Here is a 115,343-nt window from a genome sequence, read left to right as displayed (position 1 = left end):
CCGTAGCTTTATGTTCAACAAATGAACTACTGGATTGAAGCTCATCTGCACCTTTTGGCTGAGTTTGTGTATCAGGATCATTAAATAACTCTTTCAAAGCTAGTGCTACTTGAGAACCAACTACCTCATCAATTTTGTGTTCATTCAGAGTCGCAGCAGCTGATGTACTTGTTAATTCTTCTTCTCTTGACGCTTGTTGTGTAGGAGCCGTATCAGAGCTTGCTGGACCAGTTAACTTCCCACCCATTATGTTTTCCTAGTTAAAAACCATAACTAAAGTTTAGATAAAGACATTGAAAATTCACGGAATTTGATTGATCAGCTTTAAAACAAATTTAAATTTTTGCTCATTTAAGATTAATTCTATGGGGGTTATATTCTTGAATTATGACTGAATTACTAGTGCGAATAATGGAGGCATAAAAAACAAAGGTTAGTAAAACTCTATAAATTTCCCATAAAAAAGCTGCTTGTCGTATGAAACAAGCAGCTTTTTATTTTAAATGTACGTTATAGAAATCGTACACATAACAAATTACATGCGTTCAAATCGCTGTCTAATCATACCTGCGGCAAGGATCAAGAAGATAGCTAAGAACAACCACTTATCGTTTGATTCAACTTCTTCCGCTTTTTCAACTTGCTCAAGTTTTTGACCTGTCACTTGTTGAGTTGCTGCTTGAGAAGCCGCATTTGCATTTGGAGCAGCTTGTCCCGGAGCCAGTGGTGCTAAACCAAAACCTGCATTTTGCTCTTGCACGTATTCGGTAAACTTCTCGTTGTCCGTAACTACGTCATGCTTATTAGCAAGTTCGGTATAGGTTTCAAGCATCTTCTTCAAAGTTTCGGCATCTGGCGTCCAGTAGCCTTTACGTGTTGCTTCCAGCATACGCTCAATGATTTGCGCTAATGCTTCCGCGTTGTGCTCTTCAAAGAACTTCTTCATTTCCATTTGATATTTATCATCAACGTAAACTTCGAAGAATTCTTGCCAGTGATCATCACGTACCGCTTCTGGTGTCATCACTTCCCAACCCCACATGTTGTTCATGCGATCCAGAATAGCGGTAGCACCTGCGTAACCAGAATCTTGCATCGCTTTGATCCAACGAGGGTGGAAATAACGGCTGCGCATTTCTTGGTTCATAAACTCCTGCATAGTTTGTGCTTTTTCTTTCCCTTTTTTACGAAGGTTAGACACATACATTTCAGGTGTTTTGCCATCAAGATGACGAACCGCTAAACCTAAACCACCAAAGTATTGGAATGGATCGTCATTGGTCATTAAGGCATATAGGTTTGTCGAACGTGAGAAAATAGCCGCATCAGTACCAGAAAGTACTTTGGCATACAGCTCATCACCACCAACATTTTCACTCCAACGTTTTTCGTCTTTACCAAAGGCAAAGCCCATTCGACGAAGGTATAAATCAGCCAGTTTGCTGTCGTCTTCCCATGTGTCAGATGCCAAGCTTGCGCCCGCTAAACCTGTACCATAGTTACCCGTCTCATTAGAGAAAATACGAACTGACGATAGATAATCAGCGTCTTCTTCAGTTTTTCCAGACTTCAAAAGCTCTTGCTTAAGCGCATTAGCATGACGATAAACGAAGTTATTTTCTTCCTTCATCTTCGCCACTTTATCAATGGCTTCAGCCAACCACAGCATGACGTTAGGAAACGCATCACGATACAAGCCTGTCGCTGAAATTACCACGTCAATACGTGGGCGACCTAAGTCTTTGTATTCGATGACTTCAGTGCCACTGATGTTTCCTTGACGATCCCACTTAGGCTTTAAACCTAACGCATGTAGAATTTGCGCTTCTAATGCACCGTGATGGCGCATGGTTTCTAGTGACCACAAAGAAAAAGCTAGCTTCTTAGGATAACGACCATGCTTAGCGTGATAATCTTTAATGGTTTGTTCCATCAGTTTCACGCCAGCTTCATACGCTTCTTTTGAAGGCACTTTGGCAGGATTAAAACCAATGAGGTTACGACCTGTTGGCGCTACTTCTGGGTTACGAATTGGATCATTACCATAGCTAACAGGAATGTAATCTGCATCTAACGCTTTCAGTAGATTTTTCACTTCAGCAATTTTGTGGAAGTTATCCCAATACTTGGTTGCTTTTTCTAGACCTTTTGTCAGTTCAGAATCTTCGGAGATATCTGCTAGCTTTTCACCAGATAAGTGCTTTTTAAGCAGCTGGAAGCCGCCGAGTGCTTCAAGCTTAACCACTTCCCTTTCATCTTTGCTTTCAGTTTCAGGAATAGCTAAACCGTGCTCTTTTTCATAAGCTGTTGCTTCAACGACAAACTCATCACCAATCATTTGTAGCATGGTTGAATAAAGATGAGCGTCTTCTGGTAATAAACCAAAGATATGAACACCCAATGGCTGGCTCATTTCAGAAAGCTGAGTGAGGTGATCTTGAATTTTCGCTACGTGTGTGTCGAAATTGGTCTTCAGGTCTTGCTCAGTTAACTCAAGATCATTAAGCATGTTTAGTTCAACAGCTTGCTTAATGATGGCATCTTGAGTGTTTTCTTTGGTTTGACCTTCTGTTAGCAACACATAGTTACCAAGAAGCTCATTCAGTTTTGCCATTTCAGTGTATAAACCTGCTTTAGCAAAACCCGGCGTTAAGTGACTGATCATGGTCGCACGACCACGACGTTTTGCCTGCATCGCTTCACCAACATTGTCGATAATGTATGGGTAGAATACTGGCAAGTTTCCAACAGCAAGAGATGGCGCATCAAACACAGATAAGCCACGCTCTTTACCCGTTAACCACTCTTGTGAACCGTGAGTACCTAAATGGATATAAGCGTTAGCACCAAATTGCAAACGAGTGTAGAGGTAAATCGCTAAATAACTGTGATTAATTGGGTTCTTAGTATCGTGATATAGGTTTGCATGTTCTTTGGCATCACTACCGCGTACACCTTGCGGAAGAACAATCAAGTTACCCAGATTCATTCTTGGAATAACAAATGCCTTGCTGCCGTTGTGGTCAGTGAGCATTTCGTTCTCTTCTACTTTACCCCAGCGGTCGACAATCGGCTGGCGCACATCTTCAGGAAGTGCATTAAACCATTCAAGATATTTCTCGATTGGTAGGTAATCTGCTAATCCCTTCTCGATTAGCTGGCTTGCATCTTCTTGACGATAATAAGGACGAAGCAACAGACCTGCATTTTCAATCAGCCATTTGCTATCTTTAACATCAACGTTATAGCCTTTAGCTTTCATGCCTTTGGCAATTTGCTCGATTGAACCCGGCACATCTAAGAAAGCCGCACCGATATTCTTCTCTCCCGGAGGATAGTTCCAAATAAAGGTCGCCACTTTTTTATCTTTGTTGGCAAGGTGAGCCAATTTGGCATGATTGATGGCGCGCTCAACTAAAGCATCAAGTTGATGCTCCATAATGACTTTTTTGCCATTTTCCGTTGCGGTAATCACGATTGGATCTGTACTACCCGTATCTTCTGGCATAACTAAGAAGAAAGGCGTTAACGATGCAGAAACACCAGCATGGTCTTCTTTATATTGCGCTTCATCACCTTCGCCATAGTTCAATGCATGTAAAACTGGTACACCAATTTGTTCAAATTCGGCACGACGCTTAGCCACATAGTGAAGTGAACGATGATTGATCATTAAATCGATCCAAGCACCGTTTTCATTCGTAAGTAGTTCAGGGTAAGTTAAGCTTTCATCATTTCCTTCAAAGAAAAAAGCAAACGCTTTAGCACCTTTAGCTTCAAGACGTTTGATTAGAGCATCAACCACATGTTGTTGCTCGTAATCAATGCGAGAACGATGAATCGCAATCGCAATTTTGCTTTGACCTTTTGCAGGATTTAACCACTGGATAAATTCGTTTTTGTCGCTAGTCATGATTTTTGGAAAATCAGGGTGGTATAAACCAACGTTAGGAACAGCTCTAACCTTTCCAGCTTTTTCCTCACTTAACTTAAATACTTTATTACTCAGATAAAGCATAAAGTTACGATAGTTATCACGACCTGCATTTTTGTAATAATCACCAAGCTGTTTTTTATCTTTTTTAGAAAGACCTTGGTTCATCTTGGCATTATGTAAATCGCCTAATGACAAAACAGCTACTTTAGGGAACTGCTTTAAATGACCTTGGTACTTTTTAAATAAAAAGCTGGATAATGCAGGGTTGATCCCATCAAGTAAGATCAAATCACTTTCTTTCCAAGACTGAGCAATTTGCTCTTCGCTTTTGCCTTTAGTTTTAAATTCTTCCAGCTCAAAAGGTTGATCTTTTGCAAGCTCAATCAATAAATCAGCCTTGGCTTTTGAGCCATGACCTGACATAAAAAGTTTAACTTTAGGTTTTGACGTAGATGCTTCAGCAAGGGGAGAAGTCATCATACTCAACATAGAAAAAAGCACTGTGAAAAGTGCTGTTGCTATTCTCATTTTAATTTTGTCTCCTGAGATTTAGCTTTTGCTCCATCTTGTCCTTCTGGAACATAAACAAAACTGCCATCAGCCATCTTGTAAGCAACACCAGCGCGAGCGCCCTCACCTGTACCGATTGCACCTGTTGATTTATATTGCTTAATCTCTTTTCCTTCTTTAACAATCACTTCCATATTTGGCTTGCCAGCATTTTTAACCACAGTGACACTGTCTTCAGAGAACACGTTCAAAGGGTTTTGCGCAATCGCAATAAGAAGCGCAGCGATGATCACCAAAAATACGTCGATCAAGTTCACCGCACTTACGATTGGGTTTAGCTCTTCATCTTCGTTTAAGAACTTCATTAGGCATCGCCTTTAAGCTTTCGAATATTAATCAACTCATCTGCAAACCAACGTTTCTTTACTGATGCAGGCCAAAAGGTCAGAGTTGAAATCACCAAGCCCCAAATTACCGCAGCAAAAGCAACGATTAGGTTTTCACTAATACCTTGGATATTTCCGTCAGATAGCGCTTTCAAAGCAGGCCCCATTGGGATCATCGTGGCGATAAGACCAAGCATCGGTGCAATACGAGTCACGATACGAAGAGTTTCAAGCTTTTTAAGTGCAACCACTTCTAGTTCATCTTCACTTGCAGTTGGATTTTGAATGTAATAATTGTGAATGGTATATCCTTTTACCTTTTTACCTTCTTTATTTCTCAATTGAGAAAGGTAATCCGTCATTCCTTGCTTACGCGTTAAATACTGAGAAATAAAATGCCCAAGTGCATAAAAGGCATAAATAAACAGGACAAAAATGGCGATTAAAACTGGTGCCATAAGGATTTCTGACACATTCGCCATTAGGCTTTCGATTGATTGGATATTCACGTTTTCCATCTCTACTACATTTTGGTGGCGCAAATTTAACGTAATCCGACCACTTAATCAATAATTTTAATGATAATAGTTATCATTTGTGTTGATCTTAACGTTTTTTTAAGTATTATACCCGCCATTGACATTATTAACCCTCATTGAAGGATTTTTAACATGCTTAAAACAGCACCAACACTTACAGCAATTGCCATTGCAACTGCTTTATTCGTGCCAGCACAAGCACAAGAAGCTGAAACAAAAGCGGCTGAAGAACTAGAAGTAATGGTTGTCAGTGGTACTCGTACCGAAAAGGCACTTAAAGATGTGAGTGGTAGCATTTCTGTTGTTACTGCAGATGATATTGAAAAACAAGTGATCACTGATATGAGTCAGTTGTTCCAATATGATCCAAGCATTACCGTAACTGGCAGTGAGGGACAAGCTCAAAACATTATCGTTCGAGGTATGGGTGGCGATCGTGTTCTTATGATCAAAGACGGCATGCGTATGAACGAAGGTTATGGCGCAGACGGTCTTAACGATATTGTTGGTCGTGGATTTATTGATACTGACACCATTAAGCAAGTTGAGGTTGCAAAAGGCTCATACTCTTCTTTATACGGCTCTGATGCCTTAGGTGGCGTAGTGGTTTTCACCACTAAAGACGCAAGTGATTTTGTTAGCGAAGGGGAAACTTTTGGCGGCAAAGCAAGTGTTGGTTACACAAGTAACAGTAAACAAAAAAATGCATCAGTAGTATTAGCTCATCAAGCTGGTGACTTCCAACACTTCATCAATGTGGTAAAACGTGATGGTGAAGAGTCGCAAAACTATGACGAGACGAAAAAGCCTTTAGACATTAAATCTCAAAGCATTTTCTATAAAGCAAAATATAACTTTAACCACCATAATTCGTTAACTTTCACTGCTGATATCTGGGATCAAGATGTCAAAGATCAGACTGCTGATGGCTTGTTAGGTCCATTCCGTACCCTTGCAAAACTTGGTTATAAAATTGTTGATGAAAACGGGAAAACAGATCAAAGCACACAGGCGTTCCAATTACGCTTTATGTCTCATGCGACCGCTTTCTACGATCACCTAAGTGTTAATTTGTATTCACACAATACCAAACAAAAAGACACTGATTACGGCAAGCTAGACATTAAAGCTTCTCTCGGTCCAATTAAGGTCGATGAAATCCGTGATATGTGGCGCTATGGTAACTATGAGCAACAAACCTTTGGATTACTGGCTCATGCAAACTTAGCATTAGCAAATTGGAGCACGCTGGGTTACGGCATAGACTTTGAAACCACCGAAAGCACTCGAACGGTACGTGATTATCGTGAGTATCAAGTCCGTAGCGGTAAACCAAAACCAAATACAGATACAACAGAAAACAAGTTCCCTAAGACTGATACCACTCGTTTAGGGCTATTTGTAAACAATGAGATTCGATTACTTGACGAAAAGCTGATTTTGACACCAAGCTTACGTTTCGACCATTATGATATGGATCCGAACGGTGCTTTAAAAGCTGATAAAAAAACAGCATTTAAGAGCATTAAAGATAACAACTTATCACTTAACTTCGGCTCGTTATACAAAATAACTGATGATATCTCAGTATATGCACAATATGGACAAGGCTTTAAAGTTCCAGCCTACGATCTAGCTTATATTGAGCATGACAATAGCCGCTTTGGTTACAAGGTTGAACCTAGTGAAGACCTTAACCCAGAAAAAAGTGACACTTACGAAATTGGTATCAAAGGCTCTGCAGGCGATTTAGCATTTAAAGCTGCCGCTTACTACAACAAATATGATGACTTCATCGCCTCTCGCTTAGATCGCATTGAAAAAGTCACAGTAAGGGGTGTTACTAGAGACATTCGTGTTAATAAATACATTAACATTGACTCAGTAACCATTAAAGGCGCAGAAGTTGGCTTAACTTACTACTTAAACGACGATTTAAACATCTTTGCTAATGCTGCTTATATGGATGGAAAAGACGACAATACCAAAGAGTATATCGATTCTATCAACCCACTAAGCGGAAACGCCGGGGTTAACTATGAGTTTGGTGATTTCAGTTCAACACTTGTTATGAAGTGGGCCAAAAGTATGACAAAGGTCAGAAAAGAAACGGCTAAAACGGCTGGTTATGCCACGTTTGATTTGCAAGCAAGCTATAAGATTACTGAAGCACTAGCTATTAAAGTAAATGCGAAAAACTTGCTAGACAAAGAATACGTAAAATACAGCAGAGTGAAAGGTCATAAGGCTAACTCTGATTTGTCTTTCAATACCTCTCCGAGTAGAAACTTTAACGTAAACTTAAGCTATAAGTTCTAAGTGAACTTTCTAAGTCAATTTAGGTCAAACTGCAGGCTATGGTTTGTCATAGTCTGCAGTTTTTATTTTTAAAGCCTACCAGTTATCACCAACACATGATTTTGTTGATCAATTATCAAGCACTTTATTCCTCTTTAATTAGTCATATCAAACCGATTTACTTTTGCCATACATAAGAGATTTTTATCCTAGTAAAAGATTAAAATATATTTTCAATAAACATACCTCTACTCCATTCTTTTTCAAAAGCAGTTTAAGCATATAAATCAAAAAGTTAAAAAGATTAAAGATGCTGTCAGAAATTAAACAAAACAGGCAATTTCTTCATTGTTCGCCAATTCGTAGTATTAGGTGAATAAATTTTAATTATGGCGTTGTTATCCATATATAGACTTTAGATTAAGGCACATTCATTGGTAGTTAAATTGTCAAGCGGCAGCGTAACAACAGGGACGGTCCCACAACTTGAGCTAAAAGGAACTCAAGACCGCCCTTATGACTCAATACAACCAACGGGTACAGTAACAACCCCCCTAGGCAACTTTAATAGGGTGTACACTACTACTGTAAATAAAACTAACAAAAGCATGTTGCTCCATACTGCTGCTAAAGTAGCTGAAACCGATCAACCTTTAGCACAACAAGCTGCTGCTCAAACAGTAGAAGTTCAACAAACAAGCACTTCAGCAACAGCACATTCATCTATTTTTAATATCAAGTCTGAACAAGATAAGTTAAAAGTGATTGACCATTGCCGTTGTAGTAATCCAAGTTCACCTATTATCAATATCCTTTCCCCATTACACCTTGAAGAAGACGGCTTAAAATCGTCAGTTATAATTGATTCAAAGGGTGGAATTAAAGAACAGGAAGGCAGATTATATTCTAATCAACCTCTCACTTTGATTTTAGACCTAACCAGTATGTCGCCCTCTCAAGTGGCTAGTTTGAATGATCTGTTAGATACGCCTCCTTCATTAAATGGTAAGTCCCTAGGTAAAAATATCTCTCGTGTTGTATTAATAAACCCTCAAATGCTGAAGTCTGGAGAATCTCAGCCTAATCAAGACTGTTGGCGCCGATTAACTCAATTTGAATCCTATCATGATTTAGATTATTTGAATGAAATACCACCAGCAGAAGACGTTACTCTTTTTCAAAATTGGTCCGTCCCATCACAGCCAACAAGTAGCTCTTTATCAGGTGACTCTGAATCTGAATATGAATCTGAATTCGATGACTTTATTTTTGTTGATGACAAGCCACACTTACAAAAGGCTTATCACGACGAAAGTAAAGCCTTTGTCATGCTTGACTCCCCTGACCTTCTCATCCCAAGAGAACAAGGTTTTGATGTACTCGAATCTCATATTCCAACAACTGACCAAGATATTGTATTCGAAGACGGCAGAGGTATACCGAGAAGAAGAATTACGATTGATTTTTCAAATGATAACTGGAAAGCACTTCTTTTTGGAGAAATCAGTATCGACAATAACGGTCAATGGTTTTTCAAAAGAGGTTATTTAACTGAATCTGATGAAGGCTGTATCCTTATTTTTAGAGATGCACCTTGGAACTCAAAAAAGTTTGTTTATGATTTACGAGAATGTCTAATCACACGCCAGTTTTCAGCCAATGGAGTAGTATTTTCTTTACCTGACGAAATGGAAATCATCAGGGAAGACACCAGCGATGATGAAATTGAAAGTCTAAAAAGTCAATTGTTAAATAAGCCTCTTCAGGTTACTCCTACACAACCACTAACTAGAAAACAGCGGATACTTGCAAAACTGCCCTTTAGGAAAAAAATCGTCCCTTTTGCTGAACCATTAGTATGTTCTGGTGTTGTTTATTTAAACGGTTCAAATCTTGATGCAATACTCTCTGACTTTAAAATTCAAAACGGAACACCTGTATACCATGATACATTCAATGAACTCATTTTTGGAAAAGCTGAGTTGTGTATCACAAGTGATCTTTCGCAACATCAGTGGTTACGATTTCTCAGGCGATTAGAAAGGTATAAGTCAATACCTAGAGTGACTGTTTGGGGGACACAAGATATTACTCCGAACCCAGATCAAGAACTTAATGTTAGTTGCCATGTATTTTCAAATGCAGCCGATTCCTTAGCATTTCAGAATAGAGAATCCATGGTATATCAAGTTACGGCTAAAGAAGACTGGGAGAGTATGTGGCAAGAATTTAAACTACAAAGCCAAGATAGATTTCAATTTCAACAAACACAAACACAACTATTTGATGCACTTGTTAATGGAAAAAAAATAACGCTATCGGGTGTTGAAAGAAATTCAAAAATCCTTGCGCAAATTGAAACTCTTTTCGCCAATCCACCCTACCTATTTTTGCACGGAAAAAAACACGAGCTTCCAAGAGCACAAGTTTCAATTCATTTAGTGTTAAACGAAAAGCAACAACAAAAGCTACCTAAACTCCTGCAATACCACAACCAACGAACAGAGCACTTAAGAGAAAGGTTTGCACTTCAATCCAGAACTCATACCCATCGACGCTTGGGTAAATTTAAATATATTTATGATCTACTCAGCGCATTACCACCAAGTCATCATCATACTTACCCCGCAACAATTCCATGGGAAGAAGCAGACTTTAATGTACTATTTGATGAGCAACTTAAAATCGAAACTCGTCAGGATGGCAGTTACCAACCCACAAATTATCATTATAAAAGAGCATTAAATACATTGATAACCAGAGCTTACAGAGGTGACGAAAAAGTTTATAACTATTTAAAAACACATTTAGAGTTTACTTACGAGCCAACAAGCCTAGAAGAAATTGATGTTAATCAACTACGACAATGGATGGGTAAAAATCAACCTCTCACAAGAGAAACATTAACCAAAAATTTCTGGTTATTGGTTAGGCATTGCCCTTTAACATATTTTGAAAAAACAATTCGTGGACGAAAATTCACTCCGACTCAAGAAGACATACATAATTTGCTTAGGTGTTTACATTCTATAGCCTTACCTTCTCAAGCAGAGCAACTACGAACTCTGGACCAGGAGCTCACTCCAATTGATGTCATTGAACGAAATTCACTATTATTTTCACAATTACGTGACGCTCTATTGGTTGCGAGCTCCAAGCGAAACAAAGCTGGCTGTATTTCGAGACAGACACAGGAATTAGCCGCATCAATTCAACCGCTAATCACTGAGTATCACACGTCTTCAGACAGGGAACAGGAACAAGCTCTATTCCTAGAAAACATAACGGCACATCTATATCGCTACTTTGACAAGGAGCTTTTAGACACTGATTTTGTGGACTTAGCCGAAGATTTACTATTTGGAACACAAAACTGCCACATTAGAGAAAATAGGCGTCTCCTCAGGATGTGTGACAGAGTTCGACATCACCCTATCGTATTTCTGCAAGGAGAAGCAGGAGCAGGAAAAAGCCACTTAGCTAAAGCAGTTTCCAATGAACTTTCAAAACAAGATCCACAATTTAAGCATTTTGATACACCATTAGTGATAAGTCTTGGACCAGAAACAACAACTTGCTCACTCTTTGGTGAACAAAAGCTGATAACGGATGCTAGCGGTGATTCACGAACTGAATTTGAAGACGGTCCAATTCTCAAGTGGGCGAAAGATAGAAACCCACAACTGCTGGTACTCGATGAAGCTAATATCGCTAAAGAAGGTGTTATCGCCACACTTGCAGGATTATGTAGAGAACCAAAACAATTATGCTATCAAGGGAGAATATATCCTCTTACTAGCAAGCACAGAGTTATCTTAACCGGGAATCCTGATTTTTATGCCGGCAGAAAGATGGATCCTGATATCAGTAGCTGTATGCTAACGGTACACTGTCGACCACTGTCTCGTGAGACACAAGGTAAACTTATCGTAAAGCCATCACTTCCATCAACATGGCCGTTAACATTTCGCAATCAGGCTTGCCATCTAGTTATACAGACATTTGAAGAGATTGCCTCTCTTATCCCAGAAGGGTTAACACCTAGAGACTTACACGAAGTATTAACAAGAATATCTTGCACACAAAATTTGCTTGTCACGCCACCTGCCGATATGACACAGGTTCATGCCATTATCTTTGACGCATTCGAGGAAGCGATAGAGCCAGGCGTTCCTTTAAAAAATAAAGGTTTACTCCTTAAATTAAAAGCTAAATTACAACAAGAATTCCCGTGTGAAAATTCAGTTCTAGATATAAAAAAGCATAACTTTAACGTATTTCTTTTAGAGCTCAGAGAACAAAATCCAAGTCTGGATTTAAGAAATGAAGCAGTATGCGCATTAGTCCAATATTACTGGTCATTCTTAAACAAAAGAAGTGCATCCAATGGCTTAGATAAAAGAGCCTTGCTAGTTGAAGGCCCATCCGGTTGGGGAAAAGATACGATTCTAGAAGCAGTATTAGAGCTCTGGGAAAAGGATGTTCCTGAATCACAAAAGTATACCCATATCAATGCCAACCCTGACAGTTGGGAAGAATCTTTACGTGAAATACAAGATGCAATGAAGCTTGGGAAAAAATTGGTTATTAGTGAACTGAATTTATTGCCAAGTGATCTAATTGAAGGCCTATTTAATGAAGTACTTACCTGCCCATCGAACCCGAATTTTTTACTATTTGCAACAATAAACCCTTCAAGTTTTGAGGGCAGAGAAGCTGCATCACCCGCCTTTAAAAACCGATGTGTAAATATCATACTCACACCTCTTACCCACTCCGATTTAGAACAGATATTACTGAATAAATTTCCTGGAAATGAAGAAGCTGTAACTTGGCTAATACAAAGATTTTCAGTATTAAATCAAGAATTACAAAAAAGTAGATCTCCAATCCCAGTTACCTTAAAAGACCTCATTCAGCTGACTTCCCTGTTGATTTTGCAACCTAAAGAGAATTGGCCAAATATACTACATAATAAATTTGGCTTATCGATGCAATCTATTGATTGGGATAGCGACGCAATTGAAAGTAATGTCCAAAAAGAATTAGAAATCGATGCAGAAGCAAGTGCTAAACTGCATGAGCGAAAACGGGATTTCAAGTCTTTGGTTACAGCTCAATCAGCTCCATCTAGACGCTCACAAAAGGGCCCCAAAATGATATATCATAGAGACGAAGGGGTTATTTGTAAGACAGTTACTTCCAAAACAAAAATAGATGGAAAGATTAAATCGGCTCCTCCTAAAGATGTAACTTTGTATTTCAAAGACTCAGATATTCCTCACGCTTTTTATCGCTCAAGAGTACAAGAGCTCGCAGTTATCGATGGCCAGTTACAGTTGACAGAAACCGTAGCAGATGAACACAACATACATCTTTCAGATACGATCGGAACATATATATCTAATGAAAACAATTCAGGATTGATTCTCACAAAACTAGGCCAACCATTCGCCCTAAGGCATTGTCAAAGACTTATCCCTGGTGAAGTTCTAGGTTGTGTAACATTTAAATTGTCCACTTCAAATTGGTCAATTTTGCCGACTTTTAGTACAGAATCCTTACTCATTTCGATAGATGCAAGACATCCAGTTAAACTGATCACTGCAAGGCATAAATTGACCCGACAATGGTTAGTTAAACTTGCTCCTCTAGCCACACCAGAGACTCAAGACGTAACGATTGATTTCACAATATTTGAACCTTGGCAAAAAACTCACTTTCTTCGATTAAGAGATCAAGTATCTTTACTCCAATCCCCTTGTCACCAACAAATCAGTCACACCTTAGATGCTGAGCTGTTTAATACCGAAGATCAAAGTAATAGTGTTATAAAGCATTTAAAGGGCATTAAATCCATGCCGACTCCTGAAGATCAGCTTAGACATTTGATACTATTTTTTAGAGGCTTTGATGCAAACAAGGATATTGAAGGTTCCATAAATGGTAACTTTGAAGTGATCATTCAATCTATTAAATCACAACAAGGGGTTTGCCTACATCGCGCTTTGGGGTTCCACCTAATTTGCCAATACCTTGGGATAAGATCCCGAATTATTTCTAATGACGTCCATTCATATATTGAGGTTGGAGTTGAAGAAGAAGGTTTATGGCGTAAAGTTGACTTAGGTGGAAAGCATAACACTGGGAAGACTTATACCCCTGATTATCTAGATATGGAGTCAGCTTCTCCAACGGTCGATGGAGAAAGTGCATATCTTAACCCTTTCTCCCCTCAAAATAATGACCCACTTACAAATGCAATGTTTGAAGCAGAAGACAGTGAAGATTTTGAAGAAACTGAGCTTGCTGAAACGCTGGAGTCAGCCCCGCTGCATAAAATATTAACATTAGAAGATTTAGAATCACCAAAAAAAAGCCAACTACGCAATTTTGAACTACTCGCAAATGCATACATAGATGCAACGACACCAGATGATCAACTTTATTTTATAGCATTGATAAAAACGCTAAAAAGTAAAAGGGTTGTACATGAATTCCATGACTTAGTTACATATTTAGATGATGTTAACAAACAAAAACTCCTCTTAAAGAATGATGGCTTAATCATAGCTGTGCTACCAGAGCTATTTAAACTCTGGTATCGACATGCAAAAGAATATGCTACCCAAAAACCGTTATACGGTCAGGATTCATTAAATAGACTCAATTACTGTATCTATCAATATTTTTTAGCTATACATGAGCTATATAGAAATAAATTGATAAATGACCAGTGCTACCTCACCTTCTGTGAAGAGAGCATAGAGCTTTTCGAAACTGAACAATTATCTATCGGACAATATTTGCCAATTTTAGAACACATAGCGCAGTACTCTTCACAGAAGCAAAGAGCAGAAAAAATTTTAGAGCAGTACTATCTAAAAATCACATCACATCTCAGTTGGTCTGATAAGGTTATCCAAGAATTGGACTGTACTCCTCCAGAAAAAGAACTCGGAGGGACAACCCATACCATAAAACAAAAGCTTGTCACAACACACGTTACATCTAGCTGGTCATGGAGAAAAGGCAACGCCATAAAGCCTGATTTGCAACGCTGGGCTCAAAAGCGTGCTCCGTATTTACATACATTTAGAGAAATAGCTAAAAAGCCAGCCGTATTGTGCCTGCCTCTGGATAGAACAAGAGATCTTGATAAAATTTTTGAAAAACACCTAAATGCACACGGTATTCTGTTTAGTGGTAAAGTCGCTGAAAAAGCTGGATTTTGGAATATTCGTAGGTTCTACCAAAAATTCGACCAAGTCGAGAAAAGCTATTTTCAATTTCTTGCTGAAGAAGTGATATCTGAAGACGGTGCCTGCGTTATTACTGTGCCGTCTAGAGCTTTTTTCCAAACAAGTTTGACTCACCTCTCCGCTGGCCATTACTCAATGAGACCTGACCGAGACTGGCTGATGTCCCTAACCAAAAGAGTTGAACCTCGAATGAGTCGTTACAGTGGCATTCAAGGGAAGTTTCTAAGTTATAAATTAAACCCTGAAAGACTTAAAAAAGCACTAAATCATTCCAATTTTTCAGTGATTCATAGTGAGACCATTGAAAAAGGGTTTGATGAATTTTTAAATACAATAGACTGGGAGGCTCTGTTACAAGATTAAGATGAACAAGAATCAAAATTGGGTTTAACACTCAAGGCAAACCGATAAACATCGTCGAGCCTACCAAAAGCAGAAAACCAAGTGCCACATTTCCCAGTAACATTTTTTCGCAGCATGAGGGGAACTTCAAAAAAGGATTCACCCTTGATTACTTTGGAAAAGTCAAAACTAAAGCTTTTCAAATCTGTCGCTAAACCTTTACCCGTTGCTTTTATAAAAGACTCTTTACAGGTCCATAAATCAAAAAATCGCTGCCGTTTTTCTTGTTCAGTTTCTAACGCTTCAAGCTGTTCTAGTTCAAGTTCTGAAAAATAGCGTTTGGCAATTGTCATGACATTAGTGTTAGACCTTTCTCGTTCTATATCGACACCAAAATAAAATGATTGGTTATCTGCTTTTCTATGAGTAATACCGATTAATAACCAGTCACCACTATGGCTGAGGTTAAATTCAATATTTTGTGAACGACTCGGCTGGTTGATAATGTATGGTTTGCCGTACTTGAGTTTTTCAAATTGCCACTGTACAGGCTTAACTTCAGCAATTTGATGTCGTTGACTGTATTCTGATAATAGCTCTCTCAAAGATGCCCTCACCCATAAGGCATGCTGTTGCATTTCTTGAGTACGAAATCCATTAACACGATCTATTTCCTCATCAGTGAGCAACTCAATGAGGCACTTATGTTGCAAATCGGATAATTGAGTCTTTTTTAAACAATGTAATTCAATCTTTTCAGAATTTTTGTTGGTGATTATATCCTTTCGCATTTTTTGTCCCACATGATTGTATCAAAGCCAAAGCTAAGGTAATCTTCATCTTCCTAAATTTAATAAGCCCATTTTATCGCTTATTAACTAAATTGTCCCAAGAGTTTATTACTGAAGGCTAAAGTTAGATGACAGCTCGTCAAAGACACGGAAATGCGACCACTACGCCTGAAATGAGGAAATTTATTCAGACCTCAGAGCTTACTGTGTCTGAGCTTTCTAAAATCCTCAACATCAGCCAAGCCACAGTTAGGAAATGGCGAAACCGTAAAGATATTGAAGATGGGGATCATACTCCACATCATCTCAATACCACGCTATCAGCGGTTGAAGAATATGTGGTGGTTGGGTTAAGAGTTCAATTGAAACTCTCATTGGATAAGCTTCTAAAAATCACGCAAGAGTTTATCAATCCGAATGTATCACGTTCAGGTTTAGCTCGTTGCCTCAAGCGTTATGGTTTTTCTCGTGGTGAACAGCCTGATTTAGATGCTGTACCAGAGCCATTTTTTAATGCCCTGCCCGTTGTCGAAGGCTCAGATATTAGCCAGTATACCCTCAATGCCGAAACCCTTGCCGAAGCGCTAAATTTGCCCAGTGCCGATGGTGATACCGTGGTTCAGGTAATGGCATTTAGTGTTCCTGACAGTATTACTAAAATTCAGCCAACTTCAGTATTTATTGGTACCGACAGTCAAAGTGATTGGGTTTACATCGATATTTATCAGGATAATGAAACCCAAGCATCGAATCGTTACATCAGTTATGTCCTAGAACAAGGTCCATTCCATTTACGCAAACTATTGGTAAAAAATTACCAGTCATTTTTAGCTCGTTTCCCTGACGCCAATACTCAAATTGTGCCCAAAAGAACAAGACCAACTGCCACAGCAGAACGAGCTAAAGCCAGTTTATTTTCCGGAGACTCAGCATGAGCCAATCATCCACTCACGACCAGCAGCAAGATAAGCGGCTAAATCGACGTTTGAAAGACACGCCTATAGCCATTGTTGGTATGGCGAGCATTTTTGCCAATTCACGATATTTAGATGAATTTTGGGATTTGATCAGCGACAAAATCGATGCCATTTCTGATGTACCAGAGACACATTGGAATGCCGATGATTACTTCGATAATAATAAGTCCACGCCAGATAAAGTCTACTGCAAACGTGGCGGCTTTATGCCTGAAGTCGACTTTAACCCAATGGAGTTTGGTCTACCACCAAATATTCTTGAACTAACCGATACCTCACAATTACTGTCTTTGGTTGTTGCAAAAGAAGTGTTGGCAGATGCAAACCTTGATGACGATTACGATAAAGATCGTATCGGTATCACTTTAGGTATTGGTGGCGGTCAGCAGATAAGCCAAAGCATGAATGCTCGACTGCAATATCCTGTGCTTCGTAAAGTTTTCAAAAACAGTGGCATCAGCGATGAAGATGCTGAAATGCTCATTCAGAAAGTTCAAGATCAATATGTACCTTGGGAAGAAAACTCCTTCCCGGGTTCACTGGGTAATGTGATTGCAGGACGCATAGCTAACCGTTTTAACCTAGGTGGTATGAACTGTGTGGTTGATGCGGCTTGTGCGGGTTCTCATGCTGCGATTCGTATGGCGGTTACCGAGCTGGTTGAAGGTCGCTCAGACATGATGATCACAGGTGGCGTTTGTACCGACAACTCTCCTTACATGTACATGAGTTTCTCAAAAACCCCCGCCTTTACCGACCAAGAAACTATTAAGCCTTTTGATGCCGACTCTAACGGCATGATGATAGGTGAAGGCATAGGCATGATCGCCATTAAACGCTTAGAAGATGCCGAGCGTGATGGTGATAGAATCTATGCCGTTATCAAAGGCGTTGGCGCTTCATCAGATGGTAAGTTTAAGAGTATTTATGCACCGCGCAGTGAAGGACAAGCTAAAGCATTAAAGCGTGCTTATGATGATGCAGGCTTTGAACCTAAAACCGTTGGCTTAATTGAAGCTCACGGCACAGGCACCGCAGCGGGTGATGTAGCAGAATTCTTCGGTTTAGATTCTGTTTTCTCTGAAGACAACGAGCAAAAACAACATATCGCCCTTGGTTCCATTAAATCACAAGTGGGACACACTAAGTCTACCGCTGGTACGGCTGGTTTAATCAAAATGGCATTAGCCATGCACCACAAAGTGTTACCACCAACCATTAGTGTTGAAAAACCGAATCCAAAATTGGATATCGAACACAGCCCGTTTTACTTAAACACCGAAACTCGACCTTGGCTGCGTGTTAACGACACACCACGTCGTGGTGGCATTAGCTCCTTTGGCTTTGGCGGCACAAATTTCCATATTGTTTTAGAAGAATACAATGCCGAGCACGATCGTGATAGCAAGTATCGCCAGCGCACTGTAGCGTCATCACTTCTTTTCAGTGCTCATAGTGTTGATGATTTGATTGATGAATTGATAAATGTTCAATCAAAAGATTTTTCGCTATCGGAATTGGCCGCCAAATATCCACTTAAAGGTATTCCATCAAGACGACCAAGATTAGGTTTCGTTGCTTCAAATATTGAGCAAGCTAGACAGCAGATTGAACAAGCTATAAAGCAGTTAAAACACAACTCAGATACGCCTTGGACATTACCTTCTGGTACGAGTTATAGACCAAGTGCCCTAGTGAACCATAAAACAATGGTTGCCGCCCTATTTGCAGGGCAAGGTTCTCAATACGTAAACATGGCAAAAGAGCTTGCGTGTAACTTCCCTGAGGTTCGTACTGAGTTCGATTCTGCCAATGCCGTTTATTCACAAAACCAACAACAACACTTATCTGAACGTGTTTTCCCTGTTCCTGTATTCACCAGCGCAGACAAAAAAGCACAGCAAGCTCAGTTAACGAATACGGCTTATGCTCAATCCGCCATTGGCGCTATGTCTATGGCTCAATTTGAATTACTGGAACAAGCTGGTTTTAGCCCTGATATGGTTGCTGGTCACAGCTTTGGTGAATTATCGGCGCTACGCGCAGCAGGCGTAATTAATCGTGACGATTATTACCAACTGACCTTTGCTCGCGGTAAAGCAATGGCCTCTGTACCAGAAGGTAAAGATGCTGGCAGTATGATGGCAGTAATTTTGCCAACGGGTTCTGATTCTGAACTCGAACAGCTCAATGAATGTCTAGCTAAGTTCAATGATGTAAAAGTTGCCAATGACAACTCAAGTAAGCAACAAGTAATTGCGGGTGGAACTGAGTCAATTGAAGCCATTGGTCCACAATTAAAAGAGCAAGGCTTTAAAGCGATTCAGCTTCCTGTATCTGGCGCATTTCATACTAAATTGGTTGCTCATGCACAGCAGCCATTTGCAGAGGCGATTCAGTCTGCAACCTTCAATGCTCCTCAATGTGATCTTTACAGCAATGCGACTGGCACTTTGTATGAAGATGACGCTGAGGTTATTCAGTCTGAGTTCCAACAGCACATGTTGCAATCAGTACGCTTCCAGCAGCAGATCAAAAACATGTACCAAGATGGTGCTCGTGTATTTGTCGAGTTTGGACCGAAAGACATTCTGCAAAAATTAGTTGCTGATAACTTAGTAAATGAAGATGAAGAAATCCTCACCATCAGCATCAACCCGAATGCCAAAGGCGACAGCGATTTACAGTTCAGACTCGCAGCGACTCAACTAGCGGTTGCTGGCATTGAACTTGAAAACATCGACCCTTATCGAGCTGAAATCAAGCGCAGTAAACCTGCCGCTGGAATGTCGGTGAAACTGTGTGGACACAACTACATCAGCGAAGCGACTAAGCAAAAAATGCAGGCTTCGCTAGAAAACGGCAAGATCCAATCTCAAATCAAGTATGTCGATCGTCCCGTTGAAAAAGTGGTCGAAAAAATTATTGAAAAACCTCTCGTTGAAAAAACTATTATTGAACAACTTCCGGAATCAAGTGTGAACAAACCAACATCCAAGCCTACAGCTTCTCAAGCAACATCAGCATCTGGTGACACACTTGATGCCTTTTTTGCTGCGCAAGATCAGGTCGCTAAGCTTCATCAGCAATTTTTAGAAATCCCACAACAATATGGTGATACTTTTGCTTCGCTAATGGCTGAGCAAGCTAAATTAGCAAGCCAAGGTTTGGCTATTCCTGAAGCATTGCAACGCTCAATGGAAATGTTCCACCAACATCAAAGTCAAACGCTGCAAAGCCATGAACAATTTATGCAACTGCAAGCCAGCCAAAACCAAGCGGCTCTTGCGATGATAAATGGTACACAGTTGCAAAGTGACAACATGAATGTCACTACGTCGCATGTAAAAAATATTCCTGTTGCTCAAACCAAAGTACAGGCAAGTGTTCAGCAACAAGCTCCTGTAATGCAGCAACCACAAACGATATCCACTCCACAGCCGATTCAAACCACTCACGTTGAAGCTCCAACTCCAATTATTGAGCCTAGCAAAGCAGGATTAAGCTCAGAACAAGTTCAAAACACCATGCTTGCTGTGGTAGCCGAAAAAACGGGCTATCCAACTGAAATGTTGGACTTAGAAATGGATATGGAAGCCGATTTAGGAATCGACTCCATTAAGCGTGTTGAAATCTTAGGTACGGTTCAAGATCAACTTCCAGAGTTACCAGAACTTAGCCCAGAAGATTTAGCCGAGTGTCGAACTTTGGGTGAAATCGTTGCTTATATGAATTCAAAATTGGATTCATCGGCTATTGTTGTGGAAACTCAAGCCGCTCAAGTAACAGCATCAACCCTAAATACAGAACAAGTTCAATCGACCATGCTTTCTGTGGTAGCCGATAAAACGGGCTATCCAACCGAGATGCTGGACTTAGAAATGGACATGGAAGCCGACTTAGGTATCGACTCAATCAAACGCGTTGAAATTCTAGGTACAGTGCAAGATCAACTACCAGAACTTCCAGAACTCAGCCCAGAAGATTTAGCCGAGTGTCGTACTCTGGGTGAAATCGTTACTTATATGAATTCAAAATTGGATTCACCTGCTATTACTGTTGAAACTCAAGCCTCTCAAGCAACAGCATCAAACTTAAGTTCAGAGCAAGTCCAATCCACCATGTTATCTGTCGTGGCTGAAAAAACGGGCTATCCAACTGAAATGCTAGAGTTAGGCATGGATATGGAAGCCGACTTAGGGATCGATTCCATTAAACGTGTTGAAATCCTAGGTACAGTGCAAGACCAGCTTCCTGAGTTACCAGAACTTAGCCCTGAAGATTTAGCCGAGTGTCGCACTCTTGGTGAAATCGTTACTTATATGAATTCAAAATTGGATTCATCAGATCCAGTTGTTGAAACCAATAACGTCAACGCAAACACTCAAGTATCAAACTTAAACGCAGATCAAGTGCAAGCAACCATGCTATCTGTTGTTGCTGACAAAACAGGCTACCCTGCTGAAATGTTAGAGCTAAGCATGGACATGGAAGCTGACTTAGGTATTGACTCCATTAAGCGTGTAGAAATTCTCGGTACAGTGCAAGATCAGCTGCCGGAATTACCTGAGTTAAACCCTGAAGACTTAGCCGAGTGTCGTACGCTTGAAGAAATCGTTACTTACATGAACTCGAAGCTGACAACGCAAGTCCAAGCGGCTGAAGTTATCGCACACACTCCTGCTGCAAACAGTGAATCAGTGAATGTAGAGCTTCCTCCACACAGCGAGGTTAGCTTAAAAAAGCTGCCAGCGGCGGCTAATTCTAAATCGGTAACCACCAGCGGTTTGTTTATCATCACTGATGATGGGCAGAACGCCGGTATTCTAGCTGAAAAGCTAACCGCAAAAGGATTAACCGTCGCAGTTGTTCATGCTCCAGAATCTATCTTGACGGCTCATTCACCGTTAAATAGTGACGTTGCCCAATTCACGCTATCTGAAATCAGTGATAACTCAATTGCTCAGACTTTATCGTCGATTCAAGAGTTAGGCAGTATTAGCGGCTTTATTCACTTACAACCAAAAGTTGATGCAGAGCGAGATATTAACCTCAATGAAACGGCGTATTCTCATGTAGAGCATGCATTCTTGTGGGCTAAACATTTACAGCCAATTCTAAATACAGCTGAGCAAAGTCAATTTGTCACAGTTTCAAGAATGGATGGTGGTTTCGGCTACTTGAATGATGAATCATTTGAACTAAATCAAGCTGCACTATCGGGGCTTACTAAAACTCTCTCTCATGAGTGGACTCAAGTGAGTTGTAAGGCATTAGATATTGATACGAATTTCGATAGCGCGGAGTTTTCCACAGCAATCATTACTGAGCTACTCGAGCAATCATCAATATCTGAAATTGGCATAAGTCAATCTGGTCGCTTTACTCTGGTAGCTGGCGAACAAGAACAGCAATTTAACGCCGCTGAAATCACTGCAACAGACAAAATTTTGGTAACAGGCGGAGCTAAAGGTGTCACCTTAGAATGTGCTTTGAAACTAGCACAAGCCACTCCAGCACACTTTATCCTAGCAGGTCGCAGCCAGCAGATTTCACACTCTGAACTGCCGACTTGGGCGCAAGGTAAAACGGCTGATGAGTTACAGGAAGCAGCCATTGCAGCCTTGGTAGCTGAAGGTAAAAAGCCAAGCCCTAAGCAAATTGATGATCTGATTTGGCCAATCAAAAGTTCACTGGAGATTGACCAAGCTATCAAACGCTTTGAGCAATTAGGCGCAAGTGCAGAATATCTATCACTAGATGTCAGTAATGCAGATGCAGTAGCAGAAACTTTAGCGCCGTTAACGGCCATCACTCCTATTACAGGATTAATCCACGGTGCTGGCGTACTAGCTGACAAGCTCATTCAAGATAAATCTCTAGACGAATTATCAAGAGTTTACGGTACCAAAGTGAATGGTCTTAACCAGTTGCTTGAAGTGTTAGAACCAGAGCAAATGAAGCTTATCGCCTTGTTCTCTTCTGCTGCTGGTTTTTATGGCAACACAGGTCAAAGTGATTACGCCATGGCGAACGAGATTTTGAATAAAACCGCCATTCAGTTAAGTCATCGCTATCCAAACTGTAAAAGCATTAGTTTTGATTGGGGTCCTTGGGACGGTGGTATGGTGAACTCTGCGCTCAAGAAAATGTTCACTGAACGTGGCGTATATGTCATTCCACTAGAAGCTGGCGCTCAGCTATTTGCTGATAAAATTCTGTCTCAATCTTCAAGCCAGCTTTTGATTGGCTCTGATATGCAAGGTAATTCGGCAAACGAACAGGACGTTCAATCAAAAAAGCCTAATGCGGATGTAATTCAGTGGGATAAAAACATCACTCTTGAGTTAGATCCGCAACAACTGGGCTTTATTGAGCATCACCAAATCAAAGGCAATCCTGTTTTACCAACTGTGTTTGCCTTAGATTGGATGCTGGAGCAAGTGGAGAGCTTAACCGATACAACTTGGTCTATTCGTCATTATCAATTACTGAAAGGTGTTGTATTTGATACAGACAAAACCAAGGCTCTGATATTACGACTTGAGCCAAAAGATGATCATCTTGTAGCGACCATAGAATGTGACGGTAAGCCTCAGTATCAAGCTGAGTTAGTTGAGGGAGTAATACCTCAACCAACTCTTGAGTTAAAAGGTATTACACCCTTTTCACAAGATGCGAGTAAGTTTTACCAAAACGGCACTTTGTTCCACGGTGAGCAGTTACAAGGTCTTAGCCAACTTAGCCATTACGATCAACAAGGTTTAATTGCTAAATTGAATATACCAAGCCCAATTAACTCTGAATTGGATAATGGTATTTGCGGCTATCATCCTGTAGCGGAAGATCAAATGCTTCAAGCTTTGTTAGTTTGGACAAAGCTCAATACAGGACATGCCTGCCTACCTGTGAGTATTGCTGAGTACCAAGCTTGCTCAGTTGAGCAAAGCAAGACAATCACAGAACTAAGGTTGAAAGTGATAAAAGCCAGTAAGCATCAAGTAATTGCTGATATTGCTTTGCTAGCCAACGATGGAACAGTTTGCGGTTTTATGAAGCAAGCAAGGGTTACTGTTAGCCCAAGTTTAGTGTTTGAACCTCACACAGAACTAAGTCAGCTAGGAGCAGGTAGTCTGTGAGTGTAAACCTAGACTTCAAACAACTCCTAGATGTGCAGCGATCATTACCTCTGGTCGCTGCCACTCGACTGTTTTATATCATCACTGGTACAAAGGTTGATGACGTACTCACGCAAGCTAAAGCGCTTTCTACTTCTACTGATTTTCTTGGCAACATGCGTGCTAACTTGCAGGGCTATCAGGCTCAGCAACCATTAGCGCTAGTACTTCAAGCATCAAACCCAGCTCAATTACTCGCAGAGATAAAAGCATTTGAGCAATCGGTCATTGCTAACCAAGGTAAACAGGATTGGCGTTTTACAACACCCAACGGAAGTTGCTTTTATTCTAAACCTCCACAAAATAAAGGCTTAACCTTTGTCTATCCGGGTGTTGGCACCGCCTACCCTAAGATGTTTTTAGGCTTGCATCAATATTTCCCTCAGCGATTTACACAATTAGCACAACGGCTTGATATCAATGCCCTGCTACAAACCAATATTTACTACTCTAACAAGACAATCAAGCCAAGTTTGAGTCAGCAAGCCATTGCTGGAGTTGGAGTCAGCTATTTATTAAGCCAACTCTTACTCGAAGACTTCAAGCTGAAACCAGAATTGGCTTTAGGTTACTCTATGGGCGAAACCGCTATGTGGGCAAGCCTTGGTGTATGGAAACAACCAGAAACCTTGATTGATGCTACGGCCAAGAGTGAAATATTCCAGCATCAAATATCAGGTTCACTCACAGCCGTTCGAAAGTTATGGCAATTAGAATCTGAACAATCAATCAACTGGAATAGCTTTTATGTAGCGGCAACAGCTGATGAAATAAAACAAGCTCTGCCAAAGTTTCCCAAAGCATATCTAGCCATTAGCCACAAAGATACCTGCATCATCGCAGGTGATGAACAAGCTTGTCGCGATTTACTCAAAACCATAGGTAAACGAGGGATTGCCACTAATATGGTTACCGCAATGCACACACCTGCATCGCAATTGGTAGAAAATGACATTCAAGCTTTTTATCAACAGCCTATAGTCGACAAACTGCCGAATATTCGTTTTATTTCAGCGTCTCAATCAGAACCATTGAATAAACAGACAATCAATGCTGAATCCATTGCAACCAGCATTGCAAATACATTTACTCAGCCGTTAGATTTTGCAAATGTCGTAGATAAATCCATATCCCATGGCAGTCGCATTTTTGTAGAGGTAGGCGCAGATAGGCAAACCACCACTTTGATCAATAAACAATTACAAGACAAGCAAGATTGCCATATCATCGCCTTGAATAGTAAGGGACAAGATACAATAACCAGCTTACTGAACGGCATTGCAAAATTAATCAGTTTACGGGTGCCACTTTCCATTGATGCCCTCACCGCCCGTTTTACCCAAGTTAAGGAGAGCCGATAGTGCCTTCGAAGCCCGAATCATCAAACTCTTTGTCTTCAAGAAAGATATCTAGAACATCAAAAAAGATTGCGATTGTAGGATTAGCTGCTCGCTATCCAAATGCTAATGATGCACAAGAGTTCTGGCAAAATTTATTAGATAAACAAGATTCGAGAACCCAACTCACCGCTGATAAACTTAACGCTCAACCTGATGATTATCGTGGGCAACAAGGCGAGTCCGATCGCTTCTATTGTGATCGCGGTGGTTACATACAAGACTTTTCCTTTGAAGCCGACGGTTATCATTTACCCGCAGATCAATTAACTCATTTAGATGACGGCTTTTTATGGGCGCTAGATTGTGGTCGTAAAGCACTTGCAGATGCCAATATCTCATTAGAGTCAACAACGCTCGCTCGCACAGGCGTGGTGATGGGCAGTTTGTCATTCCCCACTAAAACGTCAAATGAGTTAGTGCTGCCCTTATATCATCAAGCGGTTGAAAAAGGACTGCAACAAAAGTTCAATCAGCCGAATTTTAAACTTGAGTATTTTTCATCTAAACCTCAAGTCGATGCTGATATCAAAACTCACTTAGCTGCTGCACACAGTGCCTCGCAAGTTTTGCATCAAGCACTGGGATTAGGTGGTTGTCAATTAACCTTAGATGCAGCCTGTGCAAGCTCAGTTTATGCCGTAAAACTGGCGTGTGATTACCTTAACTCGGGTAAAGCTGATGTAATGCTGGCTGGTGCTATGTCTGGTGCGGATCCATTCTTTATCAATATGGGTTTCTCCATCTTTCACGCCTATCCAGATAACAACTGCTCTGCCCCTTTTGATGAAAATAGCCAAGGTTTGTTTGCAGGTGAAGGTGCTGGTGTGTTTGTCTTAAAGCGATTAGCCGATGCTGAGCGTGATGGAGACCACATCTATGGTGTCATTTCAAGTGTTGGGCTTTCTAACGACGGTAAAGGGCAATTTGTATTAAGCCCAAACTCAAAAGGTCAGGTGCTCGCTTTTGAGCGCGCTTATTCCGAGGCAGGGATTGAACCAAAAAAAGTAGAAGCCATTGAATGTCATGCTACTGGCACACCATTGGGTGATAAAGTTGAGCTCACTTCAATGGAGCAATTCTTCACAGACAAGTTAGACAATACCACTGCGCCAATGATTGGTTCAGCCAAATCGAACTTAGGTCACTTACTTACAGCTGCAGGCATGCCGGGGATCATGAAAATGATTTTCGCAATGGAGCATGAAAAACTGCCTGCAACGGTCAATTTGAACCAAGCGATTGCATCACCTAATGAGTTATTCTCAGGTAAACAAGTCCCCACTGAAACTCAAGCTTGGCCTAAAAAATCAGGCTCCGATCAAAAACACGCTGGCGTGTCGGTATTTGGTTTTGGCGGTTGTAATGCTCACTTGGTGTTAGAAAGTTATCAACCAAGCCAAGGTGATGAACCCACATATAAGCCAGGAATAACAGAATTTTTACCCTTACATATTTCAGGTATTGCCTCTCACTTTGGTCGCTTTGATTCCATCAATGCTTGGCATCAAGGGATTCAATCTGGCGAGACAGGCTTTACATCATTACCACCACTACGTTGGAAAGGCTTGCAGAACCAGCCAGAACTATTAGCACAATGGGGAATGGATCAAGTACCTCAAGGTGGTTTTATTGAAAGCTTCGACTTCGACTTTTTACGATTTAAAGTACCGCCTAATGAAGACGATCGTTTGATCGCTCAACAATTGCTATTGATCAAAGTCGCAGATGAAGCCATTCGTGATGCCAAGCTTAAAGCTGGTAGCAATGTTGCTGTACTTGTTGCAATGGAAACCGAGCCTGAATTACATCAATTCCGTGGTCGAGTTAATCTGCATACTCAAATCCGAGATAGCTTGATACAGCAAGGCATTTCACTATCGAGTGATGAATACCAACAGCTTGAATCCATTGCAATGGATTCTGTATTGGATGCTGCCAAGCTCAATCAGTACACCAGCTTTATTGGTAACATTATGGCATCTCGAATCTCATCACTATGGGACTTTAACGGACCAGCCTTTACCATTTCGGCAGCTGAGCATTCAGTGAATCGCTGTTTAGAAGTCGCTGACAATCTAATGATGCAAGATAACGTGGATGCAGTCGTTATTGCCGCGGTGGATTTAAGTGGTAGCGCTGAACAAGTGATTTTGCATCACCAAGTACAAGCGGTTAATCCTGAACCTAATCAGAGTAATGAAGGCTGGAATATTGGTGAAGGTGCGGGTGCCATTGTATTGTCTGCTGATGCGGAACAATCTTACGGACAAATTAAAGCTCTAAGTTTTGATGGTTCATTAAATAATGATGATTCACTTGTCGAATATAACTCAGCCATTGAGCTACCTCAGGCGAACCAAAGTGCAGCTCAGTCTGTTGGGCATTGTTTTGCTGCTTCTGGTATGGCATCTCTGTTACATGCACTACTCAAGTTGAACCCAGAGAAGTCAACAGCATTAGTTCAGACTCAAACGGTTTCGCAAATGTCACAGCTTCGTATAGAGCAAAGTACAACGCAACAAGATCAATTAGTCACTCGATTATCGCAAGATCTGACATGGACTGATTCAAAGCATTTGATCAAAACAGTCACTTTAGGTGGTCGAGATATTGTTGAGCATATTTGTAAAACGCCAATGGGTAATCAAGCACAACTCACTGAAAAATTTTCTAACGCATCTACTAATTCAAAAGTTGTCCAACAGCTAGAAGCAAACGATTATTCGAATTATCAAGACCAGAGTCATAGTGTGAACGCCAACAGAAACGCACATCCATGTGCTGACGACTGTGACATCCTGTCACAGACGGTTGGCTTATCCCACTATGACTCTTCATCGCTTTCTCAATTTGCATCATCTCCCCTTGAATCTGCATCTATGAATAATTTACAAGCTCTTAATCATAACCAGTCTTTAGCTCGTGAAGCTCATTTGGCTTACTTAAAAACTCGTCAGCAAGGCTTACAAATTGCCGATGCATTATTAAAGCAGCAACAAGCTCAACTGCTAAATAATGAAAACGTCATGCCTGCGCAGGCAGGCATCCAGCGTCTTTTAACTCCAGAAGAAAGTCACTGGACTCCTGCCTCCGCAGGAGCGACGGTTGAACACCCTCATTCACTAAACCAAATTACGCCTTATATCGTGCCAACTCCAGAGCAAAAACCATGTATTTGGGATTATCAAGATTTAGTTGAATATGCTGAAGGTGATATAGCGAAAGTCTTTGGTGAAGACTATGCCGTTATCGACAATTATTCACGTAGAGTGCGTCTACCCACCACAGATTATCTGTTGGTATCTCGTGTAACTAAGCTCAATGCTGCAACCAATGAATATCAACCAAGTACCATGACCACTGAATATGATATTCCTGTGAATGCTCCTTATTTAGTTGATGGTCAAATCCCGTGGGCGGTTGCCGTTGAATCAGGTCAATGCGATCTTATGTTGATCAGTTATTTAGGCATCGACTTTGAAAATAAAGGTGAACGGGTATACAGATTACTCGACTGCACCCTAACCTTCTTAGGCGATTTACCTCGCGGTGGTGATACGCTTCGCTATGACATTTCCATCAATAACTTTGCAAGTAATGGCGATACCTTGCTGTTCTTCTTCTCTTACGAGTGCTTTGTTGGCGATAAGATGATCCTGAAAATGGATGGTGGTTGTGCTGGTTTCTTTACCGATCAAGAACTGGCTGATGGCAAAGGCGTTATACGCACCGATGACGAAATTGCCACTCGCAATGCTGCACTTATGGCGACCAATAAACCTCGTTTTAAGCCTTTGATTCATTGCGGTCAAACTCAGTTTGATTACCAGCAAATAGCGAACTTATTAAACGGTAACATTGGTCAATGTTTTGGTGGTCAACATGCGGACTACCAAGCGCAACATGGCATTCAGCAATCTCTGTGCTTCGCCTCTGAAAAGTTTTTGATGATCGAGCAAGTGAATCAGCTTGATATTCACGGTGGAGCTTGGGGCTTAGGCTTTGTTGAAGGTGAAAAACAACTCGCACCCGATCATTGGTACTTTCCTTGTCACTTTAAAGACGACCAAGTAATGGCAGGTTCATTAATGGCTGAGGGTTGTGGCCAATTACTGCAATTCTTTATGCTGCACTTAGGCATGCACACTCAAGTTACCCAAGGTCGTTTCCAACCACTTAAAGATGCTTCACAAAAAGTACGCTGTCGTGGTCAGGTGTTACCACAGCATGGTACTTTGACATACCGAATGGAAGTCACCGAAATCGGCCTGCACCCTAACCCATTCGCCAAAGCGAATATTGATATTCTACTTAATGGTAAAGTGGTGGTGGATTTTCAAAACCTTGGAGTGATGATCAAAGAAGAAGTGGATTGTACTCGTTATACCGAGAACAACAATCCAATCAAAATTGATTTTGGCAACCGCCCAAATGCACCATTAATGGCTCAGATAGCCGATCACTCAGCTCCAATCAACAAAGGCGTGATTCCTATTCAGCATGTGCCTGCACCATTAAGCCCAGATTATCCAAATACTGAGCCAGATACACTGCCATATACACCTTATCATCTATTTGAATTTGCCACGGGCGATATTGAAAAGTGCTTTGGTTCTGACTTCAGTATCTATCGAGACTTGATCCCCCCTCGTACTCCTTGTGGTGACTTACAGCTAACGACAAGAGTCATCGACATTCAAGGTAAACGTGGGGATTTACGCAACCCAGCCTCTTGTATTGCTGAGTATGAAGTTCCAGAAGATGCTTGGTATTTTGAGAAAAACACGCACGATAGCTTAATGCCATATTCGGTATTAATGGAAATCTCATTACAACCCAACGGCTTTATTTCGGCATGGATGGGAACAACACTACAGTTCCCGAATGATGAACTGTTCTTCCGTAACTTAGATGGTTCGGGCGAGTTATTACGTCATGTCGATCTGCGTGGTAAAACCATAGTGAATGATTCAAAGCTGCTTTCAACCGTAGTGGCTGGCAGTAACATCATTCAGAACTTTACTTTTGAATTATCAGTAGACAATGAACCATTCTATCGAGGAAGTGCGGTATTTGGTTACTTTAAAGAGCAAGCCTTAACCCACCAGCTTGGCTTAGACAACGGCAATGTCACCCAAGCTTGGCATCACCAAAATCAAGTTTCAGCTGATGTTAAAATCAATTTGCTTGATGATGCTTGCCCGCTGTTTATCGCACAAGATGATAAACCTCATTATCGCTTAGCTGGCGGACAACTTAACTTTATCGACAAAGTAGATATTGTTCGAAATGGCGGTAAAGCCGAAAAAGGTTATCTATACGCAGAGCGCACCGTTGATGCTAGCGACTGGTTCTTCCAATTCCACTTCCACCAAGATCCCGTAATGCCAGGATCTTTAGGTGTCGAAGCTATCATCGAATTGATGCAAACCTTTGCATTGAATGAAGGGCTAGGACAAGAATTTAGCAATCCGAAATTCGGACAAATATTATCGGATATAAAATGGAAGTATCGTGGACAAATCACGCCATTGAACAAACAAATGTCACTGGATGTTCACATAACAGATATCATCCACGAACCGAACCAAGTTATCATTAAAGGTGATGCGAACTTGAGTAAAGATGGTTTAAGGATTTACGAAGTAACGGATATCGCTATTTGTGTGTATGAGGGTTAACTTTAGAATTTAAATGACAAAGATAAACAAATGTTGTAAGCCCTGTTATGGGGGGATGATTTAAAGTCAGGTATCTAACTTTGAATCAACCAAGGATTAAGACAGGGGCAATAGTGCGATAAGCCAACTGTCCGTTACAGGATGTAACGGTCATCAGCACATGGACGTGCGCTTCGGTTGGCGTTCGCACTATTGCCCCTTCAAGGATATAGAAAAAACTAATTTTGACTTTTATTTATTAGAGATTGAAAAGTCACTGGATGCCTGCATGCGCAGGCATGACGATTGAGTAAATCAGGATATATAAAGTTTAGGAACAACGATGACATTGCAATTAGACAATAACAACAAAATCAGCCCTTGGCCGTGGCAGGTTGATAAATCAGAATTGAATTTTGATATCAATACACTAAGTCAGTCGCTACAAGACTTGAATCAACCTTGTTACATCATCAATCATCCAGAAAAAGGATTGGCATGTAGCCACCAAGCTGAAGTCGTTATTCCTGCTTATCAAGTACTAGATCATCAATATCCTGTCAGCGCCTTTGCTCCTGCACTTGGAACAGAAAGCTTAGGTGATAGTAATTTCCGTCGCGTACACGGCGTAAAATACGCCTATTATGCAGGTGCAATGGCTAATGGGATTTCATCAGAAGAGCTAGTTATAGCTCTAGGTAAAGCAGGTATTTTATGTTCTTTTGGTGCAGCTGGATTGATTCCAAGTCGAGTAGAGTCCGCCATTAAACGTATTCAAGCGGAACTACCGAACGGGCCTTACGCTTTCAACCTTATTCACAGTCCAAGCGAACCAGCACTTGAATGGGGCAGCGTAAAACTGTATCTAAAACATAAAGTACAAGCCGTTGAAGCTTCGGCCTTCTTGGCATTAACACCACAAATTGTTCTTTATCGTGCAGCAGGCTTAAGCCGTGATTCACAAGGCAATATACAAATAAACAACAAGGTCATCGCCAAAGTCAGTCGTACCGAAGTTGCAAAGCAATTTATGGCGCCGGCACCTGAAAAACTTCTAAAACCTCTAGTAGAAGAAGGTTTGATCACCGAAGATCAAATGCAAATGGCAATGCGAGTACCTATGGCTGACGACATTACTGCCGAAGCCGATTCTGGCGGTCACACTGATAACCGTCCTCTTGTGACCTTATTACCAACTTTGATTGCCCTAAAAGATCAAATGCAGGCGCAATATCAATACCCTACTCCACTGCGAGTTGGTGCTGGCGGTGGTATTGGAACACCTGATGCAGCGTTAGCCGCATTCAATATGGGTGCTGCGTATATTGTAACAGGCTCTATAAACCAAGCTTGTGTTGAAGCTGGAGCCAGTGAGCATACTCGCAAACTGCTATCTACGACCGAAATGGCCGATGTAACCATGGCACCAGCCGCTGACATGTTTGAAATGGGCGTGAAACTGCAAGTAGTTAAGCGTGGCACGTTATTCCCTATGCGCGCTAATAAGCTATATGAGATCTACACTCGCTATGATTCGATTGAGGCTATCCCTGCTGATGAAAGAGCCAAGCTTGAAAAGCAAGTATTCAGAGCCAGCTTAAACGAGATTTGGCAAGGTACAGTAGAGCATTTTAATGAACGAGACCCACAACAAATCAAGCGTGCTTTGGATAATCCAAAACGAAAAATGGCATTAATCTTCCGCTGGTATCTAGGACTATCTAGCCGTTGGTCAAACCAAGGTGAATCTGGCAGAGAAATGGATTATCAAATTTGGGCAGGCCCTGCTCTTGGTGCGTTCAACGCATGGGCAAGCGGTTCTTACTTAGATGATTATCAAGTCCGTAATGCCGCTGACTTAGCCCGTCACTTGATGGTTGGTGCCGCCTATCAAGCCCGTATTAACTTGCTGCAATCACAAGGGATTTCGATACCTGTTGAATTGCAAAAGTGGAAACCTAAAAGGTTTTAGGCTTTGAGTTTCTAGAATAAAGGTGTAATTGGCGGGGGTAATCCCCGCCAATTACATTAGTAAAAAGCTTCTTATTCTATAAGCACCCATTGTTGTTCGTCGTTCGCATCACAGTTTTGAAGATTGATGTCATCATTTGCAGAGACGATAGAGCTTGAGGAAGCCGTTATATCAATACAAGCCTCTGTATCTCCTTTTGGCTTTAAACTAAAGAATCCGTAGGTTTCCCTACCAATTTTCCACAATTGATTATCACCTAAATGGCAGTTCCATACTAAAATCTCATCACCAGCGTTTATCTTTTGATCAGAACCTCGATTTACATCTAAACAAATGTTTGTATTGTTTGCTAAGCGGATTGAATAAAACCCATTGCCCTCATCATGTCTTTCCCATTTTTGATATTCATCCGTTTTATTGCATACACGCATTTCTGCAGTATCGCCATTAGCCACTGAGCCATTCTCTCGGTCAATACCTAAGCAAAAGCTCATGTCCGTTTTAGGTCTAATTTGAATGTTTGGTCGATCATGAACAATAGCATTTCCACCAACGGTCGTACCAAACAAATCTAATTCAGCTAATGCTGCGAATTTTTTTCCATTTGTAGCTGATTTGGCAGTGAATCTTACATACCTAGCGGTTTGCTTTTGAAAGTCAACTCTACGAGCCTTACGTTCATTTACTAGATCGTAAAACTCACCGTTTTCAATGATGATTGTCCAATTTACACCATCTGAACTTACCGCAAAATCATAAGTATTCACTAATCCATTGAGGTCACGACCTTGATTTCTTCGTGCTTGAAATCTTGCACCATAAAGATCGTAATTTGCCCCTAAATCAATATCTACGTTATAAGGGAAATTATCGTTACTCCCATTAGAATAGTTTGAGTGCCAGATAGTTGTACCTAAGCCATCGAAAATATTTGATGCTTTACCGTCTTCACTTGACGTTTCTTGGCTGCCAGCAGAGTGAACTGTCCAATTTTTCTTGGAAATAGTATGTTGCTCACCTTCTGTAGTGTCAGGCCTACCTAGCTTTCTTGCTTTTGCTAAAAAGTTATTGAGGGTTGAGCTTGATTGAGCCCCTGACCAATTCCTTTCCGCTGAAACAGCTCTTGAATCAAACATTAAGCTTTCAAATTGTTGATCTGGCCATGTGTACGCTGTATCAGTCCATACACTAACTTTCACACCCTTTACTTTACTGGATGCATTACTGTTCCAAGTATAAATAGTACTATTAGATGGGAATGTATTTTCAAAACCAGGAGTCAAATAAAACCCTCCTGCACCTGTTTTAATGACATCAAACCCTAAATTAATGTAGGCAGATTCAGCGTTTCCAGCCCATACATCGACTAAAATATCATTAGCTGGTTCAATAGAAGTATTTTGTCGCTCATACCAATTCCACATTTGAGTTTTTTTTCCATGGGATTTAATTCGCTGATTCATTTCATCAATAAATTCAACTAATACATCTCCAGGGGTTGATAAACTCGGAGTATCTTCAACGTAATTAGTCAACTCACTGCAATTTGAGAGTCTCCAGCTTTCTGGTACTTCATCGGTTCCGATATGAAAATAAGGGCCATCAAACCACGGCAAAAATTCATCTACTATCGAATATAAAAAGTCTCGACCTGTATTCGGGCTATTTGTTGAAATGCCTGTGTAGTCAATAGTCCAGCGTGGCCCCGAAGCGCCTTCCCAACTATAGCCTGGACGACTCATTGAATTACAACTAAAAGCATCCGATTTACTAAAATCACCGAGTAATTTTGCGTGTCCTGGGATATCTATTTCTGGAACTATTATTACATGATGTTTTTTAGCTAAGGCTTCTAATTCATTAATTTCTGATTCAGTATAGGAACCAAGTGCTGCTAAACCATTTAAAGCAGGATTGTTACTGGATAACCTGAATGCGTTCCACTCTGTAAGATGTAAGTGCAAGCGATTCATCTTTTGCCAACCAAGGACTCTTATTAAATCTTTTAAGTAACTAAGCTGCCAGTATTTTCTACCGGCATCGATCATAATTCCCCGCTCCGGCAGAGTAGGAAAATCACTGACCGTTCCTTTTGCTATATCTTTGTTGTCATCATCTGACTTTAAAGCTTGAAGTAAAGATTGCGTACCATAATACAAACCAGTTACCGTATTCGCTTTGACTTCAACATAATCACCGATGTCTAGCTTGTACCCTTCATCTCCTATGCTGGAGTCATAAGTGTTTAATAACGTGAGTAATACATCACCACTATTGGCTGTATTATTTGTAGTAGCTTGATAGTTAAGACCAGTGGTCGCCTTTAAATCTAGGATAAAATGGTTAGCGGTTTCGGTGACAGTAGTCGTAATGCCAGATAACGTTGATTCAGTTCGACTTGAATTACTATTGATAATTACATTTGCATTATTTAGTGCCGAGAATTGACCCGCTCCCCCACTCCAACTCTTAATTGATGGCACTGTTTCTATAACTGCATTTGATGCAAAAGCTGAATGACCAAGCAGAGTTGCACAGAAAAGCGTTGTGAGTTTTGCTTTCTTATTTATCATAGTCTTGCCTTGTTATTATTGTTATCGATATATATGGGTATATAACAGCATCAATGATAGGAAAAAAAGGGAAGCAAATGCTTCCCTAAGACAACAAATGTTACATAGAGTAACGAACTCCGAGCATTATCCGACGCTCTAGTTGCTCTAGGCTGATTGGAAGCTTGCTATTATTTGACTGATTTTTTACAACTTGTTCATCTGTCAAATTAAGTACATCAAGCTGGATAGAAAAGTTATCGGTAATGTTGTAGTTAGACGAAAAATCTAACTGGCCATAGTCATCTTGATACTTAGACTCAGGGAAGAAATCTACATACTCACTACGCCATGCATATGACAATCGAGCATCGAGATCACCATCATCATAGTAGAATACGGCGTTATAGCTGTTCTTAGATAACCCAGGAAGCGAAGTACTGCGGATATCTCCCTTTTCCTCGAATGATGCCTCACTATCTGTATACGTGAAGTTTAAAATTGTACCGAAGTTTTCTAAGCTCTCGTGTACAAAACCTAATGGACTTTGGAAACTTAATTCTAAACCAGCAACTGACGCATCTGTACCATTCTTAGGTTGAGTAAACTCAATAGGACCTGTTACTAACTCATTTGAGATTTGGTGACGATAGGTCACAACTTCTGAAACTACTGAGCTTTCAATAAGAGCATCGATCTTCTTATAGAAAAGAGAAGCAGCTAACAGAGATTCGTCCGCGAAATACCATTCAACGCCAAGATCTAAATTATTTGAAGTATAAGGCAGTAAATCTACATTACCTTTATTGCCTTCTAACCTTGAAGAGTCAATAGTCGTTGCTGGTGACAAGCTAGCAAGTGGTGGTCTTGTCATAGTTCTAGAATATGCAGTACGAATGAAGAAGTTCTCTGTATATTCATAGCTCAAGTTAAAACTTGGTAAGAACTCCGTATAACTACTACTGTAGCTAACAGGCTCTGCTTTGCCTTTTTGTAACAAAGAACCGTTAGATTTAATTTTTGTATCTACAACACGTAAGCCAACATTGAAATTAGCATTATCTGTTTCGAAGTTAGCTTGAATATACGCAGCAAGGGTTTTCTCTGTAATGCCATATGTACCAGCTGCACTGTCTGCTGCTTTGTAACCGTTGTTAGCAACATCATTACCGTGCTTTCCTTGCATGTACAATTTTTGGATTTTGTTGTGGTCAACATAAATTAATGAGCTAGGGCCATTGATACCATCAACGCGGAAATCTCTGTTTTCACCCAGCACAGCAGCCAATGTCATTCCGGCACCAGCTAACAAGTCATCTTGAGCAGATGCAGGGCCATCTCCCCAGAATTTTGACCAAGCAGTTTTATTTGCAAGGTAATGCTGAGGGTTTATGTGTTTAACTGCATTTTGCCCCATTGCCCAAGAATCATACTGTCTCGTTTTCTCACGATCACTTAATGAAATACCATAATCTAGACTGATTAAATTCCCCATATCTATGTCTTGGGTGAAGTCGAATTTAGTAACAAATTCTTCATCAGTATTTTTTCTGTCTTTACTGAAGATCACGTTGAACAAGAAATTTTCCGCATTATTTCTATCTGCATAATATTCAGCTGTACTGCCAACAGGATGAAATTCATAACCTGCACCGGCACGTGTAACTTGAGTCGCTATACGATTGTAAAAAGAATATAAATAGGTTTCTTCATCACCAGTACGCTTTGTATATCCAATCAACGGCTTAAACGTAATGGTTTCAGAAAGATTCCAGTCAGCACTCAATACATGTGAAGCAAAAGTTTCATCACGATCGATGTTTTGTGTCCCTACACGGTTTCGCACCCGCGGAAAAGCGGCTGAAACGATATAGTCTTTACCCGCAATTTTTTCTAACTGAGCAGAATCGGGCTCCCCACCAATATCCCATTCTAAAGTGGCATCGATGCGGTTGTACTCTCTTAAGCTATCCGATTTTACATAAATATTATCGAATGTGAGCTGTAAATCATCACTAGCGTTGTATTGGAAGGTTAAAGTGGTGCCTAAAGATTTTCTATTTACATCATTACGTAAGTAACGTGGATCATCAGGCATAAATGCTTGGCCGTACTTAGGAGCTTCATGGACGTCACCAGCTGTTGCACGCTTTTTAATGTTGTCAGCTAGTTTTGCATATTTCCAAGTACCACTTTCATTAACCACTGTGTCAACTTCGTTATATGCAACCGAAGCAGAAACTCCCCAAACATCATCAAAGTTGTTACTGAAGAACATTGCTGCTCTAGGGGTTGTTTCTTTTGATAGATTTCCTCGTGAAGCTTGAAAAGATGTTGTGAACTTAGTGTCATTTGCATTATAAGCTAGAGGGCGAGGTGTTTCTAAAGTGACAACTCCGGCTAACCCACCCTCAGTTTGCTTCGCAGTGGAGGTTTTATAGACATTGACTTGATTGAATAATTCGGATGCCAACAAACTGAAATCAAATTCACGCCCACCTTCAGCATCAAGTTGTCCGCTGAACCCAGAAGATGTAGACGAAACGCCATTTATCTGCACCATAGTAAACTCTGGGCCTAAGCCTCTTAAGTTTATTGTTGAGCCAATACCAAACTCGCGCTCAATTGTGACACCTGGAATACGCTGCAGAGACTCAGAGATATTTGTATCAGGAAACTTACCTAAATCTTCAGCACTAATGCTATCAACAAATCCTGTGTTATTTCGTTTTTCAAAAAGCGCTCGATTGAGGCTTCCTCGAACACCTCTTACTTCAATGACTTCAGTGTTTTGTTCAGACTCAACTTTAGATTCTTTATTTTCTTGCGCTTGAATTGATACAAATGGACTCATTCCCAGCGCTATCAAAACACCTATGCTGGATTTTGATAGTTTCATTGTTTCTAGTTTCATTTGTTCACCTTCGACATTACTAATTTATATTCTTTTATTTTTAGTAAAATTTGGTACCACTTTTCACTATTTCGACAATAGATATACACAAACCATTTGAAACTTTCAATAACTTTCGAAACATTTTTTTAACAACAATAATAAAGCCACTCACCACCATGACATAATACGCTGTTTAATATAGAAAATAAGCGCAAAAACCACCTCGCGCAAATATATGAACCACGGTTTCACCCATAAAACCAAAGGAAAATGAAAGCAAATATGTTAAAAATAAAATAGTGAAGGGTTGTGAAAGACAGTTTGTTCATATAGTCTTTCATTGTTCATTACAATAAATAAAAATAAGAGAGAAGATTTATGGAAAGGTCTTTGCACTATACAAATGAAAAAAGTGGATATTATTTACCTATTAGCATTATCGGAGGGTTGTTTTTTATCTTTGGCTTCGTGACTTGGCTTAACGGAGCATTAATCCCTTTTTTACAAATAGCCTGTGAACTGAACCACATTGAAGCCTATTTGATTACTATGACTTTTTACTTTGCCTATACAGTCATGGCTATCCCAGTATCGAGTATTTTAAATCGAGTAGGGTATAAACAAGGTATGTCCATAGGCTTAGCAGTGATGGCTGTAGGCGCACTATTTTTCATTCCTGCTGCATATTTTAGATATTTCCCATTATTCTTATCAGCTTTATTTGTGCTGGGAACAGGTTTAACTTTACTCCAAACCGCAGCTAATCCCTATATTGTATTAATAGGGCCAAAAGAATCTGCTGCAGTACGAATCAGTATGATGGGCTTGTTAAATAAAGGAGCAGGCTTTATTGCACCAATCCTATTTACCGCTCTTATTTTTGCGGATGTAGCATTGTTTGCGAATATCGATATTGCATCACTAACAAAGACCGAAAAAGAGTTAACTTTATCTGAATTGTCTTCAAGATTGATTTTACCTTATTTTATTATGGCTATAGTTTTGGGCTTATTAGCTGTATTAATTGGAAAAGCAGCGCTACCCAGTATTGCAAACACTGAACAAACTAGCCGTTCTTTTAATTTATCTTTTCTTAAGCACTATCCTCAGCTTTACTTTGGTGTTGCCACCTTATTCTTTTATGTAGGCGTTGAAGTCATTGCAGGAGACACTATAGGCGTTTTTGGTAAGGAGTTGGGAACAAAGAATTTTACACAACTAACCTCTTACACTATGGCTTTTATGGTTTTAGCATACATATTGGGAATGATATTGATCCCAAAGTTTATCTCTCAAGCTCGAGCACTCAAGATATCAGCAGTATTAGGGATCATGCTCACTTTACTCATCTTGCTTTTACCTAATGATACGCAAGTTATGTGGAATTTTGTTTTTGGCACATCTCACAATGAGGTTTTACCTGATGTGGTTCTTTTAGTCGCAATGCTTGGCTTATCTAACGCATTAGTCTGGCCTGCAGTTTGGCCTATGGCATTGGATGGCGTCGAACAAAAATATATTGGCTCTGCGTCTGCATTACTGATCATGGCTATATCAGGTGGTGCAATTTTACCCTTTGTTTATGGTGTGATAGCTGAATATATAGGTGACTTACAATTAAGCTACGCCATTATGTTACCTTGCTATCTGTTCATCCTGTTCTATTCGATTATGGGTCAACGAAGAGAACGATTACCAGCATAGGTGATCCTTTAAAGTTGAAACTTCACTTATCACAGAGCATTAACCTTAAGGCTTAATGCTCTTTTTTATAAACTAAAGAACCTGCAACAAAAGTAGCTATAACTTCATAATTTTCATCAACTATTGTAAATGAAGCTTGCTTTCCAATGTCTATACTTCCAAGTTTGTCATTAATACCCAGAAATCTAGCAGGAGCAATGGTTGCCATGTTGATTGCATCAGATTCCGCTATATCTGCCATATTAATCATATTTTTCACCGCTTTTTCAAGCGACAAAGTACTTCCTGCCAGAGAACCACTCATTGTCCTTGCGATACCTTGCTCAACTTTTACGTCTAGCATACCCAGTTTATAGTCACCGTCTTTCATTCCTCCAGCCACAATGCAGTCACTAATTAATCCCATTTTATGCGAGCCTTTCATTCGATGAATAAGGGAAAGTATTCCAGGATGAAGATGAATTCCATCAGCAATGACCTCTACATAAGCATCCTTATCGAGCAGAACCGCTCCAGCACATCCAGGTTCGCGATGATGAATACCACGCATACCATTGAATACATGAACGCCACCACATGCACCAGCGCAAAGCGCTTGGTTTGTCTGTTTGAAGGTAGCGTTTGTGTGACCTAGCATTGGAATGATCTTTTGCTCTGAAAGGTATTTTATTACTTCGTCTGAATTTGGTAATTCAGGAGCTAACGCAACCACTTTTAGTGAGCCATTTGCCGCAACAATAATTTCGCTTATTTTTTCTTTTGTTAGAGGCTGAAAGTATTGCTCATCATGCGCTCCTTTATGATCTTCAGTAAAAAACAACCCTTCGTTGTATGCACCTAATACTTGAGCACCAGAAGGTTGTGACAGATAACACTCACCAATGTTTTTAAACGCAGCTAACGATTTTTCCCAAGTCGTAGTTACCGTTGTTGCCAGGAATCCAACTACACCATGCTTGGCTAGTGATGTAGAAATTTTCTCTATAGCTTCAGGGATTGCGTCCATAACATCAGCCCCTTCTCGCCCATGAATATGAAGATCTAAGAAGCCGGGTAAAACTTTGTAGGAAGAATAATCGATGACTTTAATATTTGGATTAGGCGTTACTGTAATTTCTCGAATTATTTGGTTTTCGACCAATACATATTGATCAGACTTAAAGCACTCATCTATAAATACAGAGCCGCATTTAATATAAAAACTCATATTATTCCTTGTGTAATTGGCATGAGATTCTTAAAATTGCCGCTCCACGAACACCACTTGAGTCTCCGAATTTTGCGTGTTTAATTGGTGGGCAGAATACCCCTTCAAACAAATTGTCCTCAATGGCATCAGGCAAAGCATCGATAATTTCATCTATTTTAGATATACCACCACCAACCACAATGACATCTGGATCGTACGATAGAATTAAAGAGGCAAAACTAGCCCCTAACAAAGACATATAACAACTAAAGGTCTGTTTAGCTATCTTGTCATTTTGTTTTAAATTTTTAACAAAATCATAAGTACTGGAATTTTGAGCTCCAAAGTGCTTGTAGAGCCTCCCCAAGCCAGGGCCTGAAATATAGGGTTCATAACACCCAGTTAAGCCACATCCGCATTTGAAAACAGGTAAATTGTATTTTTCTATGAGATATGCCGAAACGGGGATGTGACCATATTCGCCCGCAATCCCATTTCTCCCGCTGTATAATTGGCCTTCAATACATAATCCACCAGCAGCACCAGTTCCAATGATTGCTCCATAAACGTTCTTGTAGCCGGTACCCGCACCGCCGATGCTTTCAGATAACGCAAATAACCGACAATCGTTGCCAATCGATACCTTGCTATCAATTATTCGCTCGATATCTTTAGCAATATACTTCCCAGTTGCACAAGACACATTCGCTGACTTTACTTTACCCTTATCACTAATGATCCCAGGCATGCCAACGCCTAATACATAGTTACTTCCATATTTTTCGGTTGCATCGTTGATTAAAGAGATTAATGATGACAAGAAATGCTCATAGTTTTCAGTAGGAGTGGAGACTCTCCATGAGTCAATGAAATTGAGCGACTGGTCAAAAATCGCTATCTCCATTTTTGTTCCACCGATATCAATACCAAATATTAAAGGTTGTAATTTTTCTGTATTAGGCTCTTGTGATTCAGTTAATGACATTCTCAATTCTCATTCTGAGCTAACTTGTATATGGTTACCCCTTGTACCACCCGATTCACCTCTCCCGTTGGGCAAGGATTATCTGGCGTGTCGCCACCGTTGAATGATTTGAAAAACGCCAATACCTGACAGTAAAGGATATAAGGTAATGCATACCATACGTCGTCAATGTTTTGAGGGAGTTGAAGGTACTCACCATTTAACTGGGTAACACTTAGAGCAATATCATCTTTAACCAGCTCTTTAAATAAATCTTGTTCATACAAAGAACAGTAAGGATCACTAGATGAAAAAAGAATGATTTCAGTATCTTCATTCACTAAAGATTTAGGACCGTGACGAAACCCTAATGGCGATTCAAAATAGCTCATTACTTTACCAGCGGTAAGCTCAAGAACCTTCAATGCCGCTTCTTTAGCTATACCTTGCAAACCTCCAGAACCTAAAAACACCATTCTTTTGCATGGCAAACTAGCTTGTGTTTTTATCGCTTCTAGCCTATCACCTAAAAGGACACGTGCAGCCATAACAGCCTGTGCCAATTGCTCTTCATCAGGTTGGAATATTGCTAAGCTCGCAACGATCATTGAAGTAAAGCTGCTCGTCATTGCAAAGCTTTGATCTAACGTTGGTGAAGGTAAAACTAAAGCAAACATATTATCAGAGGACGCTGCTTTTAGGGCTAAGTCACCATCTGGATTACAGGTGATAACTAAATGGTAACAGTGCTCAATACATTGGTTTGCCAACTCAACGCTCGCAACACTTTCAGGGCTACTTCCCGAACGACCGTATGAAACCAATAGCGTTGGTCTATTCTGATGTAAATATTGCTTTGGTGAACTAACAATATCTGTAGTTGCTATCGCTTCAAACTTACCGCCAGCTTTTATATTGAGTAACGGTGAAAGAGTTTCACCTATATATGCAGACGTACCAGCGCCGGTAAGTACTATACGCAAATCATCCATGGCTAAAAGTGGTTTTAACCATGCATTTATCTTTTCTTTCGAAGCATTTACCTGTTCTGTTGTTTGTAACCACATATCAGGTTGTTGTGCGATTTCTCTTGCCGTCCAATAACCATTAGCTTCTTTGAGTTTTGATTCGTTTATCGACAAATATGAAGACATTTTTATCCCTAGCTTTTTTTAATAACGAGCATTAATTATTGCTTCCAACAGGCTTGTGCATACGCCTCAGTAACTTGTTTTATTTTGCTTTTGATCAGAGAAACAGGAGCAAGTTCTAAATCATTCTTTCTTACTTGCTTATATTGCTCTGGGAAAAACTGGCTAATTAAAGGTAATGGAATACGATTGGAATTGAGATTACTCAGTAGTTTTTCAACAGCGCTTATGATGCGTGGGTTATTCCAGTAATAACGAATTCGGTCACTGTAACTAAAGCGACGATAAAACTTAGAGTGGTTGTTTACAGGATAAAATTTCTGCCAACTTTTAGGATTAACCTGCATCTCCTCGTCGCAGACCTCTCTTAAACATGAACGTTGCTCAACAGGTAACAATTCATCTTCAATATAAGACAAAGCGAATAGTGCTTCTCTTAATGCAAAGGTCAATTGTGGCCCTACTTTCAAAATGGCGAAGTGATCTTGGATAAGCTTATGATAAGCCTCATCATTCTGGTAATCAGAAGAATGAGCCTCATAAGCTAAATTAGGGACATTTTTAATGAACTCTTTTAGTTCAACAGCTTCATTCGGTTGATAATCAACGATACCTGTATGGTCAAATTCAACGCCAGGTTGCACAACTAACCCTATTACTCGTTCCCAAGCTTCTGATAATGAAAGCTGCTCAAAGGCTTGCTTGTGTAACTCGATTGTTTTACCTACACGGGCAATTGGTGTTGGATCAACAGTTGAAAGTTCTTCACTTGCTCCTCCAGGCGGAGGAACTTCAGTCCCAACAACATAAACAATGTCACTAGTTCCAAAGTGTTTCATAGCTGTTTTTTCTGCAACCATACACAGATGAGCAGCTCTTTGAGCGACAATTTCATCGTCTAATAATTCAGGTTCGTCGACACAGCCCATACTGGTGTCTAAATGTATTTTTTTGAACCCTGCAGCGACATAGCTTTCAATTAATGTTTCTGATTTAGCCATTGCTGACGCTGCAGATTCATTAGTCCAACACACAGGTCCAAGGTGATCCCCCCCCGCTATTATGGCTTCTTTAGGAAAATCCAACTTACTAGCAATAGCGAAGACAAACTCAAGGAATTCACTGGGATTCATTCCTGTATAACCACCAAATTGGTTAACTTGATTGGCTGTCGCTTCGATTAACAGAGGTGTTCCATCTTGTTTAGCTTGCTCTATTGCTGACTCAATGACGAGAGGATGGGCAGAGCAAATTGAGTAAATGCCAAGTGCTTCACCGTTTTTATTTGACTTTATTATGGTGCGTAAATCTTTCATTACCTTTCAACTTATTCGTATCTTTTAAAAGATAATACGACGGCTTTCGCAAACTTTCAATTACTTTCTTTACACTTCACGATGGTTTTCATTTGCCTTTTTAAATTAAACAAGACTCAATACGAAAACGAATGAAGGGACAATAATGAATATAGCTACGTTGTATCGATACACTATTAAAAAAGCGATATCGTAAGATTTCGGTAGTTGCTAAGAATGGTAGAAGATGTGTAGATGAATACACACCTTATGATATGAAGAGAAAATTTTAATTAACGATGATTATTTTTACATTTGCTTTTGTTGCAGCATCTTTAAATGCTTCAGGAATCTTATTATCCGTGATTAACACATCGACCATTGATAAATCACCAATAACATGAAAGCCACTTTTTCCGAATTTAGATGAATCGGTGACTACGATTATCTGCTTTGCCGATTTACACATAACCCGATTTAGCGATGCTTCATGCTCGAAGTGCGTTGTAATCGAAGCAGTTTCATCAATACCATCCACACCTAAAATAAGCTTATCAAAACGAAGGTTTTCTAGGCTAGATTCTGCTTGTCTTCCATGAAAAGATAATGATTTCTGACGTAACTTTCCTCCTGTCATCATAACTTCTACTTCACTTAAATCAGCGAGTTCATTTGCGATATTAAGTCCGTTAGTCATAACAACAAGGTTTTTGTGTGCAGCTAATTTTTTAGCTACTTGCTCGGTAGTTGTACCTGAATCAAGTAATAAAACCTCACCATTATTAATTAGCTTTATGGTAGCGTCTGCGATTTTTTCTTTAATAGAAAGGTTTTCACAATGCTTTTCTTTTACTGAAAGTTCTTTTGCGATATTTTTCGCAGCAATTGCCCCACCACGAGAACGGATCAACAGCCTCTTTTTATCTAAATCATTTAAATCGGCTCTAATGGTTACCGTCGAAACATTGAATTTGTCTGCTAACGCCTGAACCTCAAGCTTTCCAGCTTCATTGACCATGTTGACGATTTCGTTACGTCTCTCTATTGTGCTTAGCATAAATAACAGTATCTATTTGAAAGTATTTGTATGTTATCAAATCTAACAAACACACTCAATGAAAGAGAATGAAAGTCAATTTATACCTATTAGTGAGTACCTTCTTAATTAATAGATGGTTTTGAAAGATTGAGTATTAGCACGAAGTTTAAAAAAGAGAAAACATCCAGATTCTGAGTCGTGAGTGCTTTTTTAGCTACTTAAATCCTTTAACATAAATACCTTCATGGTATTTTTCGTGTCTAATGGTGAACTCCACACTTCTTCCCAATCAAAATCCAACATCTGATTTTGTGGGCGATTACGCAAAGCAATACGTTTGTGAATAAACTGTATTAATGCGTGCTCTGTTGAGCATGTTTTTACGTCTAATTTTTTGAAGCTTTTATCTTTGATACAAAACGGTTTGCCATTTTGGAAAGTGACAATACAATCTTTATTTTGAAATTTACCTTTTACTGTAAATTGATGATTTACTCTAGCTGTAGTGGGATTAGCAAGTATTGTATCAATGCGATTACACTCCCTTTCTGGTACTGATAAATAGGAATTAAAATAAATCATTAATACTACTCCTAAGTATTCATTTCATAACATTGAATAGGGAAACCTAATTTATTTGTCATCGAAACTGTAATATTTCACCCTAAACTTTCAATACATTACCATTTATGGCCTAAGTTTTTAGTTAAAGCGGCTTCATCACAAATTAACATCTCTCTCATAGTTCAAAATCTAGCCGGAGGAGAAAAAGTGAGTTTTTTCAACTGATACACTCCATGCCAAGGTTGTATGTCATCAAAGACAACAACCCCTTCACGACTTACATCTTGCCCGCTATTGAAACTATTTTCTTTACAATCAGTCGCCTTGGAGCCTGTACAAGACCAATAACTGCCTTTGGGTGATTTTATGGTTAAGGTGAATGGGTCGTATTTTTCTAATAGGGTTGCAGCTGAATTTCCATTTTTCACATTAACTCTATTATGATAATTTCCAGTTAATACAAATGTTTTATCGTATTCATTCGATAGGTGTTTAGAGATGTTATCTGCTAAATATTGACTCTTAGGTTTTTTATTGCTGTTTTCAGGTAATAGATCTACTAGAAACACATTTAGTTTTTGGGGATATTTCTGCTTTATAAGCTTCAATGTTTTTATTAAATCCATCATGGCAACACTAAACCGTCCATCTTGCCATGCGGGAGCCCAAACTGGATGGAAAAGAAACGCCTGCTCATCAATCTTACCTATCATGTATAAATCTAAACTCGCTTGTAAGCTTGCTGGTAATTCAAGCATTACGGCTATGTCACCAATACCATCTTTTGCTGAATGACAAACAATATCACCAAATAGTTTTGGGACTTCAATAGTCCCATGTATTTCTCCCAACATAACAACGTCATGTTTATTCAACACTTCAACATCTTTAACTGTGCCACATTCAATTTGATTGGCATTTACTTGGGCACTGAACAAGATTAATAACGCAGAAACTATCCTGTAATTCATTTTTATTCCTTTTCTCTAGAAAATCTAATGGCCTTTTGCGAATTCTCGTAACAATTAGATAGGACACTGTTTTGCCAAAGATAGTTCTTTTCTGTATCAAAATAGGAGCCATTTAGAGAGTAAAGCTACTTTCATACTACAACTAACCTTTTCAAACACTGTTACATTTTCCCCATTGTTCTCCTAAAAACGACAATGTTAACCCTGTGTTAACAAAATAAGAAGAGCCTCATGGTTAAAAAGATTTTTAAGTGGTCTGGAATAAGTTTGGCGGTACTTATTGGTATTGGTGGCAGTATTGCTGCCCATGAATGGTATGCCGATAAGCCTTTTAAATTACGGTCATTACTCGACAGAGAAATGGTTAAAATCGCTTTTGAAAGCCCTGAAACTCTGACCTCTTTAGGCTTTTTAGAGTTTGTTGGAATTAAGGGACATAATGCAGAATTAGACGACGACCGCCCTCAAGTTCTGGAGGAGATGTTTGATAAAGCTAGGAAAATCCGTGTACTGGTCGAGCAATATGATGACGCAGATCTTAACGAGAACGACCAACTGTCTAAAGAAATCACTTTATACCTTTTGGATTTTTTAGATTCTTCTTACGAGTACCGTCACCACAACTACCCTGTAAACCAACTGTTTGGTCTGCAAAATAACTTCCCTAGCTTTATGGAGGCTCAACACCAAGTAACCAGCATTGAAGATGCAGATAATTACATTTCTCGCTTAAACAAAGTCCCTGTTAAGTTCTCTCAAAACCTTGAGGGGTTAAAAATTAGGGAGCAAAAGCAAATCATTCCTCCTAAGTTCGTTATTGAGCGTGTACTAGAAGAAATGAATGGCTTTGTGTCTACACCTATCGAAGAAAACATTCTCTATTCTTCGTTGAAAGAAAAGCCGGATAAAATTGATAACCTCGACCCAATAGAAAAACGCAGAGTGTTAGCTGAGGCGAATAAAGCCATCGAAACCAGCGTTTATCGTGCGTATCAGGATTTGATTGACTACTTTACTGCGCTAACTCCCAAAGCAACTACGGATGACGGTTTGTGGAAGCTACCCGGAGGGGATAAAGCCTATCAACAGGCGCTGGCTTTCTTTACCACTACAGATGTCCCGTCCTGAAATGTGTTTACACATTTAGGACTTATTATGACAAACCCAGATCCTACCTATATAAAACGTACACAACGTGATTATTCATTAGGCTTTAAATTGCAGGTTGTTGCAGCTGTTGAAAAAGGTGATATGACCTATAAGCAAGCTCAAAAAATCTATGGTATCCAAGGTCGCTCAACAGTACTTACATGGTTGAGAAAACACGGTAAGCTAGATTGGTGTCAACCACCGAAAATAACCATGTCTAAATCACCTAAAGCCAAAGAAACACCAGCTCAAAAGATTAAGCGCTTAGAGCGAGAGTTGAAGGATGAAAAGTTACGTAACCTATTACTTAATGAAGTCGTCGATATTATTGATGCTGAACATGGTATAGGGTTGCGAAAAAAGCTTATAGCCAAGGAGCAAGAAACCTTCAGGTACAAAAGCAAGTAAGTTTAAGCAAGGCTTGTAAGCTTCTTGGCATGACGAGGCAATCAATTTATCAAAGGGAATATAGAGATAAAAAACGGGCTATCATGTTAGCTCCAGTAAAAAATATGGTGCTAGCGTTACGGCGATTTATGCCACGATTAGGCGGTAGGAAACTGTACTATCTTCTGAAGCCTCAACTTATGGAGGAAGGCATAAAGCTCGGGCGAGATGGCCTATTCGACTATCTGAGGGAAGAACACCTGCTAATTCAACCCAAGCGTAGTTATAGGAAAACGACTAACAGTAAGCATTGGATGAAAAAGCATCCGAATTTGTTAAAGGATTACACGCCACAAAGAGCTGAAGAAGTCTTGGTAAGTGATATCACTTATGTGGAAAGTGATGATGGTGTGCATTATCTCTCGCTTGTCACTGACGCTTATAGTCGAAAAATAATGGGCTATGAATTAAGTGATGGAATGAAAGCGACAGACGTGGTTAAAGCGCTAGATATGGCTGTTAGCCATAGGTGTTATAGACGTAACGCAATTCATCACTCAGACAGAGGGTTACAATATTGCTCTGCTATTTATCAGAATAAACTTAAGCAAAATAATATAATACCCTCAATGACTGATGGTTATGACTGCTATCAAAATGCACTCGCAGAGAGGGTGAATGGTATACTGAAGCAGGAGTTCCTTGTATATCAATGTAAAAATATTGATGAATTAAAGTTGCTCATCGATGAATCAATAGCGATATACAACGATATGAGACCGCATTTAAGTTTAGAGATGAAAACACCGAACCAAGTGCATAAAAAAATCCAAGAGCAAATGCTCTTGGATTTACATTAAAACCGTCAACGTATTTTAGGACGAGACAAGATTATAGCCCTGAGTATATTCACAACCTTGGCTTAACAGAAGTAGACAGAATACAAGCCGAGATTTTAGCTGAGCTTACAAAACTCAACATCAGTACTGAAGGCGGTTTTTCAAAAGCCATCGAAACACTGGCTGCAGATGAGCAATATTACTATCAAGACAGCGATGAAGGACGCCAACAAATCTTAGCGGATTATCAAACCATTCTTGATGAAATTGACGCGGGTTTGGGGGGTGCATTTAATATCCGTCCCAAAGCAGGTATGGAAGTGGTTAGGATCCCTGAGTTTAAAGAAAAAACATCTCCGGGTGCTTATTATCAAGCTCCTTCTCTAGATGGTTCTCGTCCTGGTCGTTTCTTCGCGAACTTATATGACATCAAAGCCACGCCAACTTATAGTATGCGTACTCTTGCCTATCACGAAGGTATTCCTGGGCATCATTTCCAAATTGCCATAGGTATGGAACTAAAAGGTCTACCTTTCTTACGCAAAATGGGTGGTTTTACCGCTTATAGTGAAGGCTGGGCTTTATATGCAGAGCAATTAGCGTGGGAGTTAGGTTTCCAAAAGCACCCACAAGATAATATCGGCCGTTTACAAGCCGAATTATTCAGAGCCGTGCGTCTGGTGGTTGATACTGGTATTCACCATAAACGCTGGACACGTGAGCAAGCCATTGATTATATGAAAGCCAATACAGGTATGGCGCAGAGCGATGTAGTCTCCGAAATTGAGCGTTACATCGTAATGCCGGGCCAAGCAACATCGTACAAAATCGGCATGATGAAAATCTTAGAGCTAAGAGAAAAAGCCAAAACCCAATTGGGTGATAGATTTAACTTGGCTGAGTTTCATGATGTTGTTCTGAAAAATGGTGCAGTACCGCTTTCCATCTTAGAGCGCTTGGTTGATAAGTATATTCAACAGAAACAAACTATCTAATCTTACTTTAACCATCCAGTCATTTGATTACGTATTTTAATGGCTGGATGCTTTCTATTTAATGTATTCGATTCCACCTGTCTTTATGTAAATAGTACAGCCCTCTTCCGTTGCTGGTATATGACAATAATTCTTAGGAAATCGCAGCCAACTGCCTTTAGGGTATGTACCGTTTTCATCATACAAACTGCCCGAAATAACATAAATTTCAGCACCTTCTTGATAGCTTCGTTTCTCCAACTGAGTATCCGCCCCCCACTTTTCAAGCCGAGTAATATCAATAAAGCCTTTTTGTTGATATAACAACTTAGTCTGAACTTGAGAGTTTGATGTTGGTTGCCAAGTTAATTCTTTTGTATCTAGTTGAAGCTGTTTTCTACCGACACCTGAATATTGGCGAAGCTTTACAAAGATAGTACAGCCTTCTTTTGAAAAAGGTTGATGCTCAATCCCCTCAGGGTTTAATAAATAAGAGCCAGCAGACCAATCGCCATGTTCATCAGAAAATGTACCTTCCAACACAAAAATTTCTTCTCCGTCAGGATGAGGGTGCGAAGGAAAGTGCGAGTTTGGTAAGTATTGAACCATTGAAGTCACCCGTCCTGATTCTTTTTCGCCAGAAAGGTGAAGTCGCTTTCGAAAGACTGAAGTACTCGGGCTTGATTCCCAAGCCATATCTTCAGTGCTTTCGAAACAAAAACGGGATAAATCAGTATTTTTTTGATGAGACATTGGTTTGTTCTGCCAAATAAGTATCAGTAGTTTAGACCTTGTTAACCTGCATAATATTACGCACTGTAGGCAATAAAATGAATGTTAACCTTTTCTTTGAGATTTCACTTTACGATTGTGTTCAGCTTTTTTCTTACGAGCAGATACTTTTTCAGCTTTGACAGAGTTTAAGTGTTCTTCATCCGTCACCGGAGCTTTTTTCATTGTAAGTGTAATGGCTTCATCACTATCAATTGGCCTCTGTTTTACAAAAGTCGGAAGTTCATCTTTACTCGGAAAGGCCTCTATTCCTTCTTCAACCTCAACATCTTGATACAACCAATCTCTAAAACCTCGCCAAGTTAAATTATCATTGGTTAATGGCTCGATATCTTCAGGTTTAATATCAGAAGGTTTGACTCCTAAATTAACATCAGGAAAATTCACTAAATAATATGCTCTCAAACCTTCTCGAGAGACGGCAACAGGCTTACCTTTGACTCTTAATACAATGGCATTTTGATGATTTAAACGTTTATTTAAAATAGGGCAAGTTTTTCTACTCGTGCCCCAATTTCGTGAGAACTTAACATCAAACTCAGCTTTTGGAACATTAAACGACTGGTTAATCACTTTTGCTTCTTGCGGAGTTAAATGCAACCTTCTTTCGGTTACATTGGTTAAGAAAGGTGAGCCATTTGGAATAGTTGCATTCTCATCATCATATACATCTGATGGATAGATGCATTCGTCATACATCCCCTGGACAATATGATCTGACGTCCTTCGCTGTATACCAGCAATGGTTTTTAAACAATACATAAAGAAGGATTTAACGGCATCGGTAACACTAAAATATTCAGATGTTCTTGATGCGCCCAATACTCCATCATCACAGAAATGAACACTGTATTGCTTACCGTTTGATAAGGTTAATGAAGATAAGTCTTTCCCCTCCCATGCATGGCGAGCAACTTCATACTGAACAGCTTGTTTTGAAAGCTTAGGTGCTGACATCCATACTCCTAGCCAAATAATAAGTTATTATTTGCCACTATTTACAATCCATATAGATAAAGTATTGTATACAAACAAGATTCATACAACGCTTCTCTTTAGCTACTTTAAACCTCTAATTTTTTGACTGAGTACATTAAAGAAAATTGTAGCTATGAATAAAGCGTAACCATGAAGTAGGAAATACAATGGCATCTAAAATTGTTTGTGTTGGTCGTAATTATGCTGAACACGCAAAAGAACTGAATAACCCAATACCTAAAGAACCACTACTTTTCATTAAGCCAACCACAGCACTATGCGACTTTGAGCAACCCATTAATGTCAGCCAAGCCCCCTATCCAATTCATTATGAAGCAGAATTGGCTATATTGATTGGAAATAAGTTAACAAAGGTTTCACCAGAACAGGCCAACCGTGCCATTGAAGGTATTGGAGCCGCATTAGATCTTACTTACCGTGATTTACAAACCAAGTTAAAAGCAAAAGGTCACCCATGGGAAATAGCAAAGGCCTTCGATAATAGCTGCCCCATTACTCGTTTTATTAATTTCGATAAGCACGACCTTAACGCTCTTGAATATCGATTTTTTATCAATGAGAAGTTAAGGCAACATGGCAAAACACAAAATATGCTCGTTAATATCCCTGATCTATTAAGCTATATCAGTCAGCATTTCACTTTGGAAAAAGGAGATATTGTATTAACAGGAACACCTGCTGGAGTGGGAGAATTAATCAAAGGAGATAAATTAAAACTTGAGGTTTGTGGAGTATTGAAAGCTGAAACTGAAGTTAGTTAATTAGTGAACATTAAATCATTTCCTGATAACGCTAGCTTAATATTAGGGAATTAAAATATTATTAAAATGAAACGTTTAGCAACCATAAAATGCTCTCTTCACTCTGGTACTCTATACCACCACATTATATTTACCCACAAAGGTTAGCTTCAACTGCTGAAGCTAAGAGTGAAAGAGCATGTAATAAGGTTAAGCCTAATGCTCAGCTACAAGCCTTTCATAGCCAAAAAAACGACAGAATCCCTCGTTGCTCTACAGTAAATTTAAGCGTTCAACCATCACAAGAGCAACTGCTGACGAGTTGGCTTGAAACACAAGAACTTAAATATAGAGCTGAGTTTGCCCCGGCTTTGAGCGCAACTGAAAGAGCAGCTCGATTATTTCAACAACAAGCGGTATCACAAATTGCAGATGCTTTAGTCATCGAATGCACGAGAATTAATTTTGAAGACCTATTGACCCCCTCGTGTAGTATTTCTCCTGTCGTCGCAAACTCTATTGACACTCAAATTGCTACCAATGTTTCAAAACTTTGCAAGCAATTACAAGATACAAAATATGACGATATTCCTATTGAAATTAAACAACAATTGATAAAAATAGCGGAGAGCTTTTCAGACATAAGAAAACTTATTGTGCCTCTCAGCAAAATTGGTGAGGCACTTTTAAATACGGCTAATCAATGCAAGTTAACCTCACTTTCTACCTCTGATTTCGGCAAAGTTAAATCTTGCCCAATAATAAGTGAAAGGTCTGCTTGGTTTAATGTTTTGTCCCCATCGATGAAAAGAAGGGTTTGTAGAATACTAATAGCTTCAGAGTCAGAGGTTCCAGATGCATTTACTGAACAGGAACTGTTAAATGCAATTGGTACCTGTACCGAAAGCGATATATCAATAAGAGCGCTGCCAATATTTGTTAGCTCAATACCTCATAGTTTTGCTAATGAATGGGCTAAACCCTACGGTTTTATCGATAGCCTTTGGTCATTAAATAATTTCCATGGACCACTGAGCCATAGCTTGCAATTATGCCTAGCAAGCATGATCGCCGGAGCCAATACTGAAACGGTACAAACCCTAATAGATAAAGACCTATGGAATTTATTACTCGATAATAACTTTCTAAAAGAATCACAAAGAGTAAGAGTTGCATCGGACTCTAAGTTCGTTCAATTCTTCAGTTTGCCTTCGACAATTTTTGGTACTTCCCCAAATACATTCCAAGAAAAACTGTCTACGGGGACTTTTTCAAGAGCATTAGAAACAATCGCTAACCAAGAGAACAATTCGATATTATTGCTTGAATTAAAAAAGTCATTGGGAATAGAAGAACTTGATGCAGAAATACTCAATAGTTTAGTTCGTAATATTCGAGCACTCGAAGTAGCAATTGCCAAACAAACGGCTATGGTACAAAAAGAAGTATTAGCCATCTGCCCTGATTTTAAAAAAATGCTCGAAGACCCCTGCCAACTTTTACACTTTGATGAAACTGACTCTACAGTGAATATGGCACAGAGACACTTTGTTCGTAGAAATTTGGCTGAAGGCAACCATGTTTGGGGCTATTTTTTTACTAGTCACTACCCAAGAGGTAAAAGTATGTATAACACTGCGCACGTCATTGAAATACATTCTGAAGAAGATATTAAACAGTGTCGCTCATTCGTTATATTACCAAAGGAAAGTCCGAGGCTTGCGTCGTTGCCACCTCATGTTTTAGCCTTGAACAATCAGGAAATTTAAACAATAAAAAAGCCAGAGCAATTCTGGCTTTTATTGATATCAAATTTTAAGGATGACCAACATTATGAAGCTCAAGGTTAGTCCCTAAATCACGATTACGATTGGCTTTCGCGTCGTCATTTCGTAATTTAGTTAGATGATCTAAATAAGTCTGATCAACACCCGGCGTCACGTAGTGACCATCAAAAACAGACGTTTCGAACTCTTTTATATCTGGATTTTCAGCTTTAACAGCTTCAACAAGATCACCAAGGTTCTGGAAGATCATGCCATCCGCACCAATCATCTTTGCAATCTCATGAACATCTCGGCCATAAGCAATCAGCTCACTAGAGCTAGGCATATCAATACCGTACACATTTGGGAAACGTATTTCTGGTGCCGCTGAAGCAAAATAAACCTTCTTTGCCCCTGCTTCACGAGCCATCTCGATGATTTGTTCAGAGGTTGTTCCACGAACAATAGAATCATCCACTAACAGTACGTTTTTGCCTTTGAATTCCGCTTTAATTGCGTTCAGCTTACGACGAACGGATTTTTTGCGCTCTTGTTGACCCGGCATAATGAATGTACGACCGATATATCGATTCTTCACGAACCCTTGGCGGTAAGGAATACCTAGGTTATTTGAAATTTCTACCGCAATGTCGCAAGAGGTTTCTGGAATTGGAATAATGACATCGATGTCTTTATCTTCCCATTCCGATTTAATTTTCTCAGCCAGCTTAGTGCCCATATTGATTCGGCTTGAATACACAGAGGCTTTATCAATGGTGGAATCTGGGCGCGCAAAGTACACAAATTCGAATATACATGGAACACGTTGAGGATTATCCGCACATTGACGACTATGAAGATTACCTTGCAAATCAACATAGATAGCTTCGCCCGGCTCAACATCACGGATAACTTCAAAACCTACCGCATCTAATGCCACCGTTTCCGAAGCAACCATGTACTCTGTTCCATGCTCAGTTTCATGTTTACCAAGCACCAAAGGACGAATCCCGTAAGGATCACGAAATGCCACTAACCCTTGACCGATAATCATGGCAACCGTGGCATAAGCACCGTTCACTTGGCGATGAACCTGACGAATGGCACTAAATACTTCATCAGGCGTTAATGATAAGCCACTGACATGCTGAAGCTCATCAGCTAACAGATTGAGTAATATTTCCGAATCCGATGTGGTGTTGATGTGGCGACGCTTTAAAGCTAGGCGTTCTAACAACTCTTTTGTGTTAATAAGGTTGCCGTTATGGGCAAGTGAAATACCGAATGGAGAATTCACATAAAAAGGCTGTGCTTCAGACGCACTAGAGCTACCCGCAGTAGGGTAACGAACATGGCCGATACCTGCGTTACCTTGCAAACGTTGCATGTGCTTAGTTTCAAAAACGTCCTTAACTAGTCCGTTAGCCTTACGTAACCTAAACGACCCTTGATCTTGGGTTACTATACCTGCTGCATCTTGCCCCCTATGTTGCAAAACAGTCAATGCATCATAGATGGTTTGATTAACCGCTGACAGGCCAACAATTCCGACAATACCACACATGGGTAATATTCCTCATTTTAAGATGTTCTAATACAACAAAGCTTCAGCAATACACAAATCAACATAAGAGCGCATTGACTGAAGCAATCTGTACTCATTCACTTTTATTGTTAATGATTTTGAGTACGCGTATTTCATTTTTTATTTGGGTACAAAGCTTGAGGTTGTTTCCAGATAGTTAAAAAACCACTGAATCACTACACCGAATTCTGGAATTAGTTTTGAGGCTTTCCACCACTCTGAATTAGGAGCACCTGTAAATGCATCAAGGAAAAATAAGATTGCACTCACGATTAACGCCCCGCGTACGGCTCCAAAGCAAACACCTAGAACTCTGTCTGTGCCACTGAGCCCCGTTTTAGAAACCAATTGTCCTAAAACAAAATTGAGCAGTGCCCCTAAAACTAGAGTGGTTATAAAAAGAATCGCAATAGCTACACCGTTTCGAAAAAGCTGATCTTGTATTTGAGTTAAGAAAACGGCGAGATCTTTATAGAATTGACTGGCGATGAAAAAAGCAGCAAACCAGACCACCAGCGACATAGCTTCTTTAGCGAAGCCTCTAATAAGGCTAATAATGGTCGATAATCCGATAATGCCAAGTATGGCGTAATCGATCCAAAGCATTTAAATATGATCCTGAAGATATTCTTCTAACGGCAAGATCTTAGCAAAACTGCAACAATTTCTCACCCCTGTAATTACGAATTAATTGTCTGAATAATAAATAACTGAATTTGTATCACGTTTAGGGCGTACCCAATTAAAGATTTTTTGATTTGTTACAGCTTAAAATTTACAAAATCAAGGCACGAAAAATGAAGTTTAGTAAACTAAACGAAAGATGAGTAACGGCGAGTTTGCAAATTTTAGGCGTAACCCGAAGGGCTGCGTTTCTTTTTTGTTTAAACTGCGTTGTCAAATATTCGTGTAGATTACTACACTTCACATTTTCCGCCTTATTTAACCTAAAAAATTAACAGCAGCAAACCAAAAATCTAATTGGAAACGCCCTAATTAATCGGATCATAGTTAACAATTCGCCCTTTCATTTCAGTGAGTTTATACAACTGTTTTTGTGTTTGCTGTAATTTTTCTTTTGAAATATCTGGCCCCACAAACACTCTTGTTAATTGTTTATCTTTAGGTACCTTAGGAACACTGTACGCTCTAAACCCTTGCTTTCGTAGTCGTTGAACGAGTGCATTGGCATTTTTAGCATTATTAAAACTGCCAAGCTGAATTGTATATGCCACTGAATCTGATAACTTGGGTTCTTGAGTATTATTTGCTTTCGAGCCGGAAACAATTTGGGCTTTAGTCTGTTCCTTTGACAACGGTTGCTCATTTGTAGCAGTTGGCTTTTGAGATGACTTAGAGTAGTTACCTTTATCTTTAGGTAACTCTGCTGGAGATTCAATTTCAGCGTTATAGTTAGGTTGAATTTCAGTCACTAGAGGCTGTTGCAAATCTCCACTAAATTCGGGACGTAGAGGAATTTCAGAAAAATTTTCTTCTTGTCTTTTATCTTTGCCATCTAACATATCAGGCAAAAAGATCACTCCTAACGCGACAACAACTATGGTTCCAACTAAGCGGTTCTGAAATTGATTCGACACGAGTTATCCTTTATTCGTCAGAAAGCTAAAACGTCCATCAAGGTCTAATTTGTAAAACTCAGCTACAGTGTAAAATGAGCCAAACACAATTACCACATCTTCGTTATTTACTTGCTTAGATATTTTTAACCAAGCGTCTGCCATACTTTCAAATTCCAGCATGTTATTTGGGCTTGATAAGCTACTTTTTAGCTCATCAACACTCGCAGTTCGCTCTGTAGGTAATGGAATGAAATTCCAGTGATGAATAGTATTTTCAAGCTCTTTAATCACTGCGCTGATATCTTTGTCTTTAAGCATACCGCAAATGGCATGAATCTTTTTGCCTTTGTACTGCTTTAATCGCTCAGCTAAATATCTCGCCGCTTGTGGATTATGCCCTACATCCAAAAGTACCAATGGTTTATCTAAAACCTGCTCTAAACGACCAGCAACACGAGCACTGGCAATGCCTTGCTTGATGATCTCTTGGTCTATGTTTGGAAATGCCTGCTCGATAATAGCGATACTAGTTACAGCATTCGGCAAAGGCAGTTGTGGAACAGGAATACCCTTTATTGTAGATTGACCTAGATAATCCCACATCTTTACATTTTCTTGAGTTTGATATGAAAAATCACTACCGACAAAATGCGCATTAACTTGTCTTTCAAACAGAGTTTGTTTGACTTTTTCAGGGACATCTGGCTCACCGATAATCGCTAATCTATTTGAACGGCAGACTCCAATTTTTTCAAGCCCAACTGACTCACGAGTATCACCAAGGTACTCTTGATGATCTAAACCGATACTTGTAACAGCAGAGATATCGGAATCAAGGATATTGGTTGCATCTAATCGCCCACCTAAACCGACCTCTAAAATCACCACATCAGGTGCTTGTTTTTGAAATACCAGTAATCCTGCTAAGGTTGTATATTCAAAAAAGGAAAGGCTAGTTTCACCTTTAGCGGTTTCAATTTGCTGGAAAACAGCCAACAATTCTTCATCAAAAACAAACTCTCTATTGATGCGTATACGTTCATTAAATCGCATTAAATGAGGTGAACTATAAACCCCAACGGAGTAGCCTGCTTTTAATAGAATACTTTCCAGCATGGCGCAAGTACTGCCTTTACCATTAGTGCCGGCAACAGTGATCACTTTAGAGTTAGGTAAGGTTAATACATCTAATTGCTTCGCCACTTCAGTTATCCGTGACAACCCCATATCTATTTCAACATGATGCTGTGCCAATATGTAATCAAGCCATTCGCTTAGTGTAGAGGATTGAGTTAGAGAAGACATCATTAAATCCTCGAAACACTAATCTGCTAAGAACAAAGGACCAAGAGTAGGCTTAGGTAAGCCCAATGACTCTGGATAAGTGACATCAACCAAATACAGCCCACCCGCTTTGGCAGTCGGCGCCGCTTGGTTCCGGTCTTTTAAGTCGAGTAAAGTCTTCATCCAATTTAGTGGTTGATTACCTAAACCGATCTCAATGAGAGAACCTACAATATTACGCACCATGTGATGTAAAAATGCATTTGCCGCAATATCAACAATAACATAGTTACCCTGTCGAGTTACCTCAACATGATGAACGTTTCGAAAGGGAGTATTTGACTGACATTGAATGGCTCTAAAGCTGGTAAAGTCTTGCTCACCTAACAATGCTTGAGCAGCTTGATGCATCTTAGTTTCATCTATATCACCATGATAATGGCTGACCCCGTGACGTAAAATTCCTGGACGCAGTTTGTGGTTATAGATGATGTACCGATAACGTCTAGCCGTTGCAGAAAATCGAGCGTGAAAGTTTTCATCCACTTCTTTTGCCCAACGTACTGCAATATTATCAGGCAAATTAGCGTTCACTCCCATGCTCCACGCCTTTAATGGGCGAATCGCTGTAGTATCAAAATGAATGACTTGGCCTGTGCCATGAACACCAGCATCTGTACGGCCAGCACATTGTAATTCAATCGTTTCATTGGCAATAAAGGATAATGCTTTTTCGAGTTGAGCTTGTACAGAATCAACTTCTTTTTGCCTTTGCCAACCAAAATAAGCACTGCCATCGTACTCTACACCAAGTGCTATTCGCATAATCTTCCGCTACATATTTTCAATCTTGGCGGGAAGTTTAACTAAACTCCACACCAAAAAAAACGGTAATACCGAAGTATTACCGTTTTCTGAATGATTTATAGCTATTACAGGTTATCGATAAGCTGCTGTGCTTCATCTTTCTGACGATCATTACCTTCCGCTTGAACTTCTTGCAGTAAGGCCTTAGCACTGTCTTTATCTTCTATCTCTATATAAGCTCTTGCTAAATCCAGTTTGGCGTTAACAGCATTTTCTGCATCATCCACGTCAATCATAGATTTATCATCCATAAGCTCGCTCATATCTTGATCAAAACCTAAATCAATATCTACATCTTTGTATGGCTCGACTTCACTGGCTTGTTCATCGGCTTCATTAAGTAGTTTATCTATGTCAATGTAACCATTTTCTTGCTGGAACTCAGCCAAGGCTGAATCAGCAATGCTTGTTGGTTCTGGTGTTTCTACACTTGCTTCAGCCTCCGTATCTAAAGCCGCGAGAGCTTCATCAACAGTCATTTGATCACCTTCAAATGAGGCATCAGTTTCAGTTGGTAACTCGAAGTCATCCTCAACCAAAGTTTGTGGTTCTGGTTCAATTGGCTCCGGAGATGGGGAAATTAAATCATCTCCTGAGCTTTCTTCTTTGTTTGACTCACTTAATGATGTTGGAGCAACACCGAACTCTGACATCAAGGCATCTAAATCATCAACCGGTTCAGCTGTCGGCAATTCTGATTCTGTAGATTGATGCTCAGGTAATTCTGCTTTTGAGGAATCTGAAACCAACTGAGTTAGCTCATCTAATGATTCCCCAAACTCTTCTGTAAGCTCTTCTGCCGCGGCATCACTGATATTGTGCGTTTGCGCGCTTTCTTCATTATCAAATGGCTCAGGCTCAGGCTCAGGCTCAGGCTCAGGCTCAGGCTCAGGCTCAGGCTCAGGCTCAGGCTCAGCAGGTGATTCTAAACTGACTTCGTCATCAGCTAAAGAAATTGTATCGGTATCAAAGTCAATCGTAAGATCATCAGTTGCTTCATTTGCATCAGGAGCAAACGCCAGAGTTTCTGCATCTTCTACCGGATCAAGATCTTCAATAGCTTCTAAATTTTCAATGGGTTCAAGAGACTCGTCCGTAAAGTCATTTTCTGATTCAAACTCAATAGCTTCTGGCTCAGACAAAACCTCTTGTTGTTCAATAATGCTTTCTTGTTGCTGCATTGAAGTTTCAGTATCTTCAAGTTCTGAATCTTCCGATTCGATTTCGGTTAATTCAATATCAAACCCTGTATTTTCTTCGTTATTACTAGGTTCATCACTTTGTGCATTATCAAGTAGAGAGTCTATCCCTTGTTGTTCAAAAAACTCATCAATGATTTTATCTTGAATATCATCAAGCTCTTGTTCTGAAAGCTCATCCGAATCATTTATTTCTTCGTTTGCATCAAGTGAAGCAGGTGTTAGTTCTTCCTCAGAAGTACTTTCTTCAAAATCACTTACGGGATCGAATTCAGGCGCAATTGTGACTTCTTCTGTTTGCGTCAATATGTCATCAATTTCATTGGCGCTCGGCTCTTCTGCTCCGTCAAATTCATCTATCGTTTCAGATTGATTCTGTTCAAGTTTAGCGAGTAATTCTTCAGTATCTTCACTGATCTCTTTACCATCTATTTGTTCATCTAGAGCATCAGCCCATAATGCGTCAAGAGCATTACTGTCATCTTCAGGTTGATTTTCAATTACAGACTCTACTTCATGACCTTCATCACTATCTAAATGAATCGCAACATCATCTAACTCTTGATCCGACTCTTCTGCTTCTGAAGCCAAATTGAGATCTACTTCAGGTTCTGCTGGAAGTGGAGCTTCTAGCGGTGTCTCTTCTGGCTGAGATTCTGGTTCAGTATTTGAGTTCCGTCTAATAAGTAACAAAGCAATAATAATGATCAATAAAGCAGGTATAATAGCCGCAGCTACGATTAGCCATGTATTATCTAATAACTTTGTCCAAGTTTCTTTGGGTTGTTCCACTTTTAAAGCAGCAAGTTTATCTTTTAAATCAGCATTTTCAGCCGTTAATGCGGCATTTCTCTGCTTAGTTCCCAATAACGTTTCATCTAACGTAGCTACCTGATCATTTAAGTTATCAAGCTTGGCTTTTAAGGCTTGATTATCTTCTTGCGTTACCCTTAACTCATCTTGTGTGCGGCTGAGTTCATCGGTTAATGATAGGGTTTTATTTTTTTCTTTTTCTAATAGAGCCGTAAGTTCATTAATCTTTTGCTGATGCGTTTCATCTACTTTGGGAGTAGATTCAGTGGTTAGCTCTGGTTTAACTTTTGGAGCACTCGGGACTGCCTTGGCGTTTACCGATGCTGGTTTTACAGACTTAGGTGTTACAAGATCCGCTTGACGATTTCCCCAAGCTTTATCGTTTTGCGCTGCACGACTTCTCGCTACAGAAAGTGGAATCGACAGCATATTTTCAACTGGAGGTATGACTAGAAACATCCCTGCTTCAAGGCTGTTGTAATTGGTGGTTGAAAACGCATGTGGGTTTGCATCGTAAACCGCTGCCATTACTTGATAAATCGAAACTTGTTGATTTGGCCTTACCTTACTGGCTATGCTCCAAAACGTATCGGAAATTTTTGTGGGGCCATATTGGCTATGTTCTACTTTTCGCTCCCCATTGGGACCTGTAACTTTGAATTTTGTGGCAGCATGGGCTGAGGTAATAAAAGAGTCATGTTGCCATATCATAGTTGATGCTATAACTAATATGCCAACCAAATACGAGGTGCGAAAGTTCATTAATCCTTTCCTTTCTTGCTCAAAGATGAGATTTATGCATTTGTATTTATTGAGTTTAACTATAAACCAGAAAAAATTCTCTCGCTATATAGCAATTAATAAAAAAGCTTGCCTAAACGCAAGCTTTTAATTATACCCATGATTTAATTGCTGTTAGTAATAATCTCTAATTAAAATCTCAGCAATTTGAATACTATTAAGAGCTGCGCCTTTACGAATGTTATCGGCAACAACCCATAAATTTACAGCATTTGGCAAAAATAAATCTTTGCGAATACGCCCTACATACACAGGATCAGCCCCTGCAGCATCTGTTACTGCTGTTGGGTAGTCAGTATCTTCAGGGAAAAGCTCAACGCCTTCAGCTTCGTACAATACTGCTTTTACATCTTCCGCTTCAATAGGTTGACGAGTTTCGATATGAACAGCTTCACTATGCCCATGGAATACAGGAACTCTTACAGCTGTAGGGTTCACCATAATGCTCTCATCACCTAAAATTTTATGAGTTTCCCACACCATTTTCATTTCTTCTTTGGTAAAACCATTGTCCATAAAGACATCAATATGAGGTAAGGCATTGTAGGCAATTTGTTTATCGTAAACTTTCGACTCTGCAGGCAGTCCTTGAAGCAACTTCACACATTGTCCAGATAACTCTTCAATGGCTTCTTTGCCTGAACCTGAAACTGACTGATAAGTGGCAACATTAATTCGTTCAATACCAAATGCATCATAAATAGGTTTAAGTGCTACCAACATTTGAATCGTTGAGCAGTTTGGATTAGCAATGATATTACGATTTCGGAAATCTGCAATAGCCTGTGGATTCACCTCAGGAATCACCAAAGGTACGTCAATGTCATATCTAAAATGTGAAGTATTATCGATAACCACACAACCTGCTTCACCAGCAATCGGAGCCCACTTCTCAGAAACGCTACCACCAGCAGAGAAAAAGCCGATTTGAGCTTGAGTCCAATCAAATTCATCAACATTGATAATGGTGATTTCTTCACCCTTAAAGTTAATGGTATTTCCTGCACTGTTTTTACTGCCCAATGGATACAGATTAGCAACAGGAAAATTTCTCTCTTCTAAAATTTCGATCATAGCCTGACCGACATTACCAGATGCGCCAAGGACGGCAATATTAAATTCTTGTGACATATTTATGCTTGTTCTCTAGAAAAACCTAATTCGAATAACCAGTTTTGTGACTCTTTAACTGCGGATAGTGTTAATGCTGAACATTCACGGCGATGTTTATGAGACTTTCTCATTGCATCGAACTCCCCATTCGAGAAGTCTAATTGCCTGAAACTACGGTCATCATCACTGATATCGTATACTAAACGCATAAGTCGTAACAGATCTAATTGTGTTAGATTTTTATTCAATTTTACGTATTTAACAAAAAACTCAGGTAAGAGCTCGAACATACTGGTATTTACTGATTTTGAAAATAGCTTACACGCTTGTTCATAAAGCATAAAAGTCCCCCTAGCCTTACCTTCGACACTGTACCCTGCAATATGCGGAGTTGCAAAATCGACAAAAGGGATTAATTTTTCCATCGGAAAAGGTTCACCTTCCCAAACATCCAATACAATTTTAATGTCTTTTTTTTGATTTTTTATTCTTAACAAAGCCTCGTTATCAACCACTTCTCCACGGCAACAATTGAGTAACCAAACATTGCTTTTGAGTTGTTTTAACTTTGTTTCATCAAAAAGCTGCCATGTCTTGTATTCACCTTCCTTGGTTAATGGCACATGCAAACTGATAACATCTGACTCTTTTATTATCTGTTCAAGCGATACAAATTCTCGGCAGTCTCCTTGCTGATCTTTTATTGGGTCACACAGTAATGTTTTTACCCCATAAGCTTTTAAGCACTTTTCTAGAGCAGAGCCAGTATTGCCTGCGCCAATAATACCGACCGTTTTACCTTTGAGCTTCTCACCATATTTATGAGCCAACTCCAACATAGCTGTAAACGCATACTCACCTACGGCAACAGCATTGCACCCTGGCGCATTGGTAAATTCAATGTTTTTAGATTTTAAAAACTCTTGATCAATATGATCAGTACCTATAGTCGCCGTTCCAACAAACTTCAGCTGGTTATTCAAGGCAAGAAGAGATGAATTCACTTGGGTTACTGAGCGAACCAATAAAATATCAGCATCTTTAACATCTTCAGCGGTCATTGTACGACCATCTAGTTTATGGACGTGCCCAAATTGCTGGAACAGTTCTTCAGCAAAAGGCATATTGGCATCGGCAATTATTTTCATAGAAGAGCAATTTTGAATGAAGCTTTGATAGTGAAAGGATTATGCTAAACATTGAGTAGTTTAACAATAAAAAAGGCAACCTAAATTGAGGTTGCCCTGCTCAGAATGTTTGCGGTTTAAAGTATCAACAACTTCTTGTTTTTAGCGATGAACTTATCACCAAGACCTTTAATTTTCTTAAGATCAGCAACAGACTTAAATTTACCGTGTTTTTTACGATACTCTACAATCGCAGCCGCTTTTTTCTTTCCAATACCTTTAAGGCTTTGAAGCTGCTCAGCTGTAGCAGTATTAATGTTAATGGCTTTGAGGTTTTTAACTTCCTTTACAGCTAAATGAGCTTTAGCTGGTTTAATCTTGTCTCCAGCGTTCACTGGCGCAGAAATTACGGCCAGCGCAATCAATGAAGCCTGAATTAATCCTTTCATTGGCTTTCCCTTCTCCATTATTGATCGTCAATTGTTGAAACACATGCTCAACAATTGACCACATTACTAATAAATAGAGAAAGATCAACCTTTATATATCATATAAATATAAATTAAAGGCTTACCAAACCAGTTTCTAAGTCAGCAATAATATCTGTGACATTTTCAAGCCCAACTGAAATACGAATCAAACTATCGGTTATTCCTGCTTCGGCTCTAGCTTCTTCGGTGTAAGGTGAATGTGTCATCGAAGCCGGATGTTGAATTAATGACTCTGCATCACCAAGGCTAACGGCTATAGAAAATAACTCTAATGAATTTACGAAGTTCATACTCGATTGCAAATCAGCTTTTAACTCAAAAGCCATGACTCCACCCGCACGGAGCATTTGTTTTCCGATATAAGTATTGCCTTGATGAGACTGTAATCCTGGATAATATACCTTGGCGACTTTAGGGTGAGATTCTAAAAACTCCGCAACTTGTTCTGCATTATCACAATGACGCTGCACTCGAACATCTAATGTTTTCATTCCACGTAAAATTAGCCAAGCATCATGAGGCGAAATGATCCCGCCGATATCTTTAATGATTTCATACTTAACTTTGGTCATAATTTCTTTATTACCACACACGATACCAGCAACAACATCACCATGACCGTTAAGGTATTTAGTCGCGCTATGAACCACCATATCAATGCCAAATTCTAATGGTCGTTGTAAAATGGGCGTCATAAAAGTGTTATCAACAATTGAAGTAATGCCGTTTTGTTTCGCTAACTTTGCAATTGCCGCTAAATCATAAACTTCAAGGTGAGGATTAACTGGAGTCTCACAAAACATAACTTTGGTATTGGGTTTTATTGCCGCTTGGATTTTTTCAACATCAGTAAAATCGACAAATGATGCTTCAATACCAAAACGCTCAAACTGGTGAGTCAGCAGCGAAAAACAGCAGCCGTATACGGTACGAGAAGCAATGACGTGATCGCCTTGAGCTAAGTTAGCCAATAATGCCGAAGAGACTGCTGCCATACCTGACGCTGTTGCGGCGGCATCTTCTGCGCCTTCAAGTGCCGCTATTTTGGTTTCAAGTTCTGTTGTAGTAGGGTTTCCAAGGCGAGTATAAATGTACCCTTGCTCATCACCACTAAAGCGAGCACCGCCTTGTTCGACAGAATCAAACACAAAAGTCGCACTTTGGCTGAGGGGAGAGACTAAAGCACCGTTTGGATCGATACCTTTACCTGCATGAATGGCTTTGGTGGAGATGTTCCATGTATTTTTCATACTTACCTCATTTTTGTTTTTATTATTAAATTTAGTTAAGTAACATACCTATATTTTCACCAAAACCTATCCTCAAGTATAAAAATCATCCTAATTGAGCTGTAAAACCAAAATTACAAACAGTCCCTAATCCTTATTTTTAGCGAAGTTTTTTAATTCAACCAAGAGTAATTTATGGATGTTGGTTAATTTAGGTTTAGAGCTTTTATCAAACGCTATAGGTCGGCAAAGTCCCATTGCTTGATAACCTAACCTTGCTGTTAATAAACCTCCACCCAGTCCCTGCCCTAATTTTGCTGACAACTTTCCAGTTAACTCCAAAGACAACATGTGGTTACCAAGATCAGTAAGCACCTCCGTTGTTCCTGCAAAAAGAATATTTTTGATAATGCTTCGGGTGAGCTTAATACGACTTACGTAACCTAATTCGACACCGTAACACTTTGCTAACTCAGTCAGCATTTTTTGATTTCTGATCAAAACCATTGCCATATCTAATAAAGCAAACGGGCTAACAGCAAGTAATAGCGCTGATTCCGCAGCATATTTATGAACAATGCGTTTGGCTCGTTTGTCTTGTTCAGTCAGTACTGTTTGCTCAAATAAACGTAATAACTCAGCATCATTATGTTCTTGAGAGTTCAGTTGATTAAACTCAGCAAGCGATTGTTGATCCGCAGCATTAAAAACCAAGCTATTGATGAAAGCTCTTGCTTCCCCCATCTGCATACTGTTTTTCAAACGCAAGGATGTCTGTTGGTGATTCTGCTGGCTCTTTAAAGACTTGAGCTTTTTATATTCGGATAGAACCACTTTTCCAGCCCAAGCTAAAATAACGCCAATTAACATTAAGTAGGCAGTAAATAGGATTGGGCTTTGCTGCCATACTTCAATTAGCCCTGTAACTAACTCTAAAGAAACCAAAGCGACAAATGCTAACATCGCCAATTTAGCTAACTTAGAAAAAGCTGAAGCCTTAGGTGACCCTTGCTCAGAATCGAATACAGCCAATTGCAGATCAAGCTCGGAATCATCAATCAATTCAAGCTCAAACGTTTCTGCGCCTTTCAATTCATTGATTTCTTGTTGAGCTTTTTGTTGAACCTCTTGTTGCAAGAGCGACTCTTTATCAGCGTCAAACACTTGAGATGGTCTCAAGCTCGTTTGTTCTTCATTGGCTTTAGTCAAGTTTATCTCCTAGTAAATACTGCAGCAGATGATCTAGACGAATATGCTGCAATTGAGGCTTCTGATCTCCAGCTAAAGACATAGGCGGTAGAAACTTTTTGAAATGAAACCCTTGTTTCTGCCAAAAATCAACTTGAGGCAGTTTCCTTGGCACTTCCCCAGGGAAAACTCGTATCAATTCATTGCCTGTGGTTCGCCCTTCGACCACTTCAACTTCTTGCCCTTGATGCTTTACTAATCCATGCTTAGTCACTTTGATTGCGCTAATAGCCATAGTCTCAACATCACAGCCTTTTATCGTGGCTAATTGTTGAGAGTCGGATAACATGTCATTGAGTAAGTAGAGTAAATTTGACTGTTGATCTCGGGTAATTTGATCACACTGACTGGCAACAAAAAGTAATTTATCAATTTTTGGCGAAAATAAACGATTCAGCCAATTTGCTTGACCAAATTGAAAGCTATCAAGCACACCTGACAAAGCTTGTGTCATATCATTAAATTGTGCTTGGCCGTGGTTTAATGCTGACAAACTGTCGACCAACACCACTTGTCTATCGAAATGTCGAAAATGATCTCGATAAAATGGTTTCACCACTTCATCAACATAGGCTTGATAGCGTTGTTTTAATACTTGGAAGTAACTATTCTGCTCTGCGTTTTTATCTAATGATTCCAACTGTGCTTTAGATAAATTCAGTATTGGAAACCAAGTGAGTAAAGGAGAACCTTCTAAATTTCCGGGCAACAACATTCTTCCCGGTTGAGCTAAATAAAACCCCTTTTCATTTACAGATTCAATTAGTAGTTTTTGGTATTGCTTAGCAATACGCTCTAATACAAACAAGTCCATTGGCGAAGCAAAGTCTATTTTTTTCAGATCTTCACGAAAGGAATTAAAGCCAGAAAAATGACTAAAAATAGCTATTCGGCTCTGTTGCTCTATACACCAATCAACAAAACTAAGTTTGAGTAACGGTAAGTCGAGCAGCCACTCTCCTGGATAATCAATGATATCCAATAATAACTTACTCTTATCGAAAAGTTTACCTCTTATTCCTGATTGCGGTTTAAAGTGAATGGCGAGTCTGATTTCACTGATGTTGCGAGTAGATTCAGGCCACTTTGGAAGCTGGGCTGTTAATTGCGCCATTGCACCGTTATAGTCAAAACTTGGAATTGAAAGATCGGGTTGTTGCTCTCTGATGACCCCAAGCAAGCGTTTTTCTCTAGCCAGATGCCACAGAGGTAAATTATCTTCTCCTTTGTGAGCGGTAGAAGATAATAATTGATGAACCAAGCCAGTAATAAAAGCAGTTTTACCAGCTCCTGATAATCCAGTTACAGCAAGGCGCACATGCCTATCAGCGCTACGATTAACTACAGATTCGGCTTTATTTTTGACTTTAGAAAATTGCTCAAAAAATAAACTCATAGAAATAAATACAGCCCAAAAAAACAAAAAGGCGCAATGTGCGCGCCTTAAAGGTTATCGATTTGACGTTTTAAGTCGTAGCTATCAGAAGTTACATGTCGCTCAAGGTTCCTTAGGCGTAACTCTAATGACCTAAACTGATGATTAACGTCTTGCAGTGCTTGCTGTGCAGGCTCTCCTGCCTGCCAAATTTTCTTTTTCACTTCAATATCCTTATGAAGTGAATCTTCGGCATTTTCCCTAGGCTTAATATCTAAAATCACCCAAAGCGCGATATAGATAATCAGCACCATCCCTGTACCGCCAAGTAAAAATACTGAAGCGGTAACCACTCTTACTAACCATGTTTCAAAGCCAAAGAACTCAGCAACACCTGCACAAACACCCGCTATTTTTCCTTGCTCTGGAACACGATATAAGGTTTTTCTATCGCTGTGGCTCATGTTTGTTTCTCCATTCTGGAGACTCTACGTCTAAGATCTTTTCAAGCGTTTCGATGCGATGTGCCATTCTATCTGCTTGAGCAATCAATTGATTTAGAGTCTTATATTCCTCCTCCGATAACCCTTGGTTAATCTGCTTTTTACTACGGTAATGCATGATTATCCAAATCGGAGCCACGAATATCATAAAGAGTATCAGTGGGGCGATTAAAATATCTGGGTTCATATTTCACCTCAATCCTTACAGCGATTAGCTTTTCGCTTTTTCCTTTTTCGCCTTCACTTTGGCTTTTAAGGCTTCTAGTTCATTGTTTACTGTTTCTTCAGCTTCAAGTGCAGCGAACTCGTCAGCAAGTGTGTTTTTCTTACCAAGATCATAAGCTTCAACTTGAGACTCTAAACCTTCAACACGACGCTCATATTGCTCGAACTTAAGCATGGCATCATCAACTTTGCTTGAATCAAGCTGACGTTTAACGTTTAAACGAGATGATGCGGTTTGAGTACGCATGACAATTGTCTTTTGGCGAGCTTTTGCATCTGCCAGTTTTTCTTGAAGTTGAACCACTTCTTCTTTTAAGCGAGCGATTTGCTCTTCAATTACAAGCAGCTCATCGCTAAGCGCTTTAACTAAGTCAGAAGCTTTTTGCTTTTCAATCAAAGCCGCTTTCGCTAAATCTTCACGGTCTTTCGATAATGCAAGTTCAGCTTTCGCTTCCCAGTCTTGAACTTGCTCTTCTGCTTTAGCAACTCGACGAAGAATTTCTTTCTTCTCTGCAAGCACCTTCGCGTTTGTAGAGCGAACTTCGACTAGCGTGTCTTCCATTTCCTGAATGATCAGGCGAACCATTTTTTCAGGATCCTCAGCCTTATCGAGTAAAGAGCTGATATTCGAATTAATGATATCGGCAAAACGTGAAAAAATTCCCATCATTCTATCCTCAAAGTTGTTGATGTCGGATTCACTATTACAGATAGCGTGCCAACTTTGCAAAACCCAGAAATAACAACATGTTAAACAATTTTATAACTTTTACTTTCATTTCGTTAAACAGCATCATATTATATTTTTCACCAAAAGTTAGTGGAAATTACTAATAACCACATGAGTAATTCATTCAAACAAGATAATTTGATTGGCGAATCTAATGCACTGCTAGAAGTTTTAGAGCATGTATCACAAGTCGCCCCTCTCTCTAAACCAGTATTGATTATTGGTGAACGAGGAACGGGTAAAGAGCTTATCGCAGAAAGATTGCATTATCTATCCCAACGATGGGATCAGAGTTTTATCAAATTAAACTGTTCGTCTTTAAGTGAAAACCTGCTTGAAAGTGAATTATTTGGCCACGAATCAGGCGCCTTTACAGGTGCTAAAGGCCGTCATGAAGGACGCTTTGAGCGAGCCGACAATGGCACCCTATTTTTAGATGAGCTCGCCAATACCAGTGGCTTGATACAAGAAAAGCTCCTGCGAGTGATTGAATATGGCGAATTTGAACGTGTTGGCGGCAGTAAGACCGTACAAACTGATGTTCGTCTTATTTGTGCTGCAAACGAGGATTTACCTTCTTTAGCAGAAGCTGGAGAATTTAGAGCTGATTTATTAGATAGATTGGCATTTGATGTTATCACCCTGCCACCTCTTCGTTATCGCAAAGAAGATATCATGCCTCTCGCTGAGTATTTTGCAATGGGTATGGTTAAACAGCTGGAAATGCCATTTTTTACTGGATTTTCCCAACATGCTGTTCAACAACTTCACGATTATCAATGGCCTGGTAATATTCGTGAATTAAAAAATGCGATTGAGCGAAGTGTCTATCGATATGGAATGGAAGCTGAACCTATTTCAGAAATCAGTCTTGACCCATTTGAATCCCCATATCGCCCCAAGCAAAGAGTCAGAACGGTATCTCAGCGAGTAAATACTGAAAATTCAACACCTATTGAGAAGAAAGAAGAACTCTCCACTGAAGAAAACCGTGAGCCAGAGCACAAGCCTCTGAATTTCCCTATTAACTTTAAAGATGAAACTGAAAAATTTGAAATTGATTTAATTAAAACTGCTTTAAAGGAAAGTCAGTTTAATCAAAGAAAAACAGCAGATAATCTAGGGCTTAGTTACCATCAACTTCGAGGTATCTTGAAGAAATACAACCTGTTGGAGAAGAATTAACCTATCGTTGTTGTTTGCCCGCTTTGTAGGATGGCTGTTAGAATAAAGGGATATCAAATAAAGAATTATTTTAATGATGAAACTGGCTCAAAATCGGTTCATTCAAACTCTCGCTATTTGCCTGAGTTTAATTTTAATTTCAGGCTGCCAGCCCAAAGACATTCCTAGCGGTTTAGTCTATTGCTCTGAAGGAAACCCTGAGGGCTTTAACCCTCAAACGGTGACTTTAGGTACAACCATAGATGCCAGCTCGCATCAAATTTATAATCACCTGATTGATTTCGATGTTTCCACAGGAAAAGTGTCGCCGTCTTTAGCTACATCATGGGAAGTAAGTAACGATGGTAAGACTTATACTTTTAAACTGCGTAAAGGCGTGAAGTTTCACCATAATAAGTGGTTTACTCCAAGTAGAAATTTTAATGCTCAGGATGTGTTATTTTCTTTTAACCGTATTATTGATGAAACCAACCCATACCATTATGTATCGCATAATGGGTATCCCTTTTTTCAAAGCATTGGATTTCAATCTTTAGTTAATAGTATTTCAGCACCAAATACTCACACTGTGGTTTTTCATTTAAACCATCCTGATGCAAGCTTCCTTTCAAATCTCGCGTCTGATTTTGCTGTTATTTTATCAAAAGAATATGCAGACACACTTCTTAAGGCAGGCACACCGCAAATGATCGACCAATTTGCTATTGGTACGGGAGCCTTCACCTTCAAGCAATACGTCAAAAATGAATATATCCGTTATCAAAGAAATGATGACTATTGGGGAGCTAGAGCAAAAGTTGAACATTTGGTTTTTGATATCACCAGAAAAAACTCTCAGCGTTTGGCTAAATTACTGACAGATGACTGTGGAGTCTCAGCATTACCTAAACCATTAGAGTTGAAAGTTGCAGATCAAAACCCACATATCCAAATCCAGCAGCAAAGAGGAATGAATGTCTCTTATTGGGCATTTAATACTTCTAAACCGCCTTTTAATGACCCTGAAGTTCGACAAGCTTTAGCAATGGCTATCAATAAAGACGATATTTTAAGTGTGGTTTATCGCCAAACCGCGGTTGAAGCTTACAGCGTTCTACCTCCAGCATCATGGGCTCATACAATTAATCCAAAACATCAAGGTTATAATCCAACCAAAGCAAGACAGATTTTGCAAAGTAAAGGCCTGACAGATTTGCGAATGAATATTTGGACCATGCCAACGGCAAGAACCTATAACCCTAATCCAGTTAAAACAGCTCAGCTAATTCAAGCCGATCTTGCCAAAGTTGGGATTAAAGCCAAGATTAAAAATTATGATTGGAGCGTGTTTTCTAAAAAATTAAATCGTTCCCAGTATGATTCCGTTTTACTTGGTTGGAATGCTGATAATAGTGACCCTGATAATTTCTTTTCCCCTTATTTGAGTTGCTCTGCATTAAAATCAAAAAGTAATCGTGCTCAATGGTGTAATCCAGAGTTTGATGACATATTGAAACAAGCTAAAGTAATCACAGATCAGGCAGAAAGAAAGAAGCTGTATCAACAAGCAGAAATTCTCTTGAGTGAACAAGCACCATTAGTGCCATTGGCTCATTCTAATCGCATTATTTTGAAAAGAAGTGATATCAAAGGAGTAAAACTTGCCCCTTATGGTGGAATATCATTTGCTAAAGTTTACCACTCCAAGGAGCTAAAAGACTAATTATGACTTGGTATTTAGTTCGACGTTTAAATTTGTTTATCGCGACTTCATTTGTAATGCTAGTGGTACTTTTTTATGTCACTCATTTGTTTCCAGTTTCAACAAATGTTGCATTATCTGGCATAAATGATCCGTCTCCAGCACAAGAATTAGCAATTTCTCAAGCTTATCATTTAGACAGTAATATTTTCAGTCAGTTTTTCGCTTATGTTCAGCACCGACTTAGTGGTGATTTTGGTGTTTCTCTAACCTCGCACCACCCTATATCCCAAGAGTTATTCGTAGTGTTGCCAGCGTCGTTTGAATTAGCAATGATTGCAGGTTTGATTGCATTAGTCGTAGGCATACCAATTGGAGTGATAGCATCATTTAACCATCATAAAATGATTCAGAACCTGATTGTTGCAACCACTCTTACGGGCTATTCATTACCCGTCTTTTGGATAGGGTTGATGTTGGCTCATTGGTTTGGAATTCAGAGAGAATGGCTACCTGTATCGGGCCAAATTAATTTACTTTACGAAATCAAACCTGTCACAGGGTTTGTTGTTATTGACAGCCTTTTAGCCAGCAAGCAATACGGAGTGTCAGCGTTTTATGATGCACTACAGCACATTGTTTTGCCTGCAGTAACCCTATCAATTTTACCGCTTACGGTTGTGATTCGAATTACGCGTTCTGCCATGCAGAATGTGATGACTAAAACCTATATTCGTGCCGCTGAAGCAAGAGGGTTGCATACTGGCCAGATTATCATTAAACATGCACTGCCTAATGCTCTTATCCCTGTACTAAAGCAATTAGGATTAATGCTTGGACCATTTGCCAGTTACGCCATATTAGTTGAAGTGAGCTTCGCCTGGCCTGGTGTGGGCTATTGGTTAGTATCAGGCATTTACCAACGTGATTATACTGTTATTCAAGGCGGTGTATTTGTTGTGGCACTCTTGATTATTTTCTTAAATATCTTAATTGATGTGATCCACAACCTTGTTAATCCGATCACTAAGAAAGAGCTTTATGGCAAGAATTAGAATTTATCAGGATGATGCAATTCCATCCCCAAGCAAAAGAACATGGATTGCGTTTTCATCAAATCCATTCGCTTTAGTCGGTCTTTGGCTGCTCTTCATTTTATTTTTGGTCATGCTGTTTGGTGAGTACTTAGCCCCATTCCCACCTGGGTTACAAGATCCTAATGCACTCCTGTTACCCCCCTCTTGGGATCAAGCTGGAAGTGTTACACACTTTTTGGGAACCGACGAATTAGGGCGAGATATTCTAAGCCGAGTTTTACATGGTACGCATCTAACCTTTGGTATATCTATTGCTGTGGTTGCCGTTGCCTTAATTGTCGGTTTTTTTCTAGGCTCAGTGTCAGGAATGATGAGTGGTATTAAATCGAGTATTTTAGGCCACTTATTAGACGCACTGCTATCCATTCCATCATTAATATTGGCAATGTTAGTTGTAGCCGTTATGGGCGCAGGCCTTGAAAACGTATTTTGGGCTGTAGGCCTAGCACTTGTACCTCAGTTTGTTAGGGCTATCCATCAAGCTATCCATGAAGAACTCCAAAAAGAATACGTTACAGCCGCGCGGTTAGATGGCGCCAATTCATTGCAAATTTATTGGTATGTGATTATGCCAAATGTTTGGGATATTGTGATTATTCAAGTAACACTGGCAATGTCAGTCGCGGTTCTTGATATTGCTGCACTAGGTTTTTTAAACCTTGGTGCCCAAGCACCAAGCCCTGAGTGGGGAGCTATGGTAATGCAAGGAACTGAACATTTTTTAATAGCTCCGTGGACTGTCACAATTCCGGGTGTTGCAATTTTAATTACCGTTTTGGCCATTAACTTGGTAGGTGACGGCTTACGTTCTGCCTTATCACCACAGCGCAGCTAGAGTACTTTATATGCCTTTACTTGATATAAGAAACCTAACCATTGAGCTTGATACTCCTCACGGTAAAGTAAAAGCCCTTGAAAAAGTCAGTATGATTTTAAATGCTGGTGACATTAGAGGACTCCTAGGCGAATCGGGTTCAGGACGAAGCTTGCTCGCCAAAGCCATTATCGGATTAGAAGATCCCAACTGGACTCTAAATGCCGATAGAATGATGTTTGATGGTAAAAACCTCATGACAATGTCATCAAGAGAACGCCGTGAGCTCATGGGATCAAGTATCTCAATGATTTTTCAAGATCCATCGGGGAGTTTTGATCCAGCGAAGACGATAGGCTCTCAAATTTTAGAAAGTATGCCAGTGCCAAAAGGCACTTACTTTTGGAAACGGCACTCTGAAAAATTAAAAATGGCCAATAAATGGCTGCATAAAGTTGGCATTAAAAACACTGAAACCATTATGGATAGCTATGCTTGGGAGTTATCCGAAGGTGAATGTCAAAAGGTGATGATTGCAATGGCAATTGCCCACCGACCTCAACTGCTAATTGCTGATGAACCGACTACCAACATGGAAGCAAGTACTCGGGCTCAAATTTTCCGACTGTTAACACAATTGAACCAACTTCAGAATGTAACCGTTTTACTTATAAGCCATGAATTGGAAAACCTAACCAAATGGTGTAACAGCTTAACTGTACTTTACTGTGGGCAAGTGGCTGAATCTGGTCTAACCGATAAAATCGTTGAAAAGCCGTTCCATCCTTACACTAAGACCTTAATGGATCACTACGCTAAGGATAAGTATGAAGCCAGCAGCAAAATGATTCTTGAAACTCTACCAGGCTCAATTCCTGCTTTACAGCACCTCCCTATTGGGTGTCGATTAGGGCCTCGTTGCCCCAAAGCTGAGCGCCAATGTGTAAACCAACCTCTTCCTTCACAGCGTAAAGAGCACAGCTATGCTTGCCACTTTCCGTACAACCAAGAGAAAAGCTAATGAGCCAATCATTACTTGAAGTCAAAAACCTTAAAAAAACGTATTTCTCTGGTTACAAAGGTTTTAAGCGCCAGTGCTCTAATGCATTGCTACCGATTACGTTTACTCTTGCTGAAGGAGAGACCTTAGCGATTGTCGGAGAAGCTGGCTCCGGAAAAAGTACACTTGCAAAAATCCTTGTTGGCGCGGAAGCACGAAGTGGAGGTGAGATTTTATTTGAAGGTACACCATTAGAGCGACGAAATGTAAAACAAAGATGCCGCTTAATTAGGATGATTTTCCAAGATCCTAGCACTTCATTAAATCCACGCTTAACCATTGGTGAGCTCCTTGACGAACCTCTGAAATTCAATACCTCGCTTTCTGAAAGACAACGCCATGATCAAGTGTTGAGTATTTTAAAAAAAGTGGGATTACTACCTGAGCATGCCGATTTTTATCCTCATATGATTTCTGAAGGACAAAAACAAAGAGTTGCAGTAGCCAGAGCACTCATGCTTAACCCTAAAGTAATCATCGCAGATGAAGCATTATCAGCCTTAGATTTATCGGTGCGAGCCCAAATTTTAAATTTACTAATTGAACTACAAAAAGAGTTAGGGCTTTCTTACATTTTTGTATCCCACAACCTAAAAATGATCCGACACATCAGTGATAATGTGATTGTGATGAAAAAAGGGGAAATTGTCGAACAGGCTACTACCGAGCGATTGTTTAACGAACCTCAACACCCGTATACCCAGAAGTTATTAAGAGATCAGGAGCTGTGTTAATACCAATCACTGCTCCAACCACTTTAAGATTTGCTATTTAAAGGCAAAAATAAGTGCCAATTTAACACGTAAATTATTATTCTATTCTCAATCTACTAAACAGAAGAATAACTATGATCATCAAACCGAAAATTCGTGGCTTCATCTGCACCACCACACATCCAGTGGGTTGCGAAGCAAACGTTCTAGAACAAATCAATATTACTAAAGCTAATGCCAACTTAAAAAATGGCCCTAAAAAAGTGCTAGTAATTGGTTCATCGAGTGGCTATGGCCTTGCGTCTCGTGTTACTGCAGCATTTGGTAATGACGCTGCGACAATCGGTGTATTTTTTGAAAAACCGGGAACTGAGAAAAAACCAGGCACTGCTGGGTGGTATAATTCAGCGGCTTTTGACAAATTTGCTAAAGCTGAAGGCTTATATTCAAAAAGTATTAACTGTGATGCTTTTAGCCACGAAGCAAAACAAAAGACCATTGATCTAATCAAGCAAGACCTTGGTCAAGTTGACATGGTGGTTTATTCATTAGCCTCCCCTGTCCGCAAAATGCCTGATTCTGGCGAAGTCATTCGTTCATCACTTAAACCAATTGGTGAAACCTATACTTCAACTGCAGTTGATACCAACAAAGACACTATTATTGAAGCCCATGTTGAGCCAGCCACTGAGCAAGAAATTGCGGATACAGTAACGGTTATGGGTGGTCAAGATTGGGAACTTTGGATAAATGCGCTATCTGAAGCTGGTGTACTTTCTGACGATTGCAAAACTGTTGCCTATAGCTATATCGGTACAGACATGACTTGGCCAATCTACTGGCATGGTGCACTTGGTAAAGCCAAAATGGACTTGGACCGCGCAGCTCATGCCTTAAATGAACAGCTAGGTGTTAAAGGCGGCAGTGCGAATGTTGCAGTGCTTAAAAGTGTTGTAACACAAGCTAGCTCAGCAATTCCTGTAATGCCTTTGTACATTGCAATGGTATTTAAAAAAATGCGCTCTGCGGGACTCCATGAGGGTTGCATTGAGCAAATCAACCGTATGTTCAGTGATCGTCTATATCGTACTGACGGCCAAGCCGCTGATGTTGATGAAAGTAATCGTCTGCGTTTAGATGACTGGGAGTTACGTGATGAAATCCAACAACACTGCCGTGATTTATGGCCAACAGTGACCAGTGAAAATTTAAGAGATGTCGCTGATTACCAAGAATATAAAGATGAGTTCTTACAATTATTCGGTTTTGGTATTGAAGGCATCGACTATGAAGCGGATGTAAGCCCATTAGTTGATTTCGATGTGATTCAGCTTTAATTAAGAGAATAATCCAAATTGCAAACGTCGCTACAATGCGGCGTTTTTTTGTATCAAAAATTCAAAATAGATCACTTCCATTAACATTAAGAATGAATGTCGATTGTATTATTTATAATTCACATTCATACAGTTTTTCTTCTCGTGTATTAATCTTATAGTCATCAATATTATGTGAGATAACGCAATGGCAAAGGCTTCTGATATACCAATGACACCGACTGCTGAATGGGTAGTTATACAGGATAAAGAGAAAGCATACGATTTAGCAGCAGATACAGAAACTGTCACCCGAGATCCCTATGTCTTAACCACATCAAAGTCTGGAACTGGCTACAAGACTAAGCCTGCGGAAGCTAGTGATCCTAGTGTTAAAGGTTTTGTGGAAAGTGAAGAAGTTTTACCACAACCTGCTCAAAGCCCTACGCCTTTTACTGTATCTTCAGCAAACCTTGAATCAAGTGCTGAACAGAAGACCGAGGACAAAGGTATATTTTTCGATGACTGTGAGTCCATTAATGCAGAACAAATGAAAGAAATCGCTGAAAACCCAGAAAGCAGGTTTACAGTAAATACTGAAGGAACAATTGGAGCGTCCAATGCAGTTCAAGCCTTTGCCCATCACTTGAAGGGGTTAGATATACCAATTAATTGGACTGGCCCACATATGGATTATCCTGAATATGTACCAGAAGGCAAACTTGCTAAGTTTTTAGAAACAATGCATACGGAAGTATTTCCAACTAAAAAATGTGATTTACTTATGCAAGTTGTGGGTCTAAAGAGAACAGTCAGGCCAGATCATGCAATACTGGCTATTTACACAGCAAAAGAGACCATCATCTTTGATAGCTCTCGTTTTATTTTTCCCTACTCAAACTCTAAAAACTACCGAACTAGAAGTTTCCACTTTAAACCCTACAAATGCGAATCTGATAGAAATAACTGTGTTCGACACGCCACTAAAAGTGGAATATTAATTGCCCGTGAATTTTGTGACGGAAGTGCTTTACTGGGTGGCTGGAAAGGCTTAAAAAGCAGATTACCTGTGTCGAATGAAGAGCCTTCGGAGGTTTTTGCATTTTTAGAGGAGCTAGAGCTAAATCAAGAAGCTGAATTACCACAACCAATGACTCCTGCAGCTGAATTACCAAGAGCAATGGCGCCTGAAGCTGATAATAACAGCTCAATAGAGACTGAATAAAATCATCTTAGTATCAAATTTGATTTCATTATTTATTGTTTACCTTTGTTTCACTTTTATACCTAGAGGTTTACTGTTGGGTATAAAAGTGTTTTGAGATATAGTCATGGCAGTACAAAAACCTCAACCTTATACACTACAATCGAGTTCACCTCATGAAGGATATAAGAAGCCCGTTTCAGTGCACTGGAGCCCCCTTGGAAATGACTATGCAGGAATCGAATCAGAGTATACTATTGTAGAACCAGATGATTTCAAAGCACAGCCAGATACTGAATCACCGTCACATTTAGCTAATTTTATTCAAGCAACACATAAAACTTCAATATCATCAGGGGGATCACCTCTTTCAACTCAAACAAAACAACAAGAAACTCAGGAGCCTCATTTCTCATATCAGGTAAGTCAACAACCTGATCATACCGAAGAAAAACAGCGTCAAGAACCAGAAATGCAAGAAGCAATATCGTCCAAATCATTACAATGTGAAACTGGAGTAAAACAAAAAACTCAAGCACATGAATGTATGAAAGAAAAAGAGCCTGACTCAGACTCTACAGATAGTTTTCTAGACGGCTGTGACAACCTCGATGACATGCTCGAATTAGACGAAGATGGTAAGGTGGCTAAAGATGGCGATGAAGTCAAACTAGTTGATAAAGATAAAGACAAGTATACATATAAGCCAAAAGATACAGGAACTTTACCGGTTTCAATCGCTCTTAATGCTTTTGATCATCATTTGAAAGATGTTCCTAGATTAGTTAAGTACATAGGGCCTGCATTTCCAGATCAATCATACGTTAAAGGTGTACCTGAAAGTAATTTTGCAGACTATCTTAACTTTATGTACAAAGAAATATTTTCACGATATCCAAGTGACACGCAATATCTAATGCAGGTCGTTGGAATCAGAAGGTCTCTGTTTCATATTGACCATGCAGTCTTAGCAATCTTCACTCGACAGCACGGAACCATCATTATTGACTGTAATAATAATGAATACCCAGACTCAAAATATTTCGAAACTACTACATTTCAATTTAAGTCTTATACGGGTGGGGACGGATTCGATTTTAATAATTGTGTACGTTACGCTACTGGTGCTGGGTTGCTAGTTGCAGAAGCTATAGGTCAAGATGATAAAGTAATCATAAGTGAAGGTGGTTGGGAGCAACTAATTCGTGACTTGAAACCTTTTGAAGGTTCACCGGCACAATGCTTTGCTTTTATGCAAGACAAAAATGGTTAACAATGCCACTTAAATCTAGTAACTATGCTTCAAATTATCCTTTAAAACATAATAAAAAAACTCCTCCATTTTACAGTGGAGGAGTTTAGTATCTAATGACGATATTTAGAAATTATTGCAGTTCATTAATCTCATTAGCATCTTCAGCATAAGTGATCTCAGCTTTAGATTTCAAATAAGAAATCAAAGAACGATAATCTAATTCAGAATAGTTATTGGCTAGTTGCTGAGTTAGAGAACTAATGACAGAGTCGTTAATCCCTTCAGCAGCATTGATTTTATCAAGTACAACAACCGCATAGCCATTAGGTAATTCTACAGTACCAACAGTAGGAGCATCGTTTGGTTTAGCAAGCTTAAACACTTTACCTATAAGAGCAGGCTGAAGCTCCCTGTCATAACGATGAACTTTAGATTTAGCCGTTAGCTTAACTTCTGACTTGCCTGCTTTAATGCTCGCAGCATACTCTTGAGCTTTAGTCTTAGCTTGTTCATTGGCTTTATCTTGCTTTATACGAGCAACAATATCTGACTTTACTTCGTCAAATGACTTAGTACCAGCAGCTTTATGCTCATTAACACGCAACACAATCACATGGTTATTACCAAGTTCGATCACATCACTGTTCATGCCTTGATCAAGTACTTGCTCTGAGAAAGCCGCTTTAATTACTTTAGGATCATTTAATGAAACAGGAGGATTAGCACGAGAGAAGAGTGCTGTATGCATTACTTTAGCATCTACCGCTTTAGCAGCATCTTCTAACGTATCAGGTACTTCATAGCTGGTATCAGCCAACTTTTGCTGTAATGAATAGAACTGGTCATCAGCTTTACGCTGTTTTAGTTCTTTTTCGATATCAGCTTTGACAGCTTCAAATTGCTGAGTTTCAACAGGCTTTTCATCTAGTAGTTTGATCAAGTGAAAACCAAATTCTGTTTTAACAATGCCAGAAACTTGACCTTTTTTCAGTTTGAATAAAGCATCATCAAAAGCAGGATCCATTACACCTTGCTCATACCAATCAAGCTTGCCGCCGTTTTTAGCACTAAAAGTGTCTTGAGAATCTTTTTTGGCTAGTTCAGCAAAATCAGCGCCGTTATCTAATTCTTTTTTAATGGCTTCAATTTTTACCTTAGCTTTAGCTTCGTCATCCCCAAATGGGATTAAAATATGTGCAGGTAAACGCTTTTCAGTCGTCTGGTACTGATTTTTGTGTTCATCATAATATGCTTTAGCATCTTCAGCTGTCACTTTGATGTTATTAGCAAAATCAGAAGCATTTAACTCAACGTAATCAAGGCTAACTTGCTCTGGGCGAACAAACTGGCTTGTATTTTGGTCGTAGTATTCTTTGACCTGAGCATCAGTAACGGCAATATTCGCTTTGTAAGGCTCAGCATCAACGATGGCATAGCGGATATCACGGCTCTGACCTTGGATTTCAGCAATATTTTTTGCTTCGCTCTTAAGTGCAAACTCAGAACCAATCAGTGCCTCAATAAGCTGACGACGAGTCATATCTACGCGCATGCTTTCACTAAACGCGGCTGGTTGATAACCAAGTTGGCGAAGAACGGCTTGAAAACGATCATTGTCGAAATGGCCATCTGTTTGGAAAGCTGGCTCTGAAAGAATCGCTTGTTTAACTTGTGCATCAGAGACAGTTAAATTTAAGTTTGCAGCTGCTTGGTCAACGAGTTTTTGTGCTACCAAACGCTCTAAAACACTTTGCTTAACACTTTTTAAATAACCATCATTGGATGCCAAGGTGTCAAACATCTCACCAAGCTGTTGTTGCAAACGATTACGTTCGTTTTGATACAACTGCTCTAACTCAGCTTTACTAATTTCATCGCCATTCACTGTGGCAGCAGCTACTTCTGTTTTCGAACCTAAATAACTGCTTACACCTGCAAAGGCAAATGACAAAATCACAAGAATCAAAATAGTCTTAGCTATAACACCTTGTGATCCTTCGCGAATCTTTTCTAACATCAGATATCTCGCTTTGTTTGAAAATAAAAAAGGCGCCCTAACTGTGCGCCTTTTCTTCGGTTAGATGGAGCTTTAAATCAAGTCAACATCAATTATGGTTGAGGTGTGTCTTATACACATTATATGAGCACATATCAGTCATAATGGGTGTTAGATTAACTTAAAAATCCAGAGCCCTATTTTGTAAAAAGCACTGCAATGCAGTGCTTAAATACAAATACCATAAAGGCTTATCAAAATCGCTATTCTTAGTTAACAGCGTCTTTTAGTGCTTTACCAGCTTTGAAAGCAGGTACTTTAGCAGCTGCGATTTTGATTTCTGCACCAGTTTGTGGGTTACGGCCAGTACGTGCAGCGCGCTCACGTACTTCAAATGTACCAAAACCAACAAGAGAAATTTTTTCACCACTCTTTAGAGTATCAGTTACAGCAGCAATAAAAGAGTCTAGTGCGCGGCCTGCAGCAGCTTTAGTAATGTCTGCATCAGACGCAATTTTCTCAATTAGTTCAGATTTGTTCATGTCATCCCCTTGAATGTACTATTTTAATCACCGCAACCAAGTCCTTCTAATATATACGCGGTTTGCGGATGCTTTGTGTAAAACTTGAAAATAATATTCAAGCTAAATAAAAAACCAATTTAATATTGGAAACAGCTATAAACCAAGTGCCCCAACACCTGTCGAGGCTTGATTATCCACTTACCTAGGCTACCACAGGTCTGCGGTTTGTTAAGCCCTTTTTTCAATTTTTTTAAGTGAATACTGTTATTTTTTTGTTTTTTGCTCTTTTTTTACCACTTCAAAGCCCTTAACTGGGTTTTCCAACGCCAGTTCAAGCACTTCATCCACCCATCTTACAGGGAAAATTTTGAGATCTGCAATCACATTTTCTGGGATTTCTTCCAAATCTCTTTCATTTTCGTACGGAATAAGCACTCGCTTAATCCCACCTCGATGCGCGGCAAGCAGTTTTTCTTTCAATCCACCAATGGGTAGAACTTCTCCACGAAGGGTAATTTCACCTGTCATTGCAATATCTGCACACACGGGATTACCAGTCAAACTTGACACCAATGCAGTACACATAGCCGCACCAGCCGATGGACCATCTTTTGGCGTTGCGCCTTCAGGTACATGCACGTGTATATCACGCTTCTCGTGGAAATCAGCGTTGATACCAAGTTCTTCGGAACGTGCACGAACAACCGTCAATGCCGCCTGAATAGATTCTTGCATCACGTCACCTAATGAACCGGTATAGGTTAATTTACCTTTACCAGGAACAGAGGTCGCTTCAATGGTGAGTAAATCACCACCAACTTGCGTCCAAGCTAAGCCAGTAACTTGCCCTACTTGGTTGTTAGATTCCGCTTTACCGTAATCGTGACGTTGCACACCCAAAAACTCTTTAATGTTTTCAGCAGTAACATCAACTGACTTAATCGACTTATCAAGCAGGATTTTCTTAACCACTTTACGACAAATCTTCGACAGTTCACGTTCAAGAGCACGCACACCGGCTTCACGAGTGTAATAACGGATAATACTAATAATCGCGCTATCTTCTACATTCACTTCAGCAGGCTTTAAACCATTACGCTCAACTTGCTTAGGCAGTAAATGCTGTTTAGCAATATTAAGCTTTTCGTCTTCTGTGTATCCAGATAGGCGAATGACTTCCATACGATCCAGCAATGGTCCTGGAATATCCATTGAATTCGAAGTAGCCACAAACATTACATCTGAAAGGTCGTAATCAACCTCAAGATAGTGATCGTTAAAGCTAGTGTTTTGCTCAGGATCAAGCACTTCAAGTAATGCAGATGATGGATCACCACGCATATCTGAGCTCATTTTGTCGATCTCATCCAGAAGGAATAGTGGGTTTTTCACCTCAACTTTTGACATCTTTTGAATGATCTTACCCGGCATAGAGCCAATATAAGTACGACGATGACCACGAATTTCCGCTTCGTCTCTAACACCACCAAGAGCTACTCGAACATATTTACGTCCCGTAGCTTTAGCAATGGATTGACCGAGAGAGGTTTTACCAACACCTGGAGGTCCAACTAAACAAAGGATTGGTCCTTTAAGCTGTTTAACTCGACTTTGAACGGCTAGGTATTCTAGGATACGTTCTTTGACCTTTTCCAACCCAAAGTGATCGGTATCAAGTACTTGTTCAGCTTTGGAGAGATCACGTTTGATTTTAGAACGCTTTTTCCAAGGCACTGACGTCATCCAATCAATGTAGCTTCGAACCACAGTGGCTTCCGCTGACATTGGTGACATCATTTTTAATTTTTTAAGCTCAGCTAGCGTTTTGTTCTTTGCCTCTTCAGGCATTTGAGCATCTTCGACTTTTTGAGTCAAAGCATCAAATTCATCATGCCCTTCATCTAAATCGCCGAGCTCTTTTTGAATGGCCTTCATTTGCTCATTCAAATAATACTCACGCTGGCTTTTCTCCATTTGCTTTTTAACACGAGTACGAATGCGTTTTTCGACTTGCAATAAATCGATTTCTGCTTCCATCATACTCATCAGATATTCAAGACGTTCACCAACATTGAACATTTCTAATACTGACTGTTTATCAGCAAGCTTTAATGGCATATGTGCTGCCATGGTATCGGCTAGGCGTGCAGCTTCATCGATGCCAGATAATGAAGTTAAAACTTCAGGTGGGATCTTCTTATTGAGCTTGATATAACCTTCGAATTGGCCAATAGCACTACGAACTAAAACTTCTTCTTCTTTAGCTTCAAGCGATTCTGTTTCTTGAATACTTGCATCGGCAACAAAGAAGTCTTGTTCTTGAGTGAATTTTTCAATAACCGCTCGCTTGCCTCCCTCAACCAGTACTTTTACGGTACCGTCAGGCAATTTAAGCAATTGCAGAATAGAAGCCACTGTACCAACACCAAAAATATCGTCGGTGGTCGGTTCGTCTAGGTCGGCGTCTCGCTGGGCAACCAGAATAATTTGTTTATCCTGCTCCATTGCTGCTTCAAGGCAACGAATTGATTTTTCGCGGCCAATAAACAACGGAATAACCATGTGCGGGTAAACAACCACATCCCTTAGTGGCAATACGGGGAGTTCGATATGCGTAGCACTCTCTTGGGTCATATTGCAATTCCGTATGATGAGTAAAAAAAGGAGATTTGCTCAATGCTTAAGTTACGTTATTTCGGGAGCAATAGTGTGATCAACAACATTACTTCAGTAATTTGAGCATTAAGTTAATTTAAAAAACCATATAAAGACTATATAAGGGCGTTGGATGCCCTTTCAATAGCATAGACAAAAAAAAGGAGCTTACTGCTCCTTTTTCAACCTAGAATCTAAATTCTTTGTTCTAAAATCTAGAATTATTGCTCACCGCTAGCCGCTTGAGCATCTTGGTTATCGTAAATCAGAATTGGATCTGACTCACCTTTTACAACAGATTCATCAACAACGACTTTGCTTACGTCATTGTTGGATGGAATGTCGTACATGCTATCAAGAAGAATATTCTCAACAATTGAACGAAGACCACGAGCACCAGTATTTCGTTCCATTGCTTTTTGAGCGATCGCTTTTAACGCATCTTCACGGAATTCGAGTTCAACCTCTTCCATGTCAAATAAAGCAGCATACTGCTTAGTGATGGCATTTTTAGGCTCGGATAAGATTTGAACTAACGCATCTTCATCAAGCTCTTTTAGCGTAGCTACCACAGGTAAACGACCGATAAACTCAGGGATCAAACCAAATTTTACCAAATCTTCTGGCTCAACATGCTCAAAGGTTTCAGATACCGATTTTTTATCAGCTTCACTGGTGACTGTCGCACCAAAACCAATGCCCTTACCTGTATCAATACGTTGATCGATAACCTTTTCTAAACCAGCAAATGCACCGCCACAGATAAATAGAATCTTAGAGGTATCTACTTGCAGAAACTCTTGTTGAGGATGCTTACGACCACCTTGTGGAGGAACAGCTGCTACAGTGCCTTCAATTAGCTTAAGTAACGCTTGCTGAACACCCTCACCTGATACATCACGAGTAATCGATGGATTATCTGCTTTGCGGCTGATCTTATCGATTTCATCGATGTAAACAATACCACGCTGAGCTTTTTCAACATCATAATCGCACTTCTGAAGCAGCTTTTGGATGATGTTTTCAACATCCTCACCTACATAACCTGCTTCGGTCAAAGTCGTTGCATCAGCCATTGTAAATGGAACATTTAGCGAGCGAGCAAGCGTCTCAGCCAGTAGTGTTTTACCACTACCAGTAGGACCGATAAGCAAAATATTACTTTTGCCAAGTTCAATGTCACTACTTGGATCTGAATGCTTTAAGCGCTTGTAATGATTGTAAACAGCAACGGCAAGCACACGCTTTGCTTTATCCTGACCAATCACATAGTCATCGAGATGTTGACGAAGTTCATGTGGAGTGGGAAGTTTATCTTCATCAGACTTAGGCGAAATGTCTTTGATCTCTTCACGAATAATATCATTACACAACTCAACACATTCATCGCAGACATACACAGACGGACCAGCAATCAGCTTTCGCACTTCGTGTTGGCTTTTTCCACAAAAAGAGCAGTAAAGCAGTTTACCGCTATCACCATTACTTTTATCGTCGGCCATTATTTTACCTCTTTATGCCATAAAGGGTTATGACATAGTGAATCTTATACTCTATATCTCTGAGCATAACTCAGAGACGTAAAAAAATCAGTCTCTGTGTGTCATTACTGAATCAACTAGACCATAGTTCATCGCTTCTTCAGCACTCATGAAATTATCGCGATCTGTATCTTTTTCAATAACTTCCAGCGGTTGACCTGTGTGTTCTGCCAAAACTTTATTTAATTTTTCTTTAATGCCTAGGATCTCTTGAGCATGAATAGCTATATCAGAAGCTTGACCTTGGAAGCCACCTAATGGCTGATGGATCATAACACGTGAATTAGGTAAACAATGACGCTTGCCTTTTTCACCTGCTGCTAACAAAAAAGCGCCCATGCTTGCTGCTTGTCCCATACATACTGTACTAACATTTGGCTTGATGAACTTCATGGTGTCATAAATTGCCATACCTGCGGTAACTGAACCGCCTGGCGAGTTAATGTACAGGTAGATATCCTTATCAGGGCTTTCTGATTCCAAAAACAGTAGCTGTGCAACGATAAGATTTGCCATATGCTCTTCAACTTGCCCTACTAAGAAAATGATTCTTTCTTTTAGCAAACGAGAGTATATATCGTATGAACGCTCACCTTTAGCCGTTTGTTCAACAACCATAGGCACTAATGAATTCAGGACAGATTCTGGCGCTTTATGCATATGCATTATTTCCTTAAAATAAAAATGGCTCGTACGAGGAGCCTCATACGAACCATTATAAATGGCTTCTAGCCGTTCAAGTCAAGCTTGAGTTTATGCTTGGGCAGTAGCCTTGTTCATAAATTCTTCAAACTGAACTTCCTTATCAGAAACCTTAGCAGCTTTTAGTACTTCTTCAACTGCTTGTTCTTCAAGGGCAACGTTACGCATGTTCTGCATAAGTTCTTCGTTCTTGTTGTAGTATTCAACAACTTCAGAAGGATCTTCGTATGCAGAAGCCATAGATTCGATTAGAGAGTTAACTTTATCGTCATCGGCTTTAAGTTCGTTAGTCTTGATAACTTCACCAAGAAGTAGACCAATCTTAACACGACGCTCAGCTTGTTCAGTGAATAGCTCAGCTGGTAACTCAGGCATATTGTTGTTAGCTTGACCGCCAAAACGTTGTAGAGCTTGTTGACGTAGAGCGTTAACTTCACCGTCAATTAGCGCTTTAGGAAGCTCGATATCATTGTTGTCGATTAGACCATTGATAACTTGCTCTTTAACGTTTGCTTTAAGCGCTTGCTCAAGCTCACGAGTCATGTTTTTACGGATCTCAGCTTTAAGTGCGTCAACGCCGCCTTCAGCTACACCAAATAGACCAGCAAACTCTTCGTTTACTTCTGGTAATGTACCACCTTGAACTTCAGTCAAAGTGATAGCGAACTTAGCCGCTTTACCTTTTAGGTTTTCAGCGTGGTAGTCTTCAGGGAAAGTTACGTCGATATCGAACTCTTCACCTGCTTTTTTACCTAGGATGCCGTCTTCAAAACCAGGGATCATACGACCACTACCTAGTTGAAGTTCGAAATCTTCTGCTTTACCGCCTTCAAACTCTTCACCATCAACAGTACCAGCAAAGTTCATTTTAACTTTGTCACCGTCTTCAGATGCACGCTCAACAGCTTCATAAGTCGCGTGTTGCTTACGTAGAGTCTCAATCATGTTATCAACGTCAGCGTCAGTTACTTCCGCAACTGGCTTTTCAACATTGATTGCATCTAAAGCTTTAAGCTCAACTTCTGGGTAAACTTCGAAAGTAGCTGTGAACTCGAAGTTTTCGCCTTCTGTAGTACCTGGAGTAAACGCTGGAGCACCTGCTGGGTTAATTTTTTCAGCAATGATTGCTTCAACAAAGTTACGTTGCATGAATTCATTTTTAATATCATGCTCAATAGCCGCACCGTAACGCTTTTGAATAACGCTTACAGGTACTTTACCAGGACGGAACCCAGCGATTTTAGCACGGCGTGCTTCTTGTACCAGTGCGTTTTTGATTAGTTTTTCTAGATCGCCTGCAGGAACAGAGATCGTTAAACGACGCTCCAAACCTTGGGTTGTTTCAACAGAAACTTGCATTATGTTACCTCGAAATTTGTCTAACGTCCTTTGTCATAGCCGAAGCCTCAGCTACGTTTAAGAATTCGTTCTTAGGTGCCTTAAGCACCGAGTTACTTTGATATAAGACGCGCCATTATAGCCATGGTTATCTATATACTCAAGTGGGGCAGAAAAGCTGTGATTTCAGCTGTTTTAAGAGTGTGAATTATGTCGAGGAAAAGAATGTATCCAATAGCAAAAAGGCGACCATTGAGGTCGCCTTTTTTAAAGAGTGGGGTGACTGATGGGGTTCGAACCCACGACAACCGGAATCACAATCCGGGACTCTACCAACTGAGCTACAATCACCGCTGAAACTTTTATTTTTTTAAATTCTTCAAGAGAAGAATGGTACGCCCGGCAGGATTCGAACCTGCGACCATCCGCTTAGAAGGCGGATGCTCTATCCAACTGAGCTACGGGCGCATGGCATTTTTATTAAAAATGTCCTAAACCGGAAATAGCTTCCTTAGCTATTTTAGTCACTCACTAAGGCAAATGACAATAAATTTGGTCGGTGATAGAGGATTCGAACCTCTGACCCTCTGCTCCCAAAGCAGATGCGCTACCGGGCTGCGCTAATCACCGAGAGTGTTTCAAGCTAGCCTGCTGCTTGAGAACGGAGCGAATATTATAGCGTCCGATTTTTTCCGTCAACGATTTTTTTGAAAAAGCTGACTGTGTGATGAATTAACAAGCTAATTAAGCTTTTTTCATCCATATTTAAGTGCTTTCAGAATGACACCTATGTTCGCTATTGATAGAATACGCTGGATTTTTAATTGAGTTAACCTATTCCAATAAAATAAAAAATGAATTACTGGCTTGCTACCCTCCAATTATAAAATGCCAGTAATAGACATAGTGGGTCGATATAAATTACTTAATTAAGGTCATAACTTAACCTTTGCACCGCATTTAAAGGATATCCTACACCTATGACTGCCCAAATAATTGATGGCAAGGCAATCGCTAAATCCATTCGAAGCCAATTAAAAGCCCAAGTTGCTGAACGTATCGCTCAGGGTAAAAGAGCTCCAGGGTTAGCTGTGATTCTCGTCGGTTCCGATCCCGCCTCTGAAGTTTATGTTGGTAGTAAACGCCGTGCTTGTGAAGAAGTAGGCTTTATCTCACATTCCCACGATCTTCCAGCCAACACTACGGAATTAGAATTACTTAGAATTATCGACCAATGCAATGAAGACTCTAGTGTTGATGGTATTTTGGTACAACTACCACTTCCAGAACATATCAATGAAGAAAAGATCATCGAACGCATTCGCCCTGATAAAGATGTTGATGGTTTCCACCCTTATAATGTAGGACGTCTTGCTCAGCGCATTCCTCTTCTTCGTTCATGCACTCCCAAAGGGATCATGACCTTAATTGAGTCAACGGGTGTAGATACTTATGGCCTTGATGCAACGATAGTTGGTGCATCAAACATTGTTGGGCGTCCAATGACACTCGAATTGCTTTTAGCTGGCAGCACAACTACAACTTGCCATCGCTTTACTAAAAACTTAGAGGATAAGGTTCGACAAGCCGATTTATTGGTCGTTGCCGTCGGCAAGCCAAACTTTATCCCTGGAGAGTGGATTAAAGAAGGTGCTGTAGTCATTGATGTAGGCATTAATCGTCTTGAAGACGGCAGCTTAGTTGGTGATATTCAATATGAAGAAGCGGCTAAGCGAGCTAGCTTTATTACACCTGTACCGGGTGGAGTTGGTCCTATGACTATTGTGAGCTTGTTGGAAAACACCTTATTTGCAGCTGAAGAGTATCACGATTAATTCTTTGTTATTCAGCAACAAAAAAGCCAGCATTTATTGAGCTGGCTTTTTTGATCTGCAATATGTAAGTAAGAAAAAATTCAATCTAGTCAGATAGGAGCAATTGTGTGGAAAGGAAACCGTCCGTGACAGGATGTCACGGTCGTCAGCACATGGACGTGCGCTTCAGTTGACGTCCACATGATTGCTCCTTTTATAACTTACTTTGGTTGAATAGTTACTTCTTACGCCAAGTAGTACCGTTTGCACCATCTTCTAAAATGACACCAAGTGCATTTAACGCATCACGAGCTTTATCGGCTGCAGGCCAATCTTTTTCCGTTCTTGCACGGTTACGCTCAACAATTAAAGCTTCGATTTCAGCCACTTCATCTTGACTGCCCTCACCTTTAAAGAAGGCTTCAGGTTCTTGCTTCAATAAACCTAACACATCAGCAAGTTGCTTCAGTTTTGCACCTAATGCATTAGCAGCAACATCATCCTTACCTTTCAAGCGATTGATTTCACGGGCCATGTCAAATAGCACCGAATAAGCCTCAGGTGTATTGAAGTCATCATCCATAGCCGCATCAAACTTAGCAACTAACTCTGGGGCTTCAGCAGGCTCAACACTCAAATCTAAATCTTTAATTGCGGTGTATAAACGTTCAACCGCAGCACGAGCTTGATTTAAGTTATCTTCGGTGTAGTTGATTTGGCTACGGTAGTGACCTGACAACAAGAAGTAACGTACTGATTCAGAATCATAATGCTCAAGTACATCACGAATGGTGAAAAAGTTATTCAATGACTTCGACATTTTCTCTTTGTCGATCATCACCATGCCAGAGTGCATCCAATAGTTCACATAAGGCGTGTCATGGGCACAGCATGATTGCGCGATTTCGTTTTCATGGTGTGGGAACTGTAAGTCTGAACCACCACCGTGAATATCAAAATGTAAGCCTAAATGCTTGCTATTCATCGCTGAACATTCAATGTGCCATCCTGGACGACCAGGTCCCCATGGTGAATCCCAAGTTGGCTCACCTGGCTTAGACATTTTCCACAGTACGAAGTCCATTGGATTTTCTTTTGAGTCTTCAACTTCAACGCGCGCACCTGCTTTAAGTTGATCTAAATCCTGACCAGATAAACGACCATAATCAGCAAATGATTCAACGCGGAACAGCACATCACCACTTTCTGACACATAAGCATGATCACGTTCAATTAGACGCTCAACCATATCAATCATTTCAGGAATGTGTTGAGTGGCACGAGGTTCAAGATCTGGGCGGATCATATTAAGCGCATCAAAATCAGCATACATTTCACTGATCAAGCGTTCCGTAAGCTCGTCGCATGACTCGTTGTTTTCGTTGGCACGTTTAATGATTTTGTCATCAACATCAGTGATGTTTCTGTGATAATCCAGATTGTAGCCTTTGTATCGAAGGTAACGAGCAATCATATCGAAAGACACGAACGTTCGACCGTGACCAATATGACAGAGATCGTAGATGGTGACTCCACAAACGTACATGCCAACTTTGTCTGAACGAATTGGCGTAAATTCTTCTTTTTTGCGGGTCAAGCTGTTGTATATCTTCAGCATCTTCGATCTCTTTTGAAAAAACTATAACAATAGTGGTGTGATATCCCACAACCACCGACAACGAGATAAAATTCTAGCATGGTGTTGACTAACTTGAATACTCTTGTTTTTTATAAGACGGGATCTAATTGAGTGAAAATAAGGATTAAGCTAAAATTCAGTTTTATTCTTTGAAGTAGTTATCAAAATGATCACATTACATACAAACTTTGGTGATATCAAAATCCAACTTAACCACGAAAAAGCGCCTATCACAGCTGCAAACTTCGAGTCTTACGTTAAAGATGGCTTTTTCGATGGCACTATCTTCCACCGTGTTATTGATGGATTCATGATCCAAGGTGGTGGTTTCACTGAAGATATGCAGCAAAAAACCACTAAAGAAGCGATTCAAAACGAAGCAAACAATGGTCTTTCTAACAAGAAAGGTACTCTTGCAATGGCTCGTACTCAAGCGCCTCACTCTGCTTCTTCACAGTTCTTTATCAACGTTAAAGATAATGATTTCTTAGATTTCAAATCAGAAACCCTTCAAGGTTGGGGTTACTGTGTATTCGGTGAAGTTGTTGAAGGTATGGACGTTGTTGAGAAAATCAAAGGCGTAGCTACTGGTACTAAAGGCATGCATGCTGACGTACCATTAGAGGCTGTTATCATTGAAAAAGTATCTATCGACGGCTAATTTTTTAGTATGAGTGTACTTTTTATTGGTGATCTTCATTTAAGTGAAGATCACCCTTATATCACAGATTGTTTTTTTCACTTTTTACAGACTCACGCTCAAAAAGCTGAGGCGCTGTATATCCTTGGTGATCTTTTCGAAGTTTGGGTTGGTGACGATGTAGCAGAACCTTTTGCTATTGAAGTCGCTGAAAAACTCAAAGCGATTTCTCGATATACCAAAATTTATTTTATTAATGGCAACCGTGACTTTTTATTAAGTCATAGATATGCACGCCAAGCCGGAATGAGAATTCTTGATGAAGTTCATACCCTCGATTTGTATGGTAAGCCCACCGTAATTTTACACGGTGACAGCCTTTGCACTTTGGATGAAGATTATCAAAAATTTCGTAAGTTTCGAAATAAGGCATGGGTAAAATGGCTTTATGCTAGCCTACCAGGTGGGATACGCCGAGCAATTGCTAGAAAGATCCGCAATAAAAGTAAAAGCTCAAACCAATACAAAACAACTCAGATAATGGATGTTGAACCATCAGCGGTTAAGCAACTGATGCAGCAAACCAAGACTGTGCAAATGATTCACGGGCATACGCATCGTCCTGGGTATAACCAAGTTGATGAAACCAAAGAACGGATTGTAGTTGGTGATTGGTATGAACAAGGCAGTATGTTAGAAGTGTCACATGATGGAGCCACTTTACACACACTACCTTTTTAAATTTAGATTGTTGGTACTCCACTATGAAACTTAAAATCAGCATCAGGAGTACTGATTAACTCAGCTTCTTTTTCTCCGAAGAACTTAACGCGCTCACTGATATCACCACCAGCAATTTCTTCTGCTAACGTCAAATAATCTTGATAATGGCGAGCTTCACTACGAAGTAAAGAAACATAGAAATCACCTAATCGCTTATCAACATGAGGAGCAATCGCTGCAAAGCGTTCACACGATCTGGCTTCGATATAAGCTCCGATGATCAATTTATCAATCAAGGTATCTGGTTCATAGCTAGTTACATGACGGATCATACCTTTGGCATATCGACTTGAAGTGATGTTTTCGTAAGGAACGTTAAACTCATCCATCAGCTCTAATACTTGATAAAAATGATGTAACTCTTCTTTTATCAGCAAAACCATTTTATCAATCAAGTCTTGCCCATAAGGCGTGCCTGACTTAGGTAACATAGATTTTGTTAACGTATTGTGTTTAACCAGTTCGCGCCAATTTCCCTCTTTACGGTAAGCAAAATCCTCAAAAGGCTTCAGCCATTCTAATAGCGCATCTCCACTTTCTTTATCAACGGCATATTTACGAATTAAGTACATCGCACTTTGAGCCGCCTTTAATTCACAAATTAAATGATCGATTAAAATCACTGACAAATTTTCAGGCTTTATCGCCTCTTCTATCCATTGTTCAGGCGTTCTGCATTTTAAAAATTGATGAATTGGAGATAGTAACTCTGTGTAGCTCAACGACTGAATTCCTGTGATTAAAAATCATAATTGTACCGTAACCAGTCTTTAGCCCATAGCCATTACAGCACAAATTACTTTAATTTAGCATCACATATTCAAACGCCACAATATCTCCTATATGCGGCAAGGTATTAAGGGACTTTGTATTGCCGCTTAAATTAAGAAAAGCATAACTGCCATCTGGTGCGTGCCAACCTATGAATCCCTGTTGAACTATTTCATTCCCACTGTCGTCTTTTATAAACCAACGCACTAAACTTCCCCACCACACAATGTCGCCATCACTTATTTTTGAAAAATCCAAATAGTTAACATTGCCATCACTAGAAGTATTAGGTTCAATTGACTTCAACTTGATCCTTCCATCACCATCAATACTGCTGATAGTGTAAAAGCGACCAAATGGAAAAGCCTCTGGAGCAAGAAGCTCATCTTGCCATGCATCACCCGCTTCCATTAATTTAGATATTTGTTCAGATATTTCAGTTGAATTACTAGTAATAACCGTCTGTTTTTCATCAACTGATGCTGAAGATATTATCCCTTTATTTCCAAGAGATGAGTGAATCCTAGTGTTAACCACAATATCTGGAGAATACCAACCCGGCTCAGGTGTTGGAGCGTTGTAAAGCGCTGGAGATATCGAATTATTTCTCTCTGTTACCGTTTCGAGAACTGAAGGTAAAGAATTAAACTCAGTTTCTTGTAGAGTAGCATTATCTATTAATCCCATTTCAAAACTTAGCGAATTATGATCAATGACAAAATTGGTAACGCCTGCATGGCTCCCTAATTTTCTTATATTCGAATAATAATTAAAGCGGTTAACTTCTCCATCAACTGAATCAAATGCTGCAACACCCAAATTACTGCCTAGCGAAGTTAACTTTAAATTTATCGTTTGAGGATAAAGACTAGACCTAACTTCATCTTGATAGTTAATCCCTGTAACGGTTAACCCACCTTCAATGTACATTTTTAATGGTGAACCATTACCACCTTTAAAATCGATAGGTATAGCATTTTCTGATATTTGAGTCCCTGGTTTACTGACACCCCAGCGCCCCCCAGAGCTATAAGGAACGATTAACCTGACTTCGTATTGCAGATCAGCACTGTATTTAGGGTATATATCACAATACTTGGTAAAGGTAGTGACTCCAAAAGTATCGTTATCTGTAGAGTTGCTAATTGGTGTTGAATGCTCACCATTCATTAAGTTTTTATGATCAAAATTACTATCTTGCTTACGCTCTAAAAATTTAACTTTAAAACGCCGAACTCTTTGATTAGATTGCTGATCGGTAACCAGTTTATTTAACGTAACGGCAAAATCAGTATTGTATTTAAAGCCTGAAACGGCATAGGTAGTTTCCGAGTTGGGATCTTTAAACTCTAAGCCATAAACGTCACTTGGGCTGACATCCGAGTTAACGAAAAAGAAACCAAGATTTTTTGGAAATTGAAAAACAGTATTGTTAAAACCAGAAGTGTGAGCACATTCCATGTGCAGTGGAATTGTTGCGGCTACAGAGCTGAACGTCACTAAGTTTAAGCAACAAACAGTTGCAAGAAAATAACGTTTAATGTCCATAATCTTACTTTTGATTAAAAGAGCATTTTTCTATCCTAATCAAAAGAGCTGAATTACACCTTAACCCATTGCTAGGTATGATTAGCATCTTACTCTCCACTTCTATATGGATAATAATCAGCGCAACTTACTGATCAACTTTTGCGAATTCAAACGCAATCACATCCCCTTTTTTAGGTAAGGTTGATAGTGATTTAACACCATCATTTAAATTTAGGAAAGCGTAGTTACCGTCTGGAGCATGCCAACCAAAATACCCTTCCTGAATTTTGACGTTACCGTTTTCATCTTTAATCAGCCAGCGCACTCTACTGCCCCACCATGTTATATCGCCATTACTTAGCTTTGAAAAATCAAAACAGATGGGATTAGTAGCACTGTCACCTGATCGAATTCTAGCTAACTTAACTCTGCCTTCAGAATCGACACTGTTTACGATATAAAATCTTTCTTGCTTGAAAACATCAAAATCTAATACTTGATTTTGAAACGCACTCCCCAACTCTATGAGCTTTGATATTTGATTGGAAACTATCGAATCATTTCTACTAATCACAGGTGGAACATCAGTGAATGACTTTACAGATTTAAATGTATCTCCCCCAACAGAGTCGTTGAATTTTTCAACAGTAACGTCAGGTATATACCAACCCGGAGTAGGAGGTGGTGCATTATAATGATTTAGATAGAAAGTATTATCTACAACCCGTAAAACTGAGGGTAAAGAATTGAAATCCGTTTCATTGGCTGTACTATTGTTAAGATATGCTGTTTGTATGTTTATCGCGTGTGCATCAATTTCTGACATCGCACTACCTAATGGGACATCTCTAATATCGATGTTCTTGGAGTAAGTAGGAAGAAGATCTATAAATCCTTGTCTAACGGAAGAATCCGGAAGCAACGATTTATTATCATTAGGGATTAAAGTCAAATCTATGCTGTCAAAAGGGCTATCCCCTTGGAGTGCCTTATGATAATTTATTCCAGTTTCAGTCACTCCTGCTTCAATATAAATACTCAATGGAGAGCCATTACCACCTTTAAAATCAACAGGAATAGCATCATCTGTCACTTGAACGCCTGGCTTGCTTACTTCCCAATAATCCAATATTTGATCACCATCATAATCATATGGGACTTGTAAGGTGATTTGGGCATTCAGATCTTCTTTAAAATCAGGGTGATCCAAGCAATATTCAACCCGTCCATCTATTTGTACCAAATTATTAGCCGAATTAAGTAAATTTTTATTTATGAAAACATGACTAAAGTTGCTGTCTTGTTGTGGGCTACCAAATTTAAGTTTATAACGTCTGACAGGTTGATTTGACTGTTGATCAGTCACAAGCTGATTATAAGTAACGGTGAAATTTTTATTATTTTGTAGCCCTTCAAAGGAAAAATAACTGTCTTTCTTTGTACCTGATACATAAAGTGCTTGTATATCACTCGGGCTTACGTCTGAGTTAACAAAGAAAAAACCAAGATTTTTAGGCAATGTGAGGGTAGCGGCCATTGCAGTGTGTGCACTAACATTACATTGTACGTGAACTGGAATCGTTGCTGCTGAAGCGGCACTGCCCCCGACAGCAAAACAGGCACACAGAATAGATAAGCTTTTACTTCTAATGTTCATAGCATTAAGGGATTAGTTATAATTCCCTAATACTAATTTGGTCTAACTGAACAAAATCTGTATTTACATTGAGTAACTCTATTTATAACTAATCTTTAATGCTGCGGAGTGAGGCACCGCTTGGCAGGCTAGTATTATCCCTGATTTAACTTCTGATTCTTCCAATGCTGAATTATTTGGCATATTAACTTCGCCTTCGACTAATTTACATTGGCAAGTACCACACAGCCCAGCCTCGCATGAGTGAGGAGCACTGATCCCAGCTTCTAACATGGCTTGTAGTAAGCTTTCGCCAGCATTGACTTTTAGCTGTTGTTTCTTACCATTCAATTCCACTTGTAAGTCTGCATCCATACCACCTTGAACTTCTGTCTTTTTTCCCAAGCCAAAGTATTCAGCATGGATGCGGCTGTCTGGAACATCAATGGCCTTTAAAGCGGACTTAACATTTGGGATAAAGGTATCTGGACCACAAATATAATACTGACAATCCTGAGCATATGGTGGATTTTCATTGATAAAAGCCTGAACAGCTTTGTCATCCACTCTTCCTGTTCGCCAAGGACTTGATTTAAACCAACTTGGAGAACTATGACAGTGTTGAATGACTAATCTTTCAGAATACTTTTCTTCGAGTTGATGAAGCTCACCGGAAAATATGGTGCTTGCCCCATCTTTGTTACCATAAAGTAAATAAACAAAACTATTGGCTTCATTCTCAAGGACGCTGGTTAACATAGCGTAAATAGGTGTGATCCCTGAACCTGCAGTAAAAAAGTAATGGCTTCGTCTTTTACTCTGTTCTGGCTCTAAAATAAAATTGCCATTTGGCTGAGTAACTTTAACTGTTTCACCAATACTCAATTTCTCATTGATATAAGTGGAAACTCGACCTTTTTTGACTTTCTTAACCGTAATTTTAAGCTCTTCAGGCTTACTTGATGAGATTGAGTAGTTTCGTGTAAATAGCTCTTCACCGACTTCCAATTGAAGCCTGATATGTTGCCCTGCTTTCCAATGAAATAAATCCTTTAAACTATCGGGAATTGAAAAGTAAACAGAAACAGAGTCCTTTGTTTCTTGTGAAATATCTGAAACGGTTAAATCATACCTGTTCATTTTATTTCTCCGGTACAAACGGTTTTAAGTACTCTAACACCACCTTTTGATGTTCTCTCACCGGTGATTCACCATATTCTGCCGATGGTCCCAGTTCAAAATAAGGACTTTGAAATGATTTTTGTTGCTGTTCACACACGTAAATGTCTTCTTGCATAAAATCAGCAGAGCCAAGTGGATGTTTACTATCTTCGGTCGCATACTTTGGTTTTATTCTCTTCATCCAAAACGAAGCTGAGCGCATACTGTATTTGGCAAATTCCCAGTCAGATGCAGGCATGACCTTGGTTCTGACTTCAACACGCGTTTTATCAACAGCAATCGGTATCACATGAAACACCGACCAAGCCGCTTCTGATTCTCCCAAGCCTATCCCGGGAAATAACATAGGAACATATGCGCCCAGTTGGTCTTTAGGAATATGATCAATCAATGGCATTGATGTGTGCTTTTCTAGATTTGCAGCATACTCTTCATCCAGAGGTTCCCAAAAAGCAAAATGAGGTCCCGCAAAGCCAAACTCAGCTTTTGCATGATCGTACATATTTAAAGTACCGCTATGGAGTTGAGCGAGATGATAGTGATCGATGTAATTCTCAACGACGATTTTCCAATTGGCATTAATTTCTTCTACAACCTTGTAGTCTTTTGCTTCGACGAGATGTTCAACTTGATGTGGACCTAACAGATTTTCGACAGGGGCAAACCATTCTGTTATTGATATTGGATTTTCCTCAGGATGAACCCATAACATACCACGCCATATATCCACTGAAGCACGTTTAAGGCCAAGACAAGTTTTATCTAAATTCGCAAATTCCGCACTCATTTTGGGTACGGATATAAGATCGCCTTCTAGATCATAAGTCCAATCATGGTAGGGACAAGTTATTGACTTTTGTGCTTTACCTTCTGCTCGTAATAGCTGTGTGCCTTTATGCCGACACATGTTATGAAAAGCTCTAAGACGAAAATCTCGCCCCATCACGATAATGATGCTATTGAGCCCTGCTTGTATACACTTAAACTGGCCTGGCTCTGAAATATCTTCCATCAACCCCGCGTAATACCAAGTTTTTGAAAAAATATGCTCCATTTCAAGATCGAACCACTTAGGGTCTGTGTAAGCTTTTAATGGAATTACATCATTTTTCTTCATTTTAATATTCCAAACATAAGATTTTGTTAAACAAATATAAAGCAACTAGCTGTTCTGAGCGTTTGTACGACTCCCAGATATACGCTTCTCCTCGAACTAAATCAAACAGCAGCCAAAGGGTTAATCCAAAACCCAACCAATAACTCCATGGAAGTGATAGAAACAAACAACGATAAATTGTCACATTGAAAATAAATATACCATAACCGAAAATAGTGTCAATTCAATGCATATCCAGCTATTGATTTAAAAGTGTGACTTGACTCTTAAGGTTTTTTGTTTAATAAATAAGCTATAACCATAAGGTTTGTGCAGGAATTTCTGTACTGTGGTGTGAGACGTAAAATTGTCTAAACCATTATTTATTTCGTCGGGAGTTGGTTAAGGCAATTGCGACTTTGTCCGAGGTACTGTGGATCATTAGTTGATAGTGACCACGGATGGTAAATGAGTAATGAAAAGGGATAATTATAATGATCTTAAATCACTTAATGGGTTTATATACCCAACCGAAACAAGAATGGCATAACATCGAAAAAAATCATGAGTCATTAAAAAGTAGCCTATCTCATGTATTGTTAGTCGCCTTAATTCCTGCAATCTGTGCTTATATAGGTTCTGCTCATATTGGCTGGAACCCAGTGGCCAGTGCTGAAAAACTATTTTTAACTTCACATAGCGCCGTATTAATGTCTGTAGGCATGTACTTCGGATTAATTATCGGTGTATTAGCTCTTGCGTATTTGGCTCATTGGATGGCAAAAACCTTCGATGCCAATCCAACTTTCACTCAAGCCATTGAACTAGCCTCTTATACCGCAACGCCGATGTTCATGGTAGGTTTGTCGGCGCTCTACCCTGAGCTTTGGTTTATGATGACGGTAGCCTTAATAGGGATCAGCTATTCCGTTTACCTGCTCTATACCGGTGTCCCCATTATTATGAATATTCCCGAAGAAAAGGGCTTTATTTATGCGAGCTCACTGGTCACTTGCGGTTTAGTGCTACTCGTTGGACTGATGGCAACCAGCGTAATTTTATGGAGTAACGGTTTCGGGCCTGAATTAGCGGGTGGATAAATACTATCCACCATAAAAAATGCCAGTCATTGTGACTGGCATTTTCAGTTAAGAGATAACAAAAATCTATTTAACCAGCAAACGTATCTCTTAAGCCAACCGTTAAGTTGAACACTAAGTTGTCCGCTGATGCATCTTTGTTATCCGCACAGAAATAACCTTCGCGCTCAAACTGATACGCTTTTTCAACTTCAGCGTTAACCAAGCTTGGTTCCACAACACCATGCTCAACTACTAATGATTCTGGATTAATGATGTCATCAATTGACTCAGCCGCAGCTGGGTTAGCATCAGTAAATAGGCTATCGTACAAACGGAATTCAGCTGGTTTTGCATGTGTCGCTTCAACCCAGTGGATAACACCTTTCACCTTACGACCATCACTTGGGTTCTTACCAAGTGTTTCAGGATCATAAGTACAGTAAACCGTGGTTACATTACCGTCTTCGTCTTTATCACAGCGTTCAGCTTTGATCACATAAGCATTACGCAGGCGAACTTCTTTATCTAAAACAAGGCGCTTGTACTTTTTATTGGCTTCTTCACGGAAATCAGCGGCATCAATGAATAGCTCACGACCAAAAGGAAGTTCACGAACACCTAAATCTTCATGATTTGGGTGAACTGGAGCAGAAAGTTTCTCAACTTCACCTTCAGGATAGTTTTCAATGATGACTTTAATTGGCTTAATAACCGCCATTGCACGAGGTGCATTTTCATTTAAGTCTTCACGAATACAAGCGTTAAGCATACCCACTTCAACCAAGTTATCCATCTTGGTTACACCGATACGCTTACAGAATTCACGAATTGATGCTGGCGTATAGCCTCGGCGGCGCAAACCCGCAATAGTTGGCATACGAGGATCGTCCCAACCATTTACGATTTTACGCTCAACCAAGTCATTCAATTTACGCTTTGACATCAAAGTATATTCTAGGTTTAAGCGTGAAAATTCATACTGATGAGTTCGACTTGGCTTATTAAAATCATCCAGATGATCCAAAATCCAATCGTAAACACGACGGTTATCTTGGAACTCAAGTGTACACAACGAATGAGTAATATCTTCAATGGCATCCGAAATACAGTGAGTAAAGTCGTACATTGGATAAATGCACCACTTATCACCCGTCTGATGATGCTCAGCAAAACGAATTCGATAAATCACAGGATCACGCATACACATGAATGGCGATGCCATATCTATTTTGGCACGCAGCGCACACTCACCTTCTTTGAATTCACCTAAACGCATTTTTTCAAATAGGGCTAAGTTTTCTTCAGGTGAAGTATCACGGTAAGGACTGTTCTTACCCGGCTCTTTTAAAGTTCCACGGTACTCACGCGTTTCATCAGCATTCAAGAAACATACATAAGCTAAACCTTTGTTGATTAGCTCAATTGCGTACTGATGTAACTTATCAAAGTAATTTGAAGAGTAACGAACGTCGCCTTCCCATTGGAAGCCTAACCACTTAACGTCTGCCTGAATCGAATTAACGTAGTCGATATCTTCTTTTTCAGGGTTAGTATCATCAAATCGTAAATTACACTTTCCTTGGTAGTCTTGTGCGATACCAAAGTTCAAGCAGATTGATTTTGCGTGACCTATGTGAAGGTAACCATTTGGCTCTGGCGGAAAACGCGTGTGAACCTCGGTATGCTTACCACTTTCTAGATCATCATCGATAATATTACGAATGAAGTTACTTGGACGTACTTCGTTGCCCTCGTGATCCATGAATGTCCTCTGTGACTCAAATATTGATATTAGTAATAACAGTGAATAATCCTACAGTTGAACGTGAGTTACAATGCCCTATTGATGATCTTTATAAAAAAAGCGACCATTTGGTCGCTTTTTAAAGGTTTTTACCCTTTGGGCGAATTTGCCCTGACATAACTCAGGAGCAATAGTGTGAACGCCAACAGAAACGCACGTCCATGTGCTGACGACCGTGACATCCTGTCACGGACGGTTGTCTTATCACACTCTCACTCCTATCTGTGTCTATTTAGAGTCTTGAGAGTCAACTCATAGTGCAGATTTTATGCTCCAATCGTTATCCTGTTACTACTTTTATACCTGGAATAACCTGCTGAACCTGCTTTCCTTTCTTTTTAAGCCACTGGTAAAAAGCAAACAAAGCGAGTAGAACACCAACAATCCACGCAGACGATGACAATGGGTGCTGAGTAAATGTTGCTGTTTGATAAACTAATACGGCACTGCCGTAAGCCATTCCGAATGTCCAAAATGCAGCAAATCTAGCCCACTTACCACCGAATTCACTCACCAATGCGCCTAGTGCTGCTACACAAGGTGTATAAAGTAAAATAAAGAGTAGGTAAGAAAACGCGGCAGTCTTTGTAACAAATCCAGCTTGTAATGCGCCAAACGTCGAGACATTCACGTCTTGGTCTTCAGCTGCCACTTGTTTATCTTTTACATCACCGATATTTAACGATAATGGATCCTCAACTTTAATATCCAACAAGTTTGCTGGAATCGTGGCAATCGCTTCATTCAAACTATGTATAAATGGCTGAACTTCTGAATCTTGTCCACCAGAATACAAATTGTTCAAGGTGCCCACTACCGCTTCTTTAGCGAAGATACCAGTGATGATACCGACGGTTGCAGGCCAGTTATCTTCTTTGACGCCTATTGGCGAGAACAAAGGTGTCACCTTCTGACTTGCCACACTTAAAACTGAGTTACTGGAATCTTCGTTACCAAACGAACCGTCTGTTCCGATGGCATTGATAAAGTTCAGCAGTGTTACAACGATTACAATGGTTTTACCTGCACCAAAAATAAAGCTCTTGGTTCTTTTCCAAGTTCTAGACATTACCGCTTTAAATTGTGGTACTTCGTAATCAGGCAGCTCCATTACAGATGTACTGCTAGTTCCTGGAAGAATGGTTTTTCGCAGCAGTAAGCCCGTTCCTATAGCAACCAATATTCCAAGAATATAAAGAAGGAATACGATGTTTTGCCCAGACTCAGGGAAGAAAGCCGCAGCAAATAAAGCATACACAGACAAACGTGCACCACAAGACATAAACGGCGCCATCATTCCCGTAACAATACGCTCTCTTTCGTTACCTAAAGTCCGAGTTGCCATTATCGCTGGCACATTACAACCAAAGCCAACTATCATAGGTACAAAAGCTTTGCCTGGTAGACCAACACGACGCATCAAACCATCTACGACAAATGCCGCACGCGCCATGTAACCTGAGCTTTCTAAAATTGAAAGTACTAGGAAAAGTGCAGCGATAACGGGAATAAAGGTCGATACCGTTTGTATGCCCTGCCCCACACCTCCAGCTAAAATCGTGACCAACCAGTCTGGCGTTCCTATATTTGATAAGAGCAGCCCAAAGTGATCAACGAACAATGCCCCAGATGTAATGTCAAAAAAGTCGATAAATGCACTACCCACATTTATGCTCAACATAAATGTCATGTACATCATAAATAAGAAGAAGGGTATGCCTAAGAACGGGTGAAGTGCTAACTTATCGAACTTATCCGTAAAGGTTGCTTTTTTTTCATCAGCAATAACATCTTGGCAAACTTGATCTGCAAATTGATATCGAGCACTTGCAATGAGAATTTCAATGTCGCTATTATCTGTTGTTAGCGTTTCACCACAAGCTTGTTTACGTGTAAGTTGAGTTAACGCTTGCGAGCGTGATATTTCTTCATCTTCTTGTAGCTCAGCAATCTTTCTTTCAACTTGCACATCGTAATTTAATCGTAAAGGGGATTGAGCATGATCGGCCTTTAGAATGTCGCTCAATAGTTGCTTTACTTTCTCAATATCCTGCTCGTTACGAGAACAGACATTAATAACAGGACACGATAAACGCTCACTAAGCTTCTTCAGATCAATTTCAATACCACGCTGTAAAGCAACATCGTGCTTATTTAATAGGACTACAACGGGAATGCCTAGCTCGAGTAATTGAGTGGTCAAATATAAATGACGTTCTACATTTGAAGCATCAACAAGGTTAACGATGCAATCTACAGATTGTTGAGATAAAAACTGCTGTGCGATGGTTTCATCCAATGAGCAATCACAACCATCACTTGCTGCAGTTAAATCATAAATACCAGGTAGATCAGTAATCGCAACTTCTAAGCCCGCTTGTTCAAATGTTCCAGTTTTCTTCTCTACTGTTACACCCGACCAGTTACCAACTTGTTGATTAGAACCTGTTAACGCATTAAATAGTGTTGATTTACCTGCGTTTGGATTACCAACTGTGACGCAAGTGAATGTCTGTTTCATCTTGTTACCTCAATAGCATCAGCTAACTCGCTTCTAACGCAAAGACGTGATCCACGGACTTCTATTTCTAACCCGCTGCCTAAAGGTGCCCTTCTTATTAATGTGATCTTACTTTTGGGCGTGATCCCCATAGATAATAACTTTCTTTTAATCGTCTGGGACATTTCAGAATTACCTACTTCAGAAACGGTAACCTTGTCTCCAGGTTCAAGCTCACTTAGCTTCATGACACCTACCTTGCTTAAGGGCTAACCTTGTTATGTATAAATTGTTTTTATTGGGCAAATCATACTCCACAACGGATCCAAATGATAATGATTTTCACTAATTCGCACGTGACTAGCTCCTAAATTGAATAGAAATATCAAAATCGGTTAGTCAAACACCTCACTACCAAGAATGTAAATGATTGGTGTTACAAATTGTGAAATAAAACACATCGAAACTGAATTTATAATAATTCAACAACCTAAATAGAATAAAAATCAACCAAACAATTTCAGATTTAGATTTATTTTCAAATAACAATAAACAAACATATAAAACATATCGGCTACTAAATTAACATATTTGAAATATAGATGTATATTTTAAGAGCTAGATTAAAATGTCAAATTAACTATTTACATAAAAGAACAAAAAAACCAGAAAAACAGACTACTAATCAACCAATAGGTTAATTAAATGTAAAACTAACAAGCCACATTTATTGTGAACCCAATGTTGCAAAGTTAATTAAATATGAATTATGTTTCTTACAAGTAATCAAAAATTACTTTTTCAAGAAAAATAAATCTAACAATAAAAACAAAACAACAACGTATTGGGAGTTAAACATGAGTTCTAATTCTGTATTAGCAAAATCAGTTCGTTTAGCATTAATCGCTGGTGCATCTACAGGTGCATTTACAGCTTCTAATGTTATGGCTGAAGAGTCGTCTGCTAAAGTAGAGCGTATTGAAGTTACTGGTTCTCGTATTAAAAGAACTGACATGGAAACGGCAAGTCCAGTTACCACCATCGATGCTTCAGCTATCAGCGCAACGGGTGCTACATCTATTGATGACGTACTGCAAAAAATGACTGCAGCTGGCGGTGCTATGACCAATTCAGGTATCAACAATGGTTCAGGCGGTAACAGTCGTATCAACCTTCGTGGTCTTGGTTCTAACCGTACCCTTATTCTTGTTAACGGTCGTCGTATGATTGCATCTGGTACAGGTGCAGCTTCTACTGTTGACTTAAACACCATTCCAGTTTCAATGATCCAACGCGTTGAAATCCTAAAAGATGGCGCTTCTGCAATCTATGGTACGGATGCGATTGCTGGTGTTGTTAACATTATTCTAAAACGTGACTTTGATGGTCTAGAACTTAACGCACAAACAGGCTTATCTGGTCATGATGACGCTAACGAAACTAGCATCGACTTTACATTAGGTAATACGTTTGAGAAAGGTAACATTGTTATCAACGCTCAATACACCAAGCGTGGAGATGCAAGTCAAGCTGACCGTGATTTTTCAAATTGCCCAATTGCTGAAACCGGTAAAACGGGTAGTAAAACCAAATTCTGTGGCGGTAGCTCATACTCAGAAGGCGGACACATTTGGGGTGATAAAAACCACGGTATTCCAACTGTAAAAGACAAAGATGGTAAAGACGTATTTGAGCTAGACAAAAAAGGCTCTTATGGTTATTACACCATGGAAAAAGGTGAACGCGTCTTTAAATATATTGACGATAATAAAAAGCAAGCTGATCTAAGTGGTCGTGGTGACAAATACCACCCATTTGCAGGCTCTGGCGACAATAACGACAGATATAACTACGCTAAAGACAGCTACCTTACTACACCAATGGAAAGATTAAACCTAACTTTCTCTGGTACATATGAGCTAACTGATACAACAACTTTCTTTGCAGAAGCAATGTATACCAAGCGTTGGTCGACTCAACAAATGGCCCCTCAACCAATCTGGAACAAGTCTCCTTGGGTTTACATGCCTAAGAAGCATGGCGGTTGGATGACTGATGATTTACTTCCTTGGGTTCAGAATGGTGAGAAAGTGAGCTATGGTCGCCGTATGGTTGAATCTGGTACTCGTAACTTCTCACAAAATGTTGATACTATTCGCCTAGTTTTAGGTCTAGAGGGTGAATTTGATAACGGCATCACATGGGACGTTTCGTACAACAAAGGGAAAAATGACTCGGTAGACAAGCTAGCTAACCTTCATAATTTAGGTGCTATCGACAAAGCAGTTAAAGACAAGAAGTTTGACCCATTTAAGCAATCTTCTTGGAGAGGCGACAGTATTAAGCCATTCATTTACACCGAAATGAACAGTGGTGGTAGTGAGTTAGATATTGCTGCAGCAAACTTTGCTGGTGAACTATTCGAACTTCCTGCTGGTGTAGTCGGTTTCGCATCCGGTATTGAGTATCGTAAAGAGTCTGCATACTTCACTCCAGATTCATTAACAGCTCAAGGTCTTGCGAATGACCCACGTGTTGAGCCAACGTCTGGTTCATTTAGCGTAAGAGAAGCCTACACTGAATTTGCAATTCCACTATTAAGTGAATTGCCGATGGCTGAGCAAGTTGAATTAAGTGCTGCAGCACGTTTCTTCGACTACAGTACCTTTGGTTCTGATAAGACTTGGAAACTTGGTCTAACTTGGCGCCTAAATGACAGCATTATGCTACGTGGTGTTAAATCGACGGCATTCCGCGCTCCAACTGTAAGTGAATTATACGGTGGTAAGTCTCCATCATTTGATCAAGTTGATCACCCTGCAACAGAGCAGACTCAGGCAGAAGTTACTGTTGGTGGTAACCCATTACTGACTCCAGAAGAGGCGAAAACCTTAACTGCAGGTGTTGTTATTGAACCTAGCTTTATTGAAAACCTATCGTTGACAGTTGATTACTACAACATCGATATTACTAACGCTATCACTAAAGTGGATTCAAGCTACATCGCTGATAAGTGTTTAGGTGCCAACGGTAAGAAAATCAACCAAGACACTGCATTATGTAAGTCTGCGGATATTAACTTAGATTCAACAGGTCGTATTAGCTTCAACAATGGTCTACAAAACATCGGTGCAGCTAAAACTTCTGGGTTTGACATCAACCTAGCCTATGGCTTTGATGCATTCGGCCTTGAGTGGAAGACAAACCTTGATACGTCTATTTTGACAGAGTTCAAAGAGTTCGATCCTGATGGTAAAGCTGTTGACTATAAAGGTTATATCACTGGTGGTGTAGGTGCTTACGCTAAACTTAAATCAAACCTAAGCATTAAGGCTTCTAGTGATGATTGGTCTGCGACTTATGCTGCACGATTCATCGACGGTATGGATTCATTCTCTTCTAAATGTAAGAAGAATCCAAAAGACTGTGCTGCACCGTCTGTTGGTAGCGTTGTTTATCACGACCTATTAGGTTCTTACTCATTAACTAATGATGTAACCCTATCAGGTGGTGTTAAGAACTTATTTGATAAGCAACCTCCATACTACTCAGGTAACAATGATTCGAACACTGACCCATACACTTATGACGTTATTGGTCGATTCTTCTTTATCAAAGCAAATGTTAAATTCTAAATACTAATTTAACAGTAAAGAGAGGCTTAAATTTAAGCCTCTCTTTTGTTAAAAAGACTGTTTATTCTTACTATTACCCCTTCTTTAACTCGCTCACTATCTCTAAACTTCTCTGTTAACACCCAAATAAAGACTAAAATATAACCAAACGGCACTTAATTATAATTTTATTTAATTAAAACAACTTGAAAACATTATAAAACATTAACCAATACTTTAAAAAAAAATAAAAACATAATTAACTTTAAATAAACATTATATTTGATCTTTCTCTAAGTTTTTCTCCTGTCAGAACAAAAACAAATCAAATGTTAACAAACATAAGCAGAAACCATTTGATTGTTGCTTAATTTGTTAAATCACACCATTGTAGATTTTGTATACACAGTGTTGCCGATAAAAATTTAATGTGATTATATTCGGGTCAATGTAATTAGATTTTTATTTCAAAATAAACCTGAAATTACATTTTAAAATCTAAAAAAATTAAATAACAAATCGTTTTTTAGGGAGAAATATCAATGCAAGCTAATGCTGTATTAGCCAAAGCTGTACGCCTCGCGTTAATAGCTGGTGCAACATCTGCAACATTGTCTACTGCAAACGTAATCGCAGCAGAAGAGTCAGCAAATGTAGAACGTATTCAAGTTACTGGTTCTCGTATTAAACGTACTGATATGGAAACTGCTAATCCAGTTGTCGTATTAAGTGCTGATGACATGGCCAAGCAAGGTTTTACTAATGTTCAAGATGCTCTTGAAAATCTAAGCGCAACAACAGGTGCAGTTACTACACAATCAGTGCATGGATATACTCCTTCAGCATCTGCAATTAGCCTAAGAGGTGCAGGAGCTAACCGTACCCTTACCTTGATTAACGGCAAACGATTAAATCAATACCCTAAATTCTTAAATGGTACAGATAACTTTGTAGATACTGCAAACTTGCCAATGGAAGCTGTAGCTCGTGTTGAAATTCTTCAATCTGGTGCGTCTGCAATTTATGGTGCAGATGCCGTTGGTGGTGTTATCAACATCATTTTGAAAAGAGATTTTGAAGGAATCGCATTAAAAGCCCGTCGCGGTGATACTACTCATGGTGGTGGAGCTAACTCTCGTGTAGCTTTATCTCTTGGTTCTAGTTCAGAACGTGGTAATGTATCTAGCTTTGTTGAACTTAACTTCAATGAACAATTAAAGACTACTGACAGAGCTAACTTTGGCTTAGATACAGATAAAGTACCACACAGTGTTAAATCTAAATACAGCTCATACGGTGCACGTATTGCTCCAAACTCTAAAGGTGCAAAAGGCCAAAGAGCACTTAATCAAGAACAATGTGAAACCCAAGACTTACTATGGGATAAAGCAAACAATCGTTGTGGATATGACCGCTCTAAGCAACGTGACCTAAGCCCAGAAAGTTACCGTTTTATCAGCTCGACTATTTTTAATTACGAGTTAACTGATGACACCATTTTTAATGGCCGAATTGATTTCGCAAAAGCTAAATCAACCACATTGATTGAACCTACGTCAACTGATGGTGTGGATGTTGAAGTTAAAGAAAATAAAGTAAATGTTAATGCTTATGGTAGAAAATTTACTTATAACAAGGCTGATGCATTTGGCGGGGATTTTGCGAACGCTGAAGACGGTAAGTACTACTACATCAGACGTTTGAATGGTTTGGGTAACCGTAAAGGTGAAACCAATACCCAAAACTATTATGGCTCATTTGCTCTAGAGGGTACTTTAGCTGACGAATATAGCTGGGACGTATCTGCAAACTACGGAAAAACAGATTTAGATGTATTTAATAGCGGTTATAGCCTAGAGCAAAAAATCGTAGACTACATCACTTCTGAGAAAAATGGTAAGTCTCTTCTTGATCCTATTTCAAAAGATGCATACAAAAAGTTAGAGTACACGCCTCATTCTCGTGCGACTTCTTCGCTACTGAACTTCCAAGCAAATATCTCAGGTGTTGCTTTACAGCTTCCAAATGGTAATGATCTAGAATTTGCTTTAGGTTCTGAGTGGTCTAAGCAAAAATATCGTGCTAATGCAGATACTGAATCTAAAGCTGGTAATGTTGTAGGTACTGGTGGTTCTTCTGGTCAAGGTGAGCGTTCATTCTACGCAGTGTACTCAGAGCTTAGAGTTCCTGTTTTAGATGAGCTGACTTTTGACTTAGCACTTCGTTATGACAAATACAGTGACTTTGGTGGTAATGTTACGCCATCTATCGCTGTAGAATACCGTCCAATTGATGAACTTCTAGTACGTGGTTCATATAACAAGGTATTCCGTGCTCCAGATATGCAACGTGTATACGGTGACCCTTCTACAGGTTTCTCTCAAGTAACTGACGTTAAACGATGCCTAGAACTTGGTGGAACACCTGACAAGGTTATTAAAGGTCTACCTGACAATGTAAATACCGTATGTAATGAATTACACATCGATATTACAACAGGCGCTAACCCAGATCTGAAAGCAGAGAAAGGTTATACAGCAAATGTTGGTGCCGTATACGGTACTGACGAGCTAAACGTTTCTATTGATGTTTGGGAGTGGAAGCTAAATGATATGGTTACTACTGTATCAGCTTCTAGAAAAGCTCGTGAACATAAGCTTTACGAAAAAGATATTACTCGTGATGCTCAAGGAAAAATTACTCACATCAACTCTGTAGCGCAAAACCTTTCATTTAAAAAGGTAAGCGGTATTGATTTAGAAGGTGGTTACACTTATGAAATGGACGCTCTAGGTGAGCTTTCTTTCAAAACTAAAGCGACCTACTTGCTTAAATCAGAAAGCCAAATTGATGCAGCTTCTCCTGTTGATGATGACATCGATGACGGCGGTATTGCTCGACTAAAAGGTAGCTTCGTTACAGCTTGGAATTATCAAGATTTCACAACAACTCTTGGTATGTTCTACACTGCAAGACACCATGGTGCAAGCTATAAGTCAGTAAAAGCTAACTCTAAGAACTTTGATGAAAAGGCTAATGAAGTAGCTTCATACGTTAAGTGGAACTTCACTTCGATTTACAACGTTTCTGACGATGTTCAAATCAAAGCAGGTATCTTGAACCTATTTGATAAAGGTCCTAACTTTGACCCAACATTATCAAGCTGGCCACACTATGAGCGTTCGCTATTCAACGCTCGCGGACGTGAATGGTTTGTAGAAACTGAAGTTAAATTCTAATATTTAACGAATATTCAAAAGCGACTTCAATGAAGTCGCTTTTTTCTTTCCAATAACAAAACTGTAATTTCACATCCAGCACTCAACTTATTTAGAACTATCAATTAAGCTCTCGATTTTGTTACCAAGATCTCAATTTTTTCCATTCAATCTTTTAAGCTGTGATTTCAGTACTGATGCCGCACCACATCTTCTGTTACTATCCCCAATAGGTAAATTGGTAATACCAATTTAGATTTAAACTCTCTTCAAGAGACTGTCTCAGTTTGACCATCTGGGAGCGATACTATTTATGTCAGAAAATAAAATGAATGATCAAAACTTGGACAATGCAAGCTATCAAGAACTGCATCGACCTGCTTCTGAATTCGAATCCAGAAGCGACTATTTAGAACACGAGCTTCAAATTATGAAGCCACGCCGTTGGGGGCTTAATTTACCCGGGCGTGACTTTCGATTTGAATGGGAAGATCTTGTACCAGCCATAGCGGGTACTATCGGTATTACCGTAATGTATTCTGCTGTAATGGCGGCTTGGGCAGCGGGTTTAACGGAGAAATGGCCTCATGTTAATTTAGGTGCAGATTTCGCGATTCAAGTAATGCGCGTCGAAATGTTGATTCCAGCGTTACTATTTTGCGTACTAAGTTCTGGCTTTATCAACCCTAGAGCTAACCTTGGCGGCAATCATGGCCCAATGATCCCTCTTATTGGCACAATTGCTCTTGCTGGTGCTCACCCTCTTGCTCTCGCCATTCTTATTGGTGTATTTGGTTTGATCCTCAGTTGGCTAAAAGGAGGTTCCCGACTCGTAAACCTCACCAGTAGTGGTGTTGCCGGTGGTTTACTCGTTTATTTAGGGTTTATGGGAGCCAAAGGTCAAATCACTTCATTATTTGACTGGTCTGCTGGGCTTCAAGCTAAACATGCTCTCGACTATTCATTATCATATGTTGCGTTTGTTATCTTACTTATCAACGTGGTGCTTTATGCCTTCCTAGCAAAAATTGAAAAGCGTTGGTTAGCGATTCCTCTTTGCTCAATTACGGCAATTATCGTTGCTTTTGGTTTAGGTGCAGGGTTAGATTTACAATTTGTAACCGCTCCAGGTCTTCCAAACTTAAACCCTGTTTATTGGTGGGGCTCAACTGAAACAGGTTGGCAGCTAGGCTTACCTAATGTTGAACACTTTATTGCTTCTTTACCATTTGCGATTTTAGCTGTAGCCATGTGGTCGCCTGACTTTTTGGGGCACCGTATTTTCCAAGAGCTGAACTACCCTAAAGGTACAGATAAAGTGCTCATGGACGTTGACGATACCATGACCACTTGTTCTCTTCGTCAGATTGTTGGTACAGCTGTTGGTGGTGGTAACATCACTTCGTCTTGGGGAACTTATATGATCCCTGCTGCGATTGCCAAACGCCCTATTCCAGCTGGAGCAATCTTACTTGGCTTGCTTTGTATTGTAGTCGCGATACTTGGCTATCCTATGGATGTTGCGGTTTGGCGACCAGTAATGTCAATTGCTTTACTTGT

74 protein-coding genes, 3 tRNA genes and 1 pseudogene (2 of these 78 running past the window's edge) are annotated in these 115,343 nt (G+C 39.7%); 29 read left to right on the top strand and 49 right to left on the bottom strand.

All coding sequences use genetic code 11. From position 1 onward, the window contains the following. The 4 genes from E2H97_RS07055 to E2H97_RS07040 form a co-directional block, all read right to left on the bottom strand. Positions 1–247, bottom strand: the 5' end (the start) of a protein-coding gene (locus E2H97_RS07055) for a hypothetical protein (protein ID WP_133406491.1). The gene continues 1,148 nt to the left of window position 1, outside the view; only the first 247 of its 1,395 coding nucleotides appear in the window; it begins with the start codon at positions 245–247; its stop codon lies beyond the left edge, outside the window. 288 nt (positions 248–535) lie between these two features. Then, positions 536–4,465 (bottom strand): cobaltochelatase subunit CobN, encoded by a 3,930-nt coding sequence (cobN, locus tag E2H97_RS07050; RefSeq protein WP_133406490.1) that lies wholly within the window; start codon positions 4,463–4,465, stop codon positions 536–538. Next, on the bottom strand, positions 4,462–4,812 hold the full coding sequence (locus E2H97_RS07045) for a DUF2149 domain-containing protein (protein ID WP_133406489.1): 351 nt from the start codon (positions 4,810–4,812) through the stop codon (positions 4,462–4,464). The genes cobN and E2H97_RS07045 overlap by 4 nt, the downstream gene beginning before the upstream one ends. Further along, complete coding sequence (locus E2H97_RS07040; RefSeq protein WP_246029066.1) at positions 4,812–5,291, bottom strand: MotA/TolQ/ExbB proton channel family protein; 480 nt, start codon at positions 5,289–5,291, stop codon at positions 4,812–4,814. The genes E2H97_RS07045 and E2H97_RS07040 overlap by 1 nt, the downstream gene beginning before the upstream one ends. A gap of 213 nt (positions 5,292–5,504) precedes the next feature. Between E2H97_RS07040 and E2H97_RS07035 the strand changes: the two genes are divergently transcribed. Both E2H97_RS07035 and E2H97_RS07030 read left to right on the top strand, forming a co-directional pair. Continuing rightward, a complete protein-coding gene (locus E2H97_RS07035) occupies positions 5,505–7,691 on the top strand; it encodes a TonB-dependent hemoglobin/transferrin/lactoferrin family receptor (protein ID WP_133406487.1) in 2,187 nt (728 codons plus the stop codon). Positions 7,692–8,104: 413 nt separating this feature from the next. Beyond that, the gene (locus tag E2H97_RS07030) at positions 8,105–15,295 is read left to right on the top strand and encodes an AAA family ATPase (RefSeq protein WP_133406486.1); all 7,191 of its coding nucleotides are present in this window, start codon (positions 8,105–8,107) and stop codon (positions 15,293–15,295) included. Here the strand turns inward: E2H97_RS07030 and E2H97_RS07025 are convergent. After that, complete coding sequence (locus E2H97_RS07025; RefSeq protein ID WP_133406485.1) at positions 15,292–16,065, bottom strand: 4'-phosphopantetheinyl transferase family protein; 774 nt, start codon at positions 16,063–16,065, stop codon at positions 15,292–15,294. The genes E2H97_RS07030 and E2H97_RS07025 overlap by 4 nt on opposite strands. 128 nt (positions 16,066–16,193) lie before the next feature. Between E2H97_RS07025 and E2H97_RS07020 the strand changes: the two genes are divergently transcribed. The 5 genes from E2H97_RS07020 (at position 16,194) to E2H97_RS07000 (ending at position 33,252) form a co-directional block, all read left to right on the top strand. After that, entirely contained in the window at positions 16,194–17,000 is an 807-nt protein-coding gene (locus tag E2H97_RS07020) for a helix-turn-helix domain-containing protein (protein WP_133406484.1), read from the top strand. Continuing rightward, positions 16,997–24,181, top strand: a complete 7,185-nt coding sequence (locus E2H97_RS07015) for a type I polyketide synthase (RefSeq protein ID WP_133406483.1) — start codon at positions 16,997–16,999, stop codon at positions 24,179–24,181. Before E2H97_RS07020 ends, E2H97_RS07015 begins: the two co-directional genes overlap by 4 nt. Continuing rightward, on the top strand, positions 24,178–25,581 hold the full coding sequence (locus E2H97_RS07010; RefSeq protein WP_133406482.1) for a PfaB family protein: 1,404 nt from the start codon (positions 24,178–24,180) through the stop codon (positions 25,579–25,581). Before E2H97_RS07015 ends, E2H97_RS07010 begins: the two co-directional genes overlap by 4 nt. Beyond that, positions 25,581–31,301: a hotdog fold thioesterase gene (locus tag E2H97_RS07005; protein WP_246029065.1), complete on the top strand. Its 5,721-nt coding sequence runs from the start codon at positions 25,581–25,583 to the stop codon at positions 31,299–31,301. Before E2H97_RS07010 ends, E2H97_RS07005 begins: the two co-directional genes overlap by 1 nt. 322 nt (positions 31,302–31,623) lie before the next feature. Beyond that, complete coding sequence (locus E2H97_RS07000; protein ID WP_133406480.1) at positions 31,624–33,252, top strand: PfaD family polyunsaturated fatty acid/polyketide biosynthesis protein; 1,629 nt, start codon at positions 31,624–31,626, stop codon at positions 33,250–33,252. Between the two features lie 71 nt (positions 33,253–33,323). Here E2H97_RS07000 and E2H97_RS06995 read toward each other — a convergent pair whose 3' ends face one another. Beyond that, positions 33,324–35,825 (bottom strand): family 20 glycosylhydrolase, encoded by a 2,502-nt coding sequence (locus tag E2H97_RS06995; RefSeq protein WP_133406479.1) that lies wholly within the window; start codon positions 35,823–35,825, stop codon positions 33,324–33,326. A 100-nt stretch (positions 35,826–35,925) separates the two neighbouring features. Continuing rightward, a complete protein-coding gene (locus E2H97_RS06990) occupies positions 35,926–38,718 on the bottom strand; it encodes a TonB-dependent receptor (RefSeq protein WP_133406478.1) in 2,793 nt (930 codons plus the stop codon). Positions 38,719–39,078: 360 nt separating this feature from the next. Between E2H97_RS06990 and E2H97_RS06985 the strand changes: the two genes are divergently transcribed. Continuing rightward, a complete protein-coding gene (locus tag E2H97_RS06985; RefSeq protein ID WP_133406477.1) occupies positions 39,079–40,404 on the top strand; it encodes an MFS transporter in 1,326 nt (441 codons plus the stop codon). A 52-nt stretch (positions 40,405–40,456) separates the two neighbouring features. Here the strand turns inward: E2H97_RS06985 and nagA are convergent, their stop codons facing one another. The 7 genes from nagA to E2H97_RS06950 form a co-directional block, all read right to left on the bottom strand. Then, positions 40,457–41,611 carry an N-acetylglucosamine-6-phosphate deacetylase gene (gene nagA, locus E2H97_RS06980; protein ID WP_133406476.1) on the bottom strand — a complete coding sequence of 385 codons (1,155 nt, stop codon included), beginning with the start codon at positions 41,609–41,611 and terminating at the stop codon, positions 40,457–40,459. Position 41,612: 1 nt separating this feature from the next. After that, on the bottom strand, positions 41,613–42,578 hold the full coding sequence (locus E2H97_RS06975) for an ROK family protein (protein WP_133406475.1): 966 nt from the start codon (positions 42,576–42,578) through the stop codon (positions 41,613–41,615). Between the two features lie 2 nt (positions 42,579–42,580). Further along, entirely contained in the window at positions 42,581–43,711 is a 1,131-nt protein-coding gene (locus E2H97_RS06970) for an SIS domain-containing protein (RefSeq protein ID WP_133406474.1), read from the bottom strand. 35 nt (positions 43,712–43,746) lie between these two features. Beyond that, on the bottom strand, positions 43,747–45,024 hold the full coding sequence (locus tag E2H97_RS06965) for a D-tagatose-bisphosphate aldolase, class II, non-catalytic subunit (protein WP_133406473.1): 1,278 nt from the start codon (positions 45,022–45,024) through the stop codon (positions 43,747–43,749). Between the two features lie 268 nt (positions 45,025–45,292). Next, entirely contained in the window at positions 45,293–46,060 is a 768-nt protein-coding gene (agaR, locus tag E2H97_RS06960; RefSeq protein ID WP_133406472.1) for a transcriptional repressor AgaR, read from the bottom strand. 192 nt (positions 46,061–46,252) lie between these two features. Continuing rightward, a complete protein-coding gene (locus tag E2H97_RS06955) occupies positions 46,253–46,624 on the bottom strand; it encodes a hypothetical protein (RefSeq protein WP_133406471.1) in 372 nt (123 codons plus the stop codon). 164 nt (positions 46,625–46,788) lie between these two features. After that, positions 46,789–47,577, bottom strand: a complete 789-nt coding sequence (locus E2H97_RS06950) for a hypothetical protein (RefSeq protein ID WP_133406470.1) — start codon at positions 47,575–47,577, stop codon at positions 46,789–46,791. Positions 47,578–47,808: 231 nt separating this feature from the next. On the opposite strand from E2H97_RS06950, the gene E2H97_RS06945 reads away from it, so the two are divergent. The 3 genes and pseudogenes from E2H97_RS06945 to E2H97_RS06935 form a co-directional block, all read left to right on the top strand. Next, complete coding sequence (locus E2H97_RS06945) at positions 47,809–48,705, top strand: DUF885 domain-containing protein (protein WP_133406469.1); 897 nt, start codon at positions 47,809–47,811, stop codon at positions 48,703–48,705. Between the two features lie 27 nt (positions 48,706–48,732). Then, positions 48,733–49,973, top strand: a protein-coding gene (locus tag E2H97_RS06940) for an IS3 family transposase (protein ID WP_133406468.1) whose coding sequence is annotated in 2 segments (ribosomal slippage) — positions 48,733–49,093 and positions 49,093–49,973 — 1,242 coding nt in all. Because the reading frame shifts where the segments join, the coding sequence is not laid out codon by codon here. Between the two features lie 20 nt (positions 49,974–49,993). Beyond that, positions 49,994–50,947 (top strand): annotated as a pseudogene (locus E2H97_RS06935) (DUF885 domain-containing protein); the annotation flags it as partial. Positions 50,948–51,001: 54 nt separating this feature from the next. Here the strand turns inward: E2H97_RS06935 and E2H97_RS06930 are convergent. Both E2H97_RS06930 and E2H97_RS06925 read right to left on the bottom strand, forming a co-directional pair. Beyond that, a complete protein-coding gene (locus E2H97_RS06930; protein ID WP_133406466.1) occupies positions 51,002–51,679 on the bottom strand; it encodes a cupin domain-containing protein in 678 nt (225 codons plus the stop codon). Positions 51,680–51,763: 84 nt separating this feature from the next. Beyond that, positions 51,764–52,675, bottom strand: a complete 912-nt coding sequence (locus tag E2H97_RS06925) for a hypothetical protein (RefSeq protein ID WP_133406465.1) — start codon at positions 52,673–52,675, stop codon at positions 51,764–51,766. Between the two features lie 188 nt (positions 52,676–52,863). On the opposite strand from E2H97_RS06925, the gene E2H97_RS06920 reads away from it, so the two are divergent. Beyond that, positions 52,864–53,478 (top strand): fumarylacetoacetate hydrolase family protein, encoded by a 615-nt coding sequence (locus tag E2H97_RS06920; RefSeq protein ID WP_133406464.1) that lies wholly within the window; start codon positions 52,864–52,866, stop codon positions 53,476–53,478. A gap of 89 nt (positions 53,479–53,567) precedes the next feature. Further along, the gene (locus E2H97_RS06915) at positions 53,568–55,226 is read left to right on the top strand and encodes a hypothetical protein (protein WP_133406463.1); all 1,659 of its coding nucleotides are present in this window, start codon (positions 53,568–53,570) and stop codon (positions 55,224–55,226) included. A gap of 46 nt (positions 55,227–55,272) precedes the next feature. Here E2H97_RS06915 and purF read toward each other — a convergent pair whose 3' ends face one another. From purF to pspA, 15 genes are all read right to left on the bottom strand, one after another. After that, on the bottom strand, positions 55,273–56,787 hold the full coding sequence (gene purF / locus E2H97_RS06910; RefSeq protein WP_133406462.1) for an amidophosphoribosyltransferase: 1,515 nt from the start codon (positions 56,785–56,787) through the stop codon (positions 55,273–55,275). Positions 56,788–56,928: 141 nt separating this feature from the next. After that, a complete protein-coding gene (locus E2H97_RS06905; RefSeq protein WP_133406461.1) occupies positions 56,929–57,414 on the bottom strand; it encodes a CvpA family protein in 486 nt (161 codons plus the stop codon). A gap of 386 nt (positions 57,415–57,800) precedes the next feature. Further along, positions 57,801–58,406, bottom strand: a complete 606-nt coding sequence (locus E2H97_RS06900) for an SPOR domain-containing protein (RefSeq protein WP_133406460.1) — start codon at positions 58,404–58,406, stop codon at positions 57,801–57,803. Positions 58,407–58,409: 3 nt separating this feature from the next. Further along, on the bottom strand, positions 58,410–59,696 hold the full coding sequence (folC, locus tag E2H97_RS06895; protein ID WP_133406459.1) for a bifunctional tetrahydrofolate synthase/dihydrofolate synthase: 1,287 nt from the start codon (positions 59,694–59,696) through the stop codon (positions 58,410–58,412). A 15-nt stretch (positions 59,697–59,711) separates the two neighbouring features. Next, entirely contained in the window at positions 59,712–60,497 is a 786-nt protein-coding gene (gene truA, locus E2H97_RS06890; RefSeq protein ID WP_133406458.1) for a tRNA pseudouridine(38-40) synthase TruA, read from the bottom strand. 107 nt (positions 60,498–60,604) lie between these two features. Then, entirely contained in the window at positions 60,605–63,313 is a 2,709-nt protein-coding gene (locus tag E2H97_RS06885; protein WP_133406457.1) for a FimV/HubP family polar landmark protein, read from the bottom strand. A 153-nt stretch (positions 63,314–63,466) separates the two neighbouring features. Next, positions 63,467–64,483 carry an aspartate-semialdehyde dehydrogenase gene (locus E2H97_RS06880; RefSeq protein WP_133406456.1) on the bottom strand — a complete coding sequence of 339 codons (1,017 nt, stop codon included), beginning with the start codon at positions 64,481–64,483 and terminating at the stop codon, positions 63,467–63,469. A 2-nt stretch (positions 64,484–64,485) separates the two neighbouring features. Further along, positions 64,486–65,613, bottom strand: a complete 1,128-nt coding sequence (locus tag E2H97_RS06875) for a 4-phosphoerythronate dehydrogenase (RefSeq protein WP_133406455.1) — start codon at positions 65,611–65,613, stop codon at positions 64,486–64,488. 116 nt (positions 65,614–65,729) lie between these two features. Then, positions 65,730–66,041 carry a ComEA family DNA-binding protein gene (locus tag E2H97_RS06870; protein WP_218938239.1) on the bottom strand — a complete coding sequence of 104 codons (312 nt, stop codon included), beginning with the start codon at positions 66,039–66,041 and terminating at the stop codon, positions 65,730–65,732. 113 nt (positions 66,042–66,154) lie between these two features. After that, entirely contained in the window at positions 66,155–67,333 is a 1,179-nt protein-coding gene (megL, locus tag E2H97_RS06865) for a methionine gamma-lyase (RefSeq protein WP_133406453.1), read from the bottom strand. A 126-nt stretch (positions 67,334–67,459) separates the two neighbouring features. Beyond that, positions 67,460–68,521, bottom strand: a complete 1,062-nt coding sequence (locus E2H97_RS06860; protein WP_133406452.1) for a TIGR01620 family protein — start codon at positions 68,519–68,521, stop codon at positions 67,460–67,462. After that, positions 68,514–69,956, bottom strand: a complete 1,443-nt coding sequence (locus E2H97_RS06855) for a YcjX family GTP-binding protein (RefSeq protein ID WP_133406451.1) — start codon at positions 69,954–69,956, stop codon at positions 68,514–68,516. The genes E2H97_RS06860 and E2H97_RS06855 overlap by 8 nt, the downstream gene beginning before the upstream one ends. A 47-nt stretch (positions 69,957–70,003) precedes the next feature. Continuing rightward, a complete protein-coding gene (gene pspC, locus E2H97_RS06850; protein WP_133406450.1) occupies positions 70,004–70,399 on the bottom strand; it encodes an envelope stress response membrane protein PspC in 396 nt (131 codons plus the stop codon). After that, entirely contained in the window at positions 70,383–70,625 is a 243-nt protein-coding gene (gene pspB, locus E2H97_RS06845) for an envelope stress response membrane protein PspB (RefSeq protein WP_133406449.1), read from the bottom strand. Before pspB ends, pspC begins: the two co-directional genes overlap by 17 nt. A 24-nt stretch (positions 70,626–70,649) precedes the next feature. Then, complete coding sequence (pspA, locus tag E2H97_RS06840) at positions 70,650–71,330, bottom strand: phage shock protein PspA (protein WP_133408584.1); 681 nt, start codon at positions 71,328–71,330, stop codon at positions 70,650–70,652. Positions 71,331–71,504: 174 nt separating this feature from the next. Between pspA and pspF the strand changes: the two genes are divergently transcribed. The 9 genes from pspF (at position 71,505) to E2H97_RS06795 (ending at position 81,736) form a co-directional block, all read left to right on the top strand. Further along, on the top strand, positions 71,505–72,578 hold the full coding sequence (gene pspF, locus E2H97_RS06835; RefSeq protein WP_133406448.1) for a phage shock protein operon transcriptional activator: 1,074 nt from the start codon (positions 71,505–71,507) through the stop codon (positions 72,576–72,578). Between the two features lie 73 nt (positions 72,579–72,651). Then, entirely contained in the window at positions 72,652–74,280 is a 1,629-nt protein-coding gene (locus E2H97_RS06830; protein ID WP_246029063.1) for an ABC transporter substrate-binding protein, read from the top strand. A gap of 2 nt (positions 74,281–74,282) precedes the next feature. Then, positions 74,283–75,314, top strand: coding sequence for an ABC transporter permease (locus tag E2H97_RS06825; protein WP_133406447.1), 1,032 nt, complete (start codon positions 74,283–74,285; stop codon positions 75,312–75,314). Beyond that, on the top strand, positions 75,301–76,191 hold the full coding sequence (locus E2H97_RS06820) for an ABC transporter permease subunit (RefSeq protein ID WP_133406446.1): 891 nt from the start codon (positions 75,301–75,303) through the stop codon (positions 76,189–76,191). Before E2H97_RS06825 ends, E2H97_RS06820 begins: the two co-directional genes overlap by 14 nt. Positions 76,192–76,201: 10 nt before the next feature. Continuing rightward, complete coding sequence (locus E2H97_RS06815) at positions 76,202–77,191, top strand: oligopeptide/dipeptide ABC transporter ATP-binding protein (protein ID WP_133406445.1); 990 nt, start codon at positions 76,202–76,204, stop codon at positions 77,189–77,191. Beyond that, positions 77,191–77,964, top strand: a complete 774-nt coding sequence (locus tag E2H97_RS06810; protein ID WP_133406444.1) for a peptide ABC transporter ATP-binding protein — start codon at positions 77,191–77,193, stop codon at positions 77,962–77,964. The genes E2H97_RS06815 and E2H97_RS06810 overlap by 1 nt, the downstream gene beginning before the upstream one ends. 113 nt (positions 77,965–78,077) lie before the next feature. Next, positions 78,078–79,280 (top strand): enoyl-ACP reductase FabV, encoded by a 1,203-nt coding sequence (gene fabV, locus E2H97_RS06805; RefSeq protein ID WP_133406443.1) that lies wholly within the window; start codon positions 78,078–78,080, stop codon positions 79,278–79,280. 187 nt (positions 79,281–79,467) lie between these two features. Further along, entirely contained in the window at positions 79,468–80,484 is a 1,017-nt protein-coding gene (locus E2H97_RS06800) for a hypothetical protein (RefSeq protein WP_133406442.1), read from the top strand. Between the two features lie 106 nt (positions 80,485–80,590). Beyond that, on the top strand, positions 80,591–81,736 hold the full coding sequence (locus E2H97_RS06795) for a hypothetical protein (protein WP_133406441.1): 1,146 nt from the start codon (positions 80,591–80,593) through the stop codon (positions 81,734–81,736). 112 nt (positions 81,737–81,848) lie between these two features. On the opposite strand, the gene ppiD is transcribed toward E2H97_RS06795, so the two are convergent. The 9 genes from ppiD to E2H97_RS06750 form a co-directional block, all read right to left on the bottom strand. Then, the gene (gene ppiD / locus E2H97_RS06790) at positions 81,849–83,735 is read right to left on the bottom strand and encodes a peptidylprolyl isomerase (RefSeq protein ID WP_133406440.1); all 1,887 of its coding nucleotides are present in this window, start codon (positions 83,733–83,735) and stop codon (positions 81,849–81,851) included. Between the two features lie 248 nt (positions 83,736–83,983). Beyond that, positions 83,984–84,256, bottom strand: coding sequence for an HU family DNA-binding protein (locus E2H97_RS06785; protein ID WP_133406439.1), 273 nt, complete (start codon positions 84,254–84,256; stop codon positions 83,984–83,986). Positions 84,257–84,502: 246 nt separating this feature from the next. Next, on the bottom strand, positions 84,503–86,872 hold the full coding sequence (gene lon, locus E2H97_RS06780; protein ID WP_133406438.1) for an endopeptidase La: 2,370 nt from the start codon (positions 86,870–86,872) through the stop codon (positions 84,503–84,505). A gap of 242 nt (positions 86,873–87,114) precedes the next feature. After that, a complete protein-coding gene (gene clpX, locus E2H97_RS06775; RefSeq protein ID WP_133406437.1) occupies positions 87,115–88,395 on the bottom strand; it encodes an ATP-dependent protease ATP-binding subunit ClpX in 1,281 nt (426 codons plus the stop codon). A gap of 87 nt (positions 88,396–88,482) precedes the next feature. After that, a complete protein-coding gene (gene clpP / locus E2H97_RS06770) occupies positions 88,483–89,094 on the bottom strand; it encodes an ATP-dependent Clp endopeptidase proteolytic subunit ClpP (protein WP_133406436.1) in 612 nt (203 codons plus the stop codon). A 93-nt stretch (positions 89,095–89,187) separates the two neighbouring features. Then, a complete protein-coding gene (gene tig / locus E2H97_RS06765) occupies positions 89,188–90,495 on the bottom strand; it encodes a trigger factor (protein ID WP_133406435.1) in 1,308 nt (435 codons plus the stop codon). 254 nt (positions 90,496–90,749) lie between these two features. Further along, positions 90,750–90,825 (bottom strand) — tRNA-His (locus E2H97_RS06760). A 40-nt stretch (positions 90,826–90,865) separates the two neighbouring features. Then, positions 90,866–90,942: transfer RNA gene (locus E2H97_RS06755), tRNA-Arg, on the bottom strand. Positions 90,943–91,027: 85 nt separating this feature from the next. After that, a tRNA-Pro gene (locus E2H97_RS06750) sits at positions 91,028–91,104 on the bottom strand. A gap of 350 nt (positions 91,105–91,454) precedes the next feature. Between E2H97_RS06750 and folD the strand changes: the two genes are divergently transcribed. Continuing rightward, positions 91,455–92,309, top strand: coding sequence for a bifunctional methylenetetrahydrofolate dehydrogenase/methenyltetrahydrofolate cyclohydrolase FolD (folD, locus tag E2H97_RS06745; protein ID WP_133406434.1), 855 nt, complete (start codon positions 91,455–91,457; stop codon positions 92,307–92,309). Positions 92,310–92,526: 217 nt separating this feature from the next. Here the strand turns inward: folD and cysS are convergent, their stop codons facing one another. Further along, complete coding sequence (gene cysS / locus E2H97_RS06740; protein ID WP_133406433.1) at positions 92,527–93,906, bottom strand: cysteine--tRNA ligase; 1,380 nt, start codon at positions 93,904–93,906, stop codon at positions 92,527–92,529. A gap of 187 nt (positions 93,907–94,093) precedes the next feature. Here cysS and E2H97_RS06735 point away from each other — a divergent pair, with 187 nt between their 5' ends. Both E2H97_RS06735 and E2H97_RS06730 read left to right on the top strand, forming a co-directional pair. Further along, a complete protein-coding gene (locus E2H97_RS06735; protein WP_133406432.1) occupies positions 94,094–94,588 on the top strand; it encodes a peptidylprolyl isomerase in 495 nt (164 codons plus the stop codon). Between the two features lie 9 nt (positions 94,589–94,597). Beyond that, positions 94,598–95,308: a UDP-2,3-diacylglucosamine diphosphatase gene (locus E2H97_RS06730; RefSeq protein WP_133406431.1), complete on the top strand. Its 711-nt coding sequence runs from the start codon at positions 94,598–94,600 to the stop codon at positions 95,306–95,308. Positions 95,309–95,310: 2 nt separating this feature from the next. On the opposite strand, the gene miaE is transcribed toward E2H97_RS06730, so the two are convergent. The 5 genes from miaE to E2H97_RS06705 form a co-directional block, all read right to left on the bottom strand. Next, a complete protein-coding gene (gene miaE / locus E2H97_RS06725) occupies positions 95,311–96,072 on the bottom strand; it encodes a tRNA isopentenyl-2-thiomethyl-A-37 hydroxylase MiaE (protein WP_133406430.1) in 762 nt (253 codons plus the stop codon). A gap of 79 nt (positions 96,073–96,151) precedes the next feature. Further along, positions 96,152–97,669, bottom strand: a complete 1,518-nt coding sequence (locus E2H97_RS06720; protein WP_133406429.1) for a hypothetical protein — start codon at positions 97,667–97,669, stop codon at positions 96,152–96,154. Between the two features lie 127 nt (positions 97,670–97,796). Continuing rightward, the gene (locus E2H97_RS06715; RefSeq protein WP_170308256.1) at positions 97,797–99,308 is read right to left on the bottom strand and encodes a hypothetical protein; all 1,512 of its coding nucleotides are present in this window, start codon (positions 99,306–99,308) and stop codon (positions 97,797–97,799) included. A gap of 78 nt (positions 99,309–99,386) precedes the next feature. Next, the gene (locus tag E2H97_RS06710; protein ID WP_133406427.1) at positions 99,387–100,427 is read right to left on the bottom strand and encodes a ferredoxin--NADP reductase; all 1,041 of its coding nucleotides are present in this window, start codon (positions 100,425–100,427) and stop codon (positions 99,387–99,389) included. 1 nt (position 100,428) lies between these two features. Continuing rightward, entirely contained in the window at positions 100,429–101,586 is a 1,158-nt protein-coding gene (locus E2H97_RS06705; protein WP_133406426.1) for an aromatic ring-hydroxylating oxygenase subunit alpha, read from the bottom strand. A 473-nt stretch (positions 101,587–102,059) separates the two neighbouring features. Between E2H97_RS06705 and E2H97_RS06700 the strand changes: the two genes are divergently transcribed. Further along, positions 102,060–102,665, top strand: coding sequence for a Yip1 family protein (locus tag E2H97_RS06700; protein ID WP_133406425.1), 606 nt, complete (start codon positions 102,060–102,062; stop codon positions 102,663–102,665). Positions 102,666–102,735: 70 nt separating this feature from the next. On the opposite strand, the gene glnS is transcribed toward E2H97_RS06700, so the two are convergent. The 3 genes from glnS to E2H97_RS06685 form a co-directional block, all read right to left on the bottom strand. Then, positions 102,736–104,409, bottom strand: coding sequence for a glutamine--tRNA ligase (glnS, locus tag E2H97_RS06695; RefSeq protein WP_133406424.1), 1,674 nt, complete (start codon positions 104,407–104,409; stop codon positions 102,736–102,738). A gap of 322 nt (positions 104,410–104,731) precedes the next feature. After that, positions 104,732–106,972 (bottom strand): Fe(2+) transporter permease subunit FeoB, encoded by a 2,241-nt coding sequence (feoB, locus tag E2H97_RS06690; RefSeq protein WP_133406423.1) that lies wholly within the window; start codon positions 106,970–106,972, stop codon positions 104,732–104,734. Continuing rightward, a complete protein-coding gene (locus E2H97_RS06685; protein ID WP_133406422.1) occupies positions 106,969–107,199 on the bottom strand; it encodes a FeoA family protein in 231 nt (76 codons plus the stop codon). The genes feoB and E2H97_RS06685 overlap by 4 nt, the downstream gene beginning before the upstream one ends. A 609-nt stretch (positions 107,200–107,808) precedes the next feature. On the opposite strand from E2H97_RS06685, the gene E2H97_RS06680 reads away from it, so the two are divergent. The 3 genes from E2H97_RS06680 to E2H97_RS06670 all read left to right on the top strand — a co-directional run. Continuing rightward, positions 107,809–110,586, top strand: a complete 2,778-nt coding sequence (locus E2H97_RS06680; protein WP_133406421.1) for a TonB-dependent receptor — start codon at positions 107,809–107,811, stop codon at positions 110,584–110,586. Between the two features lie 521 nt (positions 110,587–111,107). Further along, positions 111,108–113,804: a TonB-dependent receptor plug domain-containing protein gene (locus E2H97_RS06675; protein WP_133406420.1), complete on the top strand. Its 2,697-nt coding sequence runs from the start codon at positions 111,108–111,110 to the stop codon at positions 113,802–113,804. Between the two features lie 292 nt (positions 113,805–114,096). After that, a protein-coding gene (locus tag E2H97_RS06670; RefSeq protein WP_133406419.1) for a DUF3360 family protein crosses the window boundary here: on the top strand, positions 114,097–115,343 show its 5' portion. Its footprint extends 283 nt past the window's final position; the window shows 1,247 of its 1,530 coding nt (coding positions 1–1,247); it begins with the start codon at positions 114,097–114,099; its stop codon lies off the right edge, out of view.

This window comes from Parashewanella tropica, assembly GCF_004358445.1.
Lineage (GTDB): Bacteria > Pseudomonadota > Gammaproteobacteria > Enterobacterales > Shewanellaceae > Parashewanella > Parashewanella tropica.
Note: the sequence above shows the minus strand (reverse complement) of the source record. Positions and strands in the feature narration are given on the sequence as shown.

What these genes read in the sequence shown, in the direction of transcription:
- E2H97_RS06920 (WP_133406464.1), top strand. Translation starts at nt 52,864, where the DNA reads ATGGCATCTAAAATTGTTTGTGTTGGTCGTAATTATGCTGAACACGCA.
- E2H97_RS06700 (WP_133406425.1), top strand. Translation starts at nt 102,060, where the DNA reads ATGATCTTAAATCACTTAATGGGTTTATATACCCAACCGAAACAAGAA.
- E2H97_RS06795 (WP_133406441.1), top strand. Translation starts at nt 80,591, where the DNA reads ATGGCAGTACAAAAACCTCAACCTTATACACTACAATCGAGTTCACCT.
- E2H97_RS06995 (WP_133406479.1), bottom strand. Translation starts at nt 35,825, where the DNA reads ATGATAAATAAGAAAGCAAAACTCACAACGCTTTTCTGTGCAACTCTG.
- clpP (WP_133406436.1), bottom strand. Translation starts at nt 89,094, where the DNA reads ATGCATAAAGCGCCAGAATCTGTCCTGAATTCATTAGTGCCTATGGTT.
- glnS (WP_133406424.1), bottom strand. Translation starts at nt 104,409, where the DNA reads ATGGATCACGAGGGCAACGAAGTACGTCCAAGTAACTTCATTCGTAAT.
- E2H97_RS06975 (WP_133406475.1), bottom strand. Translation starts at nt 42,578, where the DNA reads ATGTCATTAACTGAATCACAAGAGCCTAATACAGAAAAATTACAACCT.
- pspF (WP_133406448.1), top strand. Translation starts at nt 71,505, where the DNA reads ATGAGTAATTCATTCAAACAAGATAATTTGATTGGCGAATCTAATGCA.
- ppiD (WP_133406440.1), bottom strand. Translation starts at nt 83,735, where the DNA reads ATGTTAGAAAAGATTCGCGAAGGATCACAAGGTGTTATAGCTAAGACT.
- E2H97_RS06950 (WP_133406470.1), bottom strand. Translation starts at nt 47,577, where the DNA reads ATGAATTACAGGATAGTTTCTGCGTTATTAATCTTGTTCAGTGCCCAA.
- E2H97_RS06825 (WP_133406447.1), top strand. Translation starts at nt 74,283, where the DNA reads ATGACTTGGTATTTAGTTCGACGTTTAAATTTGTTTATCGCGACTTCA.
- E2H97_RS06785 (WP_133406439.1), bottom strand. Translation starts at nt 84,256, where the DNA reads ATGAACAAATCTGAACTAATTGAGAAAATTGCGTCTGATGCAGACATT.
- E2H97_RS06915 (WP_133406463.1), top strand. Translation starts at nt 53,568, where the DNA reads ATGCTCTCTTCACTCTGGTACTCTATACCACCACATTATATTTACCCA.
- pspC (WP_133406450.1), bottom strand. Translation starts at nt 70,399, where the DNA reads ATGAGCCACAGCGATAGAAAAACCTTATATCGTGTTCCAGAGCAAGGA.
- E2H97_RS06880 (WP_133406456.1), bottom strand. Translation starts at nt 64,483, where the DNA reads ATGTCACAAGAATTTAATATTGCCGTCCTTGGCGCATCTGGTAATGTC.
- feoB (WP_133406423.1), bottom strand. Translation starts at nt 106,972, where the DNA reads ATGAAACAGACATTCACTTGCGTCACAGTTGGTAATCCAAACGCAGGT.
- E2H97_RS06955 (WP_133406471.1), bottom strand. Translation starts at nt 46,624, where the DNA reads ATGATTTATTTTAATTCCTATTTATCAGTACCAGAAAGGGAGTGTAAT.
- E2H97_RS06965 (WP_133406473.1), bottom strand. Translation starts at nt 45,024, where the DNA reads ATGAAAGATTTACGCACCATAATAAAGTCAAATAAAAACGGTGAAGCA.
- E2H97_RS06720 (WP_133406429.1), bottom strand. Translation starts at nt 97,669, where the DNA reads ATGGACATTAAACGTTATTTTCTTGCAACTGTTTGTTGCTTAAACTTA.
- E2H97_RS06830 (WP_246029063.1), top strand. Translation starts at nt 72,652, where the DNA reads ATGATGAAACTGGCTCAAAATCGGTTCATTCAAACTCTCGCTATTTGC.
- E2H97_RS06930 (WP_133406466.1), bottom strand. Translation starts at nt 51,679, where the DNA reads ATGTCTCATCAAAAAAATACTGATTTATCCCGTTTTTGTTTCGAAAGC.
- E2H97_RS06875 (WP_133406455.1), bottom strand. Translation starts at nt 65,613, where the DNA reads ATGAAAATAATTGCCGATGCCAATATGCCTTTTGCTGAAGAACTGTTC.
- E2H97_RS06800 (WP_133406442.1), top strand. Translation starts at nt 79,468, where the DNA reads ATGGCAAAGGCTTCTGATATACCAATGACACCGACTGCTGAATGGGTA.
- folD (WP_133406434.1), top strand. Translation starts at nt 91,455, where the DNA reads ATGACTGCCCAAATAATTGATGGCAAGGCAATCGCTAAATCCATTCGA.
- E2H97_RS06905 (WP_133406461.1), bottom strand. Translation starts at nt 57,414, where the DNA reads ATGCTTTGGATCGATTACGCCATACTTGGCATTATCGGATTATCGACC.
- E2H97_RS06990 (WP_133406478.1), bottom strand. Translation starts at nt 38,718, where the DNA reads ATGAAACTAGAAACAATGAAACTATCAAAATCCAGCATAGGTGTTTTG.
- E2H97_RS06715 (WP_170308256.1), bottom strand. Translation starts at nt 99,308, where the DNA reads ATGAACATTAGAAGTAAAAGCTTATCTATTCTGTGTGCCTGTTTTGCT.
- E2H97_RS06815 (WP_133406445.1), top strand. Translation starts at nt 76,202, where the DNA reads ATGCCTTTACTTGATATAAGAAACCTAACCATTGAGCTTGATACTCCT.
- fabV (WP_133406443.1), top strand. Translation starts at nt 78,078, where the DNA reads ATGATCATCAAACCGAAAATTCGTGGCTTCATCTGCACCACCACACAT.
- E2H97_RS06710 (WP_133406427.1), bottom strand. Translation starts at nt 100,427, where the DNA reads ATGAACAGGTATGATTTAACCGTTTCAGATATTTCACAAGAAACAAAG.
- E2H97_RS06810 (WP_133406444.1), top strand. Translation starts at nt 77,191, where the DNA reads ATGAGCCAATCATTACTTGAAGTCAAAAACCTTAAAAAAACGTATTTC.
- E2H97_RS06820 (WP_133406446.1), top strand. Translation starts at nt 75,301, where the DNA reads ATGGCAAGAATTAGAATTTATCAGGATGATGCAATTCCATCCCCAAGC.
- tig (WP_133406435.1), bottom strand. Translation starts at nt 90,495, where the DNA reads ATGCAAGTTTCTGTTGAAACAACCCAAGGTTTGGAGCGTCGTTTAACG.
- E2H97_RS06730 (WP_133406431.1), top strand. Translation starts at nt 94,598, where the DNA reads ATGAGTGTACTTTTTATTGGTGATCTTCATTTAAGTGAAGATCACCCT.
- nagA (WP_133406476.1), bottom strand. Translation starts at nt 41,611, where the DNA reads ATGAGTTTTTATATTAAATGCGGCTCTGTATTTATAGATGAGTGCTTT.
- E2H97_RS06685 (WP_133406422.1), bottom strand. Translation starts at nt 107,199, where the DNA reads ATGAAGCTAAGTGAGCTTGAACCTGGAGACAAGGTTACCGTTTCTGAA.
- cobN (WP_133406490.1), bottom strand. Translation starts at nt 4,465, where the DNA reads ATGAGAATAGCAACAGCACTTTTCACAGTGCTTTTTTCTATGTTGAGT.
- cysS (WP_133406433.1), bottom strand. Translation starts at nt 93,906, where the DNA reads ATGCTGAAGATATACAACAGCTTGACCCGCAAAAAAGAAGAATTTACG.
- lon (WP_133406438.1), bottom strand. Translation starts at nt 86,872, where the DNA reads ATGACCCAAGAGAGTGCTACGCATATCGAACTCCCCGTATTGCCACTA.
- E2H97_RS06675 (WP_133406420.1), top strand. Translation starts at nt 111,108, where the DNA reads ATGCAAGCTAATGCTGTATTAGCCAAAGCTGTACGCCTCGCGTTAATA.
- E2H97_RS06735 (WP_133406432.1), top strand. Translation starts at nt 94,094, where the DNA reads ATGATCACATTACATACAAACTTTGGTGATATCAAAATCCAACTTAAC.
- E2H97_RS07025 (WP_133406485.1), bottom strand. Translation starts at nt 16,065, where the DNA reads ATGCGAAAGGATATAATCACCAACAAAAATTCTGAAAAGATTGAATTA.
- agaR (WP_133406472.1), bottom strand. Translation starts at nt 46,060, where the DNA reads ATGCTAAGCACAATAGAGAGACGTAACGAAATCGTCAACATGGTCAAT.
- clpX (WP_133406437.1), bottom strand. Translation starts at nt 88,395, where the DNA reads ATGGCCGACGATAAAAGTAATGGTGATAGCGGTAAACTGCTTTACTGC.
- E2H97_RS07035 (WP_133406487.1), top strand. Translation starts at nt 5,505, where the DNA reads ATGCTTAAAACAGCACCAACACTTACAGCAATTGCCATTGCAACTGCT.
- E2H97_RS06870 (WP_218938239.1), bottom strand. Translation starts at nt 66,041, where the DNA reads ATGAAAGGATTAATTCAGGCTTCATTGATTGCGCTGGCCGTAATTTCT.
- E2H97_RS07045 (WP_133406489.1), bottom strand. Translation starts at nt 4,812, where the DNA reads ATGAAGTTCTTAAACGAAGATGAAGAGCTAAACCCAATCGTAAGTGCG.
- E2H97_RS06985 (WP_133406477.1), top strand. Translation starts at nt 39,079, where the DNA reads ATGGAAAGGTCTTTGCACTATACAAATGAAAAAAGTGGATATTATTTA.
- E2H97_RS07020 (WP_133406484.1), top strand. Translation starts at nt 16,194, where the DNA reads ATGACAGCTCGTCAAAGACACGGAAATGCGACCACTACGCCTGAAATG.
- E2H97_RS06705 (WP_133406426.1), bottom strand. Translation starts at nt 101,586, where the DNA reads ATGAAGAAAAATGATGTAATTCCATTAAAAGCTTACACAGACCCTAAG.
- folC (WP_133406459.1), bottom strand. Translation starts at nt 59,696, where the DNA reads ATGATGTCTTCTCTAACTCAATCCTCTACACTAAGCGAATGGCTTGAT.
- truA (WP_133406458.1), bottom strand. Translation starts at nt 60,497, where the DNA reads ATGCGAATAGCACTTGGTGTAGAGTACGATGGCAGTGCTTATTTTGGT.
- purF (WP_133406462.1), bottom strand. Translation starts at nt 56,787, where the DNA reads ATGTGTGGTATTGTCGGAATTGTTGGCCTGTCAGCGGTTAATCAAACC.
- pspB (WP_133406449.1), bottom strand. Translation starts at nt 70,625, where the DNA reads ATGAACCCAGATATTTTAATCGCCCCACTGATACTCTTTATGATATTC.
- E2H97_RS06855 (WP_133406451.1), bottom strand. Translation starts at nt 69,956, where the DNA reads ATGAGTTTATTTTTTGAGCAATTTTCTAAAGTCAAAAATAAAGCCGAA.
- E2H97_RS06925 (WP_133406465.1), bottom strand. Translation starts at nt 52,675, where the DNA reads ATGTCAGCACCTAAGCTTTCAAAACAAGCTGTTCAGTATGAAGTTGCT.
- E2H97_RS06885 (WP_133406457.1), bottom strand. Translation starts at nt 63,313, where the DNA reads ATGAACTTTCGCACCTCGTATTTGGTTGGCATATTAGTTATAGCATCA.
- pspA (WP_133408584.1), bottom strand. Translation starts at nt 71,330, where the DNA reads ATGGGAATTTTTTCACGTTTTGCCGATATCATTAATTCGAATATCAGC.
- E2H97_RS07040 (WP_246029066.1), bottom strand. Translation starts at nt 5,291, where the DNA reads ATGGCACCAGTTTTAATCGCCATTTTTGTCCTGTTTATTTATGCCTTT.
- E2H97_RS06970 (WP_133406474.1), bottom strand. Translation starts at nt 43,711, where the DNA reads ATGTCTTCATATTTGTCGATAAACGAATCAAAACTCAAAGAAGCTAAT.
- megL (WP_133406453.1), bottom strand. Translation starts at nt 67,333, where the DNA reads ATGAAAAATACATGGAACATCTCCACCAAAGCCATTCATGCAGGTAAA.
- E2H97_RS06680 (WP_133406421.1), top strand. Translation starts at nt 107,809, where the DNA reads ATGAGTTCTAATTCTGTATTAGCAAAATCAGTTCGTTTAGCATTAATC.
- E2H97_RS07015 (WP_133406483.1), top strand. Translation starts at nt 16,997, where the DNA reads ATGAGCCAATCATCCACTCACGACCAGCAGCAAGATAAGCGGCTAAAT.
- E2H97_RS07000 (WP_133406480.1), top strand. Translation starts at nt 31,624, where the DNA reads ATGACATTGCAATTAGACAATAACAACAAAATCAGCCCTTGGCCGTGG.
- E2H97_RS06945 (WP_133406469.1), top strand. Translation starts at nt 47,809, where the DNA reads ATGGTTAAAAAGATTTTTAAGTGGTCTGGAATAAGTTTGGCGGTACTT.